At 67.1% G+C, this 112,753-nt stretch carries 108 protein-coding genes, 6 tRNA genes and 1 pseudogene (2 of these 115 only partly in view); 66 read left to right on the plus strand and 49 right to left on the minus strand.

Annotated elements, in window-relative coordinates; genetic code table 11:
• Positions 1–326 carry the end of a porin gene (locus tag CFB34_RS19420; RefSeq protein ID WP_089439461.1) on the plus strand. It extends 826 nt beyond the left edge of the window, so 326 of the gene's 1,152 nt are visible here — the last part of the coding sequence; its start codon lies beyond the left edge, outside the window; it ends in the stop codon at positions 324–326.
• 82 nt (positions 327–408) lie between these two features.
• Here CFB34_RS19420 and greB read toward each other — a convergent pair whose 3' ends face one another.
• On the minus strand, positions 409–972 hold the full coding sequence (greB, locus tag CFB34_RS19425) for a transcription elongation factor GreB (protein WP_089439460.1): 564 nt from the start codon (positions 970–972) through the stop codon (positions 409–411).
• Between the two features lie 128 nt (positions 973–1,100).
• On the opposite strand from greB, the gene CFB34_RS19430 reads away from it, so the two are divergent.
• The 3 genes from CFB34_RS19430 to CFB34_RS19440 all read left to right on the plus strand — a co-directional run bounded on the left by CFB34_RS19430 (position 1,101) and on the right by CFB34_RS19440 (position 1,457).
• Positions 1,101–1,177: transfer RNA gene (locus tag CFB34_RS19430), tRNA-Arg, on the plus strand.
• A gap of 66 nt (positions 1,178–1,243) precedes the next feature.
• Positions 1,244–1,320, plus strand: a tRNA-Arg gene (locus tag CFB34_RS19435).
• A 60-nt stretch (positions 1,321–1,380) separates the two neighbouring features.
• Positions 1,381–1,457: transfer RNA gene (locus CFB34_RS19440), tRNA-Arg, on the plus strand.
• Positions 1,458–1,660: 203 nt separating this feature from the next.
• On the opposite strand, the gene CFB34_RS19445 is transcribed toward CFB34_RS19440, so the two are convergent.
• The 4 genes from CFB34_RS19445 to CFB34_RS19460 all read right to left on the minus strand — a co-directional run bounded on the left by CFB34_RS19445 (position 1,661) and on the right by CFB34_RS19460 (position 5,966).
• Positions 1,661–4,027: a bifunctional (p)ppGpp synthetase/guanosine-3',5'-bis(diphosphate) 3'-pyrophosphohydrolase gene (locus CFB34_RS19445; RefSeq protein WP_059529553.1), complete on the minus strand. Its 2,367-nt coding sequence runs from the start codon at positions 4,025–4,027 to the stop codon at positions 1,661–1,663.
• A gap of 63 nt (positions 4,028–4,090) precedes the next feature.
• A complete protein-coding gene (gene rpoZ, locus CFB34_RS19450; protein ID WP_006025620.1) occupies positions 4,091–4,294 on the minus strand; it encodes a DNA-directed RNA polymerase subunit omega in 204 nt (67 codons plus the stop codon).
• Between the two features lie 58 nt (positions 4,295–4,352).
• Positions 4,353–5,036, minus strand: coding sequence for a guanylate kinase (gmk, locus tag CFB34_RS19455; protein WP_089439459.1), 684 nt, complete (start codon positions 5,034–5,036; stop codon positions 4,353–4,355).
• A 6-nt stretch (positions 5,037–5,042) separates the two neighbouring features.
• Positions 5,043–5,966, minus strand: a complete 924-nt coding sequence (locus CFB34_RS19460; RefSeq protein ID WP_089439458.1) for a YicC/YloC family endoribonuclease — start codon at positions 5,964–5,966, stop codon at positions 5,043–5,045.
• Positions 5,967–6,139: 173 nt separating this feature from the next.
• On the opposite strand from CFB34_RS19460, the gene rph reads away from it, so the two are divergent.
• The 9 genes from rph to CFB34_RS19505 all read left to right on the plus strand — a co-directional run bounded on the left by rph (position 6,140) and on the right by CFB34_RS19505 (position 12,665).
• On the plus strand, positions 6,140–6,871 hold the full coding sequence (gene rph, locus CFB34_RS19465; protein WP_039343387.1) for a ribonuclease PH: 732 nt from the start codon (positions 6,140–6,142) through the stop codon (positions 6,869–6,871).
• A 1-nt stretch (position 6,872) separates the two neighbouring features.
• The gene (gene rdgB, locus CFB34_RS19470; RefSeq protein WP_039343391.1) at positions 6,873–7,499 is read left to right on the plus strand and encodes an RdgB/HAM1 family non-canonical purine NTP pyrophosphatase; all 627 of its coding nucleotides are present in this window, start codon (positions 6,873–6,875) and stop codon (positions 7,497–7,499) included.
• A gap of 34 nt (positions 7,500–7,533) precedes the next feature.
• Positions 7,534–8,748, plus strand: a complete 1,215-nt coding sequence (gene hemW, locus CFB34_RS19475) for a radical SAM family heme chaperone HemW (protein ID WP_043181762.1) — start codon at positions 7,534–7,536, stop codon at positions 8,746–8,748.
• 44 nt (positions 8,749–8,792) lie between these two features.
• Positions 8,793–8,880 (plus strand) — tRNA-Ser (locus CFB34_RS19480).
• A gap of 140 nt (positions 8,881–9,020) precedes the next feature.
• Positions 9,021–9,416 (plus strand): hypothetical protein, encoded by a 396-nt coding sequence (locus CFB34_RS19485; RefSeq protein ID WP_089439457.1) that lies wholly within the window; start codon positions 9,021–9,023, stop codon positions 9,414–9,416.
• Between the two features lie 240 nt (positions 9,417–9,656).
• Positions 9,657–9,950, plus strand: coding sequence for a hypothetical protein (locus tag CFB34_RS19490; RefSeq protein WP_089439456.1), 294 nt, complete (start codon positions 9,657–9,659; stop codon positions 9,948–9,950).
• A 335-nt stretch (positions 9,951–10,285) separates the two neighbouring features.
• Positions 10,286–10,777, plus strand: a complete 492-nt coding sequence (locus CFB34_RS19495) for an energy transducer TonB (protein WP_089439455.1) — start codon at positions 10,286–10,288, stop codon at positions 10,775–10,777.
• A gap of 293 nt (positions 10,778–11,070) precedes the next feature.
• Positions 11,071–12,381, plus strand: a complete 1,311-nt coding sequence (locus CFB34_RS19500) for an MFS transporter (RefSeq protein WP_089439454.1) — start codon at positions 11,071–11,073, stop codon at positions 12,379–12,381.
• A gap of 104 nt (positions 12,382–12,485) precedes the next feature.
• Positions 12,486–12,665 (plus strand): hypothetical protein, encoded by a 180-nt coding sequence (locus tag CFB34_RS19505; protein WP_089430744.1) that lies wholly within the window; start codon positions 12,486–12,488, stop codon positions 12,663–12,665.
• 22 nt (positions 12,666–12,687) lie between these two features.
• On the opposite strand, the gene waaC (CFB34_RS19510) is transcribed toward CFB34_RS19505, so the two are convergent.
• The gene (gene waaC / locus CFB34_RS19510; RefSeq protein ID WP_089439453.1) at positions 12,688–13,686 is read right to left on the minus strand and encodes a lipopolysaccharide heptosyltransferase I; all 999 of its coding nucleotides are present in this window, start codon (positions 13,684–13,686) and stop codon (positions 12,688–12,690) included.
• A gap of 172 nt (positions 13,687–13,858) precedes the next feature.
• Between waaC (CFB34_RS19510) and CFB34_RS19515 the strand changes: the two genes are divergently transcribed.
• On the plus strand, positions 13,859–15,418 hold the full coding sequence (locus CFB34_RS19515; protein WP_089439452.1) for a chloride channel protein: 1,560 nt from the start codon (positions 13,859–13,861) through the stop codon (positions 15,416–15,418).
• A 116-nt stretch (positions 15,419–15,534) separates the two neighbouring features.
• On the opposite strand, the gene CFB34_RS19520 is transcribed toward CFB34_RS19515, so the two are convergent.
• From CFB34_RS19520 to CFB34_RS19540, 5 genes are all read right to left on the minus strand, one after another.
• Complete coding sequence (locus CFB34_RS19520; RefSeq protein WP_089439451.1) at positions 15,535–15,936, minus strand: YXWGXW repeat-containing protein; 402 nt, start codon at positions 15,934–15,936, stop codon at positions 15,535–15,537.
• Between the two features lie 160 nt (positions 15,937–16,096).
• Positions 16,097–16,351 carry a cell division topological specificity factor MinE gene (gene minE / locus CFB34_RS19525; protein WP_006476634.1) on the minus strand — a complete coding sequence of 85 codons (255 nt, stop codon included), beginning with the start codon at positions 16,349–16,351 and terminating at the stop codon, positions 16,097–16,099.
• A 12-nt stretch (positions 16,352–16,363) separates the two neighbouring features.
• The gene (gene minD, locus CFB34_RS19530) at positions 16,364–17,179 is read right to left on the minus strand and encodes a septum site-determining protein MinD (RefSeq protein WP_046545140.1); all 816 of its coding nucleotides are present in this window, start codon (positions 17,177–17,179) and stop codon (positions 16,364–16,366) included.
• Positions 17,180–17,238: 59 nt separating this feature from the next.
• Positions 17,239–18,024 carry a septum site-determining protein MinC gene (gene minC / locus CFB34_RS19535; protein WP_089439450.1) on the minus strand — a complete coding sequence of 262 codons (786 nt, stop codon included), beginning with the start codon at positions 18,022–18,024 and terminating at the stop codon, positions 17,239–17,241.
• A gap of 169 nt (positions 18,025–18,193) precedes the next feature.
• The gene (locus CFB34_RS19540; protein ID WP_027788116.1) at positions 18,194–18,706 is read right to left on the minus strand and encodes a GNAT family N-acetyltransferase; all 513 of its coding nucleotides are present in this window, start codon (positions 18,704–18,706) and stop codon (positions 18,194–18,196) included.
• Positions 18,707–19,374: 668 nt separating this feature from the next.
• Between CFB34_RS19540 and CFB34_RS19545 the strand changes: the two genes are divergently transcribed.
• Positions 19,375–20,535, plus strand: coding sequence for an alkane 1-monooxygenase (locus CFB34_RS19545; RefSeq protein WP_089439449.1), 1,161 nt, complete (start codon positions 19,375–19,377; stop codon positions 20,533–20,535).
• A 102-nt stretch (positions 20,536–20,637) separates the two neighbouring features.
• Here CFB34_RS19545 and CFB34_RS19550 read toward each other — a convergent pair whose 3' ends face one another.
• From CFB34_RS19550 to serS, 3 genes are all read right to left on the minus strand, one after another.
• Entirely contained in the window at positions 20,638–22,173 is a 1,536-nt protein-coding gene (locus CFB34_RS19550; protein WP_089439448.1) for a methyl-accepting chemotaxis protein, read from the minus strand.
• A gap of 515 nt (positions 22,174–22,688) precedes the next feature.
• Positions 22,689–22,779, minus strand: a tRNA-Ser gene (locus tag CFB34_RS19555).
• Positions 22,780–22,894: 115 nt separating this feature from the next.
• The gene (gene serS, locus CFB34_RS19560; RefSeq protein ID WP_089439446.1) at positions 22,895–24,196 is read right to left on the minus strand and encodes a serine--tRNA ligase; all 1,302 of its coding nucleotides are present in this window, start codon (positions 24,194–24,196) and stop codon (positions 22,895–22,897) included.
• Positions 24,197–24,458: 262 nt separating this feature from the next.
• On the opposite strand from serS, the gene CFB34_RS19565 reads away from it, so the two are divergent.
• Positions 24,459–24,725 (plus strand): DUF2164 domain-containing protein, encoded by a 267-nt coding sequence (locus tag CFB34_RS19565; RefSeq protein ID WP_089439445.1) that lies wholly within the window; start codon positions 24,459–24,461, stop codon positions 24,723–24,725.
• Positions 24,726–24,772: 47 nt separating this feature from the next.
• Here CFB34_RS19565 and CFB34_RS19570 read toward each other — a convergent pair whose 3' ends face one another.
• The 3 genes from CFB34_RS19570 to CFB34_RS19580 all read right to left on the minus strand — a co-directional run bounded on the left by CFB34_RS19570 (position 24,773) and on the right by CFB34_RS19580 (position 29,314).
• Entirely contained in the window at positions 24,773–26,083 is a 1,311-nt protein-coding gene (locus CFB34_RS19570; RefSeq protein WP_089439444.1) for a replication-associated recombination protein A, read from the minus strand.
• Between the two features lie 185 nt (positions 26,084–26,268).
• Positions 26,269–26,958, minus strand: coding sequence for an outer membrane lipoprotein chaperone LolA (lolA, locus tag CFB34_RS19575; protein WP_089439443.1), 690 nt, complete (start codon positions 26,956–26,958; stop codon positions 26,269–26,271).
• Between the two features lie 46 nt (positions 26,959–27,004).
• Positions 27,005–29,314 carry a DNA translocase FtsK gene (locus CFB34_RS19580; RefSeq protein ID WP_089439442.1) on the minus strand — a complete coding sequence of 770 codons (2,310 nt, stop codon included), beginning with the start codon at positions 29,312–29,314 and terminating at the stop codon, positions 27,005–27,007.
• 437 nt (positions 29,315–29,751) lie between these two features.
• On the opposite strand from CFB34_RS19580, the gene trxB reads away from it, so the two are divergent.
• The 3 genes from trxB to CFB34_RS19595 all read left to right on the plus strand — a co-directional run bounded on the left by trxB (position 29,752) and on the right by CFB34_RS19595 (position 32,241).
• Positions 29,752–30,714 carry a thioredoxin-disulfide reductase gene (gene trxB, locus CFB34_RS19585; protein WP_089439441.1) on the plus strand — a complete coding sequence of 321 codons (963 nt, stop codon included), beginning with the start codon at positions 29,752–29,754 and terminating at the stop codon, positions 30,712–30,714.
• Positions 30,715–30,851: 137 nt separating this feature from the next.
• On the plus strand, positions 30,852–31,631 hold the full coding sequence (locus tag CFB34_RS19590; protein WP_089439440.1) for a Smr/MutS family protein: 780 nt from the start codon (positions 30,852–30,854) through the stop codon (positions 31,629–31,631).
• The gene (locus tag CFB34_RS19595) at positions 31,618–32,241 is read left to right on the plus strand and encodes a trimeric intracellular cation channel family protein (protein ID WP_089439439.1); all 624 of its coding nucleotides are present in this window, start codon (positions 31,618–31,620) and stop codon (positions 32,239–32,241) included. The genes CFB34_RS19590 and CFB34_RS19595 overlap by 14 nt, the downstream gene beginning before the upstream one ends.
• An 88-nt stretch (positions 32,242–32,329) precedes the next feature.
• On the opposite strand, the gene ugpC is transcribed toward CFB34_RS19595, so the two are convergent.
• The 4 genes from ugpC to CFB34_RS19615 form a co-directional block, all read right to left on the minus strand.
• Entirely contained in the window at positions 32,330–33,448 is a 1,119-nt protein-coding gene (gene ugpC / locus CFB34_RS19600) for a sn-glycerol-3-phosphate ABC transporter ATP-binding protein UgpC (protein WP_089439438.1), read from the minus strand.
• Positions 33,449–33,560: 112 nt separating this feature from the next.
• Positions 33,561–34,418 carry a carbohydrate ABC transporter permease gene (locus CFB34_RS19605; protein ID WP_011544828.1) on the minus strand — a complete coding sequence of 286 codons (858 nt, stop codon included), beginning with the start codon at positions 34,416–34,418 and terminating at the stop codon, positions 33,561–33,563.
• Positions 34,408–35,346: a sugar ABC transporter permease gene (locus CFB34_RS19610; RefSeq protein WP_089439437.1), complete on the minus strand. Its 939-nt coding sequence runs from the start codon at positions 35,344–35,346 to the stop codon at positions 34,408–34,410. Before CFB34_RS19610 ends, CFB34_RS19605 begins: the two co-directional genes overlap by 11 nt.
• Positions 35,347–35,485: 139 nt before the next feature.
• Entirely contained in the window at positions 35,486–36,733 is a 1,248-nt protein-coding gene (locus CFB34_RS19615; RefSeq protein ID WP_059485260.1) for an ABC transporter substrate-binding protein, read from the minus strand.
• Between the two features lie 430 nt (positions 36,734–37,163).
• Between CFB34_RS19615 and zwf the strand changes: the two genes are divergently transcribed.
• From zwf to CFB34_RS19630, 3 genes are all read left to right on the plus strand, one after another.
• The gene (zwf, locus tag CFB34_RS19620; protein WP_089439436.1) at positions 37,164–38,633 is read left to right on the plus strand and encodes a glucose-6-phosphate dehydrogenase; all 1,470 of its coding nucleotides are present in this window, start codon (positions 37,164–37,166) and stop codon (positions 38,631–38,633) included.
• Between the two features lie 87 nt (positions 38,634–38,720).
• Positions 38,721–39,401 (plus strand): 6-phosphogluconolactonase, encoded by a 681-nt coding sequence (gene pgl, locus CFB34_RS19625; protein WP_089439435.1) that lies wholly within the window; start codon positions 38,721–38,723, stop codon positions 39,399–39,401.
• On the plus strand, positions 39,379–41,307 hold the full coding sequence (locus CFB34_RS19630) for a bifunctional transcriptional regulator/glucokinase (RefSeq protein WP_089439434.1): 1,929 nt from the start codon (positions 39,379–39,381) through the stop codon (positions 41,305–41,307). Before pgl ends, CFB34_RS19630 begins: the two co-directional genes overlap by 23 nt.
• A 96-nt stretch (positions 41,308–41,403) precedes the next feature.
• On the opposite strand, the gene CFB34_RS19635 is transcribed toward CFB34_RS19630, so the two are convergent.
• Complete coding sequence (locus CFB34_RS19635) at positions 41,404–42,621, minus strand: Bcr/CflA family multidrug efflux MFS transporter (protein ID WP_089439433.1); 1,218 nt, start codon at positions 42,619–42,621, stop codon at positions 41,404–41,406.
• 247 nt (positions 42,622–42,868) lie between these two features.
• On the opposite strand from CFB34_RS19635, the gene CFB34_RS19640 reads away from it, so the two are divergent.
• From CFB34_RS19640 to CFB34_RS19680, 9 genes and pseudogenes are all read left to right on the plus strand, one after another.
• On the plus strand, positions 42,869–43,333 hold the full coding sequence (locus CFB34_RS19640; protein ID WP_011351244.1) for a hypothetical protein: 465 nt from the start codon (positions 42,869–42,871) through the stop codon (positions 43,331–43,333).
• 174 nt (positions 43,334–43,507) lie between these two features.
• A complete protein-coding gene (hemL, locus tag CFB34_RS19645) occupies positions 43,508–44,791 on the plus strand; it encodes a glutamate-1-semialdehyde 2,1-aminomutase (protein ID WP_014897811.1) in 1,284 nt (427 codons plus the stop codon).
• 15 nt (positions 44,792–44,806) lie between these two features.
• On the plus strand, positions 44,807–45,928 hold the full coding sequence (gene ribD, locus CFB34_RS19650; RefSeq protein WP_089439432.1) for a bifunctional diaminohydroxyphosphoribosylaminopyrimidine deaminase/5-amino-6-(5-phosphoribosylamino)uracil reductase RibD: 1,122 nt from the start codon (positions 44,807–44,809) through the stop codon (positions 45,926–45,928).
• Positions 45,929–45,931: 3 nt separating this feature from the next.
• Positions 45,932–46,024 (plus strand): annotated as a pseudogene (locus CFB34_RS19655) (riboflavin synthase); the annotation flags it as partial.
• 200 nt (positions 46,025–46,224) lie between these two features.
• Positions 46,225–46,743, plus strand: coding sequence for a DUF1993 domain-containing protein (locus tag CFB34_RS19660; protein WP_069247362.1), 519 nt, complete (start codon positions 46,225–46,227; stop codon positions 46,741–46,743).
• A gap of 191 nt (positions 46,744–46,934) precedes the next feature.
• The gene (ribBA, locus tag CFB34_RS19665) at positions 46,935–48,077 is read left to right on the plus strand and encodes a bifunctional 3,4-dihydroxy-2-butanone-4-phosphate synthase/GTP cyclohydrolase II (RefSeq protein ID WP_089439431.1); all 1,143 of its coding nucleotides are present in this window, start codon (positions 46,935–46,937) and stop codon (positions 48,075–48,077) included.
• A 53-nt stretch (positions 48,078–48,130) separates the two neighbouring features.
• The gene (gene ribH, locus CFB34_RS19670; protein ID WP_039371042.1) at positions 48,131–48,646 is read left to right on the plus strand and encodes a 6,7-dimethyl-8-ribityllumazine synthase; all 516 of its coding nucleotides are present in this window, start codon (positions 48,131–48,133) and stop codon (positions 48,644–48,646) included.
• Positions 48,643–49,080 (plus strand): transcription antitermination factor NusB, encoded by a 438-nt coding sequence (gene nusB / locus CFB34_RS19675; protein WP_021157083.1) that lies wholly within the window; start codon positions 48,643–48,645, stop codon positions 49,078–49,080. Before ribH ends, nusB begins: the two co-directional genes overlap by 4 nt.
• A gap of 73 nt (positions 49,081–49,153) precedes the next feature.
• Positions 49,154–50,350, plus strand: a complete 1,197-nt coding sequence (locus CFB34_RS19680; protein ID WP_039371039.1) for a pyridoxal phosphate-dependent aminotransferase — start codon at positions 49,154–49,156, stop codon at positions 50,348–50,350.
• Positions 50,351–50,450: 100 nt separating this feature from the next.
• Here CFB34_RS19680 and CFB34_RS19685 read toward each other — a convergent pair whose 3' ends face one another.
• Complete coding sequence (locus tag CFB34_RS19685) at positions 50,451–51,563, minus strand: transglycosylase SLT domain-containing protein (RefSeq protein WP_089439430.1); 1,113 nt, start codon at positions 51,561–51,563, stop codon at positions 50,451–50,453.
• 596 nt (positions 51,564–52,159) lie between these two features.
• On the opposite strand from CFB34_RS19685, the gene CFB34_RS19690 reads away from it, so the two are divergent.
• Together CFB34_RS19690 and CFB34_RS19695 are read left to right on the plus strand one after the other, a co-directional pair.
• Complete coding sequence (locus tag CFB34_RS19690; RefSeq protein ID WP_089439429.1) at positions 52,160–53,716, plus strand: UbiD family decarboxylase; 1,557 nt, start codon at positions 52,160–52,162, stop codon at positions 53,714–53,716.
• 58 nt (positions 53,717–53,774) lie between these two features.
• Entirely contained in the window at positions 53,775–54,443 is a 669-nt protein-coding gene (locus CFB34_RS19695) for a LysE family transporter (protein WP_089439428.1), read from the plus strand.
• 124 nt (positions 54,444–54,567) lie between these two features.
• Here CFB34_RS19695 and CFB34_RS19700 read toward each other — a convergent pair whose 3' ends face one another.
• Entirely contained in the window at positions 54,568–54,870 is a 303-nt protein-coding gene (locus CFB34_RS19700; RefSeq protein ID WP_089439427.1) for a hypothetical protein, read from the minus strand.
• Positions 54,871–55,385: 515 nt separating this feature from the next.
• Between CFB34_RS19700 and CFB34_RS19705 the strand changes: the two genes are divergently transcribed.
• Together CFB34_RS19705 and CFB34_RS19710 are read left to right on the plus strand one after the other, a co-directional pair.
• Complete coding sequence (locus CFB34_RS19705; protein WP_089439425.1) at positions 55,386–56,315, plus strand: DUF2520 domain-containing protein; 930 nt, start codon at positions 55,386–55,388, stop codon at positions 56,313–56,315.
• Positions 56,316–56,386: 71 nt separating this feature from the next.
• Positions 56,387–56,950 (plus strand): YggT family protein, encoded by a 564-nt coding sequence (locus CFB34_RS19710; protein ID WP_006488584.1) that lies wholly within the window; start codon positions 56,387–56,389, stop codon positions 56,948–56,950.
• Positions 56,951–56,959: 9 nt separating this feature from the next.
• On the opposite strand, the gene CFB34_RS19715 is transcribed toward CFB34_RS19710, so the two are convergent.
• From CFB34_RS19715 to CFB34_RS19735, 5 genes are all read right to left on the minus strand, one after another.
• Positions 56,960–57,322 carry a DUF190 domain-containing protein gene (locus CFB34_RS19715; protein WP_089440364.1) on the minus strand — a complete coding sequence of 121 codons (363 nt, stop codon included), beginning with the start codon at positions 57,320–57,322 and terminating at the stop codon, positions 56,960–56,962.
• Positions 57,323–57,345: 23 nt separating this feature from the next.
• Positions 57,346–57,732 carry a fluoride efflux transporter CrcB gene (gene crcB / locus CFB34_RS19720; RefSeq protein WP_089439424.1) on the minus strand — a complete coding sequence of 129 codons (387 nt, stop codon included), beginning with the start codon at positions 57,730–57,732 and terminating at the stop codon, positions 57,346–57,348.
• A gap of 203 nt (positions 57,733–57,935) precedes the next feature.
• Positions 57,936–58,808, minus strand: a complete 873-nt coding sequence (locus tag CFB34_RS19725; protein WP_089439423.1) for a Sir2 family NAD-dependent protein deacetylase — start codon at positions 58,806–58,808, stop codon at positions 57,936–57,938.
• Positions 58,809–58,993: 185 nt separating this feature from the next.
• The gene (locus CFB34_RS19730; protein WP_089439422.1) at positions 58,994–59,374 is read right to left on the minus strand and encodes a DUF4406 domain-containing protein; all 381 of its coding nucleotides are present in this window, start codon (positions 59,372–59,374) and stop codon (positions 58,994–58,996) included.
• A complete protein-coding gene (locus CFB34_RS19735; protein WP_089439421.1) occupies positions 59,371–59,970 on the minus strand; it encodes an NUDIX domain-containing protein in 600 nt (199 codons plus the stop codon). Before CFB34_RS19735 ends, CFB34_RS19730 begins: the two co-directional genes overlap by 4 nt.
• A gap of 81 nt (positions 59,971–60,051) precedes the next feature.
• On the opposite strand from CFB34_RS19735, the gene CFB34_RS19740 reads away from it, so the two are divergent.
• The 3 genes from CFB34_RS19740 (at position 60,052) to CFB34_RS19750 (ending at position 62,202) form a co-directional block, all read left to right on the plus strand.
• Entirely contained in the window at positions 60,052–60,807 is a 756-nt protein-coding gene (locus tag CFB34_RS19740) for a DeoR/GlpR family DNA-binding transcription regulator (RefSeq protein WP_089439420.1), read from the plus strand.
• A gap of 247 nt (positions 60,808–61,054) precedes the next feature.
• Positions 61,055–61,666, plus strand: coding sequence for a chromate transporter (locus tag CFB34_RS19745; RefSeq protein ID WP_089439419.1), 612 nt, complete (start codon positions 61,055–61,057; stop codon positions 61,664–61,666).
• On the plus strand, positions 61,663–62,202 hold the full coding sequence (locus CFB34_RS19750) for a chromate transporter (RefSeq protein ID WP_089439418.1): 540 nt from the start codon (positions 61,663–61,665) through the stop codon (positions 62,200–62,202). Before CFB34_RS19745 ends, CFB34_RS19750 begins: the two co-directional genes overlap by 4 nt.
• A 119-nt stretch (positions 62,203–62,321) precedes the next feature.
• On the opposite strand, the gene scpB is transcribed toward CFB34_RS19750, so the two are convergent.
• The 3 genes from scpB to CFB34_RS19765 form a co-directional block, all read right to left on the minus strand.
• Positions 62,322–63,131, minus strand: a complete 810-nt coding sequence (gene scpB, locus CFB34_RS19755; protein ID WP_089439417.1) for a methylmalonyl-CoA decarboxylase — start codon at positions 63,129–63,131, stop codon at positions 62,322–62,324.
• Positions 63,128–64,351 (minus strand): CaiB/BaiF CoA-transferase family protein, encoded by a 1,224-nt coding sequence (locus CFB34_RS19760; protein WP_089439416.1) that lies wholly within the window; start codon positions 64,349–64,351, stop codon positions 63,128–63,130. Before CFB34_RS19760 ends, scpB begins: the two co-directional genes overlap by 4 nt.
• 61 nt (positions 64,352–64,412) lie before the next feature.
• On the minus strand, positions 64,413–65,735 hold the full coding sequence (locus CFB34_RS19765) for an MFS transporter (RefSeq protein WP_089439415.1): 1,323 nt from the start codon (positions 65,733–65,735) through the stop codon (positions 64,413–64,415).
• Between the two features lie 169 nt (positions 65,736–65,904).
• Between CFB34_RS19765 and CFB34_RS19770 the strand changes: the two genes are divergently transcribed.
• The 3 genes from CFB34_RS19770 to CFB34_RS19780 all read left to right on the plus strand — a co-directional run bounded on the left by CFB34_RS19770 (position 65,905) and on the right by CFB34_RS19780 (position 68,079).
• Entirely contained in the window at positions 65,905–66,834 is a 930-nt protein-coding gene (locus CFB34_RS19770; RefSeq protein WP_089439414.1) for a LysR substrate-binding domain-containing protein, read from the plus strand.
• A gap of 134 nt (positions 66,835–66,968) precedes the next feature.
• Positions 66,969–67,310, plus strand: coding sequence for an SMR family transporter (locus CFB34_RS19775; protein WP_089439413.1), 342 nt, complete (start codon positions 66,969–66,971; stop codon positions 67,308–67,310).
• 124 nt (positions 67,311–67,434) lie between these two features.
• Positions 67,435–68,079, plus strand: a complete 645-nt coding sequence (locus CFB34_RS19780) for a LysE family transporter (protein ID WP_089439412.1) — start codon at positions 67,435–67,437, stop codon at positions 68,077–68,079.
• Here the strand turns inward: CFB34_RS19780 and CFB34_RS19785 are convergent.
• Complete coding sequence (locus CFB34_RS19785; RefSeq protein WP_089439411.1) at positions 68,065–69,225, minus strand: mandelate racemase/muconate lactonizing enzyme family protein; 1,161 nt, start codon at positions 69,223–69,225, stop codon at positions 68,065–68,067. The genes CFB34_RS19780 and CFB34_RS19785 overlap by 15 nt on opposite strands.
• A 277-nt stretch (positions 69,226–69,502) precedes the next feature.
• A complete protein-coding gene (locus CFB34_RS19790) occupies positions 69,503–69,847 on the minus strand; it encodes a cupin domain-containing protein (protein ID WP_089439410.1) in 345 nt (114 codons plus the stop codon).
• Between the two features lie 293 nt (positions 69,848–70,140).
• Here CFB34_RS19790 and CFB34_RS19795 point away from each other — a divergent pair.
• Positions 70,141–70,215: transfer RNA gene (locus CFB34_RS19795), tRNA-Gly, on the plus strand.
• A gap of 134 nt (positions 70,216–70,349) precedes the next feature.
• Positions 70,350–71,117 carry a tRNA (guanosine(46)-N7)-methyltransferase TrmB gene (gene trmB, locus CFB34_RS19800; protein ID WP_089439409.1) on the plus strand — a complete coding sequence of 256 codons (768 nt, stop codon included), beginning with the start codon at positions 70,350–70,352 and terminating at the stop codon, positions 71,115–71,117.
• Between the two features lie 116 nt (positions 71,118–71,233).
• On the opposite strand, the gene CFB34_RS19805 is transcribed toward trmB, so the two are convergent.
• The 3 genes from CFB34_RS19805 to CFB34_RS19815 form a co-directional block, all read right to left on the minus strand.
• Entirely contained in the window at positions 71,234–72,064 is an 831-nt protein-coding gene (locus CFB34_RS19805; RefSeq protein WP_039367732.1) for an undecaprenyl-diphosphate phosphatase, read from the minus strand.
• 81 nt (positions 72,065–72,145) lie between these two features.
• Positions 72,146–72,727, minus strand: a complete 582-nt coding sequence (locus tag CFB34_RS19810) for a DUF1439 domain-containing protein (RefSeq protein ID WP_011351198.1) — start codon at positions 72,725–72,727, stop codon at positions 72,146–72,148.
• A complete protein-coding gene (locus CFB34_RS19815) occupies positions 72,724–73,050 on the minus strand; it encodes a YkgJ family cysteine cluster protein (protein WP_242808683.1) in 327 nt (108 codons plus the stop codon). The genes CFB34_RS19810 and CFB34_RS19815 overlap by 4 nt, the downstream gene beginning before the upstream one ends.
• Before the next feature lie 161 nt (positions 73,051–73,211).
• On the opposite strand from CFB34_RS19815, the gene hemN reads away from it, so the two are divergent.
• From hemN to ureG, 16 genes are all read left to right on the plus strand, one after another.
• Positions 73,212–74,603, plus strand: coding sequence for an oxygen-independent coproporphyrinogen III oxidase (hemN, locus tag CFB34_RS19820; protein WP_089439408.1), 1,392 nt, complete (start codon positions 73,212–73,214; stop codon positions 74,601–74,603).
• A gap of 79 nt (positions 74,604–74,682) precedes the next feature.
• Complete coding sequence (locus CFB34_RS19825) at positions 74,683–74,940, plus strand: hypothetical protein (protein ID WP_006488573.1); 258 nt, start codon at positions 74,683–74,685, stop codon at positions 74,938–74,940.
• A gap of 104 nt (positions 74,941–75,044) precedes the next feature.
• The gene (locus CFB34_RS19830; RefSeq protein WP_089439407.1) at positions 75,045–75,698 is read left to right on the plus strand and encodes a protein-L-isoaspartate O-methyltransferase; all 654 of its coding nucleotides are present in this window, start codon (positions 75,045–75,047) and stop codon (positions 75,696–75,698) included.
• 14 nt (positions 75,699–75,712) lie between these two features.
• Positions 75,713–76,036, plus strand: a complete 324-nt coding sequence (locus CFB34_RS19835) for a rhodanese-like domain-containing protein (RefSeq protein ID WP_089424695.1) — start codon at positions 75,713–75,715, stop codon at positions 76,034–76,036.
• 431 nt (positions 76,037–76,467) lie between these two features.
• On the plus strand, positions 76,468–77,775 hold the full coding sequence (urtA, locus tag CFB34_RS19840) for an urea ABC transporter substrate-binding protein (RefSeq protein ID WP_089439406.1): 1,308 nt from the start codon (positions 76,468–76,470) through the stop codon (positions 77,773–77,775).
• A gap of 149 nt (positions 77,776–77,924) precedes the next feature.
• Positions 77,925–79,544: an urea ABC transporter permease subunit UrtB gene (gene urtB / locus CFB34_RS19845; RefSeq protein WP_089439405.1), complete on the plus strand. Its 1,620-nt coding sequence runs from the start codon at positions 77,925–77,927 to the stop codon at positions 79,542–79,544.
• A 1-nt stretch (position 79,545) separates the two neighbouring features.
• Positions 79,546–80,733, plus strand: a complete 1,188-nt coding sequence (urtC, locus tag CFB34_RS19850) for an urea ABC transporter permease subunit UrtC (RefSeq protein WP_089439404.1) — start codon at positions 79,546–79,548, stop codon at positions 80,731–80,733.
• Positions 80,730–81,587, plus strand: coding sequence for an urea ABC transporter ATP-binding protein UrtD (gene urtD / locus CFB34_RS19855; protein WP_089439403.1), 858 nt, complete (start codon positions 80,730–80,732; stop codon positions 81,585–81,587). Before urtC ends, urtD begins: the two co-directional genes overlap by 4 nt.
• Positions 81,588–81,591: 4 nt before the next feature.
• A complete protein-coding gene (gene urtE, locus CFB34_RS19860) occupies positions 81,592–82,284 on the plus strand; it encodes an urea ABC transporter ATP-binding subunit UrtE (RefSeq protein WP_089440363.1) in 693 nt (230 codons plus the stop codon).
• A gap of 312 nt (positions 82,285–82,596) precedes the next feature.
• A complete protein-coding gene (locus tag CFB34_RS19865) occupies positions 82,597–83,472 on the plus strand; it encodes an urease accessory protein UreD (protein ID WP_089439402.1) in 876 nt (291 codons plus the stop codon).
• A gap of 236 nt (positions 83,473–83,708) precedes the next feature.
• Positions 83,709–84,011, plus strand: coding sequence for an urease subunit gamma (locus CFB34_RS19870; protein ID WP_089439401.1), 303 nt, complete (start codon positions 83,709–83,711; stop codon positions 84,009–84,011).
• Positions 84,012–84,019: 8 nt separating this feature from the next.
• Complete coding sequence (locus CFB34_RS19875) at positions 84,020–84,325, plus strand: urease subunit beta (RefSeq protein WP_046545089.1); 306 nt, start codon at positions 84,020–84,022, stop codon at positions 84,323–84,325.
• 28 nt (positions 84,326–84,353) lie between these two features.
• Positions 84,354–86,060 carry an urease subunit alpha gene (gene ureC / locus CFB34_RS19880; protein ID WP_089439400.1) on the plus strand — a complete coding sequence of 569 codons (1,707 nt, stop codon included), beginning with the start codon at positions 84,354–84,356 and terminating at the stop codon, positions 86,058–86,060.
• Positions 86,061–86,082: 22 nt separating this feature from the next.
• Positions 86,083–86,712: an urease accessory protein UreE gene (gene ureE / locus CFB34_RS19885; RefSeq protein ID WP_089439399.1), complete on the plus strand. Its 630-nt coding sequence runs from the start codon at positions 86,083–86,085 to the stop codon at positions 86,710–86,712.
• A complete protein-coding gene (locus CFB34_RS19890) occupies positions 86,699–87,379 on the plus strand; it encodes an urease accessory UreF family protein (RefSeq protein ID WP_089440362.1) in 681 nt (226 codons plus the stop codon). The genes ureE and CFB34_RS19890 overlap by 14 nt, the downstream gene beginning before the upstream one ends.
• A gap of 18 nt (positions 87,380–87,397) precedes the next feature.
• Positions 87,398–88,045 (plus strand): urease accessory protein UreG, encoded by a 648-nt coding sequence (gene ureG, locus CFB34_RS19895; protein ID WP_089439398.1) that lies wholly within the window; start codon positions 87,398–87,400, stop codon positions 88,043–88,045.
• Positions 88,046–88,108: 63 nt separating this feature from the next.
• Here the strand turns inward: ureG and waaA are convergent, their stop codons facing one another.
• From waaA to CFB34_RS19915, 4 genes are all read right to left on the minus strand, one after another.
• Positions 88,109–89,464, minus strand: coding sequence for a lipid IV(A) 3-deoxy-D-manno-octulosonic acid transferase (waaA, locus tag CFB34_RS19900; protein WP_089439397.1), 1,356 nt, complete (start codon positions 89,462–89,464; stop codon positions 88,109–88,111).
• 37 nt (positions 89,465–89,501) lie between these two features.
• Positions 89,502–90,386 carry a Kdo hydroxylase family protein gene (locus tag CFB34_RS19905; protein WP_089439396.1) on the minus strand — a complete coding sequence of 295 codons (885 nt, stop codon included), beginning with the start codon at positions 90,384–90,386 and terminating at the stop codon, positions 89,502–89,504.
• A 34-nt stretch (positions 90,387–90,420) separates the two neighbouring features.
• Entirely contained in the window at positions 90,421–91,464 is a 1,044-nt protein-coding gene (waaC, locus tag CFB34_RS19910) for a lipopolysaccharide heptosyltransferase I (protein ID WP_306427068.1), read from the minus strand.
• Positions 91,465–91,590: 126 nt separating this feature from the next.
• A complete protein-coding gene (locus CFB34_RS19915) occupies positions 91,591–92,985 on the minus strand; it encodes a phosphomannomutase/phosphoglucomutase (RefSeq protein WP_089439394.1) in 1,395 nt (464 codons plus the stop codon).
• 262 nt (positions 92,986–93,247) lie between these two features.
• Here CFB34_RS19915 and CFB34_RS19920 point away from each other — a divergent pair, with 262 nt between their 5' ends.
• From CFB34_RS19920 to CFB34_RS19940, 5 genes are read left to right on the plus strand one after another with little or no spacing between them, the layout of a single operon-like run.
• Positions 93,248–94,504 (plus strand): oligosaccharide flippase family protein, encoded by a 1,257-nt coding sequence (locus CFB34_RS19920; RefSeq protein WP_089439393.1) that lies wholly within the window; start codon positions 93,248–93,250, stop codon positions 94,502–94,504.
• Positions 94,501–95,325, plus strand: a complete 825-nt coding sequence (locus tag CFB34_RS19925; protein WP_089439392.1) for a glycosyltransferase — start codon at positions 94,501–94,503, stop codon at positions 95,323–95,325. The genes CFB34_RS19920 and CFB34_RS19925 overlap by 4 nt, the downstream gene beginning before the upstream one ends.
• 51 nt (positions 95,326–95,376) lie before the next feature.
• A complete protein-coding gene (locus CFB34_RS19930) occupies positions 95,377–96,513 on the plus strand; it encodes a glycosyltransferase family 4 protein (protein ID WP_089439391.1) in 1,137 nt (378 codons plus the stop codon).
• A gap of 15 nt (positions 96,514–96,528) precedes the next feature.
• The gene (gene galE, locus CFB34_RS19935; RefSeq protein ID WP_089439390.1) at positions 96,529–97,551 is read left to right on the plus strand and encodes a UDP-glucose 4-epimerase GalE; all 1,023 of its coding nucleotides are present in this window, start codon (positions 96,529–96,531) and stop codon (positions 97,549–97,551) included.
• A 27-nt stretch (positions 97,552–97,578) separates the two neighbouring features.
• Positions 97,579–98,685 (plus strand): glycosyltransferase, encoded by a 1,107-nt coding sequence (locus tag CFB34_RS19940; protein WP_089439389.1) that lies wholly within the window; start codon positions 97,579–97,581, stop codon positions 98,683–98,685.
• Between the two features lie 101 nt (positions 98,686–98,786).
• Here the strand turns inward: CFB34_RS19940 and CFB34_RS19945 are convergent, their stop codons facing one another.
• Genes CFB34_RS19945 through CFB34_RS19960 form a run of 4 tightly spaced genes read right to left on the minus strand, consistent with a single transcriptional unit; the run spans position 98,787 to position 103,518 of the window.
• Positions 98,787–100,661, minus strand: coding sequence for a nucleoside-diphosphate sugar epimerase/dehydratase (locus tag CFB34_RS19945; RefSeq protein WP_089439388.1), 1,875 nt, complete (start codon positions 100,659–100,661; stop codon positions 98,787–98,789).
• Positions 100,662–100,673: 12 nt separating this feature from the next.
• Positions 100,674–101,690: a glycosyltransferase family 4 protein gene (locus tag CFB34_RS19950; protein WP_089439387.1), complete on the minus strand. Its 1,017-nt coding sequence runs from the start codon at positions 101,688–101,690 to the stop codon at positions 100,674–100,676.
• A gap of 5 nt (positions 101,691–101,695) precedes the next feature.
• Entirely contained in the window at positions 101,696–102,661 is a 966-nt protein-coding gene (locus CFB34_RS19955) for an SDR family oxidoreductase (protein WP_089439386.1), read from the minus strand.
• The gene (locus CFB34_RS19960) at positions 102,658–103,518 is read right to left on the minus strand and encodes a glycosyltransferase family 2 protein (RefSeq protein ID WP_242808684.1); all 861 of its coding nucleotides are present in this window, start codon (positions 103,516–103,518) and stop codon (positions 102,658–102,660) included. Before CFB34_RS19960 ends, CFB34_RS19955 begins: the two co-directional genes overlap by 4 nt.
• A 274-nt stretch (positions 103,519–103,792) precedes the next feature.
• Here CFB34_RS19960 and CFB34_RS19965 point away from each other — a divergent pair, with 274 nt between their 5' ends.
• Together CFB34_RS19965 and CFB34_RS19970 are read left to right on the plus strand one after the other, a co-directional pair.
• On the plus strand, positions 103,793–106,168 hold the full coding sequence (locus tag CFB34_RS19965; RefSeq protein ID WP_089439384.1) for a glycosyltransferase: 2,376 nt from the start codon (positions 103,793–103,795) through the stop codon (positions 106,166–106,168).
• A 116-nt stretch (positions 106,169–106,284) separates the two neighbouring features.
• On the plus strand, positions 106,285–106,953 hold the full coding sequence (locus CFB34_RS19970) for an acetyltransferase (RefSeq protein ID WP_089439383.1): 669 nt from the start codon (positions 106,285–106,287) through the stop codon (positions 106,951–106,953).
• 48 nt (positions 106,954–107,001) lie between these two features.
• On the opposite strand, the gene CFB34_RS19975 is transcribed toward CFB34_RS19970, so the two are convergent.
• The 4 genes in view from CFB34_RS19975 to CFB34_RS19990 are tightly spaced (at most 35 nt apart) and all read right to left on the minus strand, a layout consistent with a single transcriptional unit that may run on beyond the window.
• A complete protein-coding gene (locus tag CFB34_RS19975; protein WP_089439382.1) occupies positions 107,002–108,972 on the minus strand; it encodes a glycosyltransferase family 2 protein in 1,971 nt (656 codons plus the stop codon).
• A complete protein-coding gene (locus CFB34_RS19980) occupies positions 108,962–110,326 on the minus strand; it encodes a glycosyltransferase family 4 protein (RefSeq protein ID WP_089439381.1) in 1,365 nt (454 codons plus the stop codon). Before CFB34_RS19980 ends, CFB34_RS19975 begins: the two co-directional genes overlap by 11 nt.
• A gap of 35 nt (positions 110,327–110,361) precedes the next feature.
• Positions 110,362–111,723, minus strand: coding sequence for a glycosyltransferase (locus CFB34_RS19985; RefSeq protein ID WP_242808685.1), 1,362 nt, complete (start codon positions 111,721–111,723; stop codon positions 110,362–110,364).
• Positions 111,659–112,753 carry the 3' portion of a DegT/DnrJ/EryC1/StrS family aminotransferase gene (locus CFB34_RS19990; RefSeq protein WP_089439379.1) on the minus strand. It continues 51 nt past the right edge of the window, so only the last 1,095 of its 1,146 coding nucleotides appear in the window; its start codon lies off the right edge, out of view; the stop codon is at positions 111,659–111,661. Before CFB34_RS19990 ends, CFB34_RS19985 begins: the two co-directional genes overlap by 65 nt.

The raw sequence follows: 112,753 nt of genomic DNA on the forward strand, positions 1-112,753 counted from the left end.
CGAACGGGCTGGGTCTCGACGGCACGTTTGCCCGCTTCAACAACTACGAAGTGAACGCGCGCTACGCGCTCACGCCGGCGTTGTCGCTGGCCGGGTCGTACACGTACACCGCCGGCTTCCTGGATGGCCGCCATCCGGGCTGGAACCAGTTCAACCTGCAGACCGACTATGCCCTGTCCAAGCGGACCGACGTGTATGTGCAAGGCGTGTATCAGCGCGTCAGCACGGACGGCCTGGGCATCGGCGCCTATGTCAATGGCCTCGGTGGCGCTTCATCGACCAACAAGCAGATCGCGGTCACGGCCGGCCTGCGCCATCGCTTCTGAGCGACCGGCATTCCACCGCACGCCGGATGACGAAGCGCCCCATCGGGGCGCTTTTTCTTTGCCGGGCCGCGCCGTGCGCCGCTCAGGCGTTGCCCGGTGCCGGGTAACGGACGTCGAGCACGTCGATCGGCTGCGGGCCGGCCGGCGTCATCAGCATGACGGTATCGCCGATCTTCGCCTTGATCAGTGCGCGCGCGACCGGCGAAATCCAGCTGACGCAGCCGCGATCGAGATCGACCTCGTCGATCCCGACGATCGTGATCGTGTGATCCTCGCCGTCCGGTGTCTCGTAATCGACCGTTGCGCCGAAAAACACCTGGTCGACATTCTCCTGCCGGCTCGCATCGACGACTTCGGCCAGATCGAGCCGCTTCGTCAGGAAGCGGATGCGACGGTCGATCTCGCGAAGCCGCCGCTTGCCGTAGATGTAGTCCCCATTCTCCGACCGGTCACCATTCGATGCGGCCCACGACACGAGCCGCACGACCTCGGGACGCTCGACGTCGATCAGGTTCAGCAGTTCGTCCCTAAGCCGCTTGTGGCCGGCGGGCGTGATGTAGTTCTTCGAGCCTGCCGGAATCGCGGGCTGGGCCTGGTCCAGATCGTCGTCGTCGCCGTCCGACTCTTTGACAAACGCCTTGTTCATGATGCGAATTCAACATGGATGACTGATGCTCCAAGGGTACACGAAGGGCGCCCCAGCAAGGCCATGCACCTAATTTGCGAATAAGGCTTCCCTTTTTATACAACCCTGCTATAATTTCGCTTCTGCGTGCGGCTGTAGCTCAGTTGGATAGAGTACTTGGCTACGAACCAAGGGGTCGTGGGTTCGAATCCTGCCAGCCGCGCCACTTTTTCGAGGGCCTTCTGAACCGAAGGCCCTTTCAGTTCGAAGCAGTAGAAGTTTTGTTTTGCGTGCGGCTGTAGCTCAGTTGGATAGAGTACTTGGCTACGAACCAAGGGGTCGTGGGTTCGAATCCTGCCAGCCGCGCCACTTTTTTGGGGGCCTTCCCATCGCAGAAGGTTCCGACAGTCAAGCAGTACCGTTTTGCGTGCGGCTGTAGCTCAGTTGGATAGAGTACTTGGCTACGAACCAAGGGGTCGTGGGTTCGAATCCTGCCAGCCGCGCCATCTTAAAAGGGCTTTCCTCCGGGAAAGCCCTTTTTCTTTTCCGCCTCCCCTTCCTTCCCTTGCTCGACGCACGGCAACCTCCGGTTGCGTAGCGTCCCTTTTCGGAAGAGCGTCGACCACACCGCACGTTCACCTCTCCGGCAGCCCATATGAAAACGGCGGCCATTGGCCGCCGTCCATCGATCGCCCCTGCGGGCCACGCATCAATAATCCTGACGCTCGCGCTCGATGCGCATGCCTCCGTCGTGGCGCGCATGCGCACCGTCGTCGGTCGAACGCTCGCGCATGATCCGCATCACGTCCGGATTGGTTCGCACGCGTCGCATCACGTTCGCGAGATGCACGCGGTCGCTGACCTGGATCACGAAGCGCAGCACCGTCGACTCGTGCGTCAGATCCTCGTCCATCGCGATATGCACGATGTTCGCGTCGGCCGACGTGATGTCCGCCGCCACGCGCGCAAAGATGCCCTTCGTGTTCTTCACGAGCGCCTTCACCGCGACATCGAACAGGCGGCCCGGCTGCGGCGCCCATTCGACGTCGATCCAGCGGCCCGGATCACGGCGATGGATACGCTGCGCCACGCGGCAATCGGTCGTATGAATCGCCATCCCCAGGCCGATGCCGATGTAGCCCATGATCGCGTCGCCGGGAATCGGCCGGCAGCATGCGGACAACTGCACGGACATCCCTTCAGTGCCGGTAATCACGACCGGCGGCGCGTGGTGCGCGGGATGCCGCTCGGACTTCGGCAGATCGTCGTCCGCATCGCGGCCGCTCATCAGCACCTCGATGCGCTTGGCCATCACCGCGGCCACGCGGCGGCCGAGGCCGATGTCCGCGAAGATTTCCTGACGGCTCTTGTTGCCCGTCCACTGCACGAGCTTCTCCCACACTTCCGGCTCGACATCGGCCAACGCAAGACCGTAGCCCTTCAGGCTCTGGTCGACCAGCCGCTCGCCCAGCTGCACCGACTCGTTCAGGCGCATCGTCTTCAGGTAGTGCCGGATCGCCGAGCGCGCCTTGCCGGTACGCACGAAGCCGAGCCACGCAGGGTTCGGCTTCGAATACGGCGCCGTGATCACCTCGACGATGTCGCCGCTCTTCAGCTCGGTGCGCAACGGCAGCAACTCGTTGTTGATCTTCACGGCCACGCACTGGTTGCCGAGATCGCTGTGGATCGAATACGCGAAATCGAGTGCCGTCGCGCCGCGCGGCAGCGCCATGATCTTCGACTTCGGCGTGAACACGTAGACCGCATCCGGGAACAGGTCGATCTTTACGTGCTCGAGGAATTCGCTCGAATCGCCGGCCTCGCTCTGGATGTCGAGCAGCGACTTCAGCCACTGGTGCGCGCGTTTCTGCACGTCGCTGAGATCCGCGCTGCCGTTCTTGTACAGCCAGTGCGCGGCGACCCCCGCCTCGGCGATCTCGTGCATCTTGCGCGTGCGCACCTGGAACTCGATCGGCGCGCCGAACGGGCCGACCAGCGTGGTGTGCAGCGACTGATAGCCGTTGATCTTCGGGATCGCGATGTAGTCCTTGAACTTGCCGGGTACGGGCTTGTACAGCGCGTGCAGCGCGCCGATGCACGTGTAGCAGTCGAGCGGGCTGTCGACGACGACGCGAAAGCCGTACACGTCGAGCACCTGCGAGAACGACAGCTGCTTGTCGCGCATCTTGCGGTACACGCTGTAGATGGTCTTTTCGCGGCCGGTGATCTCGGCGTCGATCTTCGCGTCGGCCATCGCGCGCTGCGCGGCTTCGAGGATCTTGCTGATCACTTCGCGGCGGTTGCCGCGCGCGGCCTTCACGGCCTTCTCGAGCGTCGCGTAGCGATGCGGGTTGAAATTCGCGAAGCTCATGTCCTGCAGCTCGCGATACGTGTTGTTCAACCCGAGGCGGTGCGCGATCGGCGCGTAGATGTCGAGCGTTTCCCGCGCGACGCGGCGGCGCTTTTCCATCGGCACCGCGCCGAGCGTGCGCATGTTGTGCAGACGATCGGCGAGCTTGACGAGAATGACGCGCACGTCGCGTGCCATCGCGAGCAGCATCTTGCGGAAGTTTTCCGCCTGCGCTTCCTCGCGGCTGCGGAATTCCATCTTGTCGAGCTTCGACAGCCCATCGACCAGTTCGGCGACCTTCGGGCCGAACCGTTCGGCCAGCTCGCTCTTGGTCACGCCCTGGTCTTCCATCACGTCATGCAGCAGCGCGGCCATGACGGCCTGCGCGTCGAGCTTCCAGCCGGCGCAGATTTCCGCGACGGCGACGGGATGGGTGATGTAGGGTTCGCCGCTCTGGCGATATTGACCGAGGTGGGCTTCGTCGCTGAAATGGAACGCCGCCTTGACCTCTTTGATTTCTTCCGGAGGAAGATACTCGGCAAGCACGGCCGTCAGTTTCGCGATCGAAACGACGCCGTGCTTGCGGGGCTGCTCCGGTGTGGCGGTCGGCCCGAACAGATGCCGGAAGGACTGTTCGAGGACCGCGTCGATGTACTGGCGCGCAGGCGACTGGGCCGTGGCTTCGGTGGTCGAATCCGCGGAGGCGGACGATGGGGTGGTGCTCATATTCGCCTCCAGGTCGAGTCGTTGCGCGCGTGGATTACATGGCTGGAACGGGCCGGATGCGCGTTACACCGGCACCTTCTTCAGCATCTCGACGCCGACCTGGCCGGCAGCGATTTCGCGCAGCGCGACGACGGTCGGCTTGTCGCGGCTTTCGATCTTCGGCGTATGGCCTTGCGCGAGCTGCCGCGCGCGATAGGTGGCGGCGAGCGCCAGTTCGAAGCGATTCGGGATTTGCTTCAGGCAGTCTTCGACGGTAATGCGAGCCATGTTGGTAATTCCTTCTGAATATAGTCCTTATTCTACCTTATGTCCCTCGTCCCCCGCGTCATTCCGCGTGGGGCAGATGGATGCCGAGCTCGATGAACAGCTCCGTGTGTCGCGCGTACTGCGAAGCAAAGCGCAGGCGCGTGGCCGCGACGATGCATTCGAGCTCCGCGAGCGCACGCTCGAAGTTCTCGTTGATCACCACGTATTCCGCTTCGGACGCGTGCGCGATCTCGCTGCCGGCGGCAAGCAGGCGGCGCGTGATCACGTTCGGCTCGTCCTGGCCGCGCTTCTTCAGGCGCTCCTCGAGCGCGTCGAGCGACGGCGGCAGGATGAAGATGCCCACCGCGTTGCGGAACTGCTTCTTCACCTGCAGCGCGCCCTGCCAGTCGATCTCGAGCAGCACGTCGTGGCCGTTCTTCATCTGCTCTTCGATCCAGACGCGCGACGTGCCGTAGTAGTTGCCGTGCACTTCCGCGCTCTCGAGGAATTCGTGCGCCGCGTGACGCGCGCGGAAATCCTCGACCGTCGTGAAGTGATAGTGCTGCCCGTCCTGTTCGCCCGGGCGCGGCTTGCGCGTCGTGTACGAGATCGACAGGCAGATGTCGCTGTCCTTCGACAGCAGCGCATTCACGAGCGTCGACTTGCCGGCGCCCGACGGCGCGACGACCATGAACAGGTTGCCGGGATAGACGCCGCCGTGCAGCGAATGCGACGCGTGCGCGTCGCGGGTTGATTCCGTCATGTTGCTTTACTCCAGGTTTTGCACTTGCTCGCGCATCTGCTCGATCAACAGCTTGAGCGCCATCGACGCGTCGGCGAGTTCCTTCGCCGCCGCCTTCGAGCCGAGCGTGTTCGCTTCGCGATTCAGTTCCTGCATCATGAAGTCGAGACGCTTGCCGACGCGGCCGCCCTTCTCGATCACATGGCGCGTTTCGTTCAGGTGCGCGGTGAGTCGCGACAACTCTTCCGCGATGTCGATCCGGATCCCGTACATCGTCACTTCCTGACGAATGCGCTCCGCGGCTTCCTCCCGCGTGACGATCGTCGAGCTGCCTTCGGGCGCCGCGATGCCGAGCGCCTCCTGCAGCCGTTCGACGATCTTCTGCTGGTGCTTCGCGATCAGCTCCGGCACGAGCGGCGTGATGCGCGCGACGATCGCTTCCATCTCGGTGACGTTCGACAGCAGCATCGTCGCCAGTTGCGCGCCTTCGCGCGAACGCACGACGACGAGCTCGCCGATCGCTTCCTTGCCGCACGCGAGCACCGCCTCGCGGATCGCGTCAGCCGACACGCCGCTCTCGGCGATCACGCCGGGCCAGCGCAGGATCTCGCCCGCGCGCAGGCGGCCGACGCCCGGGAACGCGTCGAGCACCGAGCGCTCGAGCTCGGCGAGCTGGCCGAGCGCGGACTGGTTCAGCGCGCCCGCGCCGATGCTCTGCTCGCCGCGCTGCAGGTTGATACGGATGTCGACCTTGCCGCGCGACAGCTTGTTCATCAGCATTTCGCGCAGCGCGGGTTCGCACGCGCGCACGTCGTCCGGCATCCGGAAATTCAGGTCGAGAAAGCGCGAATTCACGGTGCGCAGTTCGACCGACACGCTGGTGCCGCCGTTGCCGGTGGCCGTCGCGAGTTCGCGCGTTGCGCTCGCGTAGCCCGTCATGCTGTAGATCATGGTTCGTCTCGCCGTCTGGGTGCCCTCGCGGGCGGGGATATGTCGAGGCGCCCGGCGCATCGGAAAGCGCGGGGCGGGAAGCGCGCATTATCCCATTTTTGCGGACCACCCCGCCGGGCACGCCCGCCGTTCGGCGCTAAAATCGGGGTTTCCTCTCGTTCCGCGATTCCCACATGACGTCCTCCGTTTCCCGCCCGAGCGGCCGCCGCGCCGACGCACTGCGCAAGGTCGCCCTTACGCGCCACTACACGAAACATGCCGAAGGCTCGGTGCTGGTCGAATTCGGCGACACCAAGGTGCTCTGCACCGCGAGCGTCTCCGAACGCGTGCCCGACTTCCTGCGCGACCGCGGGCAAGGCTGGCTGACCGCCGAATACGGGATGCTGCCGCGCGCGACGCATACGCGCAGCGACCGCGAAGCCGCCCGCGGCAAGCAGACCGGCCGCACGCAGGAAATTCAGCGCCTGATCGGCCGCGCGCTGCGCGCGGTGTTCGACCTCGAAGCGCTCGGCCCGCGCACGATCCACATCGACTGCGACGTGATCCAGGCCGACGGCGGCACGCGTACGGCGAGCATCACCGGCGCGTTCGTCGCCGCGCACGACGCCGTGTCGAAGCTGATCGCGGCCGGCAAGCTCACGCGCTCGCCGATCACCGACCACGTCGCCGCGATCTCGGTCGGCGTGTACCAGGGCGCGCCCGTGCTCGATCTCGATTACGCGGAAGATTCGCAGTGCGACACCGACATGAACGTCGTGATGACGGGCGCCGGCGGTTTCGTCGAAGTCCAGGGCACGGCCGAAGGCGTGCCGTTCTCGCGCGCCGAGATGAACGCGCTGCTCGACCTCGCGCAAGGCGGGATCGCCGAGCTCGTGCAGCTTCAGAAAGACGTGCTGGGCGCCTGACATGCCGGACGACCACACCACCGCGCCGCTGTCGCGCATCGTTCTCGCGTCGAACAACGCCGGCAAGCTGCGCGAATTCACCGCGCTGTTCTCGACGGTCGGCATCGAGATCGTCCCGCAGGGCGACCTTGCGGTGCCGGAAGCGGAGGAGCCGTTCGGCACCTTCATCGAGAATGCGCTGACGAAGGCACGCCACGCGTCGCGGCTCACCGGGCTGCCGGCGATCGCCGACGATTCGGGCCTGTGCGTGCGCGTGCTGCGCGGCGCGCCGGGCGTCTATTCGGCACGCTACGCGCAGCGCGCGGGCCGCGACAAGGGCGACGCGGCGAACAACGCGTATCTCGTCGAGCAGCTGCGCGGCGTCGACGACCGGCGCGCATACTATTGCTGCGTGCTCGCGCTCGTGCGCCATGCGGACGACCCCGAACCGCTGTTCGCCGAAGGACGCTGGGCCGGCGAAATCGTCGACACGCCGCGCGGCGAGCACGGATTCGGCTACGACCCGTATTTCTACCTGCCGTCGCTCGGCGCGACGGCCGCCGAACTCGAACCGGCCGTGAAGAACACGCACAGCCATCGCGCGTTGGCGCTGAAGGCGCTGCTGGCGCGGCTCGCGGAGGAAGCATGAGTACGCCCGATACCCGTTCGCCAGCGGAGGTCGCATGAGCCAGGCCGCCGAAACCGGCGCGCGCGTCGTCGCGACCTTCACGTCGCCCGGCCAGGTGCGGCTCACGTCGCTGCCGCCGCTCGCGCTGTACGTGCATTTCCCGTGGTGCGTGCGCAAGTGCCCGTATTGCGATTTCAATTCGCACGAGTGGAAGGGCGAACGGTTTCCGGAAACCGAATATCTCGACGCGCTGCGCGCCGATCTCGAGCAGGCGCTGCCGCTCGTGTGGGGCCGCCAGGTGCATACGGTATTCATCGGCGGCGGCACGCCGAGCCTGCTGTCGGCGGCCGGCCTCGACCGGATGCTGTCCGACGTGCGTGCGCTGCTGCCGCTCGACGCCGATGCCGAGATCACGCTCGAGGCGAATCCGGGTACGTTCGAGGCCGCGAAGTTCGCGCAGTTCCGCGCAAGTGGCGTGAATCGCCTGTCGGTCGGCATCCAGAGCTTCAACGAAACGCACCTGAAGGCGCTCGGCCGGATTCACGACACCACGCAGGCACGCGCCGCGGTCGAGATCGCCGCGAAGAACTTCGACAACTTCAACCTCGACCTGATGTTCGCGCTGCCGAACCAGACGCTCGACGAATGCCGTACCGACATCGAGACCGCGCTGTCGTACGCGCCGCCGCATCTGTCGCTGTATCACCTGACGCTCGAGCCGAATACGCTGTTTGCGAAGTTCCCGCCGGTCGTGCCCGACGACGACGCGTCGGCCGACATGCAGGAATGGATTCACGCGCGCACGGCCGAGGCCGGTTACGGACGCTATGAAGTGTCCGCGTATGCGAAGCCGAATCATCAGTGCAAGCACAACCTGAACTACTGGCGCTTCGGCGACTATCTCGGGATCGGTGCGGGCGCACACACGAAGCTGTCGTTCCCGAACCGGATCCTGCGGCAGGCACGCTACAAGCATCCGGCGACCTTCATCGAGCAGGCGATGGCCGGCACGGCCGTGCAGGAAGAGCGTGAAGTCGGCGCGCGCGACCTGCCGTTCGAGTTCATGCTGAACACGCTGCGGCTCGTCGAGGGCTTCCCCGTGCACAGCTTCGCCGAACGCACGGGCCTGCCGATGAGCACGATCGAGCCGGCGCTGCAGGAAGCGGAACGGCGCGGGCTGATCGCGCGCGATTTCGCGCAGATCGCGCCGACGCCGCTGGGCCAGCGTTTTCTCAACGACCTGCAGGAATTGTTCCTGCGCGACGATTGAACGGATGAACCACGCGGCATTTCGGTTACAATGCCGCCTCGTGTGGAAGCGTGGCCGAGCGGTTTAAGGCACCGGTCTTGAAAACCGGCGACGGGAAACTGTCCGTGAGTTCGAATCTCACCGCTTCCGCCAGGAAGTTCGCCAAACCCCGTCCATTCACCGAATGACGGGGTTTTTTGTTGGTCCGCGCGCCCCTCCCTCACGTTCCGACGCGTCACGCCGGATGCCGTTACAATCCGGCGCTCCGATTCGCGAAACGGGAAACCCACGTCATGAAGCCCTTCATCGTCTCGTCGCTCGCTGCCCTGCTGGTTGCCGTCGGCACGCCGGCGACGGCCGACACTGCCGCCGGCAGCGACGCGCAAGCGTCGTGCGCGATCGCCTACGTGACGGGCGTCGGCGGCTCGCCGCGCGGCCTGAGCGAATACCTCGCGAGCCCGTCGCCCTACAACTACGTGAAGGACAACGACCTCCAGTGCAAGGTGGGCGACGACGGACGCACGTCGAACTGCACCGGCGTGACCTATCTCCGGAACGAGCAGGTCAGCGTGTACGACGATTCCGATCCGGCGACGCTGACCGTCGTGGCGCGCGTGGAGCTCGACCACGGCCAGAAATACCCGGTGATCATCGTCGTGCAGCGCAAGGACGCGCGCTGCAAGCAATGATGCAGCGCGGCGCGCGAACCCGTCCGCTGAAACGGCACGGGCGTTCGCGCCGGGCCTCGCGCGCCACCTGAGCGACGGGCACCGGCAGCGGCCCGCCATCGCATTGCATCGCACCGCGCCGGAAGCCCCCTCCCGGCCGGCCGCTCGATCACCTAGAATTCGATCAACACGGCGACACGACCGCCGCCGCGTACTCGATGCCGCGCGCGCCACCCCTGCGTGCGGTACACGGAGATCACCATGACCGAACTGTCGACACCGGCGGAACACGTCGATTACGAAGGCTTCGAGGTCCATGTCGTGCCGGCCGTCGTGCCCGGCAGCGACACGCGCTACACCTACACCGGTTACGTGTGCCATCCGGGCGCGAATCCTGCCTTGCCCGGCCACGCGGTGCCCTTCCATGCGGACGGCGAGGAAAGCTTCGCGAGCCTCGATGATGCCGTCCACGAAGCCGTGCACGTCGGCAAGAGCATCATCGACGGCACGCACCCCGACCTGTCGATCCTGTCGCTCGTCACGCACGGCTTCTGAACCGGGCCGCACGCATCGCCGACGATGGCGCGGGCGCGCTCGTGGTGCTGCCTGCGACGACCCGCTCCACTTGCGCCGGCCACTCGCCACGCGCCTGCGTGCCACTCGCGTTCCTCGCGTTTCTTTCAACCATGCAACACGCACGCCGGGATGCAAACGTGCGGCAGCCACGCGAGCGCGCTGTCATATGTCACGTCACACCGCGCTGCGCGAGCGCACGCCTTCGCGTCATCGGCGATCGCAACATCCGGCATCGCCCCTTATGCGTTTCTCCCGATATCGGCCCGCGTCCGTGCGCCTATCATTTTTTTATAGTCACTTCCGGCTAGCCTCCCATGCGCCCTCTTCCCCGTTTGCATGTCGACCGGCTGCGTGCAGTTGCGCTGGCCGTCGTCGCCATGCTCGCGGCGTGCACGATCACGCCGCCTCCGTCGCTGCACTCGATCCTGACGATTCCGTCGATCACCCGCAGCGGCAGCCTCGACCAGTACCGCGTCGAAGTCGCGCAGCGCGTCGCCGAACGCAATCCGTCCGGCATGCTGCACGGCGTACCCCAGGCCATGCTCCGCTCGCTCGTCGTCGTGGCCTTCACCGTCGATGGCAGCGGCCGGCTCGTCAACGCGTCCGTCTATCGCAGCAACGGCGACAGCGAAGCGGAAGCACTCGCGCTCGCGTCGCTGCGCCGCTCGGCGCCGCTGCCGCCGCCACCGTCACGACTGCTCGACGGCAACGGCCGGCTCGAATTGATGGAAGGCTGGCTCTTCAACGACGACGGCCACTTCCAGTTGCAAAGCACCGCGTCGGCGCAGGCGCAATCGATCGACTGAGCGGCGGCCGCCCCGCGATTGCCCGTGCGCGGCGGCGCTGGCTATAATTTTCCGCAATCGCGCGGTCATCACGCCGCGCGCGCGTTCGCGCGCCCCACCCGGCATGCGAGCCGACCACGCCGGCACCGGGCGGCGGCGACATACCCGTCTCCCTCGTCGACCGGCGGGTGACGTCCGCGCCACGGCGCGCGTCCACGCCGCCACCGCATCATCCGCTCGGCTGTCCCCGGCAGGCATCCGCCTGCCCGGCCGCACGCCCAGCCGACCGCCCCAACGACAAAACGGAGACATCCATGTCCGCATCCCCCCCGACCGTTGCACACGCAACCGGTTCGGCCGGCGCCGTCAGCCATCGGCGCATCGTGTTCGCCAGCTTCATCGGCACCGCGATCGAGTTCTACGATTTCTACGTGTATGCGACGGCCGCCGCGCTCGTCATCGGCCCCGTGTTCTTCCCGCACGGGTCCGCGACCGCACAGGCGCTGTCCGCCTTCGTCACGTTCGGCATCGCGTTCATCGCTCGCCCGATCGGCTCGTTCCTGTTCGGGCACTTCGGCGACCGCATCGGCCGCAAGTCGACGCTCGTCGCATCGCTGCTCGTGATGGGCGTATCCACCACCGCCATCGGCTTCGTGCCCGGCTACGACGCGATCGGCGCGCTCGCGCCGGTGCTGCTGTGCGTGCTGCGCTTCGGCCAGGGGATCGGCCTCGGCGGCGAATGGGGCGGCGCCGCGCTGCTCGCGACCGAGCACGCGCCGCAGGGCAAGCGCGGCTGGTTCGGGATGTTCCCGCAGCTCGGGCCATCGGTCGGCTTCCTGATGTCGAACGGGCTGTTCTTCGCGCTCGCGCTGTCGCTGTCGGACGAGCAGTTCCGCAGCTGGGGCTGGCGCATCCCGTTCCTGGTCAGTGCGGTGCTCGTCGCGCTCGGCCTGTACGTGCGGCTCAAGATCACCGAAACACCAGCATTCCAGGCCGCGCTCGATCGCAACGAGCGCGTGCGCGTGCCGGTCGCGACGCTGATCACGCAACACTGGCGGCCGACGCTGCTCGGTGCGCTCGCGATGGTCGTCTGCTACACGCTGTTCTACATCTCGACGGTGTTCTCGCTGTCCTACGGCGTGTCGGCGCTGCATATTCCGCGCCAGAGTTTCCTCGGCCTGCTGTGTTTCGCGGTCGTGTTCATGGGACTCGCGACGCCGCTGTCCGCGTGGGCATCGGACCGCTTCGGCCGCAAGCCGGTGCTCGTCGCGGGCGCGATCGCCGCGCTGCTGTCGGGTTTCGCGATGGAGCCGCTGCTCGGCAGCGGCTCGATGCCGCTCGTCGCGCTGTTCCTGACGATCGAGCTGTTCCTGATGGGCGTGACGTTCGCGCCGATGGGCGCGCTGCTGCCGGAGCTGTTCCCGACCAACGTCCGCTACACGGGCGCGGGCGTCGCGTACAACCTCGGCGGGATCCTCGGCGCGTCGATCGCGCCGTATATCGCGCAACTGCTGGCGGCGCGCGGCGGGCTGTCGTGGGTCGGCGGTTATGTGTCGGTTGCGGCGGCCATCAGCCTGATCGGCGTGCTGCTGATGCGCGAGACGCGCGACGCATCGCTCGTCTGAGACTCCGGGGCGACCCGGGTTGTGCGCAGGCCGGCGCTGCCTATACTCGATCCCGGGGGCGCCGCTGCGCGCCCCCGGGATCCCGCCCCGAAGGAGCCGCCGCCATGAACATCCGCCTCGGCAATGCCGATCTCGTCCTGATCCTCGCACTCGCGCTGGGTGGCGCGATCCTGCTCGCGATGCGCTTCCGGCCGCAGACCTGGCGCGGCCTCGTGTTCGAGGCGCTGCTGGCGAATCTGGCGGCCGTCGCCGCCGTCCTCACGGTCGAGGCGCTGCTCGCCTGAACCGCTTCGCCCCACCCCCTCGTCAGGCGGTCAGCCGCGCGCGCAGCGCGCCGTAGGCCGGGCTGACCGTATCGATCGCGTCCAGCGCCTCGTCGACCGACGGCACCGTACCCGGCTCGCCGATCGACAGTGCACTCGGCGCGCCGCCGATGCCGCAATGATGGCGCGACGTCGCGACGAAAATCATCACGGTCGGCCGCTGCAGCGCGTGCGCCATGTGTACGAACCCCGTATCGACCCCCACCACGAGCGCAGCCCGGCCAAGCGCCGCACCGAGCTCGCGCACCGTCATCGCGGGCAGCACGACCGAACCCGGCGCGCGTGCGGCGATGTCCTGCGCATCGCCATGCTCGGCAGGCGATCCCCACGGCAACAGCACGCGTACGCCGCGCGCCATCATCTGCGTGGCGAGCGCGGCCCAGTGGTCGGCCGGCCATTTCTTGTCGGGGTTGGACGTCGCATGGAACAGCAGCATGAATGGGGCGCCATCGGTCACGGCGGCCGGCAGGTTCACGTTCCGCGGCGGGACGATGCCGTACGTGGCGATACCCTCGGGCACGTAGCCAAGCGCCTCGCCCGCGCTCACGCGCATCCCGTGCCACGCGTCGCAGTCCGGCCGCGGGCCGAAACGATGCGAATACGCGAAGCGTGCGCCCGTTTCGCCGAGATCCTGCGTCTGGTAGCCGACGCGGCGCGCGGCGCGCGCAAGCGCCGAAATGATCGCGCTCTTGTAGACGCCGTGCAGATCGATCACCGCATCGTAGCGGTGCGCCCGCAGCGCGCCGATCGACGCCGTGATCGCCTTCAGGTCGCCACGATTGCGCATCTTCTTGAAACGGCGCAGCGGCGCGCCCAGGACACGGCTGACGCCCGGATGCCAGCGCACGACCTCCGCGCACGATTCATCCACTGCCCAGTCGACCGTTACGCCGGGAAAGGCGCGATGCAGATCCGCGACGACGGGTAGCGTCTGGACAACGTCGCCAAGCGACGTCACTTTCACGATGAGGATACGTTTCACGATGTGTGGAATAAGCCAGTCAATTTGGCGTGCTCACGATGGTTACATGCGCAGACATTACGTGAAATTACTTTTGCAACAAAATGCATCTCCTTTCAGGAACATTCTCGCTCCCCGCCCGCATCCGGATCTTTTTATAATTCGATCTTTGCCTGCCTGCCGGCCCGCGCCGATGCCACGCCCCGCTCTTCCCGCCCTGTTTCCCGCCCTCACCCGTCGTTCGCTGAGGATCTGGCGCCAGTACGGCGTTTTCTGGCTCGGTGCGATCGTCGTCGGCCTCGCGGCCGTACTTTACGCGCGTCTGATCGACTGGGGTTACGAAACCTTCCGCACGATGCGCGATCACGCCGCGTGGCTGCCGCTGCTGCTGACGCCGACCATCGCCGCGCTGTCGGTATGGATCACGCGCCGCTTCTTCCGCGGCGCCGAGGGCAGCGGCATCCCGCAGGTGATCGCGACGCTGCATGCGCGCCCGAGCGCGTTCGGCTCCCGGCTGCTGACGCTGCGCATCCTGTTCGGCAAAGTGCTGGTGTCGTTCCTCGGCATCCTGGGCGGCTTCACGATCGGTCGCGAAGGGCCGACCGTGCAGGTCGGCGCGGCGCTGATGTTCAACCTGCGACGCTTCTACCCGCGCTCGAACGCGCAGATCGAACGCCAGCTGGTGCTCGCCGGTGCGGCGGCCGGGCTGTCGGCCGCGTTCAATACGCCGCTCGCGGGAATCGTGTTCGCGATCGAGGAACTGACGCGCAGCTTCTCCGCGCGTGCGAGCGGCGTGCTGATCACCGCGATCATCCTCGCCGGCGTCGTCGCGCTCGGCCTGAACGGCAACTACACGTATTTCGGCACGATCGATGCCGGCCCCCATTTCCCGAAACTGCTCGCGCTCGCCGTGCTGGTCACCGCGATCGTCACGGGGATCGCAGGCGGCGTGTTCTGCTGGCTGCTGCTCAACACGGGACGCTGGCTGCCCGCGCAGCTGCTGGGCCTGTATCGCGAGCGGCCGATCACGTTCGCCGCACTGTGCGGCTTCGCGATCGCCGTCGTCGGCCTCGTATCGGGCGGCACGACCTTCGGCAGCGGCTATGCCGAGGCGCGCGGCCTGCTCGACGGCAGTCAGCACCTGTCGGTGTTCTATCCGTTCCTGAAGATGATTTCGATGGTGGCGTCGTACCTGCCGGGCATCCCGGGCGGGATCTTCGCGCCGTCGCTGTCGATCGGCGCCGGGTTCGGCAACCTGTTGCATATCGTGTTCAGCAACATGAGCCTGCCGATGCTGATCGCGCTCGCGATGGTCGGCTACATGGCGGCCGTCACGCAGTCGCCGATCACGTCGTTCGTGATCGTGATGGAAATGATCAACGGTCACGCGCTCGTGATTTCGCTGATGGCCACTGCGCTGGTGTCGAGCCGCGTGTCGCGCTTCTTCGCGCCGCCGCTCTACGAAACGCTCGCGCTGCGCTATCTCGCGCCGCCCGTCACAGCCGCCGAACCGGCTGCGGCAACCGCGGCGAGCGCGACGGCGGCAACCGGCATCACCGAGCCGCAGGATGCGGCCGCGGCGCCCGCCGATCCGCTCGACACGCTGCGCGACGAAGGCGACACGGGCGACGAAGCGTCCCCCGCCACCGCGCCGGCCGAGGACGCAGCACATGCCCCGGCGCCGCACGACGACGAGCCGGCCGCAGCCGGGACGCACGACCCGGCACAGCCGGGCCCGCGCGACGCTCAATAGATCACGACGGGCGCCGGTCGGTAGTACACGGGCCGCGCCGGCACGACGATACATCCGGCCAGCGTGATCGCGACGAGCGCGATGGCGATTGCGGTTCTTTTCATCGCCCGCCTCCATCATGCCCAGTGACCACGGGTCCAGAACCAGTTCGGACCGCGCTGGTCCCAGTGGCCCGGCACCCATTGCATGCCGACGCGCTCGGCTTCCCAGTGGCCGCCGATCCACACGTAACGGCCATGCTCCCAATGCCAGTGCCCGCGATCCCACACGTAGCCCACGCGCGAAGCCGGCACGACCTCGTAGCGCACCGGCGGCGGTGCGTTCGGCGCGACGATCACGACTTCCTCGGTGCGCACGGGGACCGGCTCGGCGACGACCATGCGGCCCTGCGGCACGATCACGGGGGTGCCGACGAGAATCTCGTCCGCATGCGCGGCAAGCGGCGCGACGACGGCTGACAGGCTCGCGGCAAGCAAGGCGAGCGAAACGATACGACGTTGAACGGTAGAGACGGCCATCACAACCTCCTGGTTGAACAAGTTACGCGAGCGTATTCGTTCAATGCGGGAGGGGCGCTAACGGCCGACAGACGCCGTGTTACGGCATGCCCGAAAGTGCAACAGGGCGTAAGACGCGCACGGCGGCAAGTGCCGCCGTGCGGAGGGATACCTGCAACGGTCAGGCTTGCGGGATCTCGATCTTCACTTCGAGGACTTCGAGATCGTCCTGGCGCTCGAGGCTCACGCGGATGTCATCGTCCGAAATATGGACGTACTTCGAGATGACCGCGACGAGCTCCTTCTGCAGCGCCGGCAGGTAATCGGCCGGCGGCCGGCCGCCGACGCGCTCGTGCGCGATGATGAGCTGCAGGCGCTCCTTCGCGACCGATGCGGACTTTTTCTTCTCGCCGAGGAGAAACGAAAGGATGGACATGGGCGGCCTCCGTTACTTGCTGCCGAAGAGGCGCTGCAGCAGGCCCGGCTTCTGGTAATCGGTGAAGCGCAGCGGCTTGTCTTCGCCGAGGAAACGCGCGACGACGTCCTTGTACGCTTCCGCCACGTCGGTACCGTCGATATGCACGGCCGGCAGACCCTGGTTCGATGCATGCAGCACGGCTTCCGACTCGGGCACCACGCCGATCAGCTTGATGCGCAGGATCTCGCTGATGTCCTCGAGCGACAGCATCTCGCCTTCGCTGACGCGCTTCGGGCTGTAGCGCGTGATCAGCAGGTGTTCCTTGATCGGATCCTTGCCTTCGGTCGCGCGCTTCGTCTTCGACGACAGGATGCCGAGAATGCGATCCGAGTCACGCACCGACGACACTTCCGGGTTCGTGACGATCAGCGCTTCGTCCGCGAAGTACATCGCGTGCAGTGCGCCCGCCTCGATACCGGCCGGCGAATCGCAGACGATGTATTCGAAGTCCATCGCGACCAGGTCGTTCAGCACCTTCTCGACGCCGTCACGCGTGAGCGCATCCTTGTCGCGCGTCTGCGACGCCGGCAGGATGAACAGGTTCTCGCACTTCTTGTCCTTGATCAGCGCCTGGTTCAGGTTCGCTTCGCCCTGGATCACGTTCACGAGGTCGTACACCACGCGGCGCTCGCAGCCCATGATGAGATCGAGGTTGCGCAGGCCGACGTCGAAGTCGATCACGGCCGTCTTGTGGCCGCGCAGCGCGAGACCGGACGCAAAGCTCGCGCTGGTCGTCGTCTTGCCCACGCCGCCCTTGCCCGAGGTCACCACGATGATTTTTGCCATTTACCCAATACCCTGTGTTCGTCAATGAGAGCCGATCGATCCGGAGCGCACCGCGTGTGTTACGTCAGGCGCAGCGGTTCAATCATCAGTTTTTCCTCTTCGAGCCGGATCTGCACCGATTTGCCCAGTACTTCGGCGGGCAACGGGTTCTCGGTTGTTCGATAGATACCCGCGATCGAAATCAGTTCCGGTTCGAGACACGTGCAGAAAATGCGCGCGTCGTGATTGCCGTGCACGCCCGCGAGTGCGCGGCCGCGCAACGGCGCGTAGATGTGGATGTTGCCTTCCGCGATGATCTCCGCGCCGTGACTGACCGGCGCGAGCACCACGAGGTCTCCTTTCGCGTAAATCTGCTGCCCCGAACGCAACGGCCGGTCGATCACGAGCGTCTGGCCACCGGCCTGCACGGGCGTCGGCACGGGCTCCGACGGCTGTTCGGGCGCCGCTGCGGCTGCCGCAGCGGTGGCGGGCGCGACGGCTGGCACTGCCGCCGGTTCCGCTTCGTCGGCAGGTTTCGCGGCCGGCGCGCGGCGATCGCGCGCCTCCAGCAACGGCAGGCCGGCTTCCCCCGCCCAGCCCTGCGTTGCCAGTGCGACGACGCCCACCGGACGCATCCGCACGTCGTTCAGCATCTGGCGGATGTCCGCGAGCGCGACGCGCTCGCCGTCAGCCAGGCGGCGGACGTCGATCGCGACGACATCGTCGGCGAAAAACTCGGGAGTCGCTTCGAAGCGCTTGACCAGTTCGGTACGCAACGCATCGAGATCGGTCGTCTTCACGGTGAACAGCAACGTATCGACCGATCCGCTGCGCAGCTCGAAGAATGGCGATTTTTTAAGCGACATGGACACTCTGCAAAAATTTTTTGCGTATTTTACAGGCGTCCACGCGCGCGGCCATTATTTTTGGGGAACCGGGTGGCGACAGCCCGGGCGGGCGCGCAACCGGCAGGCGGGCAGGCAAGCGGGCGACCCGATCCTCATCGCGCCGTGCGGCCCGCGTTCCGACGTCACGTCAGTGCTTCACCTGCGATACGTACAGCGATTTCATCGCGCCGGGCATCCGTGCGATCGGCGCGTGTTCGCCGGTATTGCCGAACCCCGCCCGCTCGTAGAAGCGGATCGCGTTGCGGTTCGCATCGGCAATCCACGCATAGACGTCCTGGGCGCCGCGCTCGGCGAGCCAGGCGGTGGCCGTCTCCAGCAGCAGCACGCCGCCGCGCAGATGACGCACCGCGTGCGCCACCCACAGCTCGCTGACGAACGCGCGCCGATCGGGCGTATTGTCGAAATACGCGCCGATCATGCCGGCCGGATGGCCTTCGGTATACAGCAGGAAAGTCGTCGACTCGTCGGACACGGCGCGCTGCGCGGCAATCGCCGACGCCGCGTCCGTTTCGACGTTCAGCAATTCGGCCTCCGGCGCTTCGCCGGGCGCGTAGGGCTCGCGCAGCGATGCGGCGCGGAGTTCGCGATACACGCCGCCCTGGTCGGCAACGATACGACGAACGGTCAAGGTCGAACTCATGCAGGCACAGCCCCCTTCGGACAGCAAGCTACTAGCTTCAACCGAAAGCGGGGCATGAGTCAAATCGTTATTTTCAAATGACAGCGCGAATCGAAAGGCAGCACGCACCGCCCGCGGCCGGTGGGCCCGTTCATGTGCAGGTGCAGCATCGCCGTGCCGATGCGTGCGGCCGAAAGACGGTTGCGGCGGCCTCGTCCGACGCATGGCACCCCGTCGCCTTGCGACATCGGGCAGTCGCCCGTCGGGCCCCGCGGATTTCAGCACGGATATCGTAATGATCCGTAAGATTGGCGCCCGGAAAATCGGTATCACGGGTACCTGCTGCCATCCGCATATTGCATCGCAACATTTGTTGCGAGCCAGTCACGCCGCCATCCGCACGCGTCATGACACGCCATCCGTCTGACAAACCGGTCGCCCGTACGGGTCGAACCAGCGTTCCCCGCATGTTTCAATCAGCGTGCGCGGGCCCTTCCCTGCCTGCGCCGCACACGCCCGTCCGTTTGGAGCCGCGCGCCTAGTGCCGGAGTTTGGCAAGCGTGCGCGTGGGTCGTATAACAGGCAGAACCGGGTGACGATCCGGCTCGCCGCGCGTGCTTCGCGGACCAACGAGAATTCGAACAACCGTACAGGCGGCCGCCCTCGGGCCGGCCGGCAGGAGGGAGACAATGGCAATGACCCACGGATCGGCCTCGGGCTGGTCGGATGGCAAGCGTTACCTGTGGCTGCTCGGCGCGCTGACGATCACGTTGCCGATCCTCGCCGCCCAGCTCGCGCTGTCGACGGGCCTGCATGTGTTCTGGTGGTTCGGCCCGCTGTTCGCGTTCGGCGTGATCCCGATCCTCGACACGCTGATCGGCGACGATCGCGACAACCCGCCCGAGGACGTCGTGCCGCACCTCGAACGGGAGCGTTACTACCGGTTGATCGTCTATCTCGCGACGCTCGTCGAATACGTCGCGTTCTTCGCGTGCGTCTGGATCGTCGGCACGCATGCGCTCGCCTGGTACGACTACGTCGGCTTCGCGCTGTCGCTCGGCGCCGCGACGGGCATCTCGATCAATACCGCGCACGAACTCGGGCACAAGACCAACCGCTTCGAGCGCTGGCTCGCGAAGATCACGCTCGCGCCGGTCGCATACGGCCACTTCTATGTCGAGCACAACCGCGGACACCACGTGCGCGTCGCGACGGCGGAGGACCCGGCGAGCGCGCGCTACGGCGAATCGTTCTGGGCCTTCCTGCCGCGCACCGTGACCGGCAGCATCCGCTCGGCGTGGCGACTCGAGAAGGCGCGCCTCGAACGGCTCGGGCATTCGCCGTGGACCTGGCGCAACGAGGTGCTGCACGCGTGGGCGATGACCGTCGTCGTGTGGGGCATCGCGATCGCGATGGCCGGCAAGGTCGTGATTCCGTTCCTCGTGATCCAGGCCGTCTACGGCGCGTCGCTGCTGGAAGTCGTGAACTACGTCGAGCATTACGGGCTCGGCCGCCGCAAGCTGCCGAACGGCCGCTACGAACGCTGCTCGCCGCAGCATTCGTGGAACAGCAATCACGTCGTCACCAACCTGTTCCTGTACCAGTTGCAGCGGCACGCCGACCATCATGCGAATCCGACGCGCTCGTACCAGGCGCTGCGCCACTTCGACGATGCGCCGCAACTGCCGGCCGGCTACGCGACGATGATCCTGTTCGCGTACGTGCCGCCGCTCTGGTATCGCGTGATGAATCCGCGCGTCGTCGCGCACTATGGCGGCAACATGGCGCAGTCGAACATCAAGCCGTCGATCCGCGCCCGGGTGCTCGCGCAATATCCGGCCGCGGCGTGACCGCGAGGGACGGGCCGCGGTCGATCGGCGCAGATGCGTCGCGGAAAGCCGACGCTGCGGCGGCCCCGGGTCCACCGAAGTCTGGCGCGACGGACACCGCCGTCACGCCATTTCCGGCAGCCTGAACACGGCCACCGCATGCCGCAGCGCGCTCGCCTGCTCGGCCAGCGCCTGCGTCGCGGCCGAAGCCTGCTCGACGAGCGCCGCATTGCGCTGCGTCGCTTCGTCCATCTGCGTCACCGCGATGTTCACCTGCTGGATGCCGCCGCTCTGCTCCTGCGACGCGGACGAGATCTCGCCGACGATCGTCGTGACGCGCTGCACCGCGCCGACGATCTCGTGAATCGATTCGCCCGCTCGACCGATCAGCACGGCGCCCTCGTCGACCCGCCTCGTCGACTGCTCGATGAGCCCCTTGATCTCCTTCGCCGCGGCGGCGCTGCGCTGCGCGAGCGTGCGCACTTCCGCCGCGACGACCGCGAAGCCGCGCCCCTGTTCGCCCGCGCGAGCCGCCTCGACCGCTGCGTTCAGCGCGAGGATGTTGGTCTGGAACGCGATGCCGTCGATTACCGCGATGATCTCGCCGACCTTGGCGGAGCTGTCGGCGATGCCGTTCATCGTGCCGACGGCATCGGTCATCACGCCGCCGCCCGCCGCCGCGATGTTCGACGCGTCGTGCGCCAGCTGCGCCGCGTGCTGCGCGTGCTCGGCCGACTGGCGGACGATGCCGGTGAGTTCGGTCATGCTGGCGGCCGTCTCCTCGAGCGACGCGGCCTGCGCCTCGGTCCGCGCCGACAGGTCGTGATTGCCCGACGCGATCTGTGCACTCGCCGTCGCGACGGCTTCGGCGTGCGTACGCACTTCGAGCACGACGCCCGACAGGCTCGCCTGCATCGTCTGCAACGCGCGCAGCAGATCGGCGATTTCGTCGCGGCCGGCCGCGTCGACGTCGCGCGTCAGGTCGCCTTCGGCGACGGCCTGCGCGCACGCCACCGCACGGTCGAGCGGACGCAGGATCGCGCGGCTGAACAGGAACGCGCCCACCATCGCGACGCCGAGCACGACCAGCATCAGCGCGAGGCTCGCGGTCGTGGCGTGCTGCGCATCGCGGCTTGCCTGCGCCGACACCGCGGCGCTCTCGTCGGCGATCGACTTCGCGGCCCGCTCCAGCAGCGCTGCCGGCTCGCGGTCCACGCCCGCCACCGCGGCATCGCCCGCCGACGGCTCGAAGCCGGCCGCCTTGAACGCGTCGAACCCGCGCCGGTAGCCCTCGCCCATCGCCGTGTGCGCGCGCATGAACTGCTCGACGAGCGAGCGGCTCTCGCCGGGCGGCAACTGGTGAACGAGCTGCGCGGCGAGCGCGTCGACCGTCCGCTCGCGCGTCTGGAAAGCCTGCCAATACTTGTCGAGCTTGTCGGGTTGCTTGCCGCGCAACAGCGTGTCCTTCCATTCCTGAACCTGCAGCTTGAACTGCACGAGCGTGGCCGACACGAGCCGTTCGTCGCCGACGTTCGTCTGCACGTCTTCGGCGAACGTATCGATCGACCGATTGAGAATGTGGATACCGTACAGCGCGCCACCGAACATCAGCAGCAGCGCGACGGCGAATGCGAGGGGAATCTTGTAGCTCAGCTTCATGGAACCTTGAATCGACGGGGAACGATGCGATCCGGCACGAGCGCCGGCCGCCGCCCCGTGTTAACGGCGCGGCAAGCGCGGGCTTAAAGCAGAAGAAAGCGGCAAAGGCCGGACGCACGTATCGCGGCCGGCCAGTGCGCTGAGATGCGTGGCGCGCGGCACGATTGTCGCGCCCCTGCGCGGGCCCGCCATCCGGCGGTGCACGACGACGATCGACGGCACGCCGAGTACGATCCTCGCGATCACGTGGGACAGGTATCGGAGCGGCCACCTCGGGCGGGCGTCGGCACGATCATCGCGGCATTCAGCACGATCGATGCTGCGTTTGCCATTCAGCGCGGCTGCATCGAGGACGCGGCACGATCATGCCTGCAGTGAGCGCCCCCCGCATCTTCACGATCCGAATTGCCGAAGGTCGAGCTGTTGCCACGACAACGGCTTGCGACTCGACGCACGCACCGCGAACCCAAAACGAAAAACCCCTTGATCCTTCCGGATCAAGGGGCTTCGTATTTTGGCGGAGAGGGTGGGATTCGAACCCACGGTACGGGGAAACCGTACGCCTGATTTCGAGTCAGGTACATTCGACCACTCTGCCACCTCTCCTTCCTTGCTGCATCTCGCGGCTGGTCGTTTCCGCGAGAAAAAGATTATAAGACGATCGCTTCGCAGCTGACAAGCCCTTTCTGCAAATTTTTTTGCGAGGGCTTTGAAGGCCGCGTTACGACGCCTGTGCCGGCGCGTCGATACGCTCGATGCCGCCCATGTACGGACGCAGCGCTTCCGGCACCGTGACCGAGCCGTCCGCGTTCTGGTAGTTCTCCAGCACCGCGACGAGCGTACGGCCGACGGCGAGACCCGAACCGTTCAGCGTATGCACGAGCTCCGGCTTGCCCTGCGCGTTGCGGAAACGCGCCTGCATCCGGCGCGCCTGGAACGCTTCGGTGTTCGAGCAGCTCGAGATCTCGCGATAGGTGTTCTGCGCAGGCAGCCACACTTCGAGGTCGAACGTCTTCGCGGCCGAGAAGCCCATGTCGCCCGTGCACAGCGTGATCACGCGGTACGGCAGGCCGAGCTTCTGCAGGATCGATTCCGCATGGCCGACCATCTCGTCGAGCGCGGCGTACGACGTTTCCGGCGCGACGACCTGCACCATCTCGACCTTGTCGAACTGGTGCTGGCGGATCATGCCGCGCGTGTCGCGGCCGTACGAACCGGCTTCCGAGCGGAAGCACGGGGAATGCGCGGTCAGCTTGATCGGCAGTGCGGACGCGTCGACGATCGACTCGCGCACGGTGTTGGTCAGCGAGATTTCCGACGTGGAGATCAGGTATTGCGTGACCTTGTTTTCCTCGCCGCCCTTTTCGACGCGGAACATGTCGTCCGCGAACTTTGGCAGCTGGCCCGTGCCGTACAGGATCTCGGGGTTCACGATGTACGGCGTATACGTCTCGGTGTAGCCGTGCTGCTGCGTGTGCGTGTCGATCATGAACTGCGCGAGCGCGCGGTGCAGGCGTGCGATCGAGCCGCGCAGCATCGTGAAGCGCGCGCCGGCGAGCTTCGCGCCGGTCTCGAAATCGAGGCCGAGCGGCGTGCCGACGTCGACGTGATCCTTCACCGCGAAATCGAACTGGCGCGGCGTGCCCCAGCGGCGCACCTCGACGTTGTCGGCTTCGTCCTTGCCGACCGGCACGCTTTCATGCGCGACGTTCGGCATGCCCAGCATCAGGTCGGACAGGCGCGCCTGGATCTCGCCGAGCTTGGCTTCCCCCGCCTTCATTTCGTCGCCGATCCCGCCGACCTCGGCCATCACGGCCGACGTGTCCTCGCCCTTCCCCTTCATCGCGCCGATCTGCTTCGACAGGCTGTTGCGGCGCGCCTGGAGCTCTTCGGTACGGGTCTGGATCGCGCGGCGTTCCGCTTCGAGCGCGGAGAAGGCGGCGATGTCGAGGGTGTAGCCGCGATCGGCGAGGCGCTGGGCGACGCCGTCGAGGTCTTTGCGCAGCAACTGGATGTCGAGCATGGGAGGACTTGGAGAATCGTTGTGTAAGACGGGAATTCTAACGCACCGCGGAGCCGACACGGCACTGGCCGGACAGACAATGCTGCAAACGGGCGATGACCGTGGCGCGACGGCCATGGCAGTATCGCATTGCCGGTCCGCCCGCCGGCACCCGCGAAATCGCGCGGCATCGACGCGCCGCGGATCGCGAAACACCCGGGCGTGCCCGCCGCAACGCATCGAACGCGGCACGCGCCCCCGTCACGACGACTCAAGGAACCCGATGGCCATCGAATTGGAGAAGGACGTACGCGACCGCGCGATCGCGTCGCTGCAACGCTATTTCACGGAAAACATGGATGAGCCGATCGGCAATATCCAGGCGGGTGCCCTGCTGAACTTCTTCGTCGAGGAAATCGCGCCCGCGATCTACAACCTCGCGATCGCGGATGCGCAGCAGAGCCTGCACGCCCGCGTCGCCGAACTCGACATCGAGTGCCATCAGGAGCCGTTCGGCTACTGGAAGAAGCAGCCGGCCCGCAAGCGCTGACGCGTTTGCGGCCGCATCGGCGCAGGCCGCGCCGGACGGTGCCCGGCTCAGTCCTTCTTGCCGGCCTCGCGGTCGAGTTCGCGCAGCCACGCGAGCTTGTCGGCGATCTTCGACTCGAGCCCGCGCGGCACCGGCTTGTACCAGCGCGGCTCGCGCATCCCGTCCGGCAGGTACGTCTCGCCGGCCGCATACGCATTCGGCTCGTCGTGCGCGTAACGGTACGCATGACCGTAGCCGAGTTCCTTCATCAGCTTGGTCGGCGCGTTGCGCAGATGCACGGGCACCTCGCGCGACTTGTCCTGCTTCACGAACGCCATCGCCTGGTTGAACGCGTTGTAGCCCGCATTGCTCTTCGCCGCGCACGCAAGATAGATCACCGCCTGCCCGAGCGCGAGCTCGCCTTCGGGCGAGCCGAGCCGCTCGTAGGTTTCGGCCGCGTCGTTCGCCACCTGCAGCGCGCGCGGATCGGCGAGGCCGATGTCTTCCCACGCCATCCGCACGATCCGCCGCGCGAGATACTTCGGATCCGCGCCGCCGTCGATCATCCGGCAGAACCAGTACAGTGCGCCGTCCGGGCTCGAACCGCGCACCGACTTGTGCAGCGCCGAAATCTGGTCGTAGAAGTTGTCGCCGCCCTTGTCGAAGCGCCGTGCGTTCAGCGTCATCGCGCTGCTGACGAATTCGGCATCGATCGTCGTGGTGCCGGCCGAGGTGGCCGCCGTCTGCGCCTGCTCGAGCAGGTTCAGGAAGCGCCGCGCATCGCCGTCCGCATAGCCGACCAGCGTATCGACCGCCTTGTCGTCGAACGACAGGCCGTCGAGCGCGATTTCCTGTGCGCGCCTCAGCAACTGGCGCATCTCGTCGTCGTCCAGCGACTTCAGCACGTACACCTGCGCTCGCGACAGCAACGCCGAGTTGACCTCGAAGCTCGGGTTCTCGGTCGTCGCGCCGATGAAGGTCACGAGCCCCGACTCGACGAACGGCAGCAACGCATCCTGCTGCCCCTTGTTGAAGCGGTGGATTTCGTCGACGAACAGGATCGTGTGGCGGCCGGTGCGGTTCAGCGTGTCCTTTGCCTGCTCCATCGACTCGCGGATGTCCTTCACGCCGCCAAGCACCGCGGACAGCGCAATGAACTCGCAGTCGAACGCGAGCGCGGTAAGCCGGGCGAGCGTCGTCTTGCCGACGCCGGGCGGCCCCCACAGGATCATCGAATGCGGCTTGCCCGATTCGAACGCGAGCCGCAGCGGCTTGCCTTCGCCCAGCAAATGCGTCTGGCCGATCACCTCGGCGAGCGTCTTCGGCCGCAGCGCCTCGGCGAGCGGGCGGCGCGGCTCGACTTGAAACAGGTCGGACATGAACCCTGGCTCCACATCAAACAATGGCGGCCGAACCGGCCGCCGGACCCGACATTATGACAGCCGCACGAAAGCACCGCCGCGCCCGGTGCCGGGTGCCCGCGCCCAGCGCCCGGCGCCCAGAAACAACAAGGGCCTGCCGTCGCCGGCAGGCCCTTCGGTGAACAGCAGCGCGCGGGCGCCGGTCAGCCGGTGATCACGTCGGCGCCCTTCGGCACGACGAACTTGAACGTATCGCCCTTCAGCGCCGGATTCGTCTGGATGTTCGTGAACGTCAGCAGCGTGACATTGCCGAACACGTCGTGCAGTTCCATCGCGGCGAGCGTGCCGTTCTTGAAGCCGATGCCGATCCGCTGGAACTGCGTGTCCTGCGCCTTCGGCAGCATTTCGAGCCACTCGATGCCGCCCTTTTCGCCGGCATCGCGCAGCGTGTAGTTCTTCTCCAGATCGTTGCTGCCGAACAGGATCGCGGCGGGGCTCGCGCCCAGCGCGCCGTTCAGCTTGCGCTCGGTGACCTGGTTCAGGTCGCGGTCGTACACGTAGAGCTTGTCGCCGTCGGCCTGCAGCACCTGCTGGTACGGCTTCTGGTACGTCCAGATGAACTTGCCCGGGCGCGCGAACACGAACGTGCCGCTCGAATTGTCGGTGGGCTTCGGCACGGCCTGCGCGGCGCTCGCGCCCTTCGCCGGGGCCTTGACGATCTGCTGCGTGAAGTCGCCCTTCGCCGAACGCACCTGCGACACGAACGCCTTCAGTTGCTCGGTGCCGCCCGCGAACGCGTGCGTCGCCGCGAGCATCAGCGACGCGCCGGCGAGCGCCGCGCCGAGCCAGCGCCGCGTCGAACGAAGGGACATTGCGAACGAATGTTGCTGCATATTGCGGTTTTCTCCCTGGGTGGCCGGCGCTGCGAACGCCGCGGACTCATTCCGCGTCGCGCGCCGGCACAAGAATTTCGCGGTTGCCGCTCGACGACATCGCCGACACGAGCCCCGACTGCTCCATCTGCTCGAGCAGCCGCGCCGCGCGGTTGTAGCCGATCCGCAGATGGCGCTGCACGAGCGAGATCGATGCGCGGCGGTTCTTGATGACGATCTCGACCGCCTGGTCGTACAGCGGATCAGACTCCTCGCCGCCTTCGCCGGTTCCCGCGCCGGCCGAGCCCTCGTCGCCGTCGGCGGTGCCGCCTTCGAGCAGGCCCTCGACGTAGTTCGGCTCGCCCTGCTCCTTGAGCTTTTCGACGACGCGATGCACTTCGTCATCCGCGACGAACGCCCCATGCACGCGCACCGGCAGCCCGGTACCCGGCGCCAGGTACAGCATGTCGCCCATCCCGAGCAGCGATTCGGCGCCCATCTGGTCGAGAATCGTGCGCGAGTCGATCTTCGACGACACCTGGAACGCGATCCGCGTCGGCACGTTGGCCTTGATCAGGCCGGTGATCACGTCGACCGACGGACGCTGCGTCGCGAGGATCAGGTGGATGCCGGCCGCGCGCGCCTTCTGCGCGATCCGCGCAATCAGTTCCTCGACCTTCTTGCCGACGACCATCATCAGGTCGGCCAGCTCGTCGATCACCACGACGATATTCGGCAGGCGGCCGAGCGGCTCCGGGTCTTCCGGCGTCAGGCTGAAGGGATTCGGCAGCTTCTCCTCGCGCTTCGCGGCCTCGTCGATCTTGTTGTTGTAGCCTGCCAGGTTGCGCACGCCGAGCTTGCTCATCAGCTTGTAGCGGCGCTCCATTTCGGCGACCGTCCAGTTCAGCGCGTGGCCGGCCTGCCGCATGTCGGTGACGACCGGGCACAGCAGGTGCGGAATGCCTTCGTAGACGCTCATTTCGAGCATCTTCGGATCGATCAGGATCAGGCGCACCTGCTCGGCGGTTGCCTTGTACAGCAGCGACAGGATCATCGCGTTGATCCCGACCGACTTGCCCGAACCGGTCGTGCCGGCCACCAGCAGGTGAGGCATCTTCGCGAGATCCGCGCACACCGGCTTGCCGCCGATGTCCTTGCCGAGGCTCAGCGTGAGCGCCGACGACGCGGCCGCGTACACCTCGGAACCGATGATCTCGGACAGGTGCACCGTCTGGCGGCGCTGGTTCGGCAGCTCGAGCGCCATGTAGTTCTTGCCGGGAATCGTCTCGACGACGCGGATCGACACGAGCGACAGCGAGCGGGCGAGATCCTTCGCGAGGTTGACGATCTGGCTGCCCTTCACGCCGGTGGCCGGCTCGATCTCGTAGCGCGTGACGACCGGGCCCGGATAGGCGGCGACGACGCTCGCCTCGACGCCGAAATCCTTCAGCTTCTTCTCGATCAGGCGCGACGTGAATTCGAGCGTGTCGGCCGAAATCGCCTCCTGTGCCTTCGGCGCGGGATCGAGCAGCGATACCGCGGGCAGCGTCGAATCGCCCGGCAGGTCGGTGAAGAGCGGCACCTGACGCTCGCGCTCGACGCGCTCGGACTTCGCCGGCGTGACGACCGGCGGCACGATCGTCACGGGCTCGTGATCCTCGATGCGCACGCGCTCCTCTTCGACCTTGCCTTCGCGGCGCACGGCCGCGGCCTCGCCGAGCTTGCGGTCGCGCTCGGCCTCGCGGCGCAGCTTCGCGACGTTGACGGCGGACAGGATCGCGCCGCCGACACGCTCGGCGACCGACAGCCACGAGAAGCGGAAATACAGCGACAGGCCGATCGCCAGCGCGATCAGCAGCAGCAGCGTGCCGCCCGTGAAGCCGAACGCATGCGACATCGCACCCGCGACGGCCTCGCCGACGACACCGCCCGGCGCGCGCGGCAACTGCACCTTCAGCGACCACATGCGCAGCGCCTCGATGCCGTCGCACGCCAGCACGACGAGTACGAACGCGAGGATTTCGGTGAGCCAGCCGATCGGCCGCTCGGGTTCGTCCGAGACCGCCTCGTGGCGCGTGATGCGACGATAGTTGACGGCGATGCGCCGCGCGAGCGGCACGATCAGCCAGTAGGCCGACAGGCCGAACAACAGCAGGATGATGTCGGCCGTCCACGCGCCGACGCGGCCGGCCCAGTTCGTGATGTGATCCACCTGAGCGGCGTGCGTCCAACTCGGATCGCGCCGGCTGTAGCTCAGCAGGGCCATCACCAGAAATGCGCAGAGCGCGACCTGGAGAATCCAGCGGATCTCCGTGAGGAGCTTCGACATCCGGTGCGGCAACGCCTGTGCCTGGGCGGAATAAGGAGCTTTTGCCATGAATCCGTATAAAGAGGACGGGCCGTGCGCCCGCCTGTCGTTCGATCCCGCTTATTGTAAACGCTGCACCGGGCCGCCAAGTGTAAATGACGGTTACATAACAGGGCCGGGATCCCGACACCCCCGCGGATGTATTTCCCGGCAGCCCGTTGCCGTGGTGCGGCCGCCCCGGTCGGGCGCCGCCGCGACGCCCGTCGAGCCGGTGCCAGGCCCCGCTGCACGTGCGGCAACGCGCCGCCGGGCGCCCTGCCCGCCCCGCGTGCGCGGCCGTTGCGGTGCCCGACACTATCGCCGCGATTGAAACTCTCGTTCGGCAACGCGGCAACGGGGCCTTTATAATGCGCGTCTGATACCCATCTATGACGGCATCCCGGTCAACCCGGATCGTACGGCGAGCCCTACCCCGCCCGCCGCGGCCGCCTTTTACGGATTCGCACATGTCCACGCCCAAACACGCCAAAGTCCTGATTCTCGGTTCCGGCCCCGCCGGCTACACGGCTGCCGTCTACGCGGCACGCGCCAACCTGTCCCCGGTGCTGATCACCGGCATCGCGCAGGGCGGCCAGCTGATGACCACGACCGACGTCGAAAACTGGCCGGCAGACGCGAAAGGCGTGCAGGGTCCGGAGCTGATGGCGCGCTTCCAGGAGCACGCGGAACGCTTCAACACCGAAATCGTGTTCGACCACATCCACACCGCGAAGCTGCACGAGCAGCCGATCCGCCTGATCGGCGACTCGGGCGAATACACGTGCGACTCGCTGATCATCGCGACCGGCGCGTCCGCGCAGTATCTCGGCCTGCCGTCCGAAGAAGCGTTCATGGGCAAGGGCGTGTCGGCCTGCGCGACCTGCGACGGCTTCTTCTATCGCAACCAGGAAGTCGCGGTGATCGGCGGCGGCAACACGGCCGTCGAGGAAGCGCTCTACCTGACCGGCATCGCGAAGAAGGTCACGGTGATCCATCGCCGCGACAAGTTCCGCGCGGAGCCGATCCTGATCGACCGCCTGCTGGAGAAGGAAAAGGAAGGCGCGGTCGTGATCAAGTGGGATCACGTGCTCGACGAAGTGACCGGCGAGGATTCGGGCGTCACCGGCCTGCGCATCAAGAACGTGAAGACCGGCTCGACGGAAGATCTCGCCGTGCAGGGCGTGTTCGTCGCGATCGGCCACAAGCCGAACACCGACCTGTTCCAGGGCCAGCTCGAGATGAAGGACGGCTACATCCTGACGAAGAGCGGCCTGCACGGCAACGCGACGTCGACGAGCGTGCCGGGCGTGTTCGCCGCGGGCGACGTGCAGGACAACGTGTACCGCCAGGCGATCACCAGTGCCGGCACGGGCTGCATGGCCGCGCTCGACGCGCAGCGCTACCTCGAAAGCCTGCACGACAAGAAGTAAGCCGCGAGACCTGTCGCGCCGGGCGCTACAATGGCGTCCGCTGCCGCGAAGCGGGTCTGGCCGGACAAGCCGCTGCCGCCGTGCAGCGGCTTTTTTTTGCCCGCGCGCCCGAACGCGCCTGCCCTGCGTACCGAATCATGGCGAAGAACCAGCCCCATCCGAGCGATCCCGCAAAGCGCCAGATCGCCGCCCGTCCCGCGAACCCCGCGCCCGTCGCGCCGGCGCCCGCGCCCGATCCCGCCGCGTTGCGCGGCCAGGGGCTCGCGGGCCTCGGCGCGCTGCGCAAGTCGCTGCAAGGCGAAGCCGATCGCCGCGACCGCGAGCGCATCGAAACGGCCAAGGCCGAGCGCAAGGCGGAAGCCGACGCGAACCTGTTCCGCAACGAGATCGGCGCGATCCGCCCGCTGAACGCGCCGCCGCGCGCGGCGGCCGGCCGCACGCCGCCCGACCCGGTGCCGAAGCAGACGCAGCGCGACGAGGAAGCCGTGCTGAACGCGACGCTGTCCGACGAATTCGATCCCGAGACGCTGCTCGACAGCGACGACTCGCTGTACTACCACCGCCCCGGCATCAGCCGCGACGTCGTGCGCAAGCTGCGCAGCGGCGCATGGATCGTGCAGGCGCAGATCGACCTGCACGGGATGCGGCGCGACGAGGCGCGCGACGCGCTCGCCGAGTTCATCCGCGAAGCCGGCAAGAAGGGGCTGCGCTGCCTGCGCGTGATCCACGGCAAGGGGCTCGGCTCGATCGGCAAGGAACCCGTGCTGAAAGGCAAGGTGCGCGCGTGGCTCGTGCAGAAGGAAGAAGTGATCGCGTTCTGCGAGGCGCGCGGCCACGACGGCGGCGCGGGCGCGGTGCTGGTGCTGCTGCAGCCGTTCGCGGCGCCGGGCGACCGGGGGCCGCGTGCCGCATCCTAGGCTGACGCTCGCGATCGCGGTACTGGAGGCGATCGCCACGCTGGCCTTTGCGATCTCGGGCTTCATCGAGGCGCGCAAGAACCGCCTCGACTCGGTCGGCACGTTCGTGGTGGCGCTCGCCACCGCGTTCGGCGGCGGCACGCTGCGCGACATCCTGCTCGAGCGCCGGCCGTTCTACTGGGTCGTGCATGACGACTACGTGATCGTGATCTTCGTGCTCGCGCTGTTCGCGCCGTTCGTGCTGCGGATGCTGTCGCGAATATCGGCCGAGCGGCTGCTGCTCGTCGCCGATGCGATCGGGCTCGGGATCTTCAGCATCTCGGGCACGGCGATCGCGCTCGATGCCGAGATGCCGCGCTTCATCGCGGTGATGATGGGCGTGATCACGGGCGTGGTCGGCGGGATCATCCGCGACGTGCTGTGCAACGACATCCCGCTGATCCTGCGCGATTCGCGGCCCTACGCGACCTGCGCGTTCGTCGGCTGCTGGTTCTACCTGCTGCTCGTGTGGCTGCAGTTCGATTCCGTCTACAGCGTGCTGCTCGCGACCGGCTTCATCCTCGTCGCGCGGCTCGCGACGTTCAAGTTCGACGTAAGGCTGCCGCACTGAGCACCGCCGCGGCATCATCCGCCACGTCGAAAAACCAAAGGGCCGTCCGAAGACGGCCCTTTTTTCTTCGTTCAGCGCTCGCGCGACCTTACGCGATTCGCTCCTCCGACGCCGGATCGAACAGCACCGCCTTCGACACGTCGAACAGCAGCGACAGCGTCTGGTCGGGCTGCGGGTTCGCGGCCGGATGCACGCGGCTCACGATGCGCTTGCCGTTCACCTGCGCGAACACGTGCGTGTCCGGCCCGGTCGGCTCGGTCACGTCGACGCGCACGTCGAACGGTTGCAGATGCGACGCGTCGCCGTTGTGCGCATGGCGCACGTCGGTGATGCGCTCCGGGCGCAGGCCGAGGATCACCTCGCGGCCGACGTGCGACTTCAGCTTCGCCGCATCGAACGGCAGGTTCAGCACGCCGCGCTTGACGCCCGTGTCGACTTCGAGCGCGATCCCGCTGCCCTGCTCGACCAGCTTGCCGTTGATGAAGTTCATCGGCGGCGCGCCGATGAAGCCCGCGACGAACAGGTTCGACGGCGAATCGTAGATCTCCTGCGGGGCGCCGAACTGCTGGACCACGCCGTCCTTCATCACCGCGATCCGGTCGCCGAGCGTCATCGCCTCGATCTGGTCGTGTGTCACGTAGACGATCGTCGTGCCGAGGCGCTGGTGCAGCAGCTTGATTTCCGCGCGCATCTCGATGCGCAGCTTCGCGTCGAGGTTCGACAGCGGCTCGTCGAACAGGAACAGCGACGGATCGCGCGCGAGCGCACGACCCATCGCGACGCGCTGGCGCTGGCCGCCCGACAGCTGACCCGGCTTGCGGTCGAGCAGGTGCTGGATCTGCAGCATCTGCGACACGCGCTCGACGATCTGCTGCTGTTCGCTCTTCGGCACCTTGCGGATGTTCAGGCCGAACGAGATGTTCTCGCGCACCGTCATCGACGGATACAGCGCGTACGACTGGAACACCATCGCGATGTCGCGATCCTTCGGCGACAGGTCGTTGACGACCTTGCCGTCGATGCAGATCTCGCCGCTCGTCACGGTCTCGAGCCCGGCGATCATGTTGAGCAGCGTCGACTTCCCGCAGCCCGACCCGCCGACCAGGATCAGGAACTGTCCGTCCTCGATCTCGATGTCGACACCCTTCAGGACCGGCACCCCGTTCGGGTAGGTCTTGTACACGTCACGGATGGAAAGGCTTGCCATGCTGTGAATCCTCTGTCTCGTCTCGCGCGGCGCACTCCGGCGCCGCGTCGGGTTCGTTTCGATGCGCCGCGCGCGAGGCGCGGCCGGTTCGTCGTATCGGATGAAGCCGCGCTTACCCCTTCACCGCGCCCGCCGTCAGCCCGCGCACGAAGTAGCGGCCGGCGACGATGTAGACGAGCAGCGTCGGCAGCGCGGCGATGATCGCGCCGGCCATGTCGACGTTGTATTCCTTCACGCCCGTCGACGTGTTGACGAGGTTGTTCAGCGCAACCGTGATCGGCATCGAATCGACGCCGGAGAACACGATCCCGAACAGGAAGTCGTTCCAGATCTGCGTGAATTGCCAGATCAGGCACACCATGAAGATCGGCAGCGATACGGGCAGCAGGATCTTCGTGAAGATCGTGAAAAAGCCCGCGCCGTCGATGCGCGCGGCCTTCACGAGTTCGGCCGGCACGCTCACGTAGAAGTTGCGGAAGAACATCGTCGTGAACGCGATGCCGTACACGACGTGCACGAACACGAGGCCCGGAATCGTGTTGGCGAGGCCGAGCATCCCCTGCAGGCGCGCCATCGGCAGCAGGATCACCTGGAACGGGATGAAGCAGCCGACCAGCATCATCGTGAACAGCGCATCGGCGCCGCGAAAGCGCCAGTGCGTGAGCACGTAGCCGTTGAACGCGCCGATCAGCGACGAGATCAGCACGGCCGGGATCACCATCTGCAGCGAGTTCAGGAAGAACGGCTTCATGCCGTCGCAGCGCACGCCGGTGCACGCGCCGCTCCAGGCCTTCACCCACGGGTCGACGGTCCACGTGGTGGGCGGCGTCAGCAGGTTGCCGGTGCGCAGCTGGTCGAGATCCTTGAACGACGTCGACAGCATCACGTAGATCGGGAACAGGAAATACAGCGCGAACAGGATCAGTGCCGCATAGATCACTGCCCGGCTGATCGTCATCTTAGGCTGCATTGCGGGTGCTCCTCGATTCCATATACATCAGCGGCACCAGCACCGCGACCACGGTCGCGAGCATCATCACCGAGGACGCCGCGCCGAGCCCAAGCTGGCCGCGGTTGAACGAAAACGTGTACATGAACATGGCCGGCAGCGACGACGACGTGCCCGGGCCGCCCGCCGTCAGCGCGACGACGAGGTCGAAGGTCTTGATCGTGATGTGGCAGAGGATCAGCAGCACCGAGAAGAACACCGGGCGCATGCTCGGGATCACGATCTTGCGGTAGATGGTCGGCAGCGTCGCGCCATCGACCTGCGCGGCCTTGAAGATCTCCGCGTCGACCCCGCGCAGCCCCGCGAGGAACAGCGCCATCACGAAGCCGGTCGACTGCCACACGGCCGCGATCACCACGCAGAAGATCGCCTTGTCCGGATCGTCGAGCCAGCCGAACGAGAAGCTCGTCCAGCCCCAGTCGTGCATCACCTTCTCGAGGCCGAGGCCCGGGTTCAGGATCCACTGCCACGCGGTGCCGGTGACGATGAACGACAGCGCCATCGGGTACAGGAAGACCGCGCGCAGCGCGCCTTCGTTGCGGATCCGCTGGTCGAGCAGGATCGCGAGGAACAGCCCGAGCGCGACGCAGATCACGATGAACGGAATCCCGAACCAGCCGAGGTTCGCGGCGGAGGTCCACCACACGTCGTTCTGGAACAGGTCCGAGTAACGGCCGAAGCCGTCGAATTCGTAGTTCGGCAACAGCCGCGAACGGGTCAGCGACAGATAGCCGGTAATCAGGATGAAGCCGTAGATGAACACCACGGCGATCGCGACGCTCGGCGCAAGCACGAGCTTCGGGATCCAGCGATCGGCGAAGGCCGACATCGGCGACGTACGCCGTGCGGCGGCAGCGCCGGATCCGTTTCCGCTAAGAGGGGCAGCCACTTGATTCGACTCCTGGAACGAGGGCGACGCAGGCCGGGCCGGCGCCGGGTACGGCACGGGCTTCGCGGGCGAGCCCGTTTGCTGCACATGCAAAAACGCCCGGCCGATGAAGCGTTTCCGGCCGGGCGCCTGTCGCGCGTTACTTGACCTTCGCGGCCTTCGCGAGCGCGGCGACCGCGCTCTTCGAATCCTGCTGCGAGTTCATGAACTTCGTCACGACGTCCGTGATCGCGCCGGCGGTCGCGTCGCTCTGCGCCATCCCGTGCGCGAGCGACGGGACGAAGCCGCCCGACTTGATCGCGGTCTGCTCGTCGGCATACGACTTCTTCGCGCAGTCGTCGAACTTGTCCATCTTCACGCCGAGGCGGACCGGCACCGAACCCTTCAGCAGGCTGAACTGTTCCTGGAAGTCCGGCGTCATGATCGTCTTCGCGAGCGCGAGCTGGCCCGGCGTCGCGTTCTTCTCGCCCTTCTGCTGGAAGAACACGAACGAATCGACGTTGAACGTGTAGGCATTCGCCGTGCCCGGCACCGCCGCGCAGATGTAGTCCTTGCCCGCCTTCTTGCCGGCGTTCTCGAACTCGCCCTTCGCCCAGTCGCCCATGAACTGCATGCCGGCCTTGCCGTTGATCACCATCGCGGTCGCGAGGTTCCAGTCGCGGCCGTTGCGGCCGGTATCGAAGTAACCCTGGATCTTGCGCACCGTATCGAACACGGACAGCATCTGCGGCGAGGTCAGCGTCGCCTGGTCGAGGTCGACCAGCGCCTTCTTGTAGAACGCCGGGCCCTGCGACAGCACGACGTCTTCCCACAGCGTCAGGTCCTGCCACGGCTGGCCGCCCATCGCGACCGGCTGGATGCCCGCGGCCTTCAGCTTGTCGGCCACCGCGAAGAATTCAGGCCAGGTGGTCGGCACCTTCGCGCCGACCTTGTCGAGCGCGGCCTTGTTGATGTACAGCCAGTTCACGCGGTGCACCGAGAACGGCGCCGCGACGGTGTGGCCCTTGTACTTGATGATCTTGTCGATTTCCGGCGGCAGGTTCTGCTTCCAGTCGCCGGCAGCGGAATCGATGTTGACGAGCACGCCCTGGTCGGCCCAGTCCTGGATCAGCGGGCCCTTGATCTGCGCGGCCGACGGTGCGTCGCCGCTGATCACCTTGGTCTTCAGCGCGGTCATGGCCGCGGCGCCGGCGCCGCCCGCGACCGCGAAGTCCTTCCACACGTAGCCCTGCTTCTGCACGTCGTCCTTCAGCACGCCGACGGCCTTCGACTCGCCACCCGAGGTCCACCAGTGCAGCACCGTCACATTTTCGGCTGCCTGCGCCGCCACGGCGCCGGCCATCAGACCTGCAGCGCAGAGCGCACCCATGATCGAGCGAACTTTCATTACTTATCTCCTCCAGACTGAATCAACTCGTGAGGTTCCCCGACGGGGAACCGGCTTCTTGATAACGACGGGGAAATCGAGCCGCGGGACGCATGCAGCGTACGGGGCCGATGACCGGCCGGGCTCTTACAGAAAGCGTGAATCGAGATTCAACGGCGTGTCTCCTCTTTGTGTTTCTGGCCCGCCGCGATGATGCGGCGCGAGCCCGGGGCCGACGTCGCGCTGACGATGCGCGCCGTCAATGTCCGATAACATTCGGCACAAGGCGTTCCCGAAGATGAAGCTCGCGCAGTTCATCGACCGCACTTCTTTTTTTCTTCACCCAGGTGCTACCCCTTGCGGCGGATTGTAGTTAAACTACAATTCAGTGTCAAAAATATTTTTATCGCACTACGGATCGCTTCCGAGCACCCCAACCCGGCGGAGACACATGCATACCGATTCCAGCTTTACCTTCGTACTTTTCGGCGGCACCGGCGATCTGTCGATGCGCAAGATCCTGCCAGCGCTGTTCGAGGCGCACCGTGCGAACATGCTGGCGGAGAGCGGCCGGATCGTTGCCGTGGCGCGTCATGAATCGGATCGGGCGTCCTATCTCGAATGGGTCGACACGCACGTGAAGCCGCACGCGGCCAAGGCCGCCGGCAACGCGTTCGACGAAGCTGCGTGGAAGTCCTTCCTCGATCGCATCGAATACGTGCACCTCGATCTCGGCCGTGCGGAAGACTACGTCGTGCTGCGCGACGCGGTGGCATCGCTGCCCGGCATCCGCGTGTTCTATCTCGCGACGGGCCCGTCGCTGTTCGTGCCGATCTGCAAGGCGCTCGCGTCGGTCGGCCTGAGCGAAGGCTCGCGCATCGTGCTCGAGAAGCCGCTCGGCTACGACCTGAAGTCTTCGAACGCGATCAACGACGCGGTCGGCGAAATCTTCGCGGAAGACCAGATCTACCGGATCGACCACTACCTCGGTAAAGAACCCGTGCAGAACCTGCTCGCGCTGCGCTTCGGCAATGCGCTGTTCGAGCCGCTGTGGCGCCGCGAATGGGTCGAGAGCATCCAGATCACGATCGCCGAGGAGCTCGGCGTCGAGGCACGCGGCGATTTCTACGACAATACGGGCGCGCTGCGCGACATGGTGCAGAACCACCTGCTGCAACTGCTGTCGATCGTCGCGATGGAGCCGCCGCATTCGATGGATTCGGATTCGGTGCGCGACGAAAAGCTGCGCGTGCTGCGCGCGCTGAAGCCCGTCGATCCGCGCGACATCGGCAAGGTGGCCGTGCGCGGCCAGTATCATGCGGGCGTGATCAAGGGCGCGCAGGTGCCGGCCTATGCAACCGAACCGGGCGTGAAGCCCGACAGCCAGACCGAAACCTTCGTCGCATTGAAGGTCGAGATCGAGAACTGGCGCTGGGCCGGCGTGCCGTTCTTCCTGCGCACCGGCAAGCGGCTCGCCGATCGCGTCGCGGAGATCGTCGTCAATTTCCGCCCGGTGCCGCATTCGGCGCTCGGGCCGACCGCGCTGCGCCCCGGTTCGAACCGCCTCGTGATCCGGCTGCAGCCGAACGAAACGATCCGCCTGTACTGCCTCGCGAAGCAGCCCGGCGAAGGGATGAACCTCGCGAGCGTGCACCTCGACCTTGCGTTCGACCAGTTCTTCAAGGAAGGGCAGATGGAGGCGTACCAGCGCCTGCTGCTCGACGTGATCAACGGCCGTCTCGCCCTCTTCGTGCGACGCGACGAACAGGAAGCCGCATGGCGCTGGGTCGAGCCTATCCTGAACGAATGGGCACGCACGCTGAAGCCGCCGAAGCCGTATGCGGCGGGCACGTGGGGGCCGGCCGCGGCGAGCGCGATGCTCGCGCAGCACGACACCTGCTGGCTCGAAGAAGAGAACTGATGCAACCGTTGCCGCGCACGCCACCGTACGCGGCAACGTGCCCCACGATTCGTACGATTTGAACAGACAAAGCAGTCCGGAGGAGATGTGATCGAGATTCACGCTTTCGACACCCAGGAAGCGCAAAGCGAAGCGCTCGCGCGCGCCGTCGGCGATGCGCTGCGCGCCGCGCTCGCCGGCCCCGCGCGCCCGACGCTCGCGGTGTCCGGCGGCACGAGCCCGCGCCCGTTCCTGCAAACGCTGTCGCACGCGACGCTCGACTGGGCCGGCGTCGACGTGACGCTGGTCGACGACCGCTGGGTGCCGGAGGACGATGCAGCCAGCAACGCGCACCTCGTGCGCGACACGCTGCTGCAGCACGCCGCCGCCCCTGCCCGCTTCCTGCCGCTCGTCGACACGCGCGCCGCGCTCGACGCGCACGTCGCCGCGCTGAACGCGAACGCCGACTACCGCGTACCGAGCGTCGCGGTGCTCGGCATGGGCGAGGACGGCCATACCGCGTCGATCTTCGCCGATGCGCCCGAATGGGATCACGCGATCACGACGCCCGAGCGTTTCGTCGCCGTCCATCCCGGCGCCGCGCCGCATGCGCGCGTGAGCTTCTCGCTCGATGCGCTCAAGCGCGTCGACCGGCTGTTCCTGCTGATCGCGGGCGAACGCAAACGCGCGGTGCTCGACGCCGCGGCCGCGTCGCTGCAGAAGAACGCGATTTCCCAACTGGCCAACGACAAGGGGACCCAGCTCGATGTCTACTGGTGCGCAAAGTAAGGCGGTCGTCGCGGGTCAGCATGCCGACGGCCCACGCCTGCTCGCGGACGTCGGCGGCACCAACGCGCGCTTCGCGCTGGAAACCGGCCCGGGCGAGATCACGCAGATTCGCGTCTATCCCGGCGCCGACTATCCGACGATCACCGACGCGATCCGCAAGTATCTGAAGGACGTGAAGATCAGCCGCGTGAACCACGCGGCGATCGCGATCGCGAACCCAGTCGACGGCGACCAGGTCACGATGACCAACCACGACTGGAGCTTCTCGATCGAGGCGACGCGCCGCGCGCTCGGCTTCGACACGCTGCTCGTCGTCAACGATTTCACCGCGCTCGCGATGGCGCTGCCGGGGCTGACCGACGCGCAGCGCGTGCAGGTCGGCGGCGGCGCGCGCCGCCAGAACAGCGTGATCGGGCTGCTCGGGCCCGGCACCGGGCTCGGCGTGTCCGGCCTGATTCCGGCCGACGACCGCTGGATCGCGCTCGGCAGCGAAGGCGGCCATGCATCGTTCGCGCCGCAGGACGAGCGCGAGGACCTGGTGCTGCAGTACGCGCGCAAGAAGTTTCCGCACGTGTCGTTCGAACGCGTGTGCGCGGGCCCCGGCATGGAGATCATCTATCGCGCGCTCGCCGCGCGCGACAAGAAGCGCGTGGCCGCGACCGTCGACACGGTCGAGATCGTCGAGCGCGCGCATGCGGGCGACGCACTCGCGCTCGAGACGGTCGAATGCTTCTGCGGGATTCTCGGCGCGTTCGCGGGCAGCGTCGCGCTGACGCTCGGCGCGCTCGGCGGCGTGTACATCGGCGGCGGGGTCGCGCTGAAGCTCGGCGAACTGTTCACGCGCTCGTCGTTCCGCGCGCGCTTCGAGGCGAAGGGCCGCTTCACGCACTACCTCGAGAACATCCCGACCTACCTGATCACCGCCGAATACCCGGCGTTCCTCGGCGTATCGGCCATCCTCGCGGAGCAACTGTCGAACCGCTCGGGCGGTGCGTCGTCGGCCGTGTTCGAACGGATCCGCCAGATGCGCGACGCGCTGACGCCGGCCGAGCGCCGCGTCGCCGATCTCGCACTGAACCATCCGCGTTCGATCATCAACGATCCGATCGTCGACATCGCGCGCAAGGCCGACGTGAGCCAGCCGACCGTGATCCGCTTCTGCCGCTCGCTCGGCTGCCAGGGGCTGTCCGACTTCAAGCTGAAGCTCGCCACCGGCCTCACCGGCACGATCCCGATGAGCCACAGCCAGGTGCATCTCGGCGACACGGCCACCGACTTCGGCGCGAAGGTGCTCGACAACACGGTGTCCGCGATCCTGCAGTTGCGCGAGCACCTGAATTTCGAGCATGTCGAGAACGCGATCGAGATCCTGAACGGCGCGCGGCGCATCGAGTTCTACGGGCTCGGCAACTCGAACATCGTCGCGCAGGACGCGCATTACAAGTTCTTCCGCTTCGGGATCCCGACGATCGCGTACGGCGACCTGTACATGCAGGCCGCATCGGCCGCGCTGCTCGGCAAGGGCGACGTGATCGTCGCGGTGTCGAAGTCGGGACGCGCGCCCGAGCTGCTGCGCGTGCTCGACGTCGCGATGCAGGCCGGCGCGAAGGTGATCGCGATCACGTCGAGCAACACGCCGCTCGCGAAGCGCGCGACCGTCGCGCTCGAAACCGACCACATCGAGATGCGCGAGTCGCAGCTGTCGATGATCTCGCGGATCCTGCATCTGCTGATGATCGACATCCTCGCGGTCGGCGTCGCGATCCGCCGTGCGTCGACGAACGGCGAACTGCCCGAGGCCGTCGCGCAGGCGCGGGCACGCGCGAGCGACGACGAAACGGCCGACGTGCTCGACTGGCTGAGCCACGGTGCATCGCCGGCGGCGAAGGACGTCGCACGGGATTGACGCGGCGCGGCGGCAGCCGCTTCCCGCGTTCGAAACGAAAACGCCACCGGCGCGGCGCGCGCGGTGGCGTTTTTCATGCTGCCGTCAGGCCGCGGATCAGGCGCCCGCCTTGACGGGCCGCCCGTGCCAGCGCAGCACCAGGAAGCGGCCGGCGAAACACAGCACGCCCGACACGCCGATCGTCACGCCCATCGCGAACGGCGTGCCGTCCGCGAGTGCGCCGATCGCGACGCTCGCGAGCGCGCCAAGCGCCAGCTGCATCGCGCCGAACACGGCCGCCGACGCGCCCGCGTTGTGCGGATAGCGATGCATCAGGTCGGTCGTGCAGTTCGCCGACAGGATCCCGACCACGCCGACGACGAAGAACAGGCACACGACGATCGACCACAACCCGCCCCACCCCGTCAGCGCGACGAGCGCGACCGCGAGCGACGCGATGCAGCTCACGAGCGACGCGGCCGCGATGATGCGCAGCGAGCCGAGGCGGCCGACGAGCCGCGTGTTCGCGAAGTTGCCGATCATGATGCCGACGACGTTCAGGCCGAACAGCAGCCCGTAGTGCTGCGGCGACACGTGGAAATACTCGATGTACACGAACGGCGTGGCGGTGATGTACGAGAACATCGACGCGAACGCCATCCCGCCGCACAGCATGTGCCCCCAGGCGACAGGATCGGACAGGATGCGCCCGTACGACGCGAACGACGCGAGCACGGCCGCGCTCTTGCGCCGCTCCTTCGGCCAGGTTTCGGGCACGCGCAGGTACGCGGTCGCCGCGCATACCGCGCCGAATACGGCCAGCACGACGAACACGCCGCGCCAGCCGGAGAAGCGCAGGATCTGGCCGCCGATCAGCGGCGCGAGCAGCGGCCCGACCGCGGTGACGATCGCCACCATCGACAGCACCTTCGCCGCGTCGGTCGGCTCGTGCGCGTCGCGCGCGATCGCACGCGACAGCACCGACGCCGCGCCGGCGCCGAGCGCCTGCAGGAAGCGTACGAGGATCAGCATGTCGATCGACGTCGACACGAAGCAGCCGATGCTCGCAAGCGTGAACAGCGCAATGCCGCCGAGCAGTACCGGCCGGCGGCCCCACGTGTCGGACAGCGGGCCGTACAGCAGCATGCCGATCGAGAAGCCGGCCATGAAGCTCGTCAGCGTGCGCTGCGCGGCGCCGGCGCTGACGGAGAAGCCGGCCGCGATCGACGGCAGGCTCGGCAGGTACATGTCGGTAGCGATCGGCCCGCAAGCGGCGAGCGCGCCGAGCAACAGGATCAGCCGGGCATCGGGCCGGCGTCGGATGACGTGAGACATGGGTATCCGGAATGGAGCCCGCGCGCATCGGGGCGCGCGTGGCGGTGAAGACGGGAGGCCGCGCCGCGAACGGCACGCCCAGGCCCATGATTGTACGCGCAACTTTTTTTCGTGCAGGCTGCCGAGTGCGCAGCGGGCCCGAAAGGCACTGCACGGTACCCGCCGCGGGGGATCGAGCGCCGGATTCGATTAAGCTTGCAGCGACTCACCCCTTCTTGTCTGACCAATACAGTGCACGACCGAACCGATGACCGCTTTCCTGCTGATCTGGAGCCCCAAGAAATGGCCGTGGCCCGAACTGCCCGACGTCGCCGCGCGCGTGAAGGCCGGCGAGGCCGTGCATGACGTTTGGGGCTGCGGCTTCGCGCGCGGCATCCTGCCGGGCGACCGCGTGTTCCTGCATCGCGTCGCGAAGGAACCCAAGGGCGTGTTCGGCTCCGGCTACGTGACGCGCGCGCCGTACGAGGTGCCCGATCCGTCGACGAAGCGCGGCTACCGGTTGTGCATCGACTTCGTGTACGACTGGCTGGTCGACGCGCACCAGGACGTCGTGATCGCGCGCGACGCGCTGCGCGTCCATCCGTACTCGGTGCAGACCTGGGATGCGCAAAGCTCCGGCACGGTGATCAAGCCGATGGTCGAAGGCCCGCTCGAGAAGCGCTGGGCCGAGCTGACCGGCAAGCGCAAGCCGCCCCCGTTGCCGGATCGATAACGGGGCCGAATCGCCCGCTCGTCCTCCCCGGCCCGCGCGATCCCTCGCGCCGATACGCCGCAGACGGCGCCGCGGGCTCGCCGCGCGCGTCTCCGGTACAATCGGACGATCGTTCCGCCCAGGCGCCGCGGCCCGTGCACAGGCCCCCGCGCCCTTCTCTCGCAGGTTTCGTCCATGTCCAACAATCAGATCCTCTTCGAACGCGCCCAGAAGACCATTCCCGGCGGCGTCAACTCGCCGGTGCGCGCATTCCGTTCGGTCGGCGGCACGCCGCGCTTCGTCGCACGCGCGCAAGGCCCGTATTTCTGGGATGCCGACGGCAAGCAGTACATCGACTACATCGGCTCGTGGGGCCCGATGATCGTCGGCCACGTCCATCCGGAAGTGCTGTCGGCCGTGCAGAACGTGCTCGCCGACGGCTTCTCGTTCGGCGCGCCGACCGAAGCCGAGATCGAGATCGCCGAGGAAATCTGCAAGCTCGTGCCGTCGATCGAGCAGGTGCGGATGGTGTCGAGCGGCACCGAGGCCACGATGAGCGCGCTGCGTCTCGCGCGCGGCTTCACGGGCCGCAGCCGCATCGTCAAGTTCGAGGGCTGCTACCACGGCCACGCGGACAGCCTGCTCGTGAAGGCCGGCTCGGGCCTGCTGACGTTCGGCAACCCGACGTCGGCCGGCGTGCCCGCCGACATCGCGAAGCACACGACCGTCCTCGAATACAACAACGTCGCCGCGCTCGAAGAAGCGTTCGGCGCGTTCGGCGACGAGATCGCCGCCGTGATCGTCGAGCCGGTCGCGGGCAACATGAACCTCGTGCGCGGCACGCCGGAATTCCTGAACGCGCTGCGCGCGCTGTGCACGAAGCACGGCGCCGTGCTGATCTTCGACGAAGTGATGTGCGGGTTCCGCGTCGCGCTCGGCGGCGCACAGGCGTACTACGGGATCACGGCCGACCTCACCTGCCTCGGCAAGGTGATCGGCGGCGGGATGCCGGCTGCCGCGTTCGGCGGCCGCCGCGACATCATGGCCCACCTCGCGCCGCTCGGCGGCGTCTACCAGGCCGGCACGCTGTCGGGCAACCCGATCGCGGTCGCCGCGGGCCTGAAGACGCTGCAACTGATCCAGGCGCCCGGCTTCTACGACGCGCTCACCGCACAGACCAAGCGTCTCGCCGACGGCCTTGCGGCCGAAGCGCGTGCGGCCGGCGTGCCGTTCGCGGCCGACTCGATCGGCGCGATGTTCGGCCTCTACTTCGCCGAACGCGTGCCGACCAGCTTCGCCGAAGTGACGAAGAGCGACACCGAGCGCTTCAACCGCTTCTTCCACCTGATGCTCGACGAAGGTGTGTACTTCGCGCCGTCCGCGTATGAAGCCGGCTTCGTGTCGAGCACGCACGACGACGCGGTGATCGACGCGACGCTCGCGGCCGCGCGCCGCGCATTCGCGGCACTCGCTGCCTGACCCGGGGCCGCGCGCATGTTCTCGGACATCGATTTCGCCCACATGCAGCGCGCGCTCGCGCTCGCCGCGCGCGGCATGTATACGACGGCGCCTAACCCGCGTGTCGGCTGCGTGATCGTCAAGGACGGCGACGTGATCGGCGAAGGCTTCACGCAGCCGGCCGGCCAGGATCACGCGGAAGTGCAGGCGCTGAAAGATGCGCGCGCACGCGGCCACGACGTCGCGGGCTCGACCGTCTACGTGACGCTCGAGCCGTGCAGCCACTTCGGCCGCACGCCGCCGTGCGCGAACGCGCTGATTGAAGCGCGCGTCGCGAAGGTCGTCGCCGCGATGGAAGACCCGAACCCGCAGGTGTCGGGGCGCGGCCTCGGCATGCTGCGCGACGCGGGCATCGACGTGCGCTGCGGGCTGCTCGCGCATGAAGCGGGCGAACTGAACATCGGCTTCGTGTCGCGCATGACGCGCGGCCGCCCGTGGGTGCGGATGAAGACCGCCGCGTCGCTCGACGGCCGCACCGCGCTGCCGTCCGGCGAAAGCCAGTGGATCACCGGCGAGGCCGCGCGCCTCGACGGGCATGCATGGCGTGCGCGCGCCTGCGCGATCCTCACCGGCATCGGCACCGTGCGCGAAGACAACCCGCTGCTGACCGTGCGCGGCATCGACACGCCGCGCCAGCCGCAGCGCATCCTCGTGGACAGCCGCCTCGACCTGCCGCTCGACGCGCGGCTGCTCGAAGGCGCGCCGCTGCTGATCTTCTGCGGCCGGCTCGACGCCGCCGGCGAAGTGCGCGCGAACGTGCTGAAGTCCCGTGGCGCGGAAATCGTGCCGATCGCGAACGCGCAAGGCAAGGTCGACCTGCCCGCGATGCTGGCGGCGCTCGGCGCGCGCGGCGTCAACGAGCTGCACGTCGAGGCCGGCCACAAGCTGAACGGCTCGCTGCTGCGCGAGCAGTGCGTCGACGAATTGCTCGTCTACCTCGCACCGAGCCTGCTGGGCGCCGATGCGGCCGGCATGTTCGACCTCGCCGCGCCGGCGAACCTCGACGCGCGTACGCGGCTGTCGTTCCACGGATTCGAGCGGGTCGGCGACGACCTGCGGATCCTCGCGCGCTTCGCGCCGCCCGACGCCGCGCACTGAACGGGGTCGATCACGGTCAACGCCGTGAGCCTGACCGTCGACACGGTCGACGATCGCGCGGGCGGCTGCGCGTTCTCGACCAGCCTGATCTCCCATCCCATGTCGGGCCGCGCGTCGCCGGTCGACGCCACGACGCGTACGCTCGTCGCTCGCCCACCTGCCCCGACAGCTGGCCGAATGGCCAACGACGCGCACGGGTCATGCCGCCGCGCTAAGATGCGTCGACAGCGGTTCCAGCGCCGCAACGCACGGCGCGGCCGCGTATTGGTCACCCTCTTCCTCAAGGAGTCGTCCCCATGTCCATTTCGATGTATCAGGCCTCGGTGCCTGTCCTGATCCGTGGCCTGACCAATCTTCAGCACATTCTCGGCAAGGCGCAGGCCCATGCGGCCGAAAAGCAGATCGATCCGTCGGTGTTCGTCGGCGCTCGCCTGTACCCGGACATGCTGCCGCTCGTCCGCCAGGTCTATATCGCGACCGACACGGCCAAGGGCTGCGCCGCGCGCCTCGCCGACGTCGAAATCCCGAGCTACCCGGACGTCGAGCAGACCTTCGACGAACTGCACGCCCGCATCCAGAAGACGATCGACTATCTGAAAAGCTTCGACGCCGCGCAGATCGACGGCAGCGAGGCGCGCCAGATCGTGCTGAAGATGCGCGTCGGCCCGATCGAGTTCACCGGCCAGTCGTACCTGCTGAATTTCGTGCTGCCCAATTTCTTCTTCCACGTGACGACCGCGTACGACATCCTGCGCCACAGCGGCGTCGAGCTCGGCAAGCTCGATTACCTGGGCGGGCGCGACCAGCACGCGTGACGCGCGGCCGGGCAAGCCCGGCCCGCCACCGTCCGCACGCACGTGCGCCAATGCGCGGCGGCCCCGCCAGGCCTGCCGCGCAGGCCGGCCGCAGCGCTTTCCGGAGCGCTCGCCGGGCGCGCGCGGTCCCCGCCAGCCGAAACGTCGTCCGGCTGGCGTAAAATACGCACTTTCCTCTTTCACGCCCCCTTATGACGCTCGCCTCCACGCTCGACATCATCGCCGAGCTGAAAGCCGGCCGGATGGTGATCCTGGTCGACGAAGAAGACCGCGAAAACGAGGGCGACCTCGTGATCGCCGCCGAATTCGTCACGCCGGAAGCGATCAACTTCATGGCCAAGTACGGCCGCGGCCTGGTTTGTCTGACGTTGACGCAGGAACGCTGCAAGCAGCTGCACCTGCCGCTGATGACCTACCGCAACGGCACGCAGTACGGCACCGCGTTCACGGTCAGCATCGAAGCGGCCGAAGGCGTGACGACCGGCATCTCGGCCGCCGACCGTGCGCACACGATCGCCACGGCGGTCGCGCATGACGTGCGCCCCGAGCACATCGTGCAGCCGGGCCACGTGTTCCCGATCATGGCGCAGCCGGGCGGCGTGCTCGTGCGCGCGGGCCACACCGAGGCTGGTTGCGACTTCACCGCGCTGGCGGGCCTCACGCCGGCCGCGGTGATCTGCGAGATCATCAAGGACGACGGCACGATGGCGCGCCTGCCCGACCTGATCGAGTTCGCGCAGGAACACAACCTGAAGATCGGCACGATCGCCGACCTGATCCAGTACCGCAGCCGCACCGAATCGATCATCGAGCGGATCGCCGAGCGCACGATGCAGACCGCGCACGGCACGTTCCGCGCGGTGCTGTACCGCGACCAGCCGAGCGGCTCGCCGCACATCGCGCTGGTGCGCGGCACGCCGTCGCCGGACGTCGATACGCCGGTGCGCGTGCACGAGCCGCTGTCGGTGCTCGACCTGCTCGAGACGGGCGTGTCGACGCACTCGTGGACGCTCGACGCCGCGATGCGCGAGATCGCGGAGCGCGACCTCGGCGTGATCGTGCTGCTCAACTGCGGCGACACGAAGGAACACCTGATCGACGTCTTCAAGGCGTTCGACGAGGAAGAAAAGGCCGCTGTGCTCAAGCGCCGGCCGGTTGATTTCAAGACGTTCGGCATCGGCGCGCAGATCCTGCGCGATGTCGGGGTCAGCAAGATGCAGGTGCTGTCGAATCCGCGCAAGCTGGGCAGCATGTCCGGCTACGGACTGGAAGTCACGGGCTTCATTCCGATGCCCGGCGGCGAAGCCAAGTCCTGCCCGGCGTCCAACGCGTAACCCGCCACGGCGCTTTCGCCCTATAACCGTTCATCCACACCACGGACAAGATCATGGAAATCGGACAATACCAACCGAATCTCGAAGGCGACGGCCTGCGTATCGGCATCGTGCAATCGCGCTTCAACGAGCCCGTGTGCAACGGCCTCGCCGACGCGTGCGTCGAGGAACTGGAACGCCTCGGCGTCACCGGTGAAGACGTGCTGCTCGTGTCGGTGCCCGGCGCGCTGGAAATCCCGCTCGCGCTGCAGAAGCTCGCCGAAAGCGGCCAGTTCGACGCGCTGATCGCGCTCGGCGCGGTGATCCGCGGCGAGACCTACCACTTCGAACTCGTGTCGAACGAGAGCGGCGCGGGCATCACCCGCATCGGCCTCGACTTCAACCTGCCGATCGCGAACGCGGTCCTGACCACCGAAAACGACGAGCAGGCCGTCGCGCGCATGACCGAAAAGGGTCGTGACGCCGCACGCGTCGCCGTCGAGATGGCCAACCTGACGATGGCCCTCGACCAGCTCGGCGATGACGACGAGGACGAAGAAGAGGAAGACGACGAAGAGGAGCGCGCATGAAGAAGAGCGCCCGCCGACAATCGCGCGAGCTGGCGACGCAGGGGCTGTACCAGTGGCTGCTGTCGAACGCATCCTCCGGCGAGATCGACGCGCAACTGCGCGGCGCGCTCGGTTACGACAAGGCCGACAAGGAGCTGCTCGACGCGATCCTGCACGGCGTGATCCGCGAGCACGCCACGCTCGTCGAAGCGCTGACGCCGTCGCTCGACCGCCCGATCGACCAGCTGTCGCCGGTCGAACGCGCCGTGCTGCTGATCGCCACGTTCGAGCTCACGCACCACGTCGAAACGCCGTACCGCGTGATCATCAACGAAGCTGTCGAACTCGCGAAGACGTTCGGCGGCTCCGACGGCTACAAGTACGTGAACGGCGTGCTCGACAAGCTCGCCGCGAAGCTGCGCCCCGCCGAAACGCAGGCGCGCCGCAACGGCTGAACCCGTTGGTCCGGAACGGGCGCGCATGCGCCCGTTTTTTCTTTTGCCTCGCCTCCCTCGCCCTGCCCGCCCGATGAATACCGCCACCGATTCGCTCGTCAGACTCGCCGCACGCGTCGACGCGATCCAGCCCTTCTACGTGATGGAACTGATGAAGGAGGCACAGCGTCTCGAGTCCTCCGGGCGCGATGTTATCCACATGGGCATCGGCGAGCCGGATTTCACTGCACCGGAGCCGGTCGTCGAAGCGGCCGCGGCCGCGCTGCGCCGTGGCGTCACCCAATATACGAGCGCGCTCGGCATCGCACCGCTGCGCGAGGCGATCGCCGCGCACTACGCACGCGCGTACGGCCTCACGATCAGCCCGGAACGGATCGTCGTGACGGCCGGCGCGTCGGCCGCGCTGCTGCTCGCGTGCCTCGCGCTCGTCGGGCGCGACGACGAGGTGCTGATGCCCGACCCGTCGTATCCGTGCAACCGGCACTTCGTCGCCGCGGCCGAAGGCCGCGCGGTACTCGTGCCGAGCGGCCCCGATGCGCGCTTCCAGCTTACCGAGGACGACGTCCGCACACGCTGGGGCGACCGCACGCGCGGCGTGCTGCTCGCGTCGCCGTCGAACCCGACCGGCACGTCGCTCGAACCCGACGAACTGAAGCGGATCGTCGAAGCCGTGCGCGCACGCGGCGGCTTCACGATCGTCGACGAGATCTACCAGGGGCTCAGCTACGACGCGGCCCCCGTGTCGGCGCTGTCGTTCGGCGACGACGTCGTCACCGTGAACAGCTTCTCCAAGTATTTCAGCATGACGGGCTGGCGGCTCGGCTGGCTGGTGGTGCCGCCCGCGCTGGTCGGCACGTTCGAGAAGCTCGCGCAGAATCTGTTCATCTGCCCGTCCGCGCTCGCGCAACACGCGGCGCTCGCGTGCTTCGAGCCGGCCGCGCTCGACATCTACGAAGCCCGCCGGCTCGAATTCAAGCGCCGGCGTGATTTCATCGCACCGGCGCTCGAACGGCTCGGCTTCACGGTGCCCGTGATGCCGGACGGCGCGTTCTACGTGTATGCGCACTGCGGCGGCGTCGCCCACCCGGCGGCCGGCGACAGCGCCGCGCTCACGACGGCGATGCTGCACGACGCGGGCGTCGTGCTGGTGCCCGGCATGGACTTCGGTGTCCATGCGCCGCGTGACTATATCCGCTTGTCCTATGCGACGGCCTACTCGCGGCTCGAGGAAGCGGTCGACCGGCTCGCGACACTGTTCGGGCAGCACTGACACGCGGCCGGCGCGGCGGCCATTCCGCCCCCCGCAAAAGCAAAAAGGCACCCGATCCGGGTGCCTTTTTCACGTCCTGCTGGCTGAAGCCGTGCGCAAGTTACGCGCCAAGCTCCGAACGATCGCCGTGCGACTGCTTCGCGGTATCGACGCTCGCGTCGTCCTGCGACGTGGCTTCCTTCGATGCCGCCGACTTCGCCGACGTTTCGAGCGTCGCATGCACGCGTTTCGCGCCGCCTGCGGCTGCCGTCACGGCGGCGGCCGTGACGATCGGCTTCGCCGGCGCCTGCGGCGCATTGACCGGCACGCTACGACCCCGCGCGACGTCACGCAGGCGACCGCGCTCGGCCATCACCTTCGAACCGTAGCCGTTGTCGTCGGGGTTCGTCGAGCCGTTGTACAGGCGCAGGCCGTTCGCGAGCGAACCGCCGCGCGCGATGCAGTCCTTCAGCACGAGTGCGCCGACCTGGAGGTTCGCGAGCGGCTGCAGCGCGGTATCGGTGCCGCCGAAATACTCGAACTTGTCGGAATGGACCTTCGACATGACCTGCATCAGCCCCTTCGCGCCGACGCCGCTCTCGGCGTACGGGTTGAAGCCCGATTCGATCGCCATCACGGACAGCAGCAGCAGCGGATCGAGGCCGACGTCACGGCCGGTCTGGAACGCAGCCTTGACGAGCTGGCCGAGCGGCTCCTGCGCGACGCGGTAACGGCGCGACAGGTAGGTCGCGACGAGCGCCTGTTCGCGATTCGATGCGAGCGCACGGTCGTCACGCGCATCGGCCGCCACGCGCTGGGTCGGGATGAGCTTCGCCAGCGCGACGGGCGACGGGCCGTTGCGGGCCGGGTCGGACGCATCGCCCTGCGCGGCGGTGGCTTCCGGTGCGACGTCGAGGCCGACCGCAAGCGCGTCCGTTTCGGGACTGTTCTCTTCCTGCTGCGGCTGCGCGCCGGCGGGCGCGAAGTTCGGCAGCGGATGGCCGGTCAGCAGACGGGCCGGGCCGGCTTGCACGGCCGCGGACACGACCGGCATCAGCTTCGCGGCCAGCGTGCCGCGGACGGTTGGCAGCAGCCACAGTGCAAGCGCCACTGCGACAGCGAGACAGCCGACAACGCTGAATAGATGGTGACTGACACGCGTCCCGCGACGCAGCATGCTGCGCACGAATTGCGCATGCTGCTCACTAGGACGCCACGATAACCAAGCGTTCATTCAGATCATCTCCCATGAACATGACTCGTGCGGCTCGCTCAGCTCGATGGCGAGACAGGTAACGCGCCGCGGAATCACGACGCCGCACGCTTTGGTTGGGGCGTGCAGACATCGGGGAAACGGTATAAGTACCGTTCGAGGCCACGGTGTAAGAGGGCCGGCACCTTCGCACACTGGGCGAGGCGGGCATACGCGGTGGCACCCACGCAAAAAACCAGCGTCTGGTGGCGCTGGCTGAGACTACGACTAAAGCCGTCGGATACGCCGTGCAGGATTCGGCGGACGGTGACGCGCTGCGTCAAAGATCGGTGATTGGCGGCTCGAAGCCTTTTACCCTGCAGCCAATGTGAGCGGATTCTAGCAGGGTTTTATAGATCGTCAACACTATAAAACATTGAAATCATAACAAAAAGTAATTTGCCGGCACTCTTCAGAACGCAATCCCCGTGCCGTAGGGGGTTTGCGCGCGGTCGACTTTTTTCTCCGCCGGGCGGGCATGCGGCGGCGCGGGTAAAATCGTCGGTCGATTCGGGGTCGCAGCCGGCCGCTGCGCCCACCCATCGCTGCCCGCCTGGCGGGTGGCCCGGACCCTCTTCATGAAATACAAAGACTTACGCGATTTCATCCAGCGCCTCGAGGCGCTCGGCGAACTGCGGCGCGTCACGCAGCCCGTGTCGCCCGTGCTCGAAATGACCGAGCTGTGCGACCGCGTGCTGCGCGCCGGCGGCCCTGCGCTGCTGTTCAACGCGCCGTCCGGCTACGACTTCCCGGTGCTCGGCAACCTGTTCGGCACGCCGCGCCGCGTCGCGCTCGGGATGGGCGTCGATGCGGGCGACGACGCCGCGCTCGATTCGCTGCGCGATCTCGGGCGCCTGCTGTCCGCATTGAAGGAACCCGATCCGCCAAAGAGCCTGAAGGACGCCGGCAAGCTGCTGTCGCTCGCGAAGGCCGTGTGGGACATGGCGCCGAAATCGGTGTCGTCGCCGCCATGCCAGGAGATCGTCTGGGAAGGCGCCGACGTCGACCTGAACCGGCTGCCGATCCAGACCTGCTGGCCCGGCGATGCGGGGCCGCTCGTCACGTGGGGCCTGACGGTCACGCGCGGGCCGAACAAGTCGCGGCAGAACCTCGGGATCTACCGTCAGCAGCTGATCGGCCGCAACAAGCTGATCATGCGCTGGCTCGCGCATCGCGGCGGCGCGCTCGACTTCCGCGAATTCGCGCTGCGGAACCCCGGCAAGCCGTATCCGGTCGCGGTCGTGCTCGGCGCCGATCCGGCCACGACGCTGGGCGCGGTGACGCCAGTGCCCGATTCGCTGTCCGAATACCAGTTCGCCGGCCTGCTGCGCGGCAGCCGCACGGAGCTCGCGAAGTGCCTGACGCCCGGCGTCGACACGCTGCAGGTGCCCGCACGCGCGGAGATCGTGCTCGAGGGCTTCATTTATCCGCAGGAAGGTACCCCTGCCCCGGCTCCGGCCGGCGCACCGCCGCGCCCGGCCGGTAATGCGTCCGCCACGTACGAGCACGCGCTCGAAGGCCCGTACGGCGACCACACCGGCTATTACAACGAGCAGGAGTGGTTCCCGGTCTTCACCGTCGAGCGCATCACGATGCGCCGCGACGCGATCTACCACTCGACCTACACGGGCAAGCCGCCTGACGAGCCGGCCGTGCTCGGCGTCGCGCTCAACGAGGTGTTCGTGCCGTTGCTGCAGAAGCAGTTCACCGAGATCACCGACTTCTACCTGCCGCCCGAAGGCTGCAGCTACCGGATGGCCATCGTCCAGATGAAGAAGAGCTACGCGGGCCACGCGAAGCGCGTGATGTTCGGCGTGTGGAGCTTCCTGCGACAGTTCATGTATACGAAGTTCATTGTGGTCGTCGACGAGGACGTGAACATCCGCGACTGGAAGGAAGTGATCTGGGCGATCACGACGCGCGTCGACCCCGTGCGCGACACCGTGATGGTCGACAGCACGCCGATCGACTATCTCGATTTCGCGTCGCCGGTGGCCGGCCTCGGTTCGAAGATGGGCCTCGACGCGACCAACAAGTGGCCCGGCGAGACCAGCCGCGAATGGGGTCGCCCGATCGAGATGGATGCGGCCGTGAAGGCGCGCGTCGACCGGCTCTGGCAGGAGATCGGCCTCTGACGCCCTGCGGCCGGCGCCTGCCGGCCCGTGGACTGTCGCCGCTACAAGAACAACGAAGATGACCTTTCCGCCCGCCTCCATGCTGTCCGACGGCTTCTTTCTGTCGCTGTCGCTGTGCCTCGACATCGGCCTCGTCAATGTCGCGATGCTGTCGCTGACGCTGTCGCACGGCTTCCGGCCGGGCTTCTGGCTCGGCATCGGCTCGTGCGTCGGCGATCTCGTCTATGCGGCGCTCGCGCTTGGCGGGATGGCCGTGCTGCTGCAGTTCGAGCCGGTGCGCTGGATCGTGTGGATCGGCGGCGGCGCCGTGCTGCTGTTCCTCACGTGGAAGATGGCGCGCGAAGCGCTCGCCCCGGCCAAGGTGACCGGCGACGACGCCGAGGACGCGCCGCCGCCGCGCGCCAGCGCACGGCGCAGTTTCCTGCGCGGGATGCTGCTCGCGATGTCGTCGCCGAGCGCGATCCTGTGGTTCGCGGCGGTCGGCGGCGCACTGATCGCGAAAGCCGGCGCGACCACGCCGGCCACCGCGTCGGTGTTCCTGTCGGGCTTTTTCCTCGGCGGCCTCGCGTGGACACTCTTCATGTGCACGCTCGCGAGCCAGGGCCGCAAGCGCGCAGGCGCCGGGCTGATGCGCGCGTGCCATGTCGCGTCGGCGCTGCTGTTCGCGTATTTCTCGTACAGCGTGATCGTCGGCGGCTACCGCGACCTGATCGTGCACGCGGTGTAATCGGAGTCGGCCCGCACGGGCCGCTCACCGCGGTCAAACAGCCGCTCCCAAGAAAAAACGGCGCAGCGCCCCTTGCGGGACGTCGCGCCGTTTTGCCACGCGCGGCCGGGCCGCGCGGCACGAATCAGCGACGCCAGTAGCCGTGATGGCCCCAGCCGCCACCATAGTAGCCATGGTGCCAGTACGGTCGGCCATAGTAGCCGCCGACGACCACGGCGGGCGGCGGCGCGTAGTAGGCCGGCGCCGGAGCGTAATAGACGGGCGGAGGCGGCGGCGCGTAGTACACGGGCGGCGGCGGTGCATAGACGGGATACGCGGGCGCGACCGGGATACCGATGCCGACCCCGATCGACACGTGAGCCTGCGCAACGCTTGCAGCACCCAGGCCAAGCGCGGCGGCGGCGATGAACGGAATGAGCTTTTTCACTTCGATTCTCCTGCTGGAGCGGTAATTTATGCGCCCCTGTCGGCAACGGCGGGCGTGCACGTCGCATGGAAGCAATGTAGCGAAAACCCGCCCCTCGCGTGTCGTGCATTTGTTGCAAATTGCAATTGCACGCGGGCGAAGCCGCCGCGCGGCGCGGCTCGCAGCGCCTGCGGCGACCCTTGCCGGTCGCGCAACTCCGTCCGACGAGTCGGGTCGCCACCTCATGACCGGTCAGTCTTACCGGATACGGCGCGCACAGCAGGCACGCAACCGTAATGAACGATTACAAATTTGAGACAAGATGCCGACATTTCAAGCCGGATACGGGGGCGATATGTTTCGGGGTCAGGTTCCGCGATCTTGAATCGACGGTGTGCCGGGCGGTGAAACACTTGCCGATATAGCGCGCATGCCGTTAAGCCAGCGACGTGCCCGCGCAGAAACTGCCCTTTCGCGGCCCGGCTGTCATTCCTGCGATACTGGCGGCTGCTTCGTTTTCGCTTACACCCGCCGCCATGTCCGCTCCCGACACACCCCGCCTGGGCTTCATCGGCGCCGGCCGTCTCGCGCGCTGCGTCGCGCAGCGCTTCGCGCAGGCCGGCTTTCCGGTCGTCGCGATCGCGAGCCGTACGCCCGCGTCGGCCGCGGCGCTCGCCGCGCGCCTCGACGGCTGCCAGGCGGTCGACACCCCGCAGCAGGTTGCCGACGCCGCCGACCTGATCTTCCTGACGGTGCCCGACGACCATCTCGCGTCGGCCGCCGCGGCGCTGCGCTTCGACGCATCGCGCGCCGCGCAGCAGGCCGTCGTTCACTGCAGCGGCGCGTCGGCGGTCGCCCTGCTCGATCCGGCGAAGCAGCAAGGCGCAGCCACCGGCGGCTTCCATCCGCTCTACCTGTTCGGCGGCACCGACGCCGACCTCGCCCGCATCGACGGCTGCTCGGTCACGATCGAAGCCGACGGCGCGTTGCATGCGACGCTGCTGCGACTTGCTGCCGCACTCGGCTGCCATCCGCTGTCGATTCCGGCCGGCGGCCGGATGCTCTATCACGCGGCCGCGCACTACGCGGCGAGCTTCGCGCTGTGCGGGCTGGCGGAAGCCGTCGAGCTGTGGCGCGGCCTCGGTTTCGACGAAGACGCCGCGCTGCGCGCACTGCTGCCGATGCTGGCCGGCACGATCGAAACCGCGCGCGACAAGGGGCTCGCGAACGCGCTCTCCGGCCCGGTATCGCGCGGCGACACGGGCATCGTCGAACGCCAGTTGGCCCTGCTTGAAACGCGCGGCGGCGATCACGCGACGCTGTACGCGCTGCTGACCCGCCGCGCGATCGCGCTCGCGGCGCAGCGCGCCACGCCGCCGGCATCGCTGCCGGCGCTCGCCGAAGCCGTCGAAACGTCGCTCGCGCGCACCGCCGCACACCCCTCCCCGTCGCAAGACGAGGCGTGATAATGTGTCGGCCGATGCGCCGCCATCCGGCGTTGGCGGCCGCACGCTACTGACTAAAAAGGATGCCAACGATGTTCGGCGAGATCGCCCGTTTTCTGCTCAATACCGTCTTCACGCTGTTCGGCGCCGCGCTGATCCTGCGCGTCTGGATGCAGGCCGTCCGCGTGCCACCGTACAACCCCGTCACGCAGGCCGTGCTGCAGGCGACCAACTGGCTCGTGCTGCCCCTGCGCCGCGTCATCGCGGGCGTGCGCGGCATCGACTGGGCCAGCGTCGTCGCCGCACTGCTCACCGCGCTCGTCTACGTCGTGCTGATGGTGGTGATGGCCGGCTTCGATCCGGCGGCGGTGATCGCGACGCTCGTCGTGGTCGCGCTGCTCACCGTCGTGAAGTGGGCGCTCAACCTCGTGATCTGGATGACGATCCTGATGGCGCTGCTGTCGTGGCTCAACCCGCGCTCGCCGGCGATGCCGATCCTCTACCAGCTCACCGCGCCGTTCCTGAACCCGCTGCGCCGCGTCATTCCGAACCTCGGCGGCATCGACCTGTCGCCGATCCTGCTGTTCGTGATCGTGCAGGTGCTGCTGATGATCGTCACGCGCGCTGCCGTGTCGCTGACGATGTTCGGCATCTGACGCGAACGCTTACGTCGCCCCCGACGCCGCCGGCCCCTGCGCCGGCGGTTCGCCGAGCGTGTCGATCACGCCGAAGCGCGCCGGCATCATCGCGTAGCACACACGCACCTTCTCGTGCGACAGCCGGTCGAGCAAGCGCTGCGCCTCGTCCTCGGTGACGATGAATTCGATCTCGATCGCGAGCGCCCCCTGCAGTTCGAAGAAGCGGTCCTCGTGCAGCACGCGATGCTGGCCGAACCCGGCCATCGCGCGAAACGCGGAACCGCCCGCGACGCCCATCCGGTTCGCCTCCTCCAGCAGCCATTCCCACAGCGGCTTCCAGTGCAGCCGATGCTTCTCGTGCACGTAGAAACGCAGGAAGACCTTGTCCATCGCACCCTCCGATGGCGGCACGCTCAGGCCGCCGCGAGCCACGCGCGCGCGGTCCACATGCCGAGCGCCGTCAGCGCGAACGATCCAGTCAAGTGTAGGGCAGCCACCGCCAACGCCCATCCGAATTCGCCCTGCACCGCATGCGTCATCACTTCGACCGAATAGGTCGAGAACGTCGTGAGGCCGCCGAGAAAGCCCGTGATCACGAACAGTCGCCACTCGGGCGGCAACCCGACGCGGGTCGTGAACACGACGGCGGCGATGCCGATCACGTAGCCGCCGATCAGATTCGCGGCGAGCGTGCCGAGCGGCACGGCGGGAAAGAATTCGTTGAGCGCGAGACTCAGGAACCAGCGCAGCAACGCGCCGAGCCCGGCGCCGACGAAGATCGCGACGATCGAATAGAACAAGGGCGCTCCGGGTCGAAGATGCGGCTGGCGTCAGCCGCCGGCCCCTGGTTGCCGGGGGGCGAGGCCCGTTCCCGGACGCAGATGGCGCGTGCGCGGGCGGCACACGCTGAACTGTATGCGGATTCGCCGCGCACCTGCAACGGCGATCGCCTGCGGGATGCCGCCCTGTCCGGCCCGTTCGGGTCGTTAGTCCGCCCGCAGGCTCACGCGCGCTGCCAGGCTGCGTCTAGCGCGCTCAGCGTCGCCAGCGCACCGCCCTTCAGGCCGATCACGTCCGCACGGCGCGCATGCGCTTCGCGTGCGTTGATGCGGATCACGTCGGCGCCGAGACGTTCGCTCAGCAGGCGCACGGTCGGGATCGCGGTGCCCGCGCCGATCTCGACCACCGCGACGCGCCCGGCCTGCGCGAGCCAGTCTTCCAGCGCACGCTCCTGCGCGTCGTAGCGCGCGCCGAGCCAGCCGGTGTCGCCGAACATCAGGATGTTCGGCCGCGCAAGGCCGCCGCAGTGCGGACAACGCGGCATGTCGCCGACGAGGCGGCAGGTGGCTTCGTCGACGTCCGGCACGAACGGCGCCGCTTCCCACGTGTCGTCCGTGCACGGCCGCAGGCACTGCATCGCGTGGATCGAACCGTGGATCTCGACGATCCGCGCCGGATCGAAGCCGGCTTTCTGGAACTGGCCGTCGACGTTACTCGTCAGCACGAAGCCGCCGTTCGGCATCGCGTCGATCCAGCGGCGCAGGATCGCGAAGCCCGCATGCGGCACCGTCGCGCGGTAAAGCGCGAGACGGTGCCCGTAGAAGCCCCACGCGAGCGGCGCACGTGCGCGGAATGCGTGCGGCGAGGCGATCTCGTGGAATTCGAAGCGCTCGTGGCGCAGCGCCGGATACGCACGCCAGAAGCCATCCGTGCCGCGAAAATCGGGCAGCCCGGAATCGACGCCGATGCCGGCGCCGGCCGTCACGAGCAGGGCGTCGGCACGCGCGAGCGCGGCGACGGCGGCAGCGACGAGATCGGCGGGCAGTTGCGCGGCGGCGGCAGCAGCGGTGGCGTCAGCGGAATCGGAGAACGGCATGGTGGAGTGGCGGTGGCGTCGGGCGGTGCGCGGGTAGCGTCGCGATCATACGCCGGTTCGCGTACGGCGCGGCATGCGCAATGCAACGGCTTGACCTGCTGCTCGCCCCCGCCGCGACGGATGCAGTCAGCCGGCCAACGCTGGGGGCGGCGGGCGGCGCTCCGGCTGGCCGCCTCCCCGCCTGTTCAGCGATCCGAATCGTCCTGCGCGGCCGGAATGTCGTCGGCCGCGAAATAGACCGGCTTGCCGAGCTGCCGTGCGAGACCGACGTCCATGTCCGCCCCGCGCGACGCGCCGTCGATGCGCAGCACCGCATCGCAGCGGCGCAGCAGCCGGTGCGCGGCCGGATACAGGAACGTCTCGCTGATCGCGTCGCCGACCTGTCGCGACCCGGCCGCAACGGCGAGCGGCAGCGACACCCATTCGCCGATCATCGGCACGTGTCCGCGGCGATACACGGCAAGCGCCGCCGCCTCCAGGCGGTGCAGGTTCGCGGCGATGCGCGTGGGGTCGCCGTCCGTGCCGCTGCGATAGGGGCCGGCGACCAGCACGAGCAGCGGCGTCATGCCGTGCGCGCGCCGGCGGTTTCCCGCAGCGCGACGTACTGGAGCAGCATGATCGTCTTCGCATCGACGATCTCGCCGCGTTCGATCGCGTCGAGCGCCGCCTGCAGCGGCATCTCGACGACCTCGAGATCCTCGCCCTCTTCCGCGACGCCGCCGCCGTCGCCGGTGCGCAGCGACGCATCGTATTCGCCGACGAAGAAATGCAGCTTCTCCGTCACCGAGCCGGGGCTCATGAACGCCTCGAACACCTTGCGCACGCCGCGCACGCGGTAGCCGGTTTCCTCCTCGGCCTCCGCGCGGATGCGTGCTTCGGGCGTCGCGTCGTCGAGCAGGCCGGCGGCGGCCTCGAGCAGCATGCCGTCATGCCCGCTGACGAACGCCGGCATCCGGAACTGCCGCGTCAGCAGCACGTCGCCCGTCCCGGCATTGCGCAGCAGGATGGTTGCGCCATGGCCGCGATCGTAGGTCTCGCGGCTCAGGCGCTGCCACGTTCCGTCGCGGCGCAGGAAATCGAACGTCACCTTCTTCAGCACATACCAGTCATCGGACAGCACCGTCGTATCGACGATGCGGACACGATCCCGCGTTGCAGCCATCCCAGCCTCCCGTTCGACAAAAGACGGCGCCCATGGTAACGTGCATATTCGTGCAATTTCAAGAAAATTCGTGCAACCACGATGCTGACGACACAACGCAAGAAAGCGATCCTCGACGCACTCGCGCGCGACGGCCAGGTGCTGGCGGTCGAACTGAGCGCACAATTCGGCGTGTCCGAAGATACCGTCCGCCGCGACCTGCGCGAGCTTGCGGCCGACGGCCTGCTGCAGCGCGTGCATGGCGGTGCGCTGCCGGCATCGCCCGCCGTTGCGCCGTTCGCGCAGCGCGAGGGGCTCGAGACGGCGGAGAAGCGGCGCATCGCGCGGCGGGCCGCGGAGATGATCGCGCCCGGGCAGGTGGCGATCGTCGACGGCGGCACGACCTCGGCGCTGCTCGTCAGCCAGTTACCGTCCGACCTGCGCGCGACGATCGTCACGCACAGCCCGAGCGTCGCGGTGGCGCTCGCCGCGCATCCGTCGATCGACGTGATCCTGATCGGCGGGCGGCTCTACAAGCATTCGATCGTGGCCGTCGGCGCGTCGGCGATGGAGGGCATCGCGCGCATCCATGCGGACCTGTACTTCATGGGCGTCACGGGCGTGCATCCGGTCGCGGGGCTCAGCACCGGCGATTTCGAGGAAGCGGCGATCAAGCGCGCGCTCGCCGAACGCGCGGCCGAGACGGTCGTGCTCGCGTCGCAGTCGAAGCTGCGCGCGGCGTCGCAGTTCGTGATCGGCGAGCTCACGCTGGCGCATACCGTCGTGGTCGAGAAGGAAACCGACGCCGCGCTGACGAAGCCGATCGAGGCCGCGGGGGTGACGGTCGTGCGCGCGTAGCACCCGGTTGCGGCGGTGCGGATGTACGGGCGGTGCCGGATGTCCCGGATGCGCGAATGTGGTGGATATGTGGCTGTGTCGGGACGCCGGAGCGCATCGGATGCGCGGGTACATCGATCGTGCCGGAACACACCCGTCGACTCGGCCTCGAGCGCGGATCGTGTCACCACCGAGCCCATGTCAGCGTGCTGACAGGGTCCGCTTGCTAACATGGGCGACCGCCCAACCCCCACGCGCCGCCCGCCCGATGCCCCCGCCCTCCTCCGCCACCTCAACTGCACCGCCGGCAGGCGACGCATCGCCGCCCGGCGTCCTCGCGCTGTTCATCGCGTTCTCGCAGATCGGCCTGACCAGCTTCGGTGGCGGGCTCAGCGGGCGGATGATGCGCGACTTCGTCTACGAGCGGCGCTGGCTCGACGAGGAGGCGTTCCTCAACGGCCTCGCGCTGTCGCAAGCGCTGCCGGGCGTCAACGTGAAGAACCTCGCGATCTGGATCGGCTACCGGCTCGCCGGATGGCGCGGCGCGGTGGCCGGCTTCACCGGCATCATCGCGCCGCCCGCCGTGCTGATCGTGCTGTTCGGCATCGCGTTCTCGACCCTCACGCGCTTTCCGCTCACGCATGTCGCGCTCGCCGGCGCGGCAGCCGCGGCGATCGGGCTGTCGATCTCGATGGCGATCACGGCAGTGCGCCGATTGCCGCGCCGCGCGCTGCCGTTCGCGGTGATGGCGCTCACGTTCGTGTCGGTCGCCGTGCTGCACTGGCCGCTCGTGTGGACCGTGCTGGTCGGCGGCACGCTGAGCGTCGCGCTCGAATACCGGCGCGCGGCTGCAACACCAGCCGGGAGCGACACGCGATGACCGCATCGCAACGCTACGCCGCGCTGCTCGGCGTGTTCGCACCGCTGTCGATCGCGACGATCGGCGGCGGACAGGCGATCATCGCCGACATCCAGCGGCAGGTGGTCGATGTGCATCACTGGATGACCGCCACGCAATTCGTGAACGACTTCGCGATCGCGCGGATGGCGCCCGGCCCCGGCTCGCTGCTGGCGACATTGATCGGCTGGCAGGTGGCCGGCTTCTGGGGCGCGGTGGTCGCGACGCTCGCGCTGTTCGGACCGACCGCGTTCCTGATCTATGGCGTCGCGCATCTGTGGCGGCGGCACCAGGGTGCGCGCTGGCAGATCGCGCTCGAGGCCGGCCTGCGCCCGGTCGCGGCCGGCATGATCCTCGCGTCGGTGTGGGTGCTGCTGCAGGCGCTCGACGGCGGCTGGGCCGCGCGCGCGATCGCGGTCGCGTCGACGCTGTGCGTGATCTACACGCGCATTCACGCGCTGCTGCTGATCGCGATCGGCGCGCTGTTGCTCGTCGGCGTGCACGCGCTCGGCATGTGATGCACGGTGACGCGGCACGCGACGGCGGCCGCGCATGACGCAACCGCTACCGGCACAACGACACGAGCACGTCCGCACGCTTTTCACCGCTTGCGCGCCCCGCTCGCACACCCCATCGCCTAGACGCCACGAAACACCGGCGCGCGGCGTTCCGAAAACGCACGCAGCCCTTCGTCGAAATCCGCGCCTTCGCACGCTTGCCGGCGAAGCTCGGCAATCCGTTCGAACGCATCGGCCGGCAGCGGCCGCGCGTCCTGCAGCACGCGCAATTGCTCCTTCACGGCGTGCACCGCGAGCGGCGCCTTCGCGGCGATCGTGCGCGCGATGTCGAGCGCCGCATCGTCGACGCCGCCCGCGTCGGCCAGCCGGTTCACGAGCCCGTGATGCGCGGCGCGCTCCGCATCGAGCGGCTGCGCGCAGAAGAACATCTCCTTCAGCACGTGGATCGGCAGGTTGTCGTAGAAGCGCAGCAGGCCGCTCGTCGAATACGGCAGACCGATGTTCGCGGGCGTCATCGCGAAACGCGCGTCGCGCGCCGCGACCACCAGGTCGCAGCTCATCACGAGATCGACCGCCCCGCCCCACGCCGAACCCGACACCGCCGCGATCACCGCGCCCGGATAGGTCCGCACGCGCCGCAGCGCCCGTTCGAGCGGCTTGCCGTAGGCTAGCGGGTCGCGATCGTCGGCCAGTTCGCGCAGGTCATGCCCCGCGCTCCACACGTCGCCGCTGCCATCGTTCGACAGGATCACGACCGGCGGCGGACGCTGTTCGGCCAGCGCGTCGAGGCGCACGACGAGCGTATCGAGCAACGGTGCATCGAGCGCATGCCGTCGCGCCGGATTCGCGAACCGCACGCGCGCGATCCGCTCGCGGACCGTGTCGACCGTCACGTTCGAGGCCCCTTCGTGTTTCGTCGTGTCGCTCATTGCACGGCCTCCGCCACCGCTTCCGCCTGGAAGATCGCACGCTCGGCCAGCAGTGCGTCGATCGCGTCGTCGCCGTAGCCCGCTTCGCGCAGCACGTCGACCGTATGCTCGCCGAGCAGCGGCGGCGCATGGCGCGTGCGCGGCGCCGGCGCCTCGTCGCCCATCCCGCCGAGCGGCGTGACGACCTGGCGCAGCGTGCCGAGCGTCGGATGCGCGACCGGCTCGACCAGCCCGCAATGGGCTAGCTGCGGATCGTCGAACACTTCGTCGAGCGTGTTGATCGGCCCGGCCGGCAGCCCGGCGTCGACGAAACGCTGCGTCCATTCACGCTTGCCGCGCGTGCGCAGCCGGCTTTCGAGCAACGCTTTCAGTGCGTCGCGGTGCGCGACGCGTGCATCGTTGGTCGCGAAGCGCGGATCGTTCGGCAGTTCCGGAAGATCCAGCAACTGGCACAGCCGCAGCCACATGTCGCTCGTGATCGGCGCGAGGTTGAGCGGCCCATCGGCCGTCTCGAATACGCCATACGGCGCGATCACCGCATGCGCGTTGCCGGTGCGGCGCGGCACGTCGCCGAGGCTCAGGTAGCGTTGCCCGTGCACGCTCAGCAGCGACACGAGGCTTTCGAGCAGCGACGTGCCGACATGCTGCCCGCGCCCGGTGCGCTCACGCTCGTACAGCGCGGCCATCACGCCGGTCGCAACCCACATCCCCGAGCTGAGATCGCCGATCGCGGTGCCCGTGCGGGTCGGCTCGCCGTCGGGAAAACCGGTGAGGCTCATCAGCCCCGCATAGCCCTGCGCGATCTGGTCGAAGCCCGGCCAGTCACGCAACGGGCCGCGCGGGCCGAACGCGGTGACGCTGCCCATCACGAGCCGCGGATCGCGCGCACTCAACGCGGCATAGCCGAGCCCCATCGCGTCCATCGTGCCCGCCTTGAAATTCTCGATCACGACGTCGGCCTGCGCGATCAACCGACGCACGACGTCGAGGCCGGCCGGCTGCCGGAAATCCACGCAGATGCCGCGCTTGTTGCGGTTGCAGGACAGGTAGTACGTGCTCACGCCGCGATCGAACGGCCCCCATGCGCGGCTCATGTCGCCGTGCGGCCCCGACTCGACCTTGATCACGTCGGCGCCGAGATCGGCGAGCACCATCGAGCAGAACGGCCCCGACAGCGCGCGGCTCAGATCGACGACCCTGATTCCTTGTATTGCCTGCATTCCGGACTCCTGATATTGATGAGGGGGTGTGGCTAGATGCCGAGCGTTCGCGGCGCGCCGCTCATTCGGGCAGCGTCTGGTGACGCGTTTCGACCGCGAACGGCAGGATCAGGATGCCGAGCCCGAACACGGCCGCGGTCCATGCCACCGGCACGCCGAGCGAGCCGTAGCCGTGTATCGCGGCGCCGAGCAGGAAATTTACGCCCGCGCCGATGAAGCGGCCGACCGACGCGTTGAACGCGAACGCGGTGGCCCGTACGCGCGTCGGGTACTGCTCGGGCAGCCACAGCGAGAAAATCGCGAAATTGCCGCCGAAGAAACCGAGGAACACCAGCGACACCATGAACGCCGCGAGGCCGTTCGGCTGGTAGAACGCCCAGCCGAACGCGAACACGATCGATACGGCCATGCCCGCGAAATACACGCCGAGCGCAGTGCGCCGGCCGAGCCGCTCGGACAGCCACGGCGCCACCAGGCAGCCGGCGATCGTCGCGCACGACAGGATCGCCGCGCCGATCGATGCAAGTCGCATCGCGCCGATGTGGTCGATACCCGCACGCGCCGCCAGCGTGCTGACCGCGCTCGCCTCGTACACGGAGCCGGCCCACAGCCCGACGATCGCGACGCCGACGAGGCTCGCGCTCGTCACCGTGCGGCGCAGGAAGGCCGGCGCGAAGATCTCGCGCAGCGGATGGGCGCGTCGTGCGTCGGCCACGTCGCCGTCGCGTGCGTCATGCCGGCGCCACTGGCCGGGCTCCTTCACGCGCATCACGGTGAACACCGCGAGCAACGCGGGCGCGAGGCCGCACAGGAACATCGCGCGCCAGCCGTAGGTCGCACCGATCGTGTAGTTCAGGCACGCCGCGATGAAGAAGCCGAAGTAGTAGCCCGTCTGCAGATAGCCTGCGCCCATCTTGCGGCGGTCTTCCGGCCAGCTCTCGGCAACGTAGGTGCCCGCGAGCGCCCATTCGCCGCCGACGCCGATTCCGGCGATCAGCCGGCACGCGGCCAGCGCCCACACGTCGTGCACGAACGCGGCCGCGCCGGTGAACACCGAGTAGATCAGGATGCTCGCGGCGAGCGTGCGCACACGGCCGAAGCGGTCGGCGAGCGGCCCCCAGACGAACGACAGCCCCCAGCCGATCAGGAACAGCGCGAACAGGATCGAGCCGTACATCCCGAGATTCGCGGGCGTCGCCGCAATGCTGGATGCCGGCAGCAGCTCGGTCAGCGCCGGAATCAGCACCAGCGCGTAGATCACCGAATCCACGCCGTCGAGCACCCAGCCCGCATACACGGCCCAGAAACCCTTGACCTGCTCGCGCGTGAGCGGCGTGCGCCGCGGCTTCGCGCCGGCCGCCGGCGCGTCGATCGCCTTGAACATCTTCGTCTCCTTGCCGGCGGGGCCGGCGCTTTTGCCGCGTCCGGTCCGGGATGGCCGGGAGGCTGGCTCTTTTGTGAGACGAGTATAGAAACACCATCGATCGGGGAAAAATATGATATTCATCTTGCTCGATCGGATTTGCTTATGACTCGAATCGGGAGGGGCGACGATGGACTTGAGGCAGTTGCGCTATTTCGTGAAGGTCGTCGAATGCGGCAACGTCACGCATGCGAGCGAGGCGCTGCATGTGGCGCAGCCGGCGGTCAGCCAGCAGATGCGCAATCTCGAACAGGATCTGGGGATGCAGCTGCTCGAGCGCAGCGTGCGCGGCGTCGCGCCGACCGCCGCCGGCCGCACGCTGTACCAGCACGCGCTCGAGCTGCTGCGCCAGGCCGACGGCACGCGCGAGCTGCTGCGCCGCGACGCCGACACGCCGCAGGGCCGCGTGACGGTCGGGATGCCGTCCAGCACCGCGCGCGTGCTGGCCATCCCGCTCGCCCGCGCGGTGCGCGACCGCTTTCCCGGCATCATGCTGGAGCTGATCGAGGCGCCGAGCGCCGATCTCGACACGCTGCTCGAACGCACGCGGCTCGATCTCGCGATCGTCGTCGACGCGGTCGACACGCGCGGCATCGCGGTCCACCAGCTGCTGACGGAAACGCTGTACCTGATCACGTGGCCCGGGTTCCCGGTGCCGGACGATCCCGTGCCGCTCGACGCGATCGCGCGGATGCCGCTCGTGCTGCCGAGCGCGCCGAACACGATCCGCAACCGCGTCGACTGGGCGATGCGCGAGGCCGGGTTGTCATACGAGATCAGCTTCGAGGCGAGCTCGACCGGGCTGCTGTTCGCGGCCGTGATGGCGCAGCTCGGCGTGACGATCCTGCCGTGGACGGCCGCGCACGTCGAGATCGAGGAGCGCAAGCTCAAGCTGTCGACGGTCGCTCACCGGCTGTTCGCGCGCGACCTGTCGCTGTGCTGGCACGATACGGCGCTCGTCAGCAACGCGGTGCAGAAGGTGAAAGCGGAGATCGTCCAGCTGTTCGACACGCTCGGGCAGCGGCCGGAGTGGGCGGCCGGGCAGGCCGACGGTGCGTGACCGGGGCGCCGCGTGTCTTGTGCCTTCCTTGTGCTGCCAAGGCGCGCGTACTAAGCTCAGTTCATCCTGGGTACCGCTGACACCCTCACTTCTCCTCGCCGCTCGGTATAAGCGTCGGGGGAAGGAGGCCGTTCGTGTCCCCGCTCCAGTCTGCCTGGCTTCTGCTGGGCGCCAGTGTTTTCGCCGAAGTGCTCGGCTCCGTCGGACTGAAATACTCTGCCGGATTTTCCCGCCCGCTCCCCTCCGCACTCACCGTCGTCTGTTACGCATGCGCGGTCTGGCTGATGGCGCTCGCGACGAAGCGCCTCGAACTGGGGCTCGCCTATGCGAGCTGGGCCGCCGCCAGCACCGCGGCCACGGCCGTGATCGGTATCGTCTGCTTCAATGAATCGGCGTCGTCGCTGAAGCTCGCCGGCATCGCGCTGACCGTCTGTGCGCTGGTCGCGCTCAATCTCGGGGAAGCGGCTACGCACTGATCGTGACCGCCGCCGGTTGACGGCACACGGGCGCCGGGGGCATTGACAACCTCCCCCGGCGCCCCTTAACGTTGCTCGCATCGTAACCATCACCGGTTCAGCTTAAGAGGTTGTCGGCCCGCTCGTGCTCGACACCTCTGCCTTCCTCGAAGGCCTGCTGCTTGGCGCCGGACTGTTCACGTCCGTCGGCCCCAAGGACGCTTTCGTCATCAAACGCTCGATCTCGAGCCCCCATCTGCTTTCCATCGCCCTCGTCTGCGCAGGCAGCGACGCGCTGCTGATCGCGCTCGGCGCGCAGGGATTGTCGTCGTTGCTGTCGCGACATCCTGGCGTGGTGTCGGCCGCGCTGTGGGCCGGCATCGCGTATCTCGCCGGCTATGGCCTGCTCGCGCTGCGCTCGGCGATCCGGCGACGACAGCCGGAGCACGTCGACGCTCCGCGCACGGGCCGCGAACCCACGCGCTCGCGCACGGTGCTCGCGACCGCCGCCGTCTCGCTGCTCAATCCGTATGCATGGATCGACACCGTACTGCTGCTCGGCACCGTGATCGTGAGCCACACGCCCGCGGCACGCGCGCCGTTTGCGATCGGCGCGATGACGGCTTCGCTCGCGTGGTTCCTGATGCTTGCGTATGGCGCCCGCGCATGCCGCGCGTGGTTCGCCCGCACGCTCGCATGGCGCATGCTCGATTGCTTCGTCGCGGTGATGATGCTCGGCTTCGCGGTGCGTTTCGCGATCGACGCGCTTCAGGCGTCAGCGGCTCGATAACGTGCGAAACACGTCGCGCGCACCGGCATGCAGCTCGAAGCCGATGCCCGGCGCCTGCGGCACGCGGGCGTATCCGGCGTCGATGCTTGCGCCATCGGCCAGTCCGCTAAACGGATGAAACGCGAACGGACTGACTTCCGCGCCGCCGAGCCCGAGCGCCGCGACGACGTGCAGCGAAAACAGGTGGCCGCCGTGCGGCCAGAACGCATCGCGCCGCCAGCCGCGCGATGCGAAGTGTTCGACGATCTGCAGATAGCCCGGCAGCCCGTAGCCATGCACCGGATCGAATACGAGCACGTCGCGCTCGGGCCGCAGGCCGCCGTAGCGGTCGAGCAGCTTCGCTTCCGCGAGCGAGAACAGCGCCTCGCCGGCCGCGATCGGCGGTGCATAGCGCGTGGCGAGATCCGCCTGCAGCGGCAGGTCGAGCGGATCGCAGATGTCCTCGAACCACCAGAGGGCGAACGGCGCGAGCATCGCGGCGGCGGCGTCGACGGTCGTCGCGTCGTACGTGTTCATCGCGTCGACCGCGAGATGCGAACTGTCCGCCAATTGCCTTGCGGCCGCTTCGATCCGCCGGCGGTCCTGATCGAAATCCGCACCGCCGATCTTGATCTTCGCGTGCGTGTAGCCGAGATCGGCGATCCGGCGCATCTCGTCCGACAGCCGCGCGAGATCGTCATGCGGATAGCGGTAGCCGCCGCCTGCGTACACACGCACGCGTGGTGCCGCCGTGCGTTCAAGTCGGTTGGCGAGAAAGCGATGGAGCGGCAAGTCGGCAATCTTCGCGGCGGCATCCCAGATCGCCATGTCGAGCGTGCCGACTGCAACGCATCGTTCTCCGTGCCCACCGGGCTTCTCGCCGGCCATCATCGCGCGCCATGCACGGAACGGGTCGAGGTTCGTGCCGGCTTCGTCGGCGAGTGAGTCGGCGGCGGCCAGCAGGCGCGGTGCGAACCGTTCGCGAATCAGGCCACCCTGCGCGAAACGGCCGATCGACGCGTAGCCGTAGCCTGTCACGGGGCGGCCATCGCGCACGACGTCGGTGGTGACCGCGACAACGCTCGTCGTCAGGCCGCCGGACGGGATCGCCGGATCGGCATAGCGGGACACGGGAATCGCTTGTTCGTGGATCGCGGTGATGCGCATGGTCGGGGTTCCGAAGGTGACGGCCGACGCGCTGGCGCATGAGGCACGCGATGCGGCCGGAACGATGGGCGGATCGCTGCATCATAGGCGCTGTCGCAGCACGCTGCAGGCGAGCGTTACCGTGGCGGACGATCGTGCTGCAGCCGCTGCGTGAGCGCGGCATTCCGATCCGGAACGCGTTCCATTGAGCCGGCATCATCCGCTTGCCCGCCCGGCTCCGGGAACCGGGAAGGGTTCGGGCGACGACGGGATGCGTCGATCGAATCGACCGGCCCGCTCAGGCAAAGACGAAGTACTTGCGCACCGTTTCCACCACTTCCCACGTGCCTTTCATGCCCGGTTCGATCACGAACACGTCGCCGGCCTTCAAGTGCACCGCCTTCTCGCCTTCCGGCGTGATGATGCAGTAGCCGTCGAGGAAGTGGCAGTACTCCCATTTTTCGTAGTTCACCTCGAACTTGCCCGGCGTGCAGATCCAGGTACCCATGATCTTGCTGCCGTCCTTCGAGAGGTAGGCGTTCAGGTTCACGGTGTGCGGATCGCCGCCGATGCGCTTCCACTTGGTCGCATCGAGGACGGGGGTCGGGCAGGTTTCGCGCAGAACGGTGATGAAATCGGACATGTCGGCTCCAGACTAACGATCGTGTAAGAGGCCTGTCACGTTAGTTCGAAAGCTTCGCGGGGACTTGTATGCTTCCGACGCGGACTCGTCTATTTTCGACACGGGCCTGTGGGCGGGCACGCCGTCGTTCGGTTCCGCGTTGCGCCGACGAACCGCTTCCAGCCGATCCCTTTCTGACGACTATTTTCAGCGGTGCCACCGCACCTTCGTCGAGCGTTGCCGGCTTCGAAGCCACCACCCAAAACAAGCCCACTTGCCACATCTCGGCCAAACCCTGTAGAATTGCGCGTTCTGCGGGCGTCGTATAATGGCCATTACCTCAGCTTCCCAAGCTGATGACGTGGGTTCGATTCCCATCGCCCGCTCCACTTTCCGGCTGCATCGCAGCCTGCGCATGAGCCGCCTCGTCGAAGGCGGCTTTTTTGTACCATGTGCCGGTTCCCCCGGCGCACTGCTGCGCGCAACGGGCCCTCGCCCGCAACCGAGCCTTTCTCTGTCACCGATGATGCACGACGATCCGAACGAAGCCGGCCTGCCGCCGCACGACGACGCCATTCCCGATGAAGCCGCCGAGGGCGCCGACGCAGTCAATCCGCTCCACCACCGCCGCATCCGCAGCTTCGTGACGCGCGCCGGCCGCGTGTCGACCGGCCAGCGCCGCGCGATGGACGAGCTCGGCCCGCGCTTCGTGGTGCCGTATGCGCCGGAACTGCCCGACTGGAACGCCGTGTTCGGCCGCAGCGCCCCGCGCATCCTCGAGATCGGCTTCGGCATGGGCGCATCGACCGCGGAAATCGCCGCGAACCGCCCCGGCGACGACTTCCTCGGCGTCGAGGTGCACGAGCCGGGCGTCGGCGCGCTGCTGAAGCTGATCGGCGAGCAGGATCTGTCGAACATCCGCATCATCCAGCACGACGCGGTCGAAGTGCTCGAGCACATGCTCGCGCCGGAAAGCCTCGACGGCGTGCACATCTTCTTCCCCGACCCGTGGCACAAGGCGCGCCACCACAAGCGCCGGCTGATCCAGCCGCCGCTCGTCGCGCATCTCGCGTCGCGCCTGAAGCCCGGCGCGTACATTCATTGCGCGACCGACTGGCAGAACTACGCGGAACAGATGCTCGACGTGCTCGGCGCGGAGCCGACGCTCGAAAACACGGCCGCCGACTACGCGCCGCGCCCCGACTACCGCCCGGTGACGAAGTTCGAACGGCGCGGGCTGCGGCTCGGCCACGGCGTGTGGGACCTGGTGTTCCGCAAGCGCGCAGGCTGAGCCCTCCCGCTGAGCCGGACGCACGCCGCCCTGCTCCGGACACGAAAAAGCCCGACCGGCCTAAGCCGATCGGGCTTTTTCTTTCCATGCGAGACGCGCCGGCCTTCGTGTTCGCGTCACGCCCAGTTCAGCCAGCCGCTGTACCCGACCAGCAGCACGAACAGCCCGAACGCGATCCGGTACCACGCGAACACGGTGAAGTCGTGCGACGCGACATAGCGCAGCAGCCAGCGCACGCACACGAACGCGCTGACGAATGCCGCGACGGCGCCCAGCACGAACAGGCCGAGCGAATCGACGGTGAATGCCTGCCAGTCCTTGACGGTTTCATAAAGCGTCGCGCCGAAGATGATCGGGATCGCGAGGAAGAACGAGAATTCGGTGGCGACGCGCCGGTCGAGGCCGAACAGCATCCCGCCGATGATCGTCGAGCCCGAGCGCGACATGCCGGGAATCAGCGCAAAACACTGCGCGATGCCGACCTTGAGCGCGTCGAGCGGCGTCAGCGCATCGACCGATACCACGCGCGGCGGCTCGCTGCGTTCGCGCTGCCGCGCCTCGGCCCACAGGATGATCGCGCCGCCCACGACGAGCGCGAACGCAACGGGGACCGGCGAGAACAGCACGGCCTTGATCTTCTTCTCGAACAGGAGGCCGAGCGCAATGGCGGGAATCGTCGCGATCACGACGTTCAGCGTGAAGCGGCGCGCGTCAGGCCGGCTCGGCAGCCCGGACACGATGGACGCGATCCGTTGCCGGTATTCCCAACAGACCGCGAGGATCGCGCCGAACTGGATCACGACGTCGAACGTCTTCGCGTGCGAATCGTTGAAATTCAGGAAGCTGCCCGCGACGATCAGGTGACCGGTGCTCGACACCGGCAGGAATTCCGTCAGCCCCTCGACGACGCCGAGGATCAAAGCCTTGCAGATCAGGATCCAGTCCATCCGTGGCCCAACTCCGAAATGGTCGAATGAATGAGCCACTCTTCCGCGCGCGGCCCCCCTCCGGCCGAGCGCGGTGCGTCGTCATTTTTCGACGATCGCCACGCGTATGCCGTTTGTAAGAATCGTAATTGTACCGGGTTCGTAGTTCACCCCGGCAAATTGCAGCTGTTCGGGCTTGAACGTGTAGATCGGATAGTTGGTCAGCAACTGCGTCGCGAGCAGGCCGGCGGCCGCGCCGACTTGCTGCGCGTACATCTGCGCGTCGCCGTCGAGCGCGAGGCTGTCGACGGCCGGCGACTTCAGCACGACCGAGCGGCTCGGCGCGTCGTACGCCAGCTGGCCCGACACGGTGAACTTGCCGCTGACGGGCGCACGCAGGAACGGGCTCACGAAGTGCGCATCGAGCTGCACGGCCACGCGGTTCTGGTCGGGCAGCAGGTTGACGGCGGGGTTCGCGAGCGACACGTCGACGACCTGCGCGACCGTCTTCTGGTACGGGAACTTGCGCGCGACGGCTTTCTGCACGTCACCGCGCGAGAAGGTGTAGTGATCGGGGATGAACGGGAACGTCGACGCGCACGCGGCGAGCGACAGCGTCACGCCGATGGCGCCGACGGTTGCGGCGAGAAAACGGCGCCGGCCGGGCGCGCAAGGTGCGGTCATGCTGAACACTCTCCTGGTTGCGACGGCCGCGTCGCGGCCTCGAGACGCGTGAGCCATGCGAGCGCGTCGTCGCGCGACGCGCCGCACATGTCCGCGGCCGGCTGCAGCCCGGAACAGCACGCGGGCCGCTCGGGGCGGCCGAAGATCCGGCAGCGCAGATCGTCGCCGAGCTGCACGCAGCGCACGCCGGCCGGCTTGCCGTCCGGCATGCCGGGAATCGGGCTGGAAATCGACGGCGCGATGCAGCATGCGCCGCAGCCCTCGCGGCACGCATGCGGCGGCGGGACGGCTGACGCCGGGCGGACAGGCAATTCGACGGACACGCGGCTCTCTCGAACGAACAACAAAAAACGGTGCGGCAACCGGACGCGGTGCCGGCAGCCCTACCCCGCATTGTGCCATCGCCGGCTGCGACGTTATTACACAATGCAGCCGAATCGCGCGTTTATATACTCGAAAGCATCTAAAAAAGCGCGAGACCGTCATGCACGCTGGTTCTGCCGACACACTGTTCCGTCCCGATTTGCTCGCGAAATACGGCGCGAACGGGCCGCGCTATACGTCGTACCCCACCGCGCTGCAGTTCCGCGACGATTTCGACCCGGCCGACTACGTGCGCGCGGCAACCGACCCCGGTGCATCGTCGAGCGAGCTGTCGCTGTACTTCCACATCCCTTTCTGCAACACCGCGTGCTTCTACTGCGGCTGCAACAAGATCGCGACCAACAACCACCGGCGCGCGCGCCCGTATCTCGACCAGCTCAAGCGCGAGATGGCGCTGCAGGCCGCGCTGTTCGATCCCGCGCGCCCGGTCACGCAATTGCACTGGGGCGGCGGCACGCCCACCTTCCTGTCGGACGACGAAACGGCCGAGCTGATGGCGGCCACCCGCGAGCATTTCGCGCTCGCGCCGGATGCCGACGCCGAATTCTCGATCGAGATCGACCCGCGCACGGTCACGCCCGCGACGCTCGTCCACCTGCGCAACATCGGCTTCAACCGGCTGAGCCTGGGCGTGCAGGATTTCGATCCGGTCGTGCAGCGGGCGATCAACCGCATCCAGCCGCTGGCGATGACGGCCGACCTGCTCTCCGCCGCGCGCACGACGGGCTTTCATTCGGTGAGCGTCGACCTGATCTACGGGCTGCCGCACCAGACCGTGTCCGTGTTCGCGCGCACGCTGGAAACGATCATCGAACTCGCACCCGACCGGCTGTCGGTGTTCGGCTACGCGCACATGCCGCACCTGTTCAAGATGCAGCGCCAGATCGACGACGCGACGCTGCCGCCGCCGGAAACGCGCATCGCGCTGCTCGGCCTCGCGATCGACATGCTGACGTCGGCCGGCTACGTGTACATCGGGATGGACCACTTCGCGCGGCCGTCCGACGAACTCGTGCGGGCGCAGAAGAACGGCACGCTGCAGCGCAATTTCCAGGGCTACAGCACGCGCGCGGATACCGACCTCGTCGGGTTCGGCGTGTCGTCGATCGGCAAGGTCGGCGACGTCTACGCGCAGAACGCGAAGGACCTGCCCGCGTACGGCACCGCGCTCGACGCGGGCCGGCTGCCGATCGCGCGCGGCGTGCGGCTCACGCCCGACGACCGGCTGCGCCGCGACGTGATCACGCAGCTGATGTGCAACCTCGACCTGCCGTTCTCGCACGTCGAGGCCGTGCACGGCATCCGCTTCGCCGATCATTTCGCGCGCGAACTCGACGCGCTGCGCCCGTTCGAACGCGACGGGCTGCTGACGGTCGCGGCCGACCGCCTGACGATCCATCCGGCCGGCCGGATGGTCGTGCGCAACATCGCGATGGCATTCGACGCGTATCTCGGCCAGACGCCGCAGCAGCGCTACTCGCGCACGGTCTGAGCCCGACGCGCCCGGCCGGCCGCACGCGAGCGGCCGGTTTGATACAGTGTGGGGCTTACGCCCCGCCAGATTCCGCACGATGCGCACCACCAAAGCGACCCACGCGGTCGAACGCCTGAAGACCCGCTCCGGCAACCCGCAATTCGCGGCCGTCGCAATGGCGGGCGGCCTGTTTTATCTTGTCGACCGCTCCGGCGGCACCGCCGAGAAGCGCTGCGAGCCGCTGCCGCTCGACGAGTTCGTCAAGTTCGTCGACGAATTCGGCCCCAAAAAACCGCGCAAGGCGAGCAAGCTCGACCTCGCGTTCGAGGCGCAGATCAAGAAGAGCAAGGGGTAAAGGTCTGTTGCAGGCCGCCTGAAGGCTCCGCGGCCGCCCCGTTTGGTACAATCACGAAGTTTCTCTATCCCCGCTGATGGCCGACGAGGCTGCGTGACCACACCATGAATATCGAAAACGCGCGTTTCAACATGATCGAACAACAGATCCGGCCGTGGGACGTGCTGGATCTCGACGTCCTGGGCCTGCTGTCGATCGTCAAGCGTGAAAACTACGTTCAGGCCGAACACCGCGATCTCGCGTTCGCCGACCTCGAACTGCCTCTGCCGGGTGGCGGCAAGATGCTGTTCCCGCGCGTCGAAGCGCGCGTGCTGCAGGAGCTGACGGTCAAGAAGCACGAGAACGTGCTCGTGATCGGCGCCGGCTCGGGCTACCTGGCCGCGCTGTTCGCGCACCGCGCGCAGCACGTGACGGCCGTCGAAATCGACCCGACCAACGCGAAGTTCGCGGAAGACAACCTGCGCAACGACGGCGTGACCAACGCGGAAGTCGTCCTCGGCGACGGCTCGCGCGGCTGGGCCGGCAAGGCGCCGTATGACGTGATCTGCGTCGCGGGCGGCCTGCCCGTCGTGCCGCAGGAAATGCTCGAACAACTGAAGGTCGGCGGCCGCCTCGCGGCATTCGTCGGCGGCCGTCCGGTGATGAAGGCGCAGATCATCACGCGCATCGACGACAAGCAGTACCGCGTTGCCGACGTGTTCGAAACGTACATCGACCATCTCGTCAACGCGATCGAGCCGTCGCGCTTCAAGTTCTGAGCGGCGGAGCGACCATGCAGATCCTGACGGCCGCGATGCTCGCGGAATGGCTCGGCGACAAGGCGCGCCCCGCGCCGGTCGTGCTCGACGTGCGCGAACCGTGGGAAATCGCGACCGCGCATATCGCCGGCAGCGTATCGATCCCGATGCAGCAGATTCCCGCGCGCAGCGAAGAGCTCGACGACGAAGCGGAAATCGTCTGCGTGTGCCATCACGGGATGCGTAGCGCGCAGGTCGCGATGTTCCTCGAATCGCGTGGCTTCACGAAGCTGTACAACCTGCAAGGCGGGATCGACGCGTGGTCGCGCGACGTCGATCCGGCCGTGCCGCGCTACTGATCCTGCCCGCGGCGCATCACGCGCCGCGTCGCCGATCGGCACCCTGGCGCCGGCCGCACTGATCCCCCGAACGGGCACGCATCGCGTGCCCGTTTCTCTTTTCCGCTCCGGTTCATCACTCCAACGGCACCGCGCTGCGCGCGCGTCCTGCCCCGCATGATGTGAAGTCGTGGTGCACGACGGTTCCCGCACCGCGTGCAGGTGCAGGCACCGGAACGCGGAACCCCGACCGTGCACCATTTGCGCCCGTGAACCTGCACCGCGACGGACCGCGCATGCTGCACGACGCGTCATCCGCACCGTCCCGACGCCCCATATCGCCCCGCGCAGGCACGCCGGACGTGCATCCGCACGACTGGCACATGCCTTGCGTTACTCGTTGGCCGACGCCTTCACGGCGCACGCATATCCAACACGACAAGGGGATCCCGATGAAACGTCGCAGTCTGTTGAAGTTCGGTTCGATGGCCGGCGCACTCGCGCTCGCGGGCAAGAGCCCGTTCGCTCACGCGGCTGACGCGGGCACCGGCCCGATCAAGGTCGGCATCCTGCACTCGCTGTCGGGCACGATGGCGATCTCGGAGACGTCGCTGAAGGACACCGCGTTGATGACGATCGCCGACATCAACAAGAGCGGCGGCGTGATGGGCCGTCAGCTCGAGCCCGTGGTGGTCGATCCCGCGTCCAACTGGCCGCTGTTCGCGGAGAAGGCGCGCCAGTTGCTCACGCAGGACAAGGTCGCGTGCGTGTTCGGCTGCTGGACGTCGGTGTCGCGCAAGTCGGTGCTGCCGGTGTTCGAGGAACTGAACGGCCTCCTCTACTACCCGGTGCAGTACGAAGGCGAGGAAATGTCGCGCAACGTGTTCTATACGGGCGCCGCGCCGAACCAGCAGGCGATCCCGGCCGTCGAGTACCTGATGGGCGCGGAAGGCGGCGGCGCGAAGCGCTTCTTCCTGCTCGGCACCGACTACGTGTATCCGCGCACGACCAACAAGATCCTGCGTGCGTTCCTGAAATCGAAGGGCGTAAAGGACGCGGATATTCAGGAGGTCTACACGCCGTTCGGCCATAGCGACTATCAGACCATCGTCGCGAACATCAAGAACTTCTCGCAAGGCGGCAAGACGACCGTGATCTCGACGATCAACGGCGACTCCAACGTGCCGTTCTACAAGGAGCTCGGCAACCAGGGGATCAAGGCGACCGACGTGCCGGTCGTCGCGTTCTCGGTCGGCGAGGAAGAGCTGCGCGGGATCGACACGAAGCCGCTCGTCGGCCATCTCGCCGCGTGGAACTACTTCATGTCGGTGAAGAACCCGACCAACACGAAGTTCAAGGACCAGTTCGCCGCGTGGGTGAAGGCGAACAACCTGCCGGGCGGCGCGAAGCGCGTGACCAACGACCCGATGGAAGCGACCTACGTCGGCATCCACATGTGGAAGCAGGCCGTCGAGAAGGCGAAGAGCACCGACGTCGACAAGGTGCGCGTCGCGATGATCGGCCAGACGGTGGCCGCACCGTCGGGCTTCACGCTCGCGATGGACGGCAACCATCACCTGCACAAGCCGGTGATGATCGGCGAAATTCGCGGCGACGGGCAGTTCAACGTGGTGTGGAAGACCAAGACCGCGGTGCGCGCGCAACCGTGGAGCCCGTTCATCGCGGGCAACCAGGGCAAGCCGGACATCGTCACGTCGATCCCGGCCTTCCTGCGCCGGCAGCGCGCGGCGCTCGCCTGATGCAGGGCGGCGCGTCGCGCTTCACGCGCGACGTGCCGCTCGCACGCCGATGCCGAACCCGCTGCGCGGGCCGCGCTTGCCGTGACGAACCGCACGCGCCCGCGCATCGCCGCCCGCATCCGCTTCCCCACGCCCGACAGGATTTCCCGATGCCTACACGCTTTCGCCGAGCCGCCGTCGCGATCGTCGCGTGCGCCGCCCTCGCGGGCGGGCTGCCGCACACCGCGTTCGCGTTGACGGCCACCGATACCGCAGCGCTCGCCGGCGACGACTTCGACGCGAAGACGGCCGCGATCGAACGGCTCGCCGCCGACGCCGATCCGCGCGCCGTCGCGGTGCTCAACGCACTGTCGACCGGAGACGCGCTCGCCACCGGCGACGGCCGCCTGCTGATCCAGACCGGCGACACCGCGCACGACGCGCTCACGCAGGCCGCGACGCCGGCCGGCGACGCGCAGCCCGTGATGCTGAACAACCTGCTGCGCACGAAGATCGCGGGCGCGCTGTCGGGGCTCGCGCTCGCGTCGCCCGACGTCGCCGCACGCCGCGACGCGATCGATGCGTTGCTGAAATCGCCCGACCCGGCGCTCAAGCCGATGATCGATCGCGCCCGTGCGAAGGAAACCGACCCCGCACTGAAGCGCCGCCTCGATGCGTTGTGGGCGATCGCCGCGCTGCACGATACCGATCCGGCGAAGCGCCTCGAAGCCGTGCAGGTGGTGGCCGCGCGCCACGACCTCGACATGATCGAGCAGTTGCGCCCGCTCGTCGCGAAGAACGCCGACGGCAGCTACGCGGAGCCCGACGCGCGCGTGCGCGACGCCGCGCAGCAGGGTCTCGACACGCTGCACGCGCTGCAGCGCCGCGGCGAGATCGTCGGCACGCTGTTCGCCGGATTGTCGCTCGGCAGCGTGTTGCTGCTCGCCGCGCTCGGCCTCGCGATCACGTATGGGCTGATCGGCGTGATCAACATGGCGCACGGCGAATTCCTGATGATCGGTGCGTACGCAACCTATGTCGTGCAGACGCTGATCCAGCGCTACGCGCCCGGCGCGTTCGACTGGTATCCGCTCGTCGCGGTGCCGGTGTCGTTCGTGACGGCCGCACTCGTCGGCATCGTGCTCGAACGGCTCGTGCTGCGGCACCTGTACGGCCGCCCGCTCGAGACGCTGCTCGCCACCTTCGGCGTGAGCCTGATCCTGATCCAGGCGACGCGGATGCTGTTCGGCGCGCAGAACGTGCAGGTCGTGAACCCGTCGTGGATGAGCGGCGGCGTGACCGTGATGCAGAACCTGATCCTGCCGTACAACCGGCTCGCGATCCTCGCGTTCGCGCTCGCCGTCGTATTCGTCGCGTGGGCCGTGCTGACGAAGACGCGGCTCGGCCTGTTCGTGCGCGCCGTCACGCAAAACCGCCGGATGGCCGCGTGCGTCGGCGTGAAGACCGCGCGCGTCGATGCATATGCGTTCGCGTTCGGCGCGGGCATCGCGGGCCTCGGCGGCTGCGCGCTGTCGCAGATCGGCAACGTGGGCCCCGACCTCGGCCAGAACTACATCATCGATTCGTTCATGGCGGTCGTGCTCGGCGGCGTCGGGCAAATCGCCGGCACCGTGCTCGGCGGCTTCGGGCTCGGCCTCGCGAGCAAGGCGATCGAGCCGTTCTGGGGCGCCGTGCTCGCGAAGATCGCGGTGCTGGTGATGATCGTGCTGTTCATCCAGAAACGTCCGCAGGGCATGTTTGCCCCGAAGGGCCGCAGTGCGGAGGCTTGACGTGACTTCATTCACTCACTCGTTGCCCAACCCGGCCGCCGATGCGCCGAAGCCCGCTGCCGCCGCACGCGCGGAAGAGCGCTTCGCGCTTGGCCTGCCGCCCCGCCCCGCGCTGCTGTCGCGGCGCGCGTGGCTCGCGCTGATCGCGCTGTGCATCGCAATCGGCATCGGCGTGCCGCTCGCCGCGCTCGTCGCGCCCGAGTCGAGCGCGTTCCATCTGTCCGCGTACGCGATGACGCTCACCGGCAAGCTGATGTGCTACGCGATCGCCGCGCTCGCGCTCGATCTCGTGTGGGGCTACTGCGGGATCCTGAGCCTCGGTCATGGGCTGTTCTTCGCGCTCGGCGGCTATGCGATCGGCATGTACCTGATGCGCGAGATCGGCCGCGACGGCAAGTACGGCAGCGACCTGCCCGACTTCATGGTGTTCCTCGACTGGCACCAGTTGCCGTGGTACTGGAGCGGCACGCAGCATCTCGCATGGGCGCTCGCGCTCGTCGTGCTCGTACCGGCCGTGCTCGCATGGGTGTTCGGCTTCTTCACGTTCCGCTCGCGCGTGAAGGGCGTGTACCTGTCGATCATCACGCAGGCCATGACGTTCGCCGCGATGCTGCTGTTCTATCGCAACGAGACCGGCTTCGGCGGCAACAACGGCTTCACCGACTTCAAGCGCATCGCGGGCTTCGCGATCACGTCGCCCGGCACGCGCACGGTGCTGTTGCTGCTGACGTTCGCGACGCTCGTGCTCGCGTTCATCGCCGCGCGTGCGATCGTCACGAGCAAGCTCGGGCGTGTCGTCACCGCGGTGCGCGACGGCGAGACGCGGCTGATGTTCCTCGGCTACAGCCCGCTCGCGTACAAGCTGTTCGTATGGACCGTGTCCGCCGTGCTCTGCAGCATCGCGGGCGCACTGTACGTGCCGCAGGTCGGCATCATCAACCCCGGCGAGATGTCGCCCGGCAACTCGATCGAGATGGCGATCTGGGTCGCGGTGGGCGGGCGCGGCACGCTGATCGGGCCGATCGTCGGCGCGTTCGCGGTGAACGGTGCAAAGAGCCTGTTTACCGCGTACTTCGCCGAATACTGGCTGTTCTTCCTCGGCCTGATCTTCGTGCTCGTGCCGCTGCTGCTGCCGCGCGGGATCATGGGCCTCGTCGAAACCGTGCTCGCGAAGGGGAAACGCGCATGAACGGAACGGCCCTCTACCAATTCACGCCGCCGCCCGAGGACGAAGGGCTGGCCGTCAGCGGCACCGCGTCGATGGGGCGCGTGGTGCCGGCCGGCATCGACACGTCGCACGGCACGATCCTCTACCTCGAGGATATCGAGGTGAGCTTCGACGGCTTCCGCGCGCTGAAGAAGCTGTCGCTCGCGATCGACGCGGGCGAGCTGCGCTGCGTGATCGGCCCGAACGGCGCAGGCAAGACGACGATGATGGACGTGATCACCGGCAAGACACGCCCCGACGCGGGCAAGGTGTTTCTCGGCCAGACGATCGACCTCACGCGTATGAACGAGCCCGAAATCGCGCGCGCGGGCATCGGCCGCAAGTTCCAGAAGCCGACCGTGTTCGAACAGCATCCGGTGTGGGAGAACCTCGAGCTCGCGATGCAGACCGACAAGGGCTGGCTCGCGTCGCTGCGCGCGCGGCTCGACCGCACCGCGCAGGCGAAGATCGAGGAGACGCTCGCGCTGATCGGCCTCGAAAGCCAGGCCTTTCGCGCGGCCGGCGAGCTGTCGCACGGGCAGAAGCAGCGGCTCGAGATCGGCATGCTGCTGATGCAGCGCCCCGCGCTGCTGCTGCTCGACGAGCCCGCGGCCGGGATGACCGACCACGAGACGATGGAACTCGCCGAGCTGCTGAACACGCTGCGCGGCACCTGCTCGATGATGGTCGTCGAGCACGACATGGAATTCGTCGCAGCGCTCGCGGGCGACACCGGCCGCGTGACCGTGATGGCCGAAGGCGCGGTGCTCGCGCAAGGCACACTCGACCAGGTCAAGCGCGACGATGCGGTGATCGAGTCTTACCTTGGACGATGATGCGATGCTGAAGATCGATGCACTGAACCAGTACTACGGCGGCAGCCACATCCTGCGCAACGTGAGCCTCGTCGCCGACGACGGCAAGCTCACCGTGCTGCTCGGCCGCAACGGCGTCGGCAAGAGCACGCTGCTGCGCTGCCTGATGGGCGTCGTCGCCGCGAAGAGCGGCAGCGTGTCGTGGCGCGGCACGGCGCTCGGCGCGATGCCGCCGTATGCGCGCGTCGCGGCCGGGCTCGCCTACGTGCCGCAGGGCCGCGACATCTTTCCGCGGCTGACCGTCGAGGAAAACCTGCTCGTCGGCGCCGCGAGCCGCAAGGCGCCGTCGAAGGTGCCCGATCGCATCTACGACCTGTTCCCGGTGCTGAAGGACATGCGCGCGCGACGCGGCGGCGACCTGTCGGGCGGCCAGCAGCAACAGCTCGCGATCGGCCGCGCGCTGATGAGCGAACCGCAGCTGCTGATTCTCGACGAGCCGACCGAAGGCATCCAGCCGTCGATCATCCAGGACATCGGCCGCACGCTGCGCCAGCTCGTCGACGAATCGAAGATGACCGTGCTGCTCGTCGAGCAGTATTACGACTTCGCCCGGTCGATCGCCGACCGCTACTGGGTGATGAGCCGCGGCGAGATCGTCGCGGGCGGCGACGCGCACGAGATGGAAGCGAACGGCGTGCGCGAGCTGATCGCGGTGTGACGTGCGGAGATTCCGACCTCGTGATCCTTGCGCTGATTATTTGCGGAACATCAAATGAAGTCGCAATTTTCCGCAAACACTCAATGCGTATCCGACCAGGAACATGCGCCGGCTGACGCGGTGACCGACACCACGCCAACAAACCAGGTGTAGCGGCGCCAGCAACGTGGCGTCATTTCCACACCACCTCCGCGGGCGCGCACGGAGCGGATTCGCGGCTCTGCCGAATCTGGCGCTTTCACGGCGCGCGGCATCTGCATTATTGTTGCGGTAGCATCCTCGTTCCCCGCGCCCGTCCCCTGCTTCCCGCCGATGTCCGCCCCCGATTCCCACGCCCCGCTGTCCCGCCCCGCCGTCGCCAAGTCGTGGCGCGGCCGCCTCGAACTCGGCTTCGAGCGGCACGGCACGCGCACGACGCTCGCGCACCGGCTGCACGACGGCCCGCTGCGCGTGCAGCGGCCGCTATACCCGGAAGGCGATGCGATCTGCCACGCGGTGATCGTCCACCCGCCGGGCGGCGTCGCAGGCGGCGACCGGCTCGACATCGACATCGCGCTCGGCGACGGCACGCACGCGGTGCTGACGACGCCCGGCGCGACCAAGTGGTACAAGTCGAACGGGCTGGACGCGACGCAGCGCATCGGCATCACGGTCGGCGAACACGCGAAGCTCGACTGGCTGCCGCAGAACAACCTGTTCTTCGACGCGGCGCATGCTTCGCTCGACTTCACGGTAAAACTCGGCACGGGCGCAACTGCGATCGGCTGGGACGCAACGCAGCTCGGCCGGCAGGCGGCCGGCGAAACCTGGTCGGCGGGCCGCATCGCGTCGACTTCGGCGCTCGTCGCTGCCGACGGCCGGCCGCTGTGGACCGAACGCGCGCTGCTCGATGCACACGACCCCCTGCGCGGCGCGCTGCAGGGTCTCGCCGGCTTTCCCGCGTACGGCACGCTGTGGGCCGCCGGCGCCGCGTGCGACGCCGCGCTCGCCGAATCGCTCTCCGCACGGATGCCGTTCGACGGCACGCTACGCGCGGGCGCGACCTGCGTGACGCCGGGCATCGTGCTGGTTCGCGCGCTGTCGACGTCGATGGAAGCACTGCAACGGCACTTCACCGAGTGCTGGCTGCATTTGCGGCCGATCGTGCACGGCGTCGACGCACGGCCGCTGCGCCTCTGGCAAACCTGAGCGCGGCTGCGCCGCGCACCGTTTCGGCGCAGCGTCGCAGCGGCCGCTGCACGTTGCCCATGCATCGCGCACCACGATTGCGCATCGCGCTGCGTTTCATGCACATGGCACGCGCCTTGCTCCTTACATAACCGATACACGACGCACGCAAAACAGCGCGGTGCTACGATGAACCGCGCGTTCGCCCCATTGCGCACGCACCGATAAAAATTACGTTTTCCTGAACGTTTGCCTTCATGAAACTGACTCCCCGCGAGAAGGACAAGCTGCTGATCTTCACGGCGGCGCTGCTGGCCGAGCGCCGTCGCGCACGCGGCCTGAAGCTCAATTATCCGGAGGCGGTCGCCTTCATCACCGCCGCGCTGATGGAAGCCGCACGCGACGGCAAGACGGTCGCCGAAGTGATGCATTACGGCACGATGCTGCTCACGCGCGACGACGTGATGGACGGCGTGCCGGAGATGATTCCCGACATCCAGGTCGAGGCGACCTTCCCCGACGGCACGAAGCTCGTGACCGTCCATCACCCGATTCCGTGAGGCTCCGCATGATCCCCGGCGAAATCCTCACCGACGACGGCGAACACGAACTGAACGCGGGCCGCGCGACGCTGACGCTCGTCGTCGCGAACACCGGCGACCGCCCGGTGCAAGTCGGCTCGCACTACCACTTCTTCGAAGTCAACGACGCGCTGTCGTTCGATCGCGCGGCCGCGCGCGGCTTTCGCCTGAACATCGCGGCCGGCACCGCGGTGCGCTTCGAGCCGGGCCAGACGCGCACCGTCGAGCTGGTCGCGCTCGCGGGCGATCGCGCCGTCTACGGTTTTCAGGGCAAGGTGATGGGGCCGCTGTAAGCCGCGCCCCGCTCTTCAGGAACAGCACATGACACTACGCTTGAGCCGCCGCGCGTACGCGGAAATGTTCGGGCCGACGACGGGCGACCGCGTCCGGCTCGCCGATACCGAGCTGCTGATCGAGATCGAACGCGACTACACGACCTACGGCGAGGAAGTGAAATTCGGCGGCGGGAAAGTGATCCGCGACGGAATGGGCCAGTCGCAGCGCGTGGCCGCCGACGTGCCGGACACGATCATCACGAACGCGGTGATCCTCGATCACTGGGGCATCGTGAAGGCCGACATCGCGATCAAGCACGGCCGCATCGCCGCGATCGGCAAGGCCGGCAACCCGGACATCCAGCCGGGCGTGACGATCGCGATCGGCGCCGCGACCGAAGTGATCGCCGGCGAAGGGCTGATCGTGACGGCCGGCGGCATCGACACGCACATCCACTTCATCAGCCCGCAGCAGATCGACGAGGCGCTCGCCTCGGGCGTCACGACGATGCTCGGCGGCGGCACGGGGCCGGCCACCGGCACCAACGCGACGACCTGCACGCCGGGCCCGTGGCACATGGAGCGGATGCTGCAGGCCGCCGACGGCTGGCCGATCAACCTCGGCTTCCTCGGCAAAGGCAATGCGAGCCTGCCGCAGCCGCTCGTCGAGCAGATCGCGGCCGGCGCGATCGGGCTGAAGCTGCACGAGGACTGGGGCACGACGCCCGCCGCGATCGACAACTGCCTGTCCGTCGCCGACGACACCGACACGCAGGTCGCGATCCACACCGACACGCTGAACGAAGGCGGCTTCGTCGAATCGACGGTTGCCGCGTTCAAGGGCCGCACGATCCACACGTACCACACCGAAGGCGCGGGCGGCGGCCATGCGCCCGACATCCTGAAGGTGTGCGGCGAGTCGAACGTGCTGCCGTCGTCGACCAACCCGACGCGCCCGTACACGATCAACACGCTCGACGAGCATCTCGACATGCTGATGGTGTGCCATCACCTCGATCCGTCGATCGCCGAGGATCTCGCGTTCGCCGAATCGCGGATCCGTCGCGAGACGATCGCGGCCGAGGATATCCTGCACGATCTCGGCGCGCTGTCGATGCTATCGTCCGATTCGCAGGCGATGGGCCGCGTCGGCGAGGTGATCATCCGCACCTGGCAGACCGCGCACAAGATGAAGGTGCAGCGCGGTGCGCTACCGGAAGACAGCACGCGCAACGACAACTTCCGTGCGAAGCGCTACGTCGCGAAGTACACGATCAACCCGGCGCTCACGCACGGCATCGCGCACGAAGTCGGCTCGATCGAGCCGGGCAAGTGGGCCGACCTCGTGCTGTGGGAGCCGGCGTTCTTCGGGATCAAGCCGTCGATGATCCTGAAGGGCGGAATGATCGCGATGGCGCAGATGGGCGACCCGAACGCGTCGATTCCCACGCCGCAGCCGGTCCACTATCGCGAGATGTTCGCCACCCGCGGCGGGGCGCTCGCGCGCACGTCGCTGACCTTCGTGTCGCAGATGGCCGCCGATGCGGGCATCGCGGAACGCTACGGGCTCGCGAAGCAGATCGTGCCGGTGCGCAACTGCCGCAACGTGACGAAGGCCGACATGATCCACAACGCGTGGCGCCCGTCGATCAGCGTCGACCCCGAAACCTACGACGTGATCGCCGACGGCCAGTTGCTCACCTGCGAGCCGGCCACGGTGCTGCCGATGGCGCAGCGCTATTTCCTGTTCTGACCTGATTGCCGGCTTTCGATTCATGCGCACCCTCGACAAACGCATTGCCCCGAACGTGAAACTTGCCGCGTCGCTCGTCGCGCGCGCGCCGACGCTCACGCTCACCTACGACGCCCGCTGCAAGAGCCGCCTCGCGGCGACGCTCGACACCGGCGAGGACGTCGCGGTCGTGCTGCCGCGCGGCACGATCCTGCGCGACGGCGACGTGCTCGTCGCCGACGACGGCGCACTCGTGCGCATTGCCGCGGCGCCCGAAACCGTGCTACGCGTGCGCGCGGCCGATCCGCTCACGCTGATGCGCGCCGCGTACCACCTCGGCAACCGCCACACGCCGGTCGAGATCGGCGACGGCTACCTGAAACTCGAAGCCGACCCGGTGCTCGCGGACATGCTGCGCCGGCTCGGCACGCAGGTCGAGGAGACCCTTGCACCGTTCCAGCCGGAAGCCGGCGCGTACGGCGGCGGCCACAAGCACGGGCACGATGCGACCTTCGCCGAGGATTACGCGCTCGCGCAGCAGGTGTTCGGCGAGCATCACGGCCATTCGCACTCGCACTCGCACTCGCACGACCACGACCACGACCACGACCACGACCACGACCATCAGCATGGTCCCGGTTGCGCGCACGGCCACGGCCATGACCACCACTGAACTCGTCGCGCTGCTGCATCTTGCATCGCCGGCGCTGCCGATCGGCGCGTTCAGCTATTCGCAGGGGCTCGAAGCGGCGCTCGACGCGAACCTGATCCACGACGCGGATACCGCGCGCGACTGGATCGCGAGCGGCCTGACCGACGTGCTCGCGCACGGCGAGCTGCCGTTCCTCGCGCACCAGTTCGCGCGCTGGCACGCGCACGACGCGCCTGCGCTCGCCGCCGAGAATGCGTGGTTCATCGCGAGCCGCGAATCGGCGGAACTGCGCCGTGAGACCGAACAGATGGGCTGGTCGCTCGCGCAGCTCTGCGCGTCGCTCGAATGGGGCGATGGCGCGCGCCGCGCGACGCTCGCGGCGATTGCGCCGATCGCGCTGCCCACCGCATTCGCGTACGCCGCTGCCGCGCACGACGCGAGCGCCGATGCGGTACTCGCCGCTTATGCATTCGGCTGGGTCGAGAACCAGACGTCCGCCGCGCTGAAGGCCGTGCCGCTCGGCCAGCTCGCCGGGCAACGCATCATCGTCGCGCTGCGCGGCGCGATCGACGCGGCCGTGCGCCACGCGCTCGCGACGCCGCCCGACGCCGTCAACACGTTCGCGCCGCAGCTCGGCATCCTGTCCGCGCGGCACGAAACCCAGTATTCGCGGTTGTTCCGCTCCTGAACCCGACGCTTATCCGCCATGAACGCACCTGCTCCCTCCTCCGCCCGCCGCACGAAGAAACTGCCGCCGCTGCGCGTCGGCATCGGCGGCCCCGTCGGCTCCGGCAAGACCACGCTGCTCGAAATGCTGTGCAAGGCGATGCGCGACAAGTACGACCTCGTCGCGATCACCAACGACATCTATACGAAGGAAGACCAGCGGCTGCTGACGGTCGCGGGCGCGCTGCCCGAGGAACGCATCATGGGCGTCGAGACGGGCGGCTGCCCGCACACGGCGATTCGCGAGGACGCGTCGATCAACCTCGAGGCCGTCGACCGGATGCTGTCGCGCTTCCCCGACGCCGACATCGTGTTCATCGAATCGGGCGGCGACAATCTCGCGGCGACCTTCAGCCCCGAGCTGTCGGACCTGACGATCTACGTGATCGACGTGGCGGGCGGCGAGAAGATTCCGCGCAAGGGCGGCCCCGGCATCACGAAGTCCGACCTGCTCGTGATCAACAAGACGGATCTCGCGCCGCTGGTCGGCGCGAACCTCGACGTGATGGCATCCGACACGAAGAAGATGCGCGGCGAGCGGCCTTACGTGATGACGAACCTGAAGGCGCTCGAAGGCGTCGCGGACGTGATCGCGTTCATCGAGAGGAAGGGTTTGCTGACGGTCTGAGCGACGTGGCGGCGCCTCACGGTGCCGCCACATCGGCTTCCGGCGGCATTGCGCCGCCATCGTCTAGTCGTCGGACGGGTCCTGCACGTCCTGCGGCGCGCGCACGCCGCGTTCGGCGGGCGGCAACAGTGCCGCGAGCACGTCGACCGTGCGCACGGTCGCGCCGCGGTGACGCGATGCGAACGCCGCGCCGGCCGCGCCCATTGCGATGCGCCGCGCCTTGTCGGCGAACAGCGCGTCGAGCACGTGCGCGAGATCGAGCGGATCCTCGACCTGCAACGCCGCGCCGGCCGCGACCGCGTCGACGGTCGCCTGCGTGAAGTTGAACACGTGCTTGCCGATCAGCACCGGCACGCCGACCGCGCACGCTTCGATCAGGTTCTGGCCGCCGAGCGGCAGCAGGCTGCCGCCGATGAACGCGATGTCGGCCGCCGCGTAATACGCGCCGAGCTCGCCCATCGAATCGCCGAGCAGCACCGTCACGTCGTCCGGCAACGGCTCGGCAGCCGGCCGGCCAGACGCGAGCGCAGCCTTGTCGGCCGCCCACACCGAGCGTCGCACGCACTTGAGGCCGCTGCGCTCGACGAGCGCCTCGACCTCGGCGAAACGCTGCGGATGACGCGGCACGAGCACCAGCAGCGCGCCGGGCGTGCGCATCGCCGCGAATGCGTCGAGCACCAGCGCCTCCTCGTTCTCGCGCGTGCTCGCGGCCACCCACACGGGCCGCGTGCCGATCGCCTCGCGCCACGCATGGCCGCGCGCCGCGAGTTCCGGGGGCGTCGTCATGTCGAACTTCAGGTTGCCGAGCACGGTCACGTTGCGCGCGCCGAGCGACGTCAGCCGCTCCGCATCGGCCGGGCTCTGCGCGAGCACGCGCGAGAAGCCGCCGAACACGTCGTGCGTCGCCGCGCCGAACTTCGATGCCCGCCGGAACGAACGCGCGGACATGCGCGCATTGGTCAGCACCAGCGGCACGTCCGCACGGCGGCACTCGTCGATCAGCGTGGGCCACACCTCGGTTTCCATCACGAGGCCGAGCGTCGGCCGCCACGCGCGCAGGAAACGTCGCACCGCGCCGGGCATGTCGTACGGCAGGTAGCAGCGCAGCACGCGATCGCCGAAGATCTGTTCGCCGGTCGCGCGGCCGCTCGGCGTCATGTGCGTGAGCAGGATCCGCGCGTCGGGCCGGGCGTGCATCAGCGCGTCGATCAGCGGCTGCGCCGCGCGCGTCTCGCCGACCGAAACCGCGTGCACCCAGATCAGCGGCGCACGGTCGTCGCGCGAGCGGCCGGCCACGTGGCCGAAGCGTTCGCCGATGTGTTCGCGATAGCCGCGCTCCTTGCGCGAGCGCACGTATAGCCGGATGACGGCGATCGGGGCGACGAGCCACCACAGCGCGCGATAGATCACCCTCAGCATGCCGCGCCCCTGGTCTTGCTTCGACGAAAATGCGCGCTCAAACCAGCGCCCTGCCCGTCAGGCGTTCGAGAATGCCGAGCGGCGCGCATTCGCGGCGCACCATCGCGTCGACCGGCAGGAAGAAGGTCTGTTCGAGCATGAACTGGCCGGACATCACAGCGTGCGAAGTCTGATCGGAGAAACATATCCACACGCTGCCCGGCGGAAACGGCATCGTTTGCTGTGGACAAGTCTTCTGGTAGTCGAGATCGGCCTTCATGCTGTCGTGCAGGTTCAGCATCAGGTGGTCGTACGCGCTGCGCGGCGACTTCGTCACGTGCAGCAGGTTCAGCAGCCACGCGGCGCCCGGCAACTGCGGCTTGATGTGCGGCAGGAAACGCTTCGCGACGTCCTCGAACGGCTCGCCGACGCGCCACACGCGCGGCACGCCGGCCGGGTTCACGTTCGTGAACACGCGCAGGATGCGCTCGCCGTAATTGGGCCGCGACGGGAACGCGTCGACGTGCAGCCGGCTGTCGTCCTTGCGCCACGACGTCTGGCGCGTCTCGACCTGCATCAACCGCAGGCTCGTCGGCGCGACGCGCAGCTTGCCGCGGTATTCGGGAAAGAGGCCGTCGACGAGCGTGCCGGCCTGCTGCTGGAAGCGCGCGACGAGCGCGCGCACCGCCGACTGCGTGACGCTGTCGCCGAGCACGCCGGCGAGCGCGCCGCCGTTCGGCGCGAGGCTGATGTTCTTGCGTTTCGGGTCGGCGAGCGCCGGATCGAGCAGCGCTTCCTCGCCGCCTTCGATCGCGAAACGCAGGTGCGGAAAATACAGCACCTTGCCTTCCTCGACGGCGGCCAGCAGTTGCTCGCGCGGCGCCGACAGGTTGTGTCCGCTCCAGTCGGCGGACGGGACTTCGATGATCTGGGATTCGCTCATGTTCGGTTCGCGTGGGTTCGCGCGTGTGACTGCGTTACAGGAGACCGAAGCCCGCGAGCGCCGACTTCACCTGCGCGATCGACGGGGGCTGCCCCGCCGTGCCGAGATTGACGACGTTCGGCGACCAGTAGCCGCCGGTCCGCCAGGCCGTCGCGAAATTGTACAGTTCGACCGTCGGACGCTTCAGCGCGGCCGCGATGTGAACCAGACCTGTATCAACCCCGACGATCGCATCCGCGCCGTCGATCAGGCCGACCACGGCCGGCAGCGACAGCTTCGGCGGCACGATCGCCGCCGCGCCGAACGCCTGCGCCAGCCGCTCGCTGGTCGCGCGCTCCGCGTCGTTGCCCCACGGCAGCACGAGCGACGCACCGCGCCGCACGAGCGCCTGGCCGAGCTCGATCCACGCGGCGTCCGGCCATTGCTTGTCGGCACGCGACGTCGCATGGACGAACACCACGTACGGCACCGGCAGGTTCAGCCCGAGCGCGGCCACCGCGAGCGCCGCCGCGCGCGTATCGAGGCCGAACTCGACCGGATCGGCCGGCGTCGGCGCAGGGTCGCCCAGCGCGGCCGCGACGAGTTGCCGCGAGCGCTCGACGACGTGCGTGCGCGGCGCGATCGGCACGCGCTTGCGATAGAAGAAGCGCACCGGCCACTCGTAGCCGGCGCCGTCGGTGCGGTTGCCGAGCCCGACGAGCGGGCCGCGCGCCCAACTGGCGACCCAGGCCGTCTTGATGAGACCCTGGCAGTCGATCACGAGGTCGTACTGCTCGGCCGCGAGGCGCTGGCGGAAGGCCCGGATCTCGCGCCACGTGGTGCCCGAGAACGGCTTCTTGCGCCAGCGGCGCAGCGAGAACGGCAGCACGTTGCGCACGCCGTCGACGAGCTTGACCAGGTCGACGAAGCTTTCCTCGACGAGCCAGTCGATCTGCGCATCGGGGTGGCGCCGCCGGATATCGGCGATCACCGGCATGTTGTGCACGACGTCGCCCAGCGACGACACGCGTACGATCAGGATCTTTTGCACGCTGAAAAAACGCCGGCAGGCAGCCGGCGACAAGCATAAAGGGGGGATTTTATCCCGCCCGGCGAGTCACACAGACAAAAAGCGGCCGCACGCCCTTGGCGTGCGCCGCTTTTCGGGGATGGCGCGACGATCGGACTCACCGTCGCGCCGGTGGCGGCCCGAGGCCGCCCACGCTCAGAACGGCAGCTTGACGTCCGGCTTCGCGGCCGTCAGCACGCGGCGGAAGTCCTCCTGGATGCGCTTGAGCCCTTCCTGCGTCTCCGACTCGAAACGCATCACGACGACCGGCGTCGTGTTCGACGAACGCGCGAGGCCGAAGCCGTCCGGGTACTCGACACGCAGGCCGTCGATCGTCACGACTTCCTCGGCGCCGTCGAACTTCGCCTCTTTCTGCAGCTTGTCGATCAGGCGGAAGTTCTCGCCTTCGTCGAGCCACAGCTGCAGTTCGGGCGTGCTCATCGCGTCCGGCAGCCCGTTCAGCAGCGCGCTCGGATCGGCCGTCTTCGCGAGGATCTCGAGCAGGCGCGCGCCCGTGTAGAGACCGTCGTCGAAGCCGTACCAGCGATCCTTGAAGAACACGTGGCCGCTCATTTCACCGGCGAGCGGCGCACCCGTCTCGCGCAGCTTCGCCTTCACGAGCGAGTGGCCCGTCTTCCACATCAGCGGCTCGCCGCCCTTCGACTTCACCCATTGCGCGAGGTGGCGCGTGCACTTCACGTCATAGATGATCTGCGCGCCCGGGTTGCGCGACAGCACTTCTTCCGCGAACAGCATCAGCTGGCGGTCCGGATAGATGATCTTGCCGTCCTTCGTGACGACGCCGAGGCGGTCGCCGTCGCCGTCGAACGCGAAGCCGATCTCGGCGTCGGTGTCCTTCAGCGCCTGGATCACGTCCTGCAGGTTTTCCGGGTGGGCGGGATCCGGGTGGTGGTTCGGGAACGTGCCGTCGATATCGGTGAAGCGCTCGACGAGCTCGCAGCCGAGCGCCTTGAACAGGCGCGTCGCGAGCGGGCCGGCCACGCCGTTGCCGGCGTCGACGACGAGCTTCAGCGGGCGGGCCGGCTTGATGTCGCCGACGATGCGCGCGATGTATTGATCGGCCACGTCGAACTGTTCGTACGAGCCGTTGCCCGTCTCGAAACGCTCGTCGACGATGCGCCGGTACAGCGCCTGGATCTGCTCGCCGTAGATCGCGGCGCCGCGCAGCACCATCTTGAAGCCGTTGTAGTCGGGCGGGTTGTGGCTGCCCGTGACGACGATGCACGAATCGACGCGGCGCTCGCCGCCCTTCAGCGCGAGCGGGACATTCGCCGCGAAATAACCGACCGGCGTGGGCACCATGCCGACGTCGACGACGTCGACGCCCGCCGCACGCAGGCCGTCGGCCAGCGCGCCGACGAGGTCCGGCCCGGACAGGCGGCCGTCGCGCGCGACGACGACCGCATCGCCGCCCTGCGCACGCACTTCGCTGCCGAACGCCCGGCCGATCCCGCGCGCGGTGTCGTTGTCGAGCGTCTTGCCGACCACGCCACGAATGTCATATGCCTTGAAGATGGATTGGGAGATCATCGATTCTCTTCTCTCAGTTGCGTGCATGGAAAATTGTCTGGCTTGCCTGGCCGCCGCTCGCCGGTGCCGCGCATGATACATGCGGCCCGGCACGGCGTGAAACCGCTGGCGCGGAACGGCGGGAGCGACCGCGATCCCACTTATAATCGCGGGTTTTGATGACGCGCATACCGCCCATTTTAATGCCTAGCCGTCCCGTCGCCGCCAACCTGCAGCCCCCGGGCGCCCTGCCGGCCAGCTTGCGCGCTCGCCGCCGCCGCGCATGCTGACGCGCTTCGGCAACCCGGACGTCGCGAAGGCCGTCGCGAATCTCGTCTGGCTGGGGCTCGAACGGCTCACGCAGATCGGCGTCGCGATCGCGATCAGCGGCCTGCTGGCCCGTTATTTCGGGCCAGATGTGTTCGGCAAATGGCAGTATGCGAATACGCTCCTCCTGGTACTGGCGCCGCTCACCTGGGTGTGCGGCGCGGAAATCCTCGTCCCGACCATCGTCCAGCGCCCGCCCGCCCAGCTCGGCGCGGTGCTCGGCAGCGCATTCGCACTGCGCATCGCCGTCTCCGTCGCCGCGCTCGTCGCGACCTGGGTCGCGATCGCCGCGGGCGCCTTCGATCCGCTGGTCGGCGCGATGCTCGCGGGCCTCGCGGTCACGATGGTGTTCCGCGAGCCGTTCGTCGGCGTCATCAACGCGTGGCTGCAGAGCATGACCTACAGCAAGCCGCAGCTCGTCACCAGCATGGTCACCGCGCTGGTGAAGGCGCTGCTCGTCTGGCTGCTGGTCCGCGCGGCCGCGGGCCCCGCCCGCTTCGCGTGGCTGTGGGCGCTCGAAGCGGCCGCCATCGGCTTCGCGCTGCTGCTGTACTACCGGCATCGTAACGGCGGCGCGCTCGGCTGGACGTTCGACACACCGCTGTTCAGGCACTTTGCAACGGCCGGCACCGTGTTCTGGCTCGGCCTCATCTGCATGTACCTGTTCCTGAAGCTCGACCGCCTGATGCTCGAGCGTCACGTGTCGTTCGCCGATCTCGGCCGCTACTCGGCCGCGCAGCAGCTCAACGAGAACTGGATCACGCTCGCGCTGATGCTCGCGCAGACGATCGCGCCCGCGTTCGTCTACCGCGTGCAGGACGTCGCGCGGCTGCGCCGCAACATCGTCCGGCTGATCGCGATGACGGCCTGCCTGATGACGGCCGGCGCGCTCGTGCTCGACGCCGCCGCCCCGCTGATCGTCGGCAAGGTGTTCGGCCACGGCTACGAGGCCTCGGTCGACATCTTCCGCTGGGCGGTCTGGCTGTCGGTGCCCGCCGGCATCGAGGCGATAGGCAATCTTATCGTTCTCAAATATCAAGCAAAATTCGTGTTGCTGTCGAAATGGCTGCTCGCGCTCGCGATCGCGGCACTCGTCAACCTGTTCGCGATCCCGCGGCTCGGCCTGTACGGCGCGCTCGTCGGGCTGGCGGCCGGCTACCTGGCTGCCGCCGCCGTCAATTTTTATTACATCCGTTTCAAGCTGCGACCATGACGTCCCCTGATTGCCCGACCCCGCTCGACGACGTGGCCGTGCTGATGCCGGCCTACAACGGGCACGACGACGTCGTCCGGACCCTCGCGTCGTTTCGCGAGGACACGCCCGTGCACGTGCTGATCGTCGACGACGGCAGCACGCCGCCGATCGTCGCGCCCGACCTGCCCGGCCTCACGATCGACGTGCTGCGCCTGCCGCAGAACGGCGGCATCGAGCGTGCGCTCGCCGCCGGCATCGACGCGCTCGCCGCACGCGGCTTCCGCTATGCCGCGCGCATCGACGCGGGCGATCTCGCCGCGCCGCAGCGCCTCGCGAAGGAGCGCGCATACCTCGGCGCCCACCCGCGCGTGGCTTGTGTCGGCATGTGGACGCAAGTCGTGTCCCGCGCCGGCGAGCCGCGCTTCATGCTGACCCCGCCCGCCGATCCGCACACGCTGCGCCGCACGCGCTTCCTGCGCTCGCCGCTCGTGCATCCGTCGGTGATGCTGCGCATCGACGCCGTGCGGGAAGTGGGGAACTATCGCGCCAAATACCGTGCGGCCGAGGATCTCGATCTTTTTTTACGGTTAATGCAACGCTACGATTGCGCGAACCTGCCGGAACTCGGTCTCTATTACGAACTGAACGAGGGCGGGATCAGTGCGACCAAGCGCCGGCGCCAGCTGGTGTCGACGCTCACGCTGCTGTTGAGCCACTTCAACGCGCTGAACCCGTACGACTGGGCCGGCCTCGCCAAGAACCTGCTGCATTTCGTGACGCCGTACCGGACGTTGCAGCGGATCAAGCAGACGCTGTTCGCCGCGCGGCCGTCCGCCTGACGCGCATCCGGCCCTTTCGGCAATTTCGACGCTTTATTTATTCTTTTTTTCATGTCCGCCACCTCCCCGCTGCGCATCGCGCTCGTCTGCAACACGGCCTGGGCGATCTACACGTATCGCCACGGGCTGATCCGTGCGCTCGTCGCGCGCGGTGCCGAGGTCATCGTCATTGCGCCGCACGACCGCACGGTGCCCTTGCTCGAGCAGATGGGCTGCCGCTACGTGGCGCTCGCGGTTGCCTCGAAAGGCACGAGCCCACGCGAGGATCTCGGCACGCTCGCCGCGCTGGTGCGTCACTACCGTGCGCTGAAACCCGATCTCGTGTTCCATTACACGATCAAGCCGAACATCTACGGCTCGGTCGCCGCGTGGCTCGCGCGCGTGCCGTCGATCGCGGTGACGACCGGGCTCGGCTACGTCTTCATCCAGAAGAGCCGCGCAGCAACCGTCGCGAAGCGCCTGTACCGGTTCGCGTTCCGCTTCCCGCGTGAAGTGTGGTTCCTGAACCGTGACGATCTCGCGACCTTCACCGACGAGCAGTTGCTCGCGCATCCCGATCGCGCGCGGCTGCTGCACGGCGAAGGCGTCGATCTCGAACAGTTCGCACCCGTGCCGCTGCCCGCCGGCGACGCGCCCGTCTTCATCCTGATCGGCCGGCTGTTGTGGGACAAGGGCGTGCGCGAATACGTGGAGGCCGCGCGCACCGTGCACGCGCGCTTCCCGAATGCACGCTTCCAGCTGCTCGGGCCGCTCGGCGTCGACAATCCAAGCGCGATCGGCCGCGCGGATGTCGATGCGTGGGTCGGCGAAGGCGTCGTCGAGTATCTTGGCGAGGCGCACGACGTGCGCCCGCATATCGCGGCGGCCGACTGCGTCGTGCTGCCGTCGTACCGCGAAGGCGTGCCGCGCACGCTGATGGAAGCGTCGGCGATGGGCCGCCCGATCGTCGCGACCGACGTGCCGGGCTGCCGCGACGTCGTCGCCGACGGTGAAACCGGCTTCCTGTGCCGCGTGCGCGACAGCGCGAGCCTCGCGGAGCAGTTGCTCCGCATGATCGAACTCGGAACGGCCGGACGCGACGCAATGGGCGCGCGCGGCCGGCAAAAGGTCACGGCGGAATTCGACGAACAGCAGGTCGTCGAACGCTACCGGCGTACTATCCATTCGTTAACCGGTATCACCCTCTGAAGGAGCGCATCAGCAATGACCGCTAAAGGCACCATCCTCGTCACGGGCGGAGCGGGCTATATCGGCTCGCACACGACCGTCGAGCTGCTCGACAACGGCTACGACGTCGTGATCGTCGACAACCTCGTCAACAGCAAGGCCGAATCCGTGCGCCGCGTCGAACGGATCACGGGCAAGACACCCGCGTTCCATCAGGTCGACGTGTGCGACGAAGCCGCGCTCGCCAAGGTATTCGATGCACACCCGATCACCGGCACGATCCATTTCGCGGCGCTCAAGGCCGTCGGCGAATCGGTCGCGAAGCCGCTCGAGTACTACCAGAACAACATCGGCGGCCTGCTTGCCGTGCTCAAGGTGATGCGCGAGCGCAACGTCAGGCAGTTCGTGTTCAGCTCGTCCGCGACCGTATACGGCGTGCCAGAGCGCTCGCCGATCGACGAATCGTTCCCGCTGTCCGCGACGAACCCGTACGGCCAGTCGAAGCTGATCGCCGAGCAAATCCTGCGCGATCTCGAAGTTTCCGACCCGTCGTGGCGCATCGCCACGCTGCGCTACTTCAACCCGGTCGGCGCGCACGCGAGCGGGCTGATCGGTGAGGATCCGGCCGGCATCCCGAACAACCTGATGCCGTATGTCGCGCAGGTCGCGGTCGGCAAGCTGGAAAAGCTGCGCGTGTTCGGCTCCGACTACCCGACGCCGGACGGCACCGGCGTGCGCGACTACATCCACGTCGTCGATCTCGCGAAGGGGCACATCGCCGCGCTCGACGCGCTCGCGAAGCGCGACGCGAGCTTCGTCGTCAACCTCGGCACCGGCCAGGGCTACAGCGTGCTGGAAGTCGTGCGTGCGTTCGAGAAGGCGTCGGGCCGCCCGGTGCCGTACGAAGTCGTCGCACGCCGGCCGGGCGACATCGGCGAGTGCTACGCGAACCCACAGGCCGCGGCCGACATCATCGGCTGGCGTGCCGCGCTCGGCATCGAAGAAATGTGTGCCGATCACTGGCGATGGCAGGAGGGGAACCCGCGCGGTTTTGTATAATCCGCTGTCCATTTTTCGAGCGATCCCATGCTCAGCTTCGCGTCCGGCTTCATCATCTCCTTGCTCGTCACGCTGTTCATCGTGCGCTATGCGCACCTTCACGAGAAATTCTCGATCGACAGCGACCTGGCCGGCGTGCAGAAATTCCACGTGCGGCCCGTGCCGCGGGTCGGGGGCATCGGGATCCTCGCAGGCGTCGTCGTTGCGGCGCTGATCCTGTCCCGACGCTATCCGACGATCGCCGGCAGCATCCTGGGCATCACCGCCTGCGGGTTGCCGGCCTTCCTGTCCGGCCTCGTCGAGGACCTGACCAAGCGCGTGTCGCCGCGCGCGCGGCTGCTGTGCACGATGGGCGCGGCCGCGCTCGCGTTCTGGCTGCTCGGGATCGCAGTCAAGCGCATCAGCGTGCCGCCGCTCGACTTCCTGCTCGGCTACGTGATCATTTCAGCGTTCATCACGGTGCTGGCGGTCGCGGCACTCGCGAATGCGATCAACATCATCGACGGCTTCAACGGGCTCGCGTCGATGGTCAGCTTCATGATGTTCGCGTCGCTCGCGTATGTCGCGTTCCACGTAAACGACCCGGTCGTGATGTCCGCTTCGATCATCATGATGGGCGCCGTGCTCGGCTTCTTCCTGTGGAATTTCCCGGCCGGGCTGATCTTCCTCGGCGACGGCGGCGCGTATTTCATCGGCTTCATGCTCGCCGAACTCGCGATCATGCTCGTGATGCGCAATCGCGAGGTATCCGCGTGGTATCCGGTGCTGCTGTTCATGTACCCGATCTTCGAGACCTGCTTCTCGATCTACCGGAAGAAGTTCATCCGCGGGATGTCACCCGGCATTCCGGACGGCGTGCACCTGCACATGCTCGTGTACAAGCGGCTGATGCGCTGGGCAGTCGGCACGAAGCACGCGCACGACCTGACGCGCCGCAATTCGCTGACGTCGCCGTACCTGTGGCTGCTGTGCCTCGTCGCGGTGATACCCGCGACGCTGTTCTGGCGGCATACGGTGCACCTGTTCGTGTTCGTCGTGCTGTTTGCGCTGACTTACGTGTGGCTGTACCTCAGCATCGTGCGGTTCAAGGCGCCGCGGTGGATGGTGGTGCGCAAACACCGGCCCAGTCGCTGAGCTGGTCTCGGCCCGGCATGAAAAAAAGCGCCCCGCGGGGCGCTTTTCTTTTTGACCGGTCGGCTGGCCGCTGCGTGGCGCGACCACACGGCCCTCGGTGTTCAGCGGTTCGACGCGACCCGTACGCTCTTCAGCGCCGGAACGGCAGCTGTTTGATACTCGGGCACCCAGCGGCGCAAGTCGCGCCGCACTTCGTCGTCGGGCAGGACACGATGCTGCATCAGCCACGGCAGCAGTTCGTCGAGGAAATTGTCCGGCACTTCCCGCGCCCGCGCGATCCGCAGCTTCGGATGCGGCGTGCGCGTCGTCGCCTCGTCGTCCGCCAGCAACTCCTCGTAGAGCTTCTCACCGGGCCGCAGCCCGGTGAACTCGATACGGATCTGCTCTTCCGAGAAACCGTACAGGCGGATCAGGTCGCATGCGAGATCGACGATCTTCACCGGCTCGCCCATGTCGAGAATGAAAATCTCGCCGCCATGCCCCATGCTCGATGCCTGCAGAACGAGTTGCGACGCTTCCGGGATCGTCATGAAGAAACGCGTGATCTCCGGGTGCGTGACCGTGACCGGGCCGCCCTTCGCGATCTGCTGCTGGAACTTCGGGATCACACTGCCCGCGCTGCCGAGCACGTTACCGAAACGCACCGTCTCGAACTGCGTGCGCCCGCTCGTCTGCTGCAACGCCTGGCAGGCCATTTCGGCGAGGCGCTTGCTCGCGCCCATCACGTTGGTCGGATTGACGGCCTTGTCGGTCGAGATCAGCACGAAGTGACGCACATCGTGGCGAATCGCCGCGCGGGCCACGCGATAGGTGCCGAGCACATTGTTGCGCAGCGCCTGCCACGCGTTGTGCTCCTCCATCAGCGGCACGTGCTTGTAGGCGGCTGCGTGAAACACGATGTGCGGCGCATGACGCGACATCACCTGGTCGAGCAACAGCGAATCCTTCGCGTCGCCGATGATCGGCAGGACCGGCAGGTCGGGGAAGCGCTCGCGCAGTTCCTCGGTTAGCCGGTACATCGCGTACTCGGACAGGTCGAATGCGACGAGTTGCGCCGGCGCGAAGCGCAGGATCTGCCGGCACAGCTCGGAGCCGATCGACCCGCCCGCGCCCGTCACCATCACGACGCGGCCGCGCAGCAGCGCCTCGACGTGCGGCGTGTCGATCGTCACGGCATCGCGGCCGAGCAGATCCTCGAGATCGATGTTCCGGACCTGCGACAGAAAGCCCTGCCCCGGCATCAGCGCGGTCAGCGACGGCAGCACCATCGCCTTCACACCGGCCCGCACGCACAGCGTCGCGACGCGGCGCTGCGTCTCGACCGACGCTGACGGAATCGCGATGATCGCGTATTCGACCTTCAGTGCGTCGGTCCAGTGCTTGAGATCATTGAAGGAGCCCAGCACCTTGTAGCCGTAGATTTCGCGGCCCTGCTTCTTGACGTCGTCGTCGAGCAGGCCGACGAGGCGCCATTCGCCTGAGCGGGACAGTTCGCGCGCGAGGCTCGCGCCTGCCGTGCCGGCGCCGAGCACCAGCACCGGCTTGCCCTTGCCTACGAGCCCGCCGTACAGGTAATACTCCTTCGTCGCGCGATAGAGCGCGCGCGCGCCGCCCATCGCCAGGAACAGCATCAGGGGCGACACGAGCAGCACCGAGCGTGGAATGATCGGCACCGGCTGGAACATCACGGCGCCGATCATCACGATCACGCCACCGCCGCCAACTGCCTTCGCGATACGCATCAGGTCTGGCAGGCTCGCGAACACCCACAGCCCGCGATAGAGGCCGAACACGTGGAACATCAGCGCGTACACGGGCAGCACCCACGTCAGCGCCATCAGCGCGCCGCTCAGGAAATCGGTCGGGACACTACCGTTGAAGCGGACGAGATAGGCGAACAACCACGCTGCAAGCACCGCCAGCAGGTCGAACAGGAAAGCACTCAATGACAGCCAAGATGCTTTGGATCGCAACATCGGCGGGAGACCTCAAGATTTGTTTTCGGTGGCCATGCCGACACGGCGCCAGCGGGCGTCGATCACGCAACCGATGCACGCAAGAACGCCATACCAGGCGACAAACAGCCCCCACTGCTGCAGTGTGGGACGGCCCAACGCCCACAGGGCTACAATTATGCCCGCGAGCATCACGAGGTACCAGTAGATGGCAGTGCGCCGATGGCCGGAGCCGGAGCGCACCATGCGCTGATAATAATGCTCCCGGTGCGCCTGCCAGAACTTTTCGCCGCGTAACAAACGTCTCACAAGTGTTACAGATGCATCCGCAATAAAGGGCGAGAACACCATCGCTGGAAACCAAATCGGCCAAACCCCGCCTCGCCAGCCCCAGTAGCCGAGCGCGCCCGCCATGAACCCGAGCGGAATCGAGCCCGCGTCACCGAGAAACAGCTTCGCTGGATGGAAATTCAGCAGCAGGAAGCCGAACGCGGCACCTGCGATGGCCGCGCCGCCCGCCACGAGATCCGGCTCCGGCTGCACGCCCGCCAGGGCGGCGGCCGCATACGCGCTGAATCCGAATAGCGCCATGCCGCCGGCAAGGCCGTCCGCACCATCCATGAAGTTGTACAGATTGGTCAGCCAAGCCATTCCGAAACCGATGGCGACGAGTAGCCACCACGGCGCGGCGGCCGGATAGACGGCGATCAGCGCGACGACCGCGGCAAGGTGTGCCGTGAACCGGACCCGCGCGGGCAGCCCGCGCCGATCGTCGAGCTGCGACAGCGCTGCGAGGCCCGCGGCGGCCACGGCCACCAGCCACATCGACGGCGCGAGCCACAGCATTGCGATCACGGAGACCGGCACGACGCCCCAGCCGCCGACACGCGGCGTCGGCAGTGTATGCAGCGAACGGTCGTTCGGAATATCGGTCGCGAGGCGCCAGGCTAGCCCCGTCGCGAGCAGCGTCCGCAGGATAAGAGTCGAGGCGAAGGCAGCGGCTATTGCGACGCCGGCCACCGTGAGCCACGTGGTAATCGCGGGATGCATATTGTCTATTTCTGTTTGTCGCGCGAACGATACCACGCGGCGGTCGCCTCGAGGCCCTGTCTCGTCGTATACGGCGGTCTCCAGTCGAGCATGCGCTTCATGCGGCCGGTGTCGAGCTGCAGGCTGCCCGTCAGGCGGTCGACGGCGGCGCTGCGGCCGGTCAGCCTGCCGAGCGTGCTCAGCATCGCGGCCGGTACCGGGAACAGCCGTGCCGGCCTGCCGAGCGCGTCGCCGACCAGCCTCAGCAACCCGGCCACCGACGGCGCGTCGTCGTCTGCGACATGAAAGCACTCGCCCGCTGCCCTTGGATCGGTTGCGCACCGCAGCAGCGCGTCAGCGAGATTGTCGATATAGACGAGGCTGCGGCGCGCCTCGATCGCGCCGAGCGGGAGCGGCAATCCTCGCGCGACGGCGTCCATCATTCGCAGGAAGTTGGCCCGCACGCCGGGGCCGTAGACGAGCGGCGGACGGAGGGTGACTACATCGATGCCCGCCTGCCGCCCGAATTGCGCGAGTGCCTGCTCCGCGTGCAGTTTCGAACGCCCGTATGGATCCTGCGGTGCGGCTACGACGTCCTCCGCGAGCGGCACGCCGCGATCGCCCTCGGCAATCGCTTTGATGCTGCTGGCAAACACGAAGCGGCGTGCGCCGTGCGCATGCGCCGCTTCGGCAACGCGCAGCGTCCCTGCGACGTTGGTCGCCTCGAACGCGGCATCCGGATCGGGCGATTCGTCGTGCATCACGTGGACACGCGCGGCCAGGTGGATCACGCAATCGGCCTCCAGATCATCCGGCCACCCGTGTGCGAGCCCGGCGAAATCCGGCGCGTCATGCACCCACTCGCGAACGCCGTCGACGCATCCGCCGGGACGGCGTACCAGCGCCGTGACCGTATGTCCTGCCGCGAGCGCCAGTCGGCAGACCGCGCGGCCGACGAAGCCGTTTGCGCCTGTCACGACGATGCGGGTCACCACAGCCTCCAGCCGAAGCGGTTATAGAACTTGATCGCCGACGCCGCGAACATGCGGATGTGCGCGGCACCCTTGCGGGATGCGCCGCCGCCGTGATGAATCACGCGCGCCAGCGGCAGGTAGACCGTGCGTGCGCACTCGCCAGTCCGCAAGCTGAGGTCGTAGTCCTCGAAGTAGAGAAAATAGCGTGGATCGAAGCCCCGCAGACGCGCGAGCACGTCGGTGCGGAACAGCATGAAACAGCCGCTGACGATAGGCGGATCCCATACGACGTCGGTTTCGTTGATACGGTCGCGCATCTCGTAACTTGCCAGCCGGCGCTCGAACGGCGGCCGCAACGCCGTGGGCAGGAATCCCCTGACCAGAAGATCCACCAGCGCCGGATAGCGGCGGCACAGATACTGGATCCGGCCCGATTCGTCACCGATTCGAGGCGACAGCAAACCTGCTTCAGGATGTGCGTCGAGAAAGTCGAGTGCGTGCACGAGTGCATCCGGCTCGAGGTCGATATCGGGATTCAGGATCAGGTGATAGCGGCTGCGCGCTGCTTCGATCGCAAGGTTGTGGCCGCGTCCGTAGCCGACGTTGCCGTGACCGGACAGCACGCTGCAGGAGATGCCAGCCTGCTCGAGTGCGGCAAGATCGGCTGCGAAATCCGGCAAGCCGCCGTTGTCGACAAGGGTAACGCTGACGACACCGCCGCCGCGCACGGCCCGGAGACGCGCGCACGCCGCACGGAGGCTGGAGAACGTACGAGCGAGAAGTGCCTCGTCCGGATGGTACGTCACGATGGAAATCGACAATATTGCGTCGACGAGGTGCGGTGAGCGAGTGGATGCTTGCGGATGAGAAGTCACGAGCTGACTATTGTTTACATTTGGCGCGTAAGGCGCGTTACTAGTGTGCGCAGGCAGGCCAGCGCGTGCAACCGAGATTGCCATTTGTAGCAATTATGACGTGGCGGCGCGCACCACGGGGCCATGAATGAAAAAAGGGGTACAAGGTAGGGGCTCGTCCGCACGGTGCGGGCAGCCATCGCGTGCGCTGCCCGCCGCCCCGGCGGGCGCCGAAACGCCAAATGCTTCTGTATATAATGCGTGACCTCGATACGCATCCGGCCAGTTGCACCCTATGTTTGATATTTCGGTGATTCTCAACGCCCACAATGAGGGCGGCATCATCAACCGGACGTTGCGGTCCCTGACTGAAGCGGCAGACTTCGCAAGAGCCCGCGGTATCACCCTGGAAATTGTCGTCGTCCTCGATAACCCGAACGAAGCAACCCGTTCCGTCATCGCGTCGGCGGACTTCTCCGGTTTCGATGGAGTCCAGACGATCGAGGTATCGAACCGGTCGCTGGGCTTGAGCCGAAACTCCGGTTGCGCAATTGCACAAGGCGAATATTTCGCCACGGCCGACGCCGACGATCTCGTGTCGTTCAATTTCTTCGTCGAAGCACTGGCAGCTGCCAAGCGGTACGGCAATGACGCACTACTGTTCCCGCAGTACCTGATCGCATTCGGTTCGATGTACTTCATTACCGAGTATGGCGAAGCGGACCTGATGCCGTTCCTGCTTGCTGACATCCATCCGTACGTGTCGCGCGTATTCTTCCATCGCTCGACATTCGATCGTCTCAAGTACGTTCACTGCGACACGCAACGCGGCCACGCATTCGAAGACTGGCACTTCAATTCATGTGCGATCGCGCTCGGGATGAAGGCGCACTACATCCCCGATACGGTTCTGTACTACCGTCAGCGGCAGCAGAGCATCATGGCTGCCGCGCGCAATCAGAGCGTCGAACTCGAGACGCCGGACACCGACCTGTTCGACCCGGACGTCTACCTTCGTGTGTTTGCCGACGACTATCGTGCGTATCGCGCCGGCGAACGTGCGTTGCCGCCGTGGTACGACGTCAAGCAGAAGTTCCTCGGCAGCCGGATGCTGTCGGATATGACTGAAGCCGCCAACCGGATCGATCCTGCCGTCGATACGCTGTCGCTGCGGCACGGCAGCCAGACGAGCGCTATTTGGTCGACGCCCGAGCCCTCCGCGGTCTACTACGAAATGTGCGAAGCCATTCGCGACGCCAGACCGATCACGGACGTGTTCCTGATTCCGTTTCTGCCCGCCGGCGGCGCGGAGCGCTACGTTCTCGACGTGATGAACGGCCTGCTGGCATGCGGCGCGTCGAAACGGATCCTCGTGCTGTCCGGCGAGCCGATGGAAAAGCATGCGTGGCTGTCGCGCCTTCCCGACGCAGCGATCTTCATCGACGTCGCGGTGCTCGGCAAGGATCTCGACGATCGTCAACGCGATCGCATCACCGCACGCCTGATTCGCGCGGCGGCGCCCGACGCCCGGCTGCACATTCGCGCGTGCGTGTTTTCTCATCGCATGCTGAGCCGCCATTTCGCGCAATTCAGCGGACGCGATGTCACGTACTACCGTTTCTGCGACACGCGCGTCTACGAAGACGACGTCTCGATCATTTCGGGCGGCGCGGTCGAGTTTCTGACGAACAACATCCAGCACATCACACGGATCGTCACCGACAACGAACAGACGGTCATCGACGACAAGTTCATCTTCGGTGCCAGCGCGTCCCGCTGGATCAATCTTCCCGCGCTGCTGCACGGCATCAAGGAGCCGACGATTCATGCGACGCCGCGACGACGCCTGCTGTGGGCGTCGCGGCTGGACGGCCAGAAGCGGCCGCAACTGGCCGTCGCGCTGTCCAAGTACTTCGCGCAGAGCGACACCGGCATCACGCTCGACCTGTATGGCGGCATCACGCCAGGATTCGAAATCGACCTGTCCGGTGCAAATTACAAAGGGCCGTTTTCAGCATTCGCGGATCTTCCGCTGCACGAGTACGACGCCCTCGTCTATACGTCGTGGTTCGACGGATTGCCGAACGTGATTCTCGAAGCCATGGGCTCGGGACTCCCGGTCATCGCACCGAACATCGGCGGCATCGGCGAAGCCGTGCTCGACGGTCAGACCGGCATGCTCATCGAGGCATCCAACGACATCGACGAAGCCGTCGACGCGTATCGAGTGGCCATCGAGCGCTTGTACGCACAACCCGATCTGCTCGGAGCGCTGTCGAAGCGCGCTTCCGACTACGTTCACGACAAGCACGGCGACGCACAGTACGTCGCGAACATTCAGCGGATATTCGGTATGAACGCCTCCCACCAAGAATCCCGTCAGCCTGCCCAGGTGCCCGCCAATCAAGCCGCTTCGTCCGCGGAAAACCAGGAAGAACTGCGTCGACTGAGACGGGAACTCGCAGACGCGCGCGCAAAGCTGCTCGTTCATGCGCGCGAGGCCGATATCCTCAGGAACGAGTCGGTCGAACTGCGGCAGTACGCGAACCAGTGGGTCGCGTTTCAGCGCGCGCGGATTTTCATCATCTATCGCGCGTATCTGCGCCTGCACCGGATTCCGGTACTCGGCCCGCTGCTGCGGGCGATCATGCGGCCGTTTACAGGAAAGTGATCCCCAGTCCGTCCCGCCGCCATACCGAGCAAACCGGATGCGCCACCCCGGATAATGAGGTTGCCCGCCAGGTATCGCTACCGTTAGACTGCCCCCCATTCAGACCGGAGTGAATGATGGAGCGAATCGCTATTTACGGGTGCGGCGGGTTCGGGCGCGAGATCCTGCCGCTGGCACGACAACATCAAGCCCGGACCGGTGCTGGTTCGGCATCCGGAATCGTCTTCGTCTCCGACACGCCGTCGGAAATCGGCACCGTCCAGAACGGCGTCGAAGTCATTTCCTTCGATGCCCTCATCACGCCGTCGCATCGCGACCGCGCGGTCGTCGTGTCGCTCGGTTCGTCCGCGGCCCGCCGCACGCTGGTCCAGCGCTGCGAAAGCGAAGGCCTCGCGTTCGGCTCGCTGACTTCCGGTTCGCATGTGTCGCTCGACAACGTCGAGATCGGCGAGGGCGCGGTGTTCTGCGATTTCTCGATGTGCACATCGGATATCAGGATCGGCCGCCATTTCCAGTGCAACATCTACAGCTACGTCGCCCACGACTGCGTGATCGGTGATTTTGTGACTTTCGCTCCGCGCGTCGCCTGCAACGGCCGGATCGTGATCGAAGACGATGCGTATATTGGCACAGGCGCGGTGCTGAAGCAGGGCACGCCTGACAAACCTTTGACGATCGGCAAGGGCGCGGTGATCGGTATGGGGGCCGTCGTGACCAAGGACGTACCACCGGGCGTGACCGTCGTCGGCAACCCAGCCGCACCGATGGTGAAACGTCCGGCCTGAGCCGGACGAGGCGCACGCCGCGGCATGCGCCGCGGCGTACCGCTCCGGTCAGTCAGGCCGCTCCTGTCCGTGAGCGACCATTACACCGGGCTGCACATATCCGAGCAAGCCTGCGTAGGTTTCGGCACTCGTCCACGTGATGCGGTCGAAGTACGAATTGAATTCCCGCAGGAAATTGAGCACGGGGGGCGGCGCGTCCGCCGCGACGAACATCTCGCATCGCCGCCCCTGCCGCCACGCTTCCTTCAGTTGAGCTATCGACGGCATCGATTTCGCGTCGCTCGAAAACTGCACGGCCGGCCCGGTTCGATCGCGCCCGCCACAGAGCCATCTGGTGGCAAACTGCCGGCGCACGATATTGGTCTTCCTGAACTGGCCGACGCTATCCGACGACGTGACGGATCGCGTATGGATCCGATGCCGATAGAGCGGCTCATGCAGGTAATGGAAACTGCCGAATTCCGCGATCTTCAGCGCCAGTTCCCAATCCTGGATCCCGGAATACGCGTCGATCGAACCACCTGACTGCAGATATGCATCGCGTCGAATGACCTTCAGATGCGACGCGACCATGCCGTCGAGCAGATCTTCCTTGATGCCCTCGTCGTTCCTGAACGCAATAGCCGGATACCCGCCGTAGTCGGCCCGCCGGATTTCGTTGCCACTTTCGTCGATGTCGAATCGGTCCGTGAACAGGTAATCGCACGGCTGCCCCTGCGTCACGACCTGCACGACACGGGACAGCGCGCCCGGCGCCAAAGCATCGTCACAATCGACGAACGCAATGTATTCTCCGGCCGCCTGCGCGACCGCCTCGTTCTGCGTACGCGAAATACCCTTGTTCTCGCTGTTGAGTACAATCCGCACGTTCGGGTGAGTTCCCTGCAGCGCACGCAGCAGCGCCGTCGTACGCGCATCGGGAGAACAATCGTCGACGCAGATGATCTCGAATGCGACGTCCTGCTGCTCGATAACGGACAGCAGGCAACCATCGATATAGTCGAAATGGTTGTATGCGGGGATCACGACACTGATGAGCGGCGTCTCCGACACGGGCATCTTCGCAATAGCCGCCTGCAGGCGCGCGAGCTTCTGCGCGTGCAGATCGACTGGAACGACCGGCGACGCGGCAGCGCCCGATCCGGCTGCACGCGGGTGGCCGCGCAACTGCGCGATTTCCTCTGCGTACGCAGGGTGCTTCCGATAGAAATTCTCGAACCAGTCGACCGCAGACTCGAAAAACGCCGGCTCGCGCGCGGACACCATCGCATCGATCTTGGCAGCCGCGTGCAGCCAGCTCTTGCCCATCTTCACATAGGATCGGCGCATGCTTTGCGCGTGCTGCCGGTAGATCGCGTTGTGTGCGTTGATATAGGCCATACGTGCGCCGCGCGCACTCAGGCCGCACCAGAACAGCCAGTCTTCCTTGGCGCGCGCGGATGTATCGAACGGCGCATCCAGCAACACGGCGCGGCGGAACAGTGCACAATGAATCGGGATCGCGAAGCCTCGCTCCCATTTGTACAGAAAATCGGACAGCACGAGCGCCGAATGTGCGATTGCCTCGTCATGCTTCGAAAAGACCGAGCGGGAATCGTCACACAACAGGAAGTTGGACACCGATACGTCGAGCGCATTCGCCACCTGGAAATGCGCAACCTGCAAGTCGAGCTTCGGCGGAACGATGAGGTCGTCCGCGTCCAGCAATTGCACGAATTCGCCGTTCGCAGCGGCAATACCCGTGTTGCGCGCGCCCGAAAGCCCCGCGTTCTGCTGCGAAATCACCCGTACTGCGGGCGACAGCGCTTCCGCCGCGCGCAAGTGAATATCGGTCCGGGATGCCGTGCTGCCGTCGTCGACGACGATGATCTCCAACGGCCCGCGGTATGCGTCGAGCACCGACGAGATAGACTCATTCAGATACTGCGCCTGATTGAAACAGGGGATTACCACCGATACGAGCGGCAACGACAAATCACGCGAGTCGTCCGTGCCCGATTCCTTCCGGTCAGATCCCATAACCTTCCAACTCCTTGACGTGCTCGACGAACCGCTGCCACGTATGTCGCCCGTCGATCAGCTCGACGAGCGCGCGTGCGCGCGCTTCGACTTCCTGCGAATTCGAAATGACTGACTCCATCGCCGCGCGATAATCGGCGACATCCGGCTTCTCCGACAGCAGATATCCGGTCGAATCCGATATCAGCTCGCCCACGCCGCCGACCGACGGCGCGATGATCGGTACGCCCAACGTCCCGATTTCAAGCAGGATGTTCGGCATGCCTTCCCATTTCGACGTGAAGATGAAGCCGGTGTACGCACGATCACGCATCAGCTCTTCCGGGGACGTGAACGGCCCCATCAGATGCAGGTTCGCGAGATCGGGAAGCTGCTCGCTGACATTCACTACGGCCTGGCCGTAAACGTAGAAATCGATGTGCGGGCACGCCTGCACTAGCGCCAGCAGCAGGTCGACGCGCTTTTCCTTGTCGAGTCGCCCAGCCCACAGAAACGCCGGTCGACGCCCCGCCAGATCCTGGCCGCGGCTCGCGATGCGCGCGAGCGCCCGGGCCTTCCACCCGGCGGTCGCCATGCGGCTGGGGTTGTACACGGCGCGCAGCTTGTCGCCCTGCTGCCCGAGGCTGTACTCGGCGCGTGCATCGGTCACGAAGCGCTGGTTGTCGGACAGCAGCGCAGTCAGCGCCGGCAGCCCCGGTTGCAAGAAATAGGCCGCATAGCCTATCTTGCTCTTGCCGTCCTCGGCGAACTGGAACGCGAAAATGCTGGCGAACAGGCGCGTGATTTCCTTGAGCTGCCGCCCTTGCGCGATGATCGCGTTCCACGCAACCTCGCTGTTGATGTTGTGGAATACGGTAGGCCGGATCGCCAGCAGCATGTCGTACAGCAGCGCCTGCTTCAGCGCGTACGAATCGTCGCGCGTGAAATCGCGCAGGACGACCACATGCACACCGTCGAGCCGCGCAACGCGTTCGTCGACCAGATCGCGATCGGCAACGACGAGCAGGATCTGACGGTCGGGATGGAGCTCGCGGAGCGCTTTCGAGAAATTGAGCGCGACATTCTCCGCGCCTCCCGTTCCAAGGAACGGCACGGCAATGATATGGCTGACATTTCTCACGCCACGCTGCGCGAGGTCGAGCATCAGGTGTTGCAGGCGCGACTCACGCGCGTGGTCGAGCAACACCTCACGCGTGACGGCAGACCGCAGCGCCTGACGAATCGACGTGCCGTGGCGCAACGACGTGATGACCGGCGAAATGGCCTTGCGGACGCGCCACTTCGCCTCCTGGCTCAACGGCAGGCGATGATAGACGCGTTGTGCAAAGTACAGAAGATGCTGGTATCGCGGCATGGTTAGATATCTTGAATCATTCGCGGGGGCACGGGCTATCGGCTCAGGCGCCGGTACAGATTATCCACCTTGCCCCAGATGGTGCCCCTGACACGATCGAGTTCCGTCTGCGCGTCAGCCAGGCTGGCAGTGAGCCGCCCTTCCCGGTCGGCTGCGGCACGCAACTCCGCTTTCGCGTGCTCGAGTTCCGAGGCGACACGTTCGTGCTCTGCACGCACCTGATCCAGTTCGGCAAGCGCACGGTCGCGCTCACCTCGAATCAGCAGTTGAAACGTCGCGGCGCCTGCAGCCGCCTGCGCGTTCGCCGCCGGTGCCGGCGCCGAACCATCGTACTCGCCCTCCGGCTTCGACAAACGCTCGCGAACGGCGGCAAAAGCCTGCGGCGACCACCCGGACGCGAGTCTCGTGACGAACGCGGTCAGTTCGCCATTGAAGAACAGATGCGGCGGAATCCTGAACGTGTCCTCGTGTCGGTCGTACACGCGCAGCATCTCAATCAGCTCCAGGAACCGCCGCCAGTCGCCGTCAATCTCGAAGAAGCGCCCGACGAACGACTCCATGCTCTTGCGGAGCAGGTCGAAGCGCTCGATCCGCTCGAGGTACGGATGCACGACGCCGCCGGAGATATCCGCATACTCCCACATCAGCGCATCGCGATTGCGGTGCGTCACGTTGCCACCGTGCGCACGGTAAAGGAGGAGCGCGTCCTTCATCACATGAAACCGGGCGCCACCGGCAAGCGAACGCAGCCAGAAATCCCAGTCCGGCGAGTAGGTCAGGTCCTCCCGGAAAAAGCCGATCCGGTCGTGCGTGGACTTCCTGATCAGCACGGTCGAATGGCACAGGTGGTTCTCCCACACCCAGCTGTCGGGCGCGTTCAGGTCGAGATCCTGATTGAACCACGGCGCATAAAAGCATTTGTCGGGGTCGACCGGCTGGCTCGATGCATCGATTTCCGCCATGAAGCTGCCGCAGATATCGACATCCGGATGGGCGTCCATGAACGCAACCTGCGCCGCAAGCTTCTCGGGCGCGAACACGTCGTCAGAATCCAGGCTCGCGATGAATTCACCGGACGCGAGACGCAGCGCCGTGTTGTACGCCGCGCACGCGCCCTGGTTGCGCTCCTGGCGCACCGCGCGAATCCGCGGATCATCGAACTGCTGGATGACCTCCCAGGAATCGTCTGTCGAACAGTCGTCGACAATGATCAGCTCCCACGACGCGTACGTCTGGGACAGCACCGACCGGATCGTCTCCCCGATGAATCTGCCGTAGTTGTAAGACGTCGTGAGAACGCTGACACGCGGCCGCGAATCCCCGATCGAATAATTATTGTTTGCCATTGCAGATGTATTGAATGATGTCGACGATGCGATTCGCCCCGTCTTCCCCAAGCTCGCCGTACAGCGGCAACGCGAGTACTTCGCGCGACACTCGCGTCGCAACCGGCAAGCGCCCGGGATCGGCGCTCGGCAGCGCGCGATAGCAATTGTGCTCGCTACATAGCGGATAGAAATAGCGCCGCGAAAATACGTTGAACTGCTTCAGCGTGTCGTACAACCGGTCGCGCGACACGCCGCATGCCTGTGCGTTCACGCGCACGATGAAATACTGCATGCTGTGGCCAACGTTCGGTGGCAGGCGGAAGCATGTGATGCCGGGAATCTCGTCCAGGCGACTCAGGTAAACCTGTGCAACGCGCTGCCGCGCGGCATGCTCCGCGTCGTAATGGGCAAGATTGACGAGACCCAGTGCCGCCTGTACTTCGTTCATCTTGCCATTCGTACCCGGCATGATGACTTCGGTCTCGTTCAAGATTCCGAAATTCTTAAGCAGATCGACGCGCCGCTTCATCGCCTCGTCAGCCATTGCCAGCCCGCCGCCCTCGGCCGAGTGAAACAGCTTCGTCGCGTGGAAGCTGTACATCGTCGCATCGCCGAACTCGGCGACCGGCTTGCCGTCGATTTCCGTGCCGAATGCGTGCGCGCCGTCGTAGAGCACTTTGACACCGTACTGCTCACGAATGCGCTCAAAAGCCTTCACGTCGCACGGCATCCCATACACATGCACGCCGAGCACACCCGTCGTGCGCGGCGTGATCAGCGCTTCGGCCACGGCAGGGTCAATGGTCAGCGTTTCCTCGTCGATGTCGCAAAACACCGGCGTCACGTTGTTCCAGTGCAGCACATGCGGCGTCGCGGGAAACGTGAACGGCGTCGTAATGACTTCACCGGCGAGCCGCAGCGCCTGGCAGGCGACGAGCAACGCGCTCGTCCCGTTGTTGAAAAGCGAGAAGTGCCGTGCACCGAGCCGCTTCGCGAGCGCCGCCTCCAGCTCAACGTGCTTCGCACCGCCATTCGTCAGCCAGGCGCTGTCCCAGATGTCTTCCAACTGCGACGTGAACTCGCCAAGCGGCGGCAACAT

Source organism: Burkholderia sp. HI4860, from assembly GCF_002223045.2.
Classification (GTDB): Bacteria; Pseudomonadota; Gammaproteobacteria; order Burkholderiales; family Burkholderiaceae; genus Burkholderia.

Excerpts from the sequence above, each read along its gene's own strand:
- CFB34_RS19950 (WP_089439387.1), bottom strand. The coding sequence starts at position 101,690 with ATGCATCCCGCGATTACCACGTGGCTCACGGTGGCCGGCGTCGCAATA.
- CFB34_RS19445 (WP_059529553.1), bottom strand. The coding sequence starts at position 4,027 with ATGAGCACCACCCCATCGTCCGCCTCCGCGGATTCGACCACCGAAGCC.
- CFB34_RS19490 (WP_089439456.1), top strand. The coding sequence starts at position 9,657 with ATGACCGAACTGTCGACACCGGCGGAACACGTCGATTACGAAGGCTTC.
- ribH (WP_039371042.1), top strand. The coding sequence starts at position 48,131 with ATGGAAATCGGACAATACCAACCGAATCTCGAAGGCGACGGCCTGCGT.
- CFB34_RS19785 (WP_089439411.1), bottom strand. The coding sequence starts at position 69,225 with ATGCGCATCACCGCGATCCACGAACAAGCGATTCCCGTGTCCCGCTAT.
- CFB34_RS19930 (WP_089439391.1), top strand. The coding sequence starts at position 95,377 with ATGTCCGCCACCTCCCCGCTGCGCATCGCGCTCGTCTGCAACACGGCC.
- CFB34_RS19825 (WP_006488573.1), top strand. The coding sequence starts at position 74,683 with ATGCGCACCACCAAAGCGACCCACGCGGTCGAACGCCTGAAGACCCGC.
- CFB34_RS19695 (WP_089439428.1), top strand. The coding sequence starts at position 53,775 with ATGACCTTTCCGCCCGCCTCCATGCTGTCCGACGGCTTCTTTCTGTCG.
- ribD (WP_089439432.1), top strand. The coding sequence starts at position 44,807 with ATGTTCTCGGACATCGATTTCGCCCACATGCAGCGCGCGCTCGCGCTC.
- CFB34_RS19965 (WP_089439384.1), top strand. The coding sequence starts at position 103,793 with ATGTTTGATATTTCGGTGATTCTCAACGCCCACAATGAGGGCGGCATC.
- minE (WP_006476634.1), bottom strand. The coding sequence starts at position 16,351 with ATGTCCATCCTTTCGTTTCTCCTCGGCGAGAAGAAAAAGTCCGCATCG.
- rdgB (WP_039343391.1), top strand. The coding sequence starts at position 6,873 with ATGCCGGACGACCACACCACCGCGCCGCTGTCGCGCATCGTTCTCGCG.
- CFB34_RS19740 (WP_089439420.1), top strand. The coding sequence starts at position 60,052 with ATGCTGACGACACAACGCAAGAAAGCGATCCTCGACGCACTCGCGCGC.
- CFB34_RS19980 (WP_089439381.1), bottom strand. The coding sequence starts at position 110,326 with ATGCCGCGATACCAGCATCTTCTGTACTTTGCACAACGCGTCTATCAT.
- CFB34_RS19710 (WP_006488584.1), top strand. The coding sequence starts at position 56,387 with ATGTTCGGCGAGATCGCCCGTTTTCTGCTCAATACCGTCTTCACGCTG.
- nusB (WP_021157083.1), top strand. The coding sequence starts at position 48,643 with ATGAAGAAGAGCGCCCGCCGACAATCGCGCGAGCTGGCGACGCAGGGG.
- urtE (WP_089440363.1), top strand. The coding sequence starts at position 81,592 with ATGCTGAAGATCGATGCACTGAACCAGTACTACGGCGGCAGCCACATC.
- rph (WP_039343387.1), top strand. The coding sequence starts at position 6,140 with ATGACGTCCTCCGTTTCCCGCCCGAGCGGCCGCCGCGCCGACGCACTG.
- CFB34_RS19915 (WP_089439394.1), bottom strand. The coding sequence starts at position 92,985 with ATGATCTCCCAATCCATCTTCAAGGCATATGACATTCGTGGCGTGGTC.
- trxB (WP_089439441.1), top strand. The coding sequence starts at position 29,752 with ATGTCCACGCCCAAACACGCCAAAGTCCTGATTCTCGGTTCCGGCCCC.
- CFB34_RS19485 (WP_089439457.1), top strand. The coding sequence starts at position 9,021 with ATGAAGCCCTTCATCGTCTCGTCGCTCGCTGCCCTGCTGGTTGCCGTC.
- greB (WP_089439460.1), bottom strand. The coding sequence starts at position 972 with ATGAACAAGGCGTTTGTCAAAGAGTCGGACGGCGACGACGACGATCTG.
- CFB34_RS19940 (WP_089439389.1), top strand. The coding sequence starts at position 97,579 with ATGCTCAGCTTCGCGTCCGGCTTCATCATCTCCTTGCTCGTCACGCTG.
- CFB34_RS19640 (WP_011351244.1), top strand. The coding sequence starts at position 42,869 with ATGACCGCTTTCCTGCTGATCTGGAGCCCCAAGAAATGGCCGTGGCCC.
- CFB34_RS19975 (WP_089439382.1), bottom strand. The coding sequence starts at position 108,972 with ATGGGATCTGACCGGAAGGAATCGGGCACGGACGACTCGCGTGATTTG.
- hemL (WP_014897811.1), top strand. The coding sequence starts at position 43,508 with ATGTCCAACAATCAGATCCTCTTCGAACGCGCCCAGAAGACCATTCCC.
- CFB34_RS19605 (WP_011544828.1), bottom strand. The coding sequence starts at position 34,418 with ATGCAGCCTAAGATGACGATCAGCCGGGCAGTGATCTATGCGGCACTG.
- CFB34_RS19760 (WP_089439416.1), bottom strand. The coding sequence starts at position 64,351 with ATGCAGGCAATACAAGGAATCAGGGTCGTCGATCTGAGCCGCGCGCTG.
- CFB34_RS19615 (WP_059485260.1), bottom strand. The coding sequence starts at position 36,733 with ATGAAAGTTCGCTCGATCATGGGTGCGCTCTGCGCTGCAGGTCTGATG.
- minC (WP_089439450.1), bottom strand. The coding sequence starts at position 18,024 with ATGTCGCTTAAAAAATCGCCATTCTTCGAGCTGCGCAGCGGATCGGTC.
- CFB34_RS19830 (WP_089439407.1), top strand. The coding sequence starts at position 75,045 with ATGAATATCGAAAACGCGCGTTTCAACATGATCGAACAACAGATCCGG.
- CFB34_RS19495 (WP_089439455.1), top strand. The coding sequence starts at position 10,286 with ATGCGCCCTCTTCCCCGTTTGCATGTCGACCGGCTGCGTGCAGTTGCG.
- ureC (WP_089439400.1), top strand. The coding sequence starts at position 84,354 with ATGACACTACGCTTGAGCCGCCGCGCGTACGCGGAAATGTTCGGGCCG.
- CFB34_RS19745 (WP_089439419.1), top strand. The coding sequence starts at position 61,055 with ATGCCCCCGCCCTCCTCCGCCACCTCAACTGCACCGCCGGCAGGCGAC.
- CFB34_RS19520 (WP_089439451.1), bottom strand. The coding sequence starts at position 15,936 with ATGGCCGTCTCTACCGTTCAACGTCGTATCGTTTCGCTCGCCTTGCTT.
- CFB34_RS19945 (WP_089439388.1), bottom strand. The coding sequence starts at position 100,661 with ATGTTGCGATCCAAAGCATCTTGGCTGTCATTGAGTGCTTTCCTGTTC.
- CFB34_RS19545 (WP_089439449.1), top strand. The coding sequence starts at position 19,375 with ATGGCAATGACCCACGGATCGGCCTCGGGCTGGTCGGATGGCAAGCGT.
- CFB34_RS19505 (WP_089430744.1), top strand. The coding sequence starts at position 12,486 with ATGAACATCCGCCTCGGCAATGCCGATCTCGTCCTGATCCTCGCACTC.
- lolA (WP_089439443.1), bottom strand. The coding sequence starts at position 26,958 with ATGCAGCAACATTCGTTCGCAATGTCCCTTCGTTCGACGCGGCGCTGG.
- trmB (WP_089439409.1), top strand. The coding sequence starts at position 70,350 with ATGATGCACGACGATCCGAACGAAGCCGGCCTGCCGCCGCACGACGAC.
- CFB34_RS19680 (WP_039371039.1), top strand. The coding sequence starts at position 49,154 with ATGAATACCGCCACCGATTCGCTCGTCAGACTCGCCGCACGCGTCGAC.
- CFB34_RS19905 (WP_089439396.1), bottom strand. The coding sequence starts at position 90,386 with ATGAGCGAATCCCAGATCATCGAAGTCCCGTCCGCCGACTGGAGCGGA.
- ureG (WP_089439398.1), top strand. The coding sequence starts at position 87,398 with ATGAACGCACCTGCTCCCTCCTCCGCCCGCCGCACGAAGAAACTGCCG.
- hemW (WP_043181762.1), top strand. The coding sequence starts at position 7,534 with ATGAGCCAGGCCGCCGAAACCGGCGCGCGCGTCGTCGCGACCTTCACG.
- CFB34_RS19925 (WP_089439392.1), top strand. The coding sequence starts at position 94,501 with ATGACGTCCCCTGATTGCCCGACCCCGCTCGACGACGTGGCCGTGCTG.
- CFB34_RS19500 (WP_089439454.1), top strand. The coding sequence starts at position 11,071 with ATGTCCGCATCCCCCCCGACCGTTGCACACGCAACCGGTTCGGCCGGC.
- CFB34_RS19690 (WP_089439429.1), top strand. The coding sequence starts at position 52,160 with ATGAAATACAAAGACTTACGCGATTTCATCCAGCGCCTCGAGGCGCTC.
- CFB34_RS19805 (WP_039367732.1), bottom strand. The coding sequence starts at position 72,064 with ATGGACTGGATCCTGATCTGCAAGGCTTTGATCCTCGGCGTCGTCGAG.
- CFB34_RS19890 (WP_089440362.1), top strand. The coding sequence starts at position 86,699 with ATGACCACCACTGAACTCGTCGCGCTGCTGCATCTTGCATCGCCGGCG.
- CFB34_RS19970 (WP_089439383.1), top strand. The coding sequence starts at position 106,285 with ATGGAGCGAATCGCTATTTACGGGTGCGGCGGGTTCGGGCGCGAGATC.
- galE (WP_089439390.1), top strand. The coding sequence starts at position 96,529 with ATGACCGCTAAAGGCACCATCCTCGTCACGGGCGGAGCGGGCTATATC.
- CFB34_RS19515 (WP_089439452.1), top strand. The coding sequence starts at position 13,859 with ATGCCACGCCCCGCTCTTCCCGCCCTGTTTCCCGCCCTCACCCGTCGT.
- CFB34_RS19550 (WP_089439448.1), bottom strand. The coding sequence starts at position 22,173 with ATGAAGCTGAGCTACAAGATTCCCCTCGCATTCGCCGTCGCGCTGCTG.
- hemN (WP_089439408.1), top strand. The coding sequence starts at position 73,212 with ATGCACGCTGGTTCTGCCGACACACTGTTCCGTCCCGATTTGCTCGCG.
- urtA (WP_089439406.1), top strand. The coding sequence starts at position 76,468 with ATGAAACGTCGCAGTCTGTTGAAGTTCGGTTCGATGGCCGGCGCACTC.
- scpB (WP_089439417.1), bottom strand. The coding sequence starts at position 63,131 with ATGAGCGACACGACGAAACACGAAGGGGCCTCGAACGTGACGGTCGAC.
- CFB34_RS19790 (WP_089439410.1), bottom strand. The coding sequence starts at position 69,847 with ATGTCCGATTTCATCACCGTTCTGCGCGAAACCTGCCCGACCCCCGTC.
- CFB34_RS19685 (WP_089439430.1), bottom strand. The coding sequence starts at position 51,563 with ATGAACGCTTGGTTATCGTGGCGTCCTAGTGAGCAGCATGCGCAATTC.
- CFB34_RS19870 (WP_089439401.1), top strand. The coding sequence starts at position 83,709 with ATGAAACTGACTCCCCGCGAGAAGGACAAGCTGCTGATCTTCACGGCG.
- rpoZ (WP_006025620.1), bottom strand. The coding sequence starts at position 4,294 with ATGGCTCGCATTACCGTCGAAGACTGCCTGAAGCAAATCCCGAATCGC.
- ureE (WP_089439399.1), top strand. The coding sequence starts at position 86,083 with ATGCGCACCCTCGACAAACGCATTGCCCCGAACGTGAAACTTGCCGCG.
- CFB34_RS19770 (WP_089439414.1), top strand. The coding sequence starts at position 65,905 with ATGGACTTGAGGCAGTTGCGCTATTTCGTGAAGGTCGTCGAATGCGGC.
- CFB34_RS19580 (WP_089439442.1), bottom strand. The coding sequence starts at position 29,314 with ATGGCAAAAGCTCCTTATTCCGCCCAGGCACAGGCGTTGCCGCACCGG.
- CFB34_RS19630 (WP_089439434.1), top strand. The coding sequence starts at position 39,379 with ATGTCTACTGGTGCGCAAAGTAAGGCGGTCGTCGCGGGTCAGCATGCC.
- CFB34_RS19750 (WP_089439418.1), top strand. The coding sequence starts at position 61,663 with ATGACCGCATCGCAACGCTACGCCGCGCTGCTCGGCGTGTTCGCACCG.
- CFB34_RS19765 (WP_089439415.1), bottom strand. The coding sequence starts at position 65,735 with ATGTTCAAGGCGATCGACGCGCCGGCGGCCGGCGCGAAGCCGCGGCGC.
- CFB34_RS19730 (WP_089439422.1), bottom strand. The coding sequence starts at position 59,374 with ATGACGCCGCTGCTCGTGCTGGTCGCCGGCCCCTATCGCAGCGGCACG.
- ribBA (WP_089439431.1), top strand. The coding sequence starts at position 46,935 with ATGACGCTCGCCTCCACGCTCGACATCATCGCCGAGCTGAAAGCCGGC.
- zwf (WP_089439436.1), top strand. The coding sequence starts at position 37,164 with ATGCATACCGATTCCAGCTTTACCTTCGTACTTTTCGGCGGCACCGGC.
- CFB34_RS19865 (WP_089439402.1), top strand. The coding sequence starts at position 82,597 with ATGTCCGCCCCCGATTCCCACGCCCCGCTGTCCCGCCCCGCCGTCGCC.
- CFB34_RS19835 (WP_089424695.1), top strand. The coding sequence starts at position 75,713 with ATGCAGATCCTGACGGCCGCGATGCTCGCGGAATGGCTCGGCGACAAG.
- CFB34_RS19540 (WP_027788116.1), bottom strand. The coding sequence starts at position 18,706 with ATGAGTTCGACCTTGACCGTTCGTCGTATCGTTGCCGACCAGGGCGGC.
- CFB34_RS19810 (WP_011351198.1), bottom strand. The coding sequence starts at position 72,727 with ATGACCGCACCTTGCGCGCCCGGCCGGCGCCGTTTTCTCGCCGCAACC.
- ugpC (WP_089439438.1), bottom strand. The coding sequence starts at position 33,448 with ATGGCAAGCCTTTCCATCCGTGACGTGTACAAGACCTACCCGAACGGG.
- CFB34_RS19570 (WP_089439444.1), bottom strand. The coding sequence starts at position 26,083 with ATGTCCGACCTGTTTCAAGTCGAGCCGCGCCGCCCGCTCGCCGAGGCG.
- waaA (WP_089439397.1), bottom strand. The coding sequence starts at position 89,464 with ATGCTGAGGGTGATCTATCGCGCGCTGTGGTGGCTCGTCGCCCCGATC.
- CFB34_RS19715 (WP_089440364.1), bottom strand. The coding sequence starts at position 57,322 with ATGGACAAGGTCTTCCTGCGTTTCTACGTGCACGAGAAGCATCGGCTG.
- minD (WP_046545140.1), bottom strand. The coding sequence starts at position 17,179 with ATGGCAAAAATCATCGTGGTGACCTCGGGCAAGGGCGGCGTGGGCAAG.
- urtD (WP_089439403.1), top strand. The coding sequence starts at position 80,730 with ATGAACGGAACGGCCCTCTACCAATTCACGCCGCCGCCCGAGGACGAA.
- urtB (WP_089439405.1), top strand. The coding sequence starts at position 77,925 with ATGCCTACACGCTTTCGCCGAGCCGCCGTCGCGATCGTCGCGTGCGCC.
- serS (WP_089439446.1), bottom strand. The coding sequence starts at position 24,196 with ATGCTCGACATCCAGTTGCTGCGCAAAGACCTCGACGGCGTCGCCCAG.
- CFB34_RS19460 (WP_089439458.1), bottom strand. The coding sequence starts at position 5,966 with ATGATCTACAGCATGACGGGCTACGCGAGCGCAACGCGCGAACTCGCG.
- CFB34_RS19635 (WP_089439433.1), bottom strand. The coding sequence starts at position 42,621 with ATGTCTCACGTCATCCGACGCCGGCCCGATGCCCGGCTGATCCTGTTG.
- CFB34_RS19590 (WP_089439440.1), top strand. The coding sequence starts at position 30,852 with ATGGCGAAGAACCAGCCCCATCCGAGCGATCCCGCAAAGCGCCAGATC.
- CFB34_RS19875 (WP_046545089.1), top strand. The coding sequence starts at position 84,020 with ATGATCCCCGGCGAAATCCTCACCGACGACGGCGAACACGAACTGAAC.
- CFB34_RS19735 (WP_089439421.1), bottom strand. The coding sequence starts at position 59,970 with ATGGCTGCAACGCGGGATCGTGTCCGCATCGTCGATACGACGGTGCTG.
- CFB34_RS19920 (WP_089439393.1), top strand. The coding sequence starts at position 93,248 with ATGCTGACGCGCTTCGGCAACCCGGACGTCGCGAAGGCCGTCGCGAAT.
- CFB34_RS19565 (WP_089439445.1), top strand. The coding sequence starts at position 24,459 with ATGGCCATCGAATTGGAGAAGGACGTACGCGACCGCGCGATCGCGTCG.
- CFB34_RS19725 (WP_089439423.1), bottom strand. The coding sequence starts at position 58,808 with ATGCCGTTCTCCGATTCCGCTGACGCCACCGCTGCTGCCGCCGCCGCG.
- CFB34_RS19705 (WP_089439425.1), top strand. The coding sequence starts at position 55,386 with ATGTCCGCTCCCGACACACCCCGCCTGGGCTTCATCGGCGCCGGCCGT.
- CFB34_RS19660 (WP_069247362.1), top strand. The coding sequence starts at position 46,225 with ATGTCCATTTCGATGTATCAGGCCTCGGTGCCTGTCCTGATCCGTGGC.
- gmk (WP_089439459.1), bottom strand. The coding sequence starts at position 5,036 with ATGACGGAATCAACCCGCGACGCGCACGCGTCGCATTCGCTGCACGGC.